The 113909-nt window shown below is 58.9% G+C and carries 98 protein-coding genes, 1 tRNA gene and 3 pseudogenes (1 of these 102 running past the window's edge); 50 read left to right on the forward strand and 52 right to left on the reverse strand.

All coding sequences use genetic code 11. The features are described 5' to 3' along the window. The first annotated feature begins 400 nt into the window (after positions 1-400). The gene (locus MJ122_RS23780; RefSeq protein ID WP_169939658.1) at positions 401-766 is read left to right on the forward strand and encodes a histone-like nucleoid-structuring protein, MvaT/MvaU family; all 366 of its coding nucleotides are present in this window, start codon (positions 401-403) and stop codon (positions 764-766) included. A gap of 53 nt (positions 767-819) precedes the next feature. Here MJ122_RS23780 and MJ122_RS23785 read toward each other — a convergent pair whose 3' ends face one another. Beyond that, a complete protein-coding gene (locus tag MJ122_RS23785; protein ID WP_239746235.1) occupies positions 820-1212 on the reverse strand; it encodes a hypothetical protein in 393 nt (130 codons plus the stop codon). 126 nt (positions 1213-1338) lie between these two features. Between MJ122_RS23785 and MJ122_RS23790 the strand changes: the two genes are divergently transcribed. Next, positions 1339-2127: an NYN domain-containing protein gene (locus tag MJ122_RS23790; protein ID WP_169939656.1), complete on the forward strand. Its 789-nt coding sequence runs from the start codon at positions 1339-1341 to the stop codon at positions 2125-2127. 48 nt (positions 2128-2175) lie between these two features. On the opposite strand, the gene MJ122_RS23795 is transcribed toward MJ122_RS23790, so the two are convergent. Beyond that, positions 2176-4998: a UvrD-helicase domain-containing protein gene (locus tag MJ122_RS23795; RefSeq protein WP_239746236.1), complete on the reverse strand. Its 2823-nt coding sequence runs from the start codon at positions 4996-4998 to the stop codon at positions 2176-2178. A 494-nt stretch (positions 4999-5492) separates the two neighbouring features. Between MJ122_RS23795 and MJ122_RS23800 the strand changes: the two genes are divergently transcribed. Both MJ122_RS23800 and MJ122_RS23805 read left to right on the forward strand, forming a co-directional pair. Continuing rightward, a complete protein-coding gene (locus MJ122_RS23800) occupies positions 5493-6212 on the forward strand; it encodes a hypothetical protein (protein WP_169939654.1) in 720 nt (239 codons plus the stop codon). A gap of 584 nt (positions 6213-6796) precedes the next feature. Next, positions 6797-7039 carry a hypothetical protein gene (locus MJ122_RS23805; RefSeq protein ID WP_239746237.1) on the forward strand — a complete coding sequence of 81 codons (243 nt, stop codon included), beginning with the start codon at positions 6797-6799 and terminating at the stop codon, positions 7037-7039. A 160-nt stretch (positions 7040-7199) separates the two neighbouring features. On the opposite strand, the gene MJ122_RS23810 is transcribed toward MJ122_RS23805, so the two are convergent. Further along, complete coding sequence (locus MJ122_RS23810; RefSeq protein WP_239746238.1) at positions 7200-8192, reverse strand: ATPase; 993 nt, start codon at positions 8190-8192, stop codon at positions 7200-7202. 447 nt (positions 8193-8639) lie between these two features. After that, complete coding sequence (locus tag MJ122_RS23815) at positions 8640-9134, reverse strand: ProQ/FinO family protein (protein ID WP_169939651.1); 495 nt, start codon at positions 9132-9134, stop codon at positions 8640-8642. Between the two features lie 173 nt (positions 9135-9307). On the opposite strand from MJ122_RS23815, the gene MJ122_RS23820 reads away from it, so the two are divergent. Next, the gene (locus tag MJ122_RS23820; protein ID WP_239746239.1) at positions 9308-9691 is read left to right on the forward strand and encodes a hypothetical protein; all 384 of its coding nucleotides are present in this window, start codon (positions 9308-9310) and stop codon (positions 9689-9691) included. Positions 9692-10716: 1025 nt separating this feature from the next. Here MJ122_RS23820 and MJ122_RS23825 read toward each other — a convergent pair. The 11 genes from MJ122_RS23825 to MJ122_RS23875 form a co-directional block, all read right to left on the reverse strand. Continuing rightward, on the reverse strand, positions 10717-10908 hold the full coding sequence (locus MJ122_RS23825) for a competence protein CoiA family protein (protein WP_239746240.1): 192 nt from the start codon (positions 10906-10908) through the stop codon (positions 10717-10719). Between the two features lie 219 nt (positions 10909-11127). Further along, positions 11128-13092 carry a hypothetical protein gene (locus tag MJ122_RS23830; protein ID WP_169939647.1) on the reverse strand — a complete coding sequence of 655 codons (1965 nt, stop codon included), beginning with the start codon at positions 13090-13092 and terminating at the stop codon, positions 11128-11130. A 108-nt stretch (positions 13093-13200) separates the two neighbouring features. Continuing rightward, positions 13201-14295, reverse strand: a complete 1095-nt coding sequence (locus MJ122_RS23835; RefSeq protein WP_239746241.1) for a DUF4236 domain-containing protein — start codon at positions 14293-14295, stop codon at positions 13201-13203. A 104-nt stretch (positions 14296-14399) separates the two neighbouring features. Next, positions 14400-21071 (reverse strand): DUF3320 domain-containing protein, encoded by a 6672-nt coding sequence (locus MJ122_RS23840; RefSeq protein ID WP_239746242.1) that lies wholly within the window; start codon positions 21069-21071, stop codon positions 14400-14402. Positions 21072-21332: 261 nt separating this feature from the next. Next, positions 21333-21878, reverse strand: a complete 546-nt coding sequence (locus MJ122_RS23845) for an ankyrin repeat domain-containing protein (RefSeq protein ID WP_169939644.1) — start codon at positions 21876-21878, stop codon at positions 21333-21335. A 1556-nt stretch (positions 21879-23434) separates the two neighbouring features. After that, positions 23435-24352, reverse strand: a complete 918-nt coding sequence (locus MJ122_RS23850; RefSeq protein ID WP_239746243.1) for a hypothetical protein — start codon at positions 24350-24352, stop codon at positions 23435-23437. Beyond that, positions 24349-25086 carry a phosphodiester glycosidase family protein gene (locus MJ122_RS23855; protein WP_239746244.1) on the reverse strand — a complete coding sequence of 246 codons (738 nt, stop codon included), beginning with the start codon at positions 25084-25086 and terminating at the stop codon, positions 24349-24351. The genes MJ122_RS23850 and MJ122_RS23855 overlap by 4 nt, the downstream gene beginning before the upstream one ends. 211 nt (positions 25087-25297) lie before the next feature. After that, positions 25298-26053 carry a hypothetical protein gene (locus tag MJ122_RS23860; RefSeq protein ID WP_239746245.1) on the reverse strand — a complete coding sequence of 252 codons (756 nt, stop codon included), beginning with the start codon at positions 26051-26053 and terminating at the stop codon, positions 25298-25300. Between the two features lie 93 nt (positions 26054-26146). After that, positions 26147-28171 carry a DNA/RNA non-specific endonuclease gene (locus MJ122_RS23865; protein ID WP_239746246.1) on the reverse strand — a complete coding sequence of 675 codons (2025 nt, stop codon included), beginning with the start codon at positions 28169-28171 and terminating at the stop codon, positions 26147-26149. 826 nt (positions 28172-28997) lie between these two features. Next, positions 28998-29810 (reverse strand): hypothetical protein, encoded by an 813-nt coding sequence (locus tag MJ122_RS23870; protein WP_239746247.1) that lies wholly within the window; start codon positions 29808-29810, stop codon positions 28998-29000. A gap of 349 nt (positions 29811-30159) precedes the next feature. Continuing rightward, a complete protein-coding gene (locus MJ122_RS23875) occupies positions 30160-31032 on the reverse strand; it encodes a WYL domain-containing protein (RefSeq protein ID WP_239746248.1) in 873 nt (290 codons plus the stop codon). A 183-nt stretch (positions 31033-31215) separates the two neighbouring features. On the opposite strand from MJ122_RS23875, the gene MJ122_RS23880 reads away from it, so the two are divergent. The 5 genes from MJ122_RS23880 to MJ122_RS23895 all read left to right on the forward strand — a co-directional run bounded on the left by MJ122_RS23880 (position 31216) and on the right by MJ122_RS23895 (position 34675). Beyond that, entirely contained in the window at positions 31216-31413 is a 198-nt protein-coding gene (locus tag MJ122_RS23880; RefSeq protein ID WP_239746249.1) for a hypothetical protein, read from the forward strand. Positions 31414-31531: 118 nt separating this feature from the next. Beyond that, positions 31532-31666 carry a hypothetical protein gene (locus MJ122_RS30075; protein ID WP_275590808.1) on the forward strand — a complete coding sequence of 45 codons (135 nt, stop codon included), beginning with the start codon at positions 31532-31534 and terminating at the stop codon, positions 31664-31666. A gap of 216 nt (positions 31667-31882) precedes the next feature. Continuing rightward, positions 31883-33361, forward strand: a complete 1479-nt coding sequence (locus MJ122_RS23885) for a GIY-YIG nuclease family protein (RefSeq protein ID WP_239746250.1) — start codon at positions 31883-31885, stop codon at positions 33359-33361. Beyond that, positions 33358-34269, forward strand: a complete 912-nt coding sequence (locus MJ122_RS23890; protein ID WP_239746251.1) for an ATG16 family protein — start codon at positions 33358-33360, stop codon at positions 34267-34269. Before MJ122_RS23885 ends, MJ122_RS23890 begins: the two co-directional genes overlap by 4 nt. 31 nt (positions 34270-34300) lie before the next feature. Next, positions 34301-34675 (forward strand): hypothetical protein, encoded by a 375-nt coding sequence (locus MJ122_RS23895; protein ID WP_239746252.1) that lies wholly within the window; start codon positions 34301-34303, stop codon positions 34673-34675. Between the two features lie 217 nt (positions 34676-34892). Here the strand turns inward: MJ122_RS23895 and MJ122_RS30185 are convergent. From MJ122_RS30185 to MJ122_RS23930, 7 genes and pseudogenes are all read right to left on the reverse strand, one after another. After that, positions 34893-34994, reverse strand: a pseudogene (locus tag MJ122_RS30185) (antitoxin, Phd family protein); the annotation flags it as partial. Between the two features lie 304 nt (positions 34995-35298). After that, complete coding sequence (locus MJ122_RS23905) at positions 35299-37722, reverse strand: TonB-dependent siderophore receptor (RefSeq protein ID WP_239746254.1); 2424 nt, start codon at positions 37720-37722, stop codon at positions 35299-35301. Positions 37723-37818: 96 nt separating this feature from the next. Then, positions 37819-38793 (reverse strand): FecR family protein, encoded by a 975-nt coding sequence (locus MJ122_RS23910; protein ID WP_239746255.1) that lies wholly within the window; start codon positions 38791-38793, stop codon positions 37819-37821. Beyond that, a complete protein-coding gene (locus MJ122_RS23915; protein WP_239746256.1) occupies positions 38790-39335 on the reverse strand; it encodes a sigma-70 family RNA polymerase sigma factor in 546 nt (181 codons plus the stop codon). The genes MJ122_RS23910 and MJ122_RS23915 overlap by 4 nt, the downstream gene beginning before the upstream one ends. A gap of 202 nt (positions 39336-39537) precedes the next feature. Continuing rightward, positions 39538-39978, reverse strand: coding sequence for a cyclophilin-like fold protein (locus MJ122_RS23920; protein ID WP_239746257.1), 441 nt, complete (start codon positions 39976-39978; stop codon positions 39538-39540). Further along, positions 39975-41186 carry an MFS transporter gene (locus tag MJ122_RS23925; protein ID WP_239746258.1) on the reverse strand — a complete coding sequence of 404 codons (1212 nt, stop codon included), beginning with the start codon at positions 41184-41186 and terminating at the stop codon, positions 39975-39977. The genes MJ122_RS23920 and MJ122_RS23925 overlap by 4 nt, the downstream gene beginning before the upstream one ends. Before the next feature lie 13 nt (positions 41187-41199). After that, entirely contained in the window at positions 41200-42228 is a 1029-nt protein-coding gene (locus tag MJ122_RS23930) for an alpha/beta hydrolase (protein WP_239746259.1), read from the reverse strand. A gap of 181 nt (positions 42229-42409) precedes the next feature. On the opposite strand from MJ122_RS23930, the gene MJ122_RS23935 reads away from it, so the two are divergent. Next, positions 42410-43303: a LysR family transcriptional regulator gene (locus MJ122_RS23935; protein ID WP_239746260.1), complete on the forward strand. Its 894-nt coding sequence runs from the start codon at positions 42410-42412 to the stop codon at positions 43301-43303. A gap of 226 nt (positions 43304-43529) precedes the next feature. Here MJ122_RS23935 and MJ122_RS23940 read toward each other — a convergent pair whose 3' ends face one another. The 4 genes from MJ122_RS23940 to MJ122_RS23955 form a co-directional block, all read right to left on the reverse strand. Continuing rightward, complete coding sequence (locus MJ122_RS23940) at positions 43530-44009, reverse strand: DUF4823 domain-containing protein (RefSeq protein ID WP_239746261.1); 480 nt, start codon at positions 44007-44009, stop codon at positions 43530-43532. Positions 44010-44252: 243 nt separating this feature from the next. Further along, entirely contained in the window at positions 44253-44858 is a 606-nt protein-coding gene (locus MJ122_RS23945; protein ID WP_239746262.1) for a hypothetical protein, read from the reverse strand. A gap of 283 nt (positions 44859-45141) precedes the next feature. Further along, positions 45142-45747, reverse strand: coding sequence for a hypothetical protein (locus MJ122_RS23950; protein ID WP_239746263.1), 606 nt, complete (start codon positions 45745-45747; stop codon positions 45142-45144). Between the two features lie 1013 nt (positions 45748-46760). Then, positions 46761-47405: a MarR family winged helix-turn-helix transcriptional regulator gene (locus tag MJ122_RS23955; RefSeq protein WP_345772984.1), complete on the reverse strand. Its 645-nt coding sequence runs from the start codon at positions 47403-47405 to the stop codon at positions 46761-46763. A 93-nt stretch (positions 47406-47498) separates the two neighbouring features. Between MJ122_RS23955 and MJ122_RS23960 the strand changes: the two genes are divergently transcribed. The 5 genes from MJ122_RS23960 (at position 47499) to MJ122_RS23980 (ending at position 53684) form a co-directional block, all read left to right on the forward strand. After that, positions 47499-48452, forward strand: a complete 954-nt coding sequence (locus tag MJ122_RS23960) for a PDR/VanB family oxidoreductase (protein ID WP_239746264.1) — start codon at positions 47499-47501, stop codon at positions 48450-48452. A 36-nt stretch (positions 48453-48488) separates the two neighbouring features. Next, positions 48489-49565 (forward strand): aromatic ring-hydroxylating dioxygenase subunit alpha, encoded by a 1077-nt coding sequence (locus MJ122_RS23965; protein ID WP_239746265.1) that lies wholly within the window; start codon positions 48489-48491, stop codon positions 49563-49565. A gap of 79 nt (positions 49566-49644) precedes the next feature. Further along, on the forward strand, positions 49645-50844 hold the full coding sequence (gene fdhA, locus MJ122_RS23970) for a formaldehyde dehydrogenase, glutathione-independent (RefSeq protein WP_169939640.1): 1200 nt from the start codon (positions 49645-49647) through the stop codon (positions 50842-50844). Positions 50845-51037: 193 nt separating this feature from the next. Beyond that, a complete protein-coding gene (locus MJ122_RS23975; protein ID WP_239746266.1) occupies positions 51038-52372 on the forward strand; it encodes an MFS transporter in 1335 nt (444 codons plus the stop codon). 34 nt (positions 52373-52406) lie between these two features. Next, positions 52407-53684: an OprD family porin gene (locus tag MJ122_RS23980; RefSeq protein ID WP_239746267.1), complete on the forward strand. Its 1278-nt coding sequence runs from the start codon at positions 52407-52409 to the stop codon at positions 53682-53684. Between the two features lie 42 nt (positions 53685-53726). Here MJ122_RS23980 and MJ122_RS23985 read toward each other — a convergent pair whose 3' ends face one another. Together MJ122_RS23985 and MJ122_RS23990 are read right to left on the reverse strand one after the other, a co-directional pair. Further along, the gene (locus MJ122_RS23985) at positions 53727-54884 is read right to left on the reverse strand and encodes a prolyl oligopeptidase family serine peptidase (protein WP_239746268.1); all 1158 of its coding nucleotides are present in this window, start codon (positions 54882-54884) and stop codon (positions 53727-53729) included. Positions 54885-55116: 232 nt separating this feature from the next. Further along, entirely contained in the window at positions 55117-56061 is a 945-nt protein-coding gene (locus MJ122_RS23990) for a LysR family transcriptional regulator (protein ID WP_239746269.1), read from the reverse strand. Between the two features lie 272 nt (positions 56062-56333). Between MJ122_RS23990 and MJ122_RS23995 the strand changes: the two genes are divergently transcribed. From MJ122_RS23995 to MJ122_RS24065, 15 genes are all read left to right on the forward strand, one after another. Next, positions 56334-57275, forward strand: a complete 942-nt coding sequence (locus MJ122_RS23995) for a VOC family protein (RefSeq protein ID WP_169939635.1) — start codon at positions 56334-56336, stop codon at positions 57273-57275. A 3-nt stretch (positions 57276-57278) separates the two neighbouring features. Next, positions 57279-57677 carry a Rieske 2Fe-2S domain-containing protein gene (locus MJ122_RS24000; RefSeq protein ID WP_239746270.1) on the forward strand — a complete coding sequence of 133 codons (399 nt, stop codon included), beginning with the start codon at positions 57279-57281 and terminating at the stop codon, positions 57675-57677. A gap of 98 nt (positions 57678-57775) precedes the next feature. Beyond that, positions 57776-58897 (forward strand): FAD-dependent oxidoreductase, encoded by a 1122-nt coding sequence (locus tag MJ122_RS24005; protein ID WP_239746271.1) that lies wholly within the window; start codon positions 57776-57778, stop codon positions 58895-58897. An 84-nt stretch (positions 58898-58981) separates the two neighbouring features. Further along, the gene (locus tag MJ122_RS24010) at positions 58982-60664 is read left to right on the forward strand and encodes a DUF1302 domain-containing protein (RefSeq protein WP_169939632.1); all 1683 of its coding nucleotides are present in this window, start codon (positions 58982-58984) and stop codon (positions 60662-60664) included. Between the two features lie 14 nt (positions 60665-60678). Continuing rightward, the gene (locus MJ122_RS24015; protein WP_239746272.1) at positions 60679-62046 is read left to right on the forward strand and encodes a DUF1329 domain-containing protein; all 1368 of its coding nucleotides are present in this window, start codon (positions 60679-60681) and stop codon (positions 62044-62046) included. A gap of 62 nt (positions 62047-62108) precedes the next feature. Continuing rightward, a complete protein-coding gene (locus MJ122_RS24020) occupies positions 62109-63167 on the forward strand; it encodes a YCF48-related protein (RefSeq protein ID WP_239746273.1) in 1059 nt (352 codons plus the stop codon). 3 nt (positions 63168-63170) lie between these two features. Then, on the forward strand, positions 63171-65642 hold the full coding sequence (locus MJ122_RS24025) for an MMPL family transporter (RefSeq protein WP_239746274.1): 2472 nt from the start codon (positions 63171-63173) through the stop codon (positions 65640-65642). A gap of 150 nt (positions 65643-65792) precedes the next feature. Further along, positions 65793-66983: an MFS transporter gene (locus tag MJ122_RS24030; protein WP_239746275.1), complete on the forward strand. Its 1191-nt coding sequence runs from the start codon at positions 65793-65795 to the stop codon at positions 66981-66983. After that, the gene (locus tag MJ122_RS24035) at positions 66980-67753 is read left to right on the forward strand and encodes a glucose 1-dehydrogenase (RefSeq protein WP_239746276.1); all 774 of its coding nucleotides are present in this window, start codon (positions 66980-66982) and stop codon (positions 67751-67753) included. The genes MJ122_RS24030 and MJ122_RS24035 overlap by 4 nt, the downstream gene beginning before the upstream one ends. An 11-nt stretch (positions 67754-67764) precedes the next feature. After that, positions 67765-68337 (forward strand): cupin domain-containing protein, encoded by a 573-nt coding sequence (locus tag MJ122_RS24040; RefSeq protein WP_239746277.1) that lies wholly within the window; start codon positions 67765-67767, stop codon positions 68335-68337. Next, complete coding sequence (locus MJ122_RS24045) at positions 68334-69326, forward strand: fumarylacetoacetate hydrolase family protein (protein WP_239746278.1); 993 nt, start codon at positions 68334-68336, stop codon at positions 69324-69326. Before MJ122_RS24040 ends, MJ122_RS24045 begins: the two co-directional genes overlap by 4 nt. Next, on the forward strand, positions 69317-70315 hold the full coding sequence (locus MJ122_RS24050; protein WP_239746279.1) for an NAD-dependent epimerase/dehydratase family protein: 999 nt from the start codon (positions 69317-69319) through the stop codon (positions 70313-70315). The genes MJ122_RS24045 and MJ122_RS24050 overlap by 10 nt, the downstream gene beginning before the upstream one ends. Further along, on the forward strand, positions 70302-71084 hold the full coding sequence (locus tag MJ122_RS24055; RefSeq protein WP_239746280.1) for a cyclase family protein: 783 nt from the start codon (positions 70302-70304) through the stop codon (positions 71082-71084). Before MJ122_RS24050 ends, MJ122_RS24055 begins: the two co-directional genes overlap by 14 nt. A gap of 162 nt (positions 71085-71246) precedes the next feature. After that, complete coding sequence (locus tag MJ122_RS24060) at positions 71247-72914, forward strand: DUF6119 family protein (RefSeq protein WP_239746281.1); 1668 nt, start codon at positions 71247-71249, stop codon at positions 72912-72914. Between the two features lie 127 nt (positions 72915-73041). Next, positions 73042-74058 (forward strand): hypothetical protein, encoded by a 1017-nt coding sequence (locus MJ122_RS24065; protein WP_239746282.1) that lies wholly within the window; start codon positions 73042-73044, stop codon positions 74056-74058. 1413 nt (positions 74059-75471) lie between these two features. On the opposite strand, the gene MJ122_RS24070 is transcribed toward MJ122_RS24065, so the two are convergent. From MJ122_RS24070 to MJ122_RS24080, 3 genes are read right to left on the reverse strand one after another with little or no spacing between them, the layout of a single operon-like run. Then, positions 75472-75819, reverse strand: coding sequence for a helix-turn-helix domain-containing protein (locus MJ122_RS24070; protein ID WP_239746283.1), 348 nt, complete (start codon positions 75817-75819; stop codon positions 75472-75474). 2 nt (positions 75820-75821) lie between these two features. After that, entirely contained in the window at positions 75822-76229 is a 408-nt protein-coding gene (locus MJ122_RS24075; RefSeq protein WP_169939617.1) for a hypothetical protein, read from the reverse strand. Beyond that, entirely contained in the window at positions 76226-76720 is a 495-nt protein-coding gene (locus MJ122_RS24080) for a hypothetical protein (protein ID WP_239746284.1), read from the reverse strand. Before MJ122_RS24080 ends, MJ122_RS24075 begins: the two co-directional genes overlap by 4 nt. 191 nt (positions 76721-76911) lie before the next feature. Here MJ122_RS24080 and MJ122_RS24085 point away from each other — a divergent pair, with 191 nt between their 5' ends. Together MJ122_RS24085 and greB are read left to right on the forward strand one after the other, a co-directional pair. Continuing rightward, positions 76912-77412, forward strand: a complete 501-nt coding sequence (locus MJ122_RS24085; protein ID WP_239746285.1) for a hypothetical protein — start codon at positions 76912-76914, stop codon at positions 77410-77412. Positions 77413-77450: 38 nt separating this feature from the next. Beyond that, entirely contained in the window at positions 77451-77918 is a 468-nt protein-coding gene (greB, locus tag MJ122_RS24090; protein ID WP_239746286.1) for a transcription elongation factor GreB, read from the forward strand. Positions 77919-78014: 96 nt separating this feature from the next. On the opposite strand, the pseudogene MJ122_RS24095 reads toward greB, so the two are convergent. From MJ122_RS24095 to MJ122_RS24105, 3 genes and pseudogenes are all read right to left on the reverse strand, one after another. After that, positions 78015-78182: pseudogene (locus MJ122_RS24095) on the reverse strand (transcription elongation factor GreB); the annotation flags it as partial. Positions 78183-78224: 42 nt separating this feature from the next. Beyond that, positions 78225-80726, reverse strand: coding sequence for an ABC transporter permease (locus MJ122_RS24100; RefSeq protein ID WP_239746287.1), 2502 nt, complete (start codon positions 80724-80726; stop codon positions 78225-78227). Positions 80727-80739: 13 nt separating this feature from the next. Further along, on the reverse strand, positions 80740-81423 hold the full coding sequence (locus MJ122_RS24105) for an ABC transporter ATP-binding protein (RefSeq protein ID WP_088416978.1): 684 nt from the start codon (positions 81421-81423) through the stop codon (positions 80740-80742). A gap of 10 nt (positions 81424-81433) precedes the next feature. Here MJ122_RS24105 and MJ122_RS24110 point away from each other — a divergent pair, with 10 nt between their 5' ends. The 3 genes from MJ122_RS24110 to MJ122_RS24120 all read left to right on the forward strand — a co-directional run bounded on the left by MJ122_RS24110 (position 81434) and on the right by MJ122_RS24120 (position 83459). Next, positions 81434-82039: an arylesterase gene (locus MJ122_RS24110; protein ID WP_239746288.1), complete on the forward strand. Its 606-nt coding sequence runs from the start codon at positions 81434-81436 to the stop codon at positions 82037-82039. A gap of 87 nt (positions 82040-82126) precedes the next feature. Then, positions 82127-82405 carry a hypothetical protein gene (locus MJ122_RS24115; RefSeq protein ID WP_017517005.1) on the forward strand — a complete coding sequence of 93 codons (279 nt, stop codon included), beginning with the start codon at positions 82127-82129 and terminating at the stop codon, positions 82403-82405. A 73-nt stretch (positions 82406-82478) separates the two neighbouring features. Next, positions 82479-83459, forward strand: coding sequence for a L,D-transpeptidase family protein (locus MJ122_RS24120; RefSeq protein WP_088416980.1), 981 nt, complete (start codon positions 82479-82481; stop codon positions 83457-83459). Positions 83460-83604: 145 nt separating this feature from the next. Here MJ122_RS24120 and oprI read toward each other — a convergent pair whose 3' ends face one another. Continuing rightward, positions 83605-83856 (reverse strand): outer membrane lipoprotei OprI, encoded by a 252-nt coding sequence (oprI, locus tag MJ122_RS24125; protein ID WP_017517003.1) that lies wholly within the window; start codon positions 83854-83856, stop codon positions 83605-83607. A gap of 412 nt (positions 83857-84268) precedes the next feature. Next, positions 84269-84358: transfer RNA gene (locus MJ122_RS24130), tRNA-Ser, on the reverse strand. A 161-nt stretch (positions 84359-84519) separates the two neighbouring features. Here MJ122_RS24130 and earP point away from each other — a divergent pair. Then, positions 84520-85647: an elongation factor P maturation arginine rhamnosyltransferase EarP gene (earP, locus tag MJ122_RS24135; protein WP_239746289.1), complete on the forward strand. Its 1128-nt coding sequence runs from the start codon at positions 84520-84522 to the stop codon at positions 85645-85647. A gap of 42 nt (positions 85648-85689) precedes the next feature. Next, a complete protein-coding gene (efp, locus tag MJ122_RS24140; RefSeq protein WP_017517001.1) occupies positions 85690-86256 on the forward strand; it encodes an elongation factor P in 567 nt (188 codons plus the stop codon). A 78-nt stretch (positions 86257-86334) separates the two neighbouring features. On the opposite strand, the gene MJ122_RS24145 is transcribed toward efp, so the two are convergent. From MJ122_RS24145 to MJ122_RS24155, 3 genes are all read right to left on the reverse strand, one after another. After that, complete coding sequence (locus MJ122_RS24145; RefSeq protein ID WP_017517000.1) at positions 86335-86763, reverse strand: organic hydroperoxide resistance protein; 429 nt, start codon at positions 86761-86763, stop codon at positions 86335-86337. Between the two features lie 171 nt (positions 86764-86934). Continuing rightward, a complete protein-coding gene (locus tag MJ122_RS24150) occupies positions 86935-87384 on the reverse strand; it encodes a MarR family transcriptional regulator (protein WP_239746290.1) in 450 nt (149 codons plus the stop codon). A 63-nt stretch (positions 87385-87447) separates the two neighbouring features. Beyond that, positions 87448-88404 carry a LysR family transcriptional regulator gene (locus MJ122_RS24155; RefSeq protein ID WP_239746291.1) on the reverse strand — a complete coding sequence of 319 codons (957 nt, stop codon included), beginning with the start codon at positions 88402-88404 and terminating at the stop codon, positions 87448-87450. A gap of 105 nt (positions 88405-88509) precedes the next feature. Here MJ122_RS24155 and MJ122_RS24160 point away from each other — a divergent pair, with 105 nt between their 5' ends. Further along, positions 88510-89256, forward strand: coding sequence for a sulfite exporter TauE/SafE family protein (locus tag MJ122_RS24160; protein WP_239746292.1), 747 nt, complete (start codon positions 88510-88512; stop codon positions 89254-89256). 6 nt (positions 89257-89262) lie between these two features. On the opposite strand, the gene MJ122_RS24165 is transcribed toward MJ122_RS24160, so the two are convergent. Further along, positions 89263-90114, reverse strand: coding sequence for a LysR family transcriptional regulator (locus MJ122_RS24165; protein WP_088416985.1), 852 nt, complete (start codon positions 90112-90114; stop codon positions 89263-89265). Between the two features lie 97 nt (positions 90115-90211). Between MJ122_RS24165 and MJ122_RS24170 the strand changes: the two genes are divergently transcribed. The 3 genes from MJ122_RS24170 to MJ122_RS24180 all read left to right on the forward strand — a co-directional run bounded on the left by MJ122_RS24170 (position 90212) and on the right by MJ122_RS24180 (position 92284). Beyond that, a complete protein-coding gene (locus MJ122_RS24170; protein ID WP_172419190.1) occupies positions 90212-90457 on the forward strand; it encodes a DUF1127 domain-containing protein in 246 nt (81 codons plus the stop codon). 75 nt (positions 90458-90532) lie between these two features. After that, entirely contained in the window at positions 90533-91003 is a 471-nt protein-coding gene (locus MJ122_RS24175) for a DUF3291 domain-containing protein (RefSeq protein ID WP_239746293.1), read from the forward strand. A gap of 60 nt (positions 91004-91063) precedes the next feature. After that, on the forward strand, positions 91064-92284 hold the full coding sequence (locus tag MJ122_RS24180; protein WP_239746294.1) for a winged helix-turn-helix domain-containing protein: 1221 nt from the start codon (positions 91064-91066) through the stop codon (positions 92282-92284). A 34-nt stretch (positions 92285-92318) separates the two neighbouring features. Here the strand turns inward: MJ122_RS24180 and MJ122_RS24185 are convergent, their stop codons facing one another. Further along, complete coding sequence (locus MJ122_RS24185; protein WP_088416989.1) at positions 92319-93080, reverse strand: M48 family metalloprotease; 762 nt, start codon at positions 93078-93080, stop codon at positions 92319-92321. Between the two features lie 129 nt (positions 93081-93209). After that, positions 93210-94556, reverse strand: a complete 1347-nt coding sequence (locus MJ122_RS24190; protein WP_088416990.1) for a 3-deoxy-7-phosphoheptulonate synthase class II — start codon at positions 94554-94556, stop codon at positions 93210-93212. Positions 94557-94957: 401 nt separating this feature from the next. Here MJ122_RS24190 and MJ122_RS24195 point away from each other — a divergent pair, with 401 nt between their 5' ends. Beyond that, on the forward strand, positions 94958-95719 hold the full coding sequence (locus MJ122_RS24195; protein WP_088416991.1) for a spermidine synthase: 762 nt from the start codon (positions 94958-94960) through the stop codon (positions 95717-95719). Between the two features lie 19 nt (positions 95720-95738). Here MJ122_RS24195 and MJ122_RS24200 read toward each other — a convergent pair whose 3' ends face one another. From MJ122_RS24200 to MJ122_RS24210, 3 genes are all read right to left on the reverse strand, one after another. Continuing rightward, positions 95739-97406: a POTRA domain-containing protein gene (locus MJ122_RS24200; RefSeq protein WP_088416992.1), complete on the reverse strand. Its 1668-nt coding sequence runs from the start codon at positions 97404-97406 to the stop codon at positions 95739-95741. Between the two features lie 84 nt (positions 97407-97490). Continuing rightward, a complete protein-coding gene (locus MJ122_RS24205) occupies positions 97491-99083 on the reverse strand; it encodes a collagen-like triple helix repeat-containing protein (RefSeq protein ID WP_275590809.1) in 1593 nt (530 codons plus the stop codon). 258 nt (positions 99084-99341) lie between these two features. Next, positions 99342-100133, reverse strand: a complete 792-nt coding sequence (locus MJ122_RS24210) for a crotonase/enoyl-CoA hydratase family protein (RefSeq protein WP_088416994.1) — start codon at positions 100131-100133, stop codon at positions 99342-99344. A 303-nt stretch (positions 100134-100436) separates the two neighbouring features. Between MJ122_RS24210 and MJ122_RS24215 the strand changes: the two are divergent. Then, a pseudogene (locus MJ122_RS24215) lies at positions 100437-102160 on the forward strand (DEAD/DEAH box helicase). A 106-nt stretch (positions 102161-102266) separates the two neighbouring features. Here the strand turns inward: MJ122_RS24215 and MJ122_RS24220 are convergent. Beyond that, a complete protein-coding gene (locus MJ122_RS24220; protein ID WP_239746296.1) occupies positions 102267-103037 on the reverse strand; it encodes a class III extradiol ring-cleavage dioxygenase in 771 nt (256 codons plus the stop codon). A gap of 469 nt (positions 103038-103506) precedes the next feature. Here MJ122_RS24220 and MJ122_RS24225 point away from each other — a divergent pair, with 469 nt between their 5' ends. Further along, a complete protein-coding gene (locus tag MJ122_RS24225; protein WP_239746297.1) occupies positions 103507-104163 on the forward strand; it encodes a thiopurine S-methyltransferase in 657 nt (218 codons plus the stop codon). Positions 104164-104218: 55 nt separating this feature from the next. Here MJ122_RS24225 and htpX read toward each other — a convergent pair whose 3' ends face one another. The 3 genes from htpX to MJ122_RS24240 all read right to left on the reverse strand — a co-directional run bounded on the left by htpX (position 104219) and on the right by MJ122_RS24240 (position 106947). Then, positions 104219-105094: a protease HtpX gene (gene htpX / locus MJ122_RS24230; RefSeq protein ID WP_239746298.1), complete on the reverse strand. Its 876-nt coding sequence runs from the start codon at positions 105092-105094 to the stop codon at positions 104219-104221. Between the two features lie 172 nt (positions 105095-105266). Continuing rightward, positions 105267-105707, reverse strand: coding sequence for a hypothetical protein (locus MJ122_RS24235; RefSeq protein WP_088416999.1), 441 nt, complete (start codon positions 105705-105707; stop codon positions 105267-105269). A 28-nt stretch (positions 105708-105735) separates the two neighbouring features. After that, positions 105736-106947, reverse strand: coding sequence for a pyridoxal phosphate-dependent aminotransferase (locus MJ122_RS24240; protein ID WP_024766955.1), 1212 nt, complete (start codon positions 106945-106947; stop codon positions 105736-105738). Positions 106948-107239: 292 nt separating this feature from the next. Here MJ122_RS24240 and msrB point away from each other — a divergent pair, with 292 nt between their 5' ends. From msrB to MJ122_RS24255, 3 genes are all read left to right on the forward strand, one after another. Beyond that, positions 107240-107635, forward strand: a complete 396-nt coding sequence (gene msrB, locus MJ122_RS24245; RefSeq protein WP_017516978.1) for a peptide-methionine (R)-S-oxide reductase MsrB — start codon at positions 107240-107242, stop codon at positions 107633-107635. A 142-nt stretch (positions 107636-107777) separates the two neighbouring features. Beyond that, a complete protein-coding gene (locus MJ122_RS24250) occupies positions 107778-108260 on the forward strand; it encodes a glutathione peroxidase (protein ID WP_239746299.1) in 483 nt (160 codons plus the stop codon). Further along, positions 108260-108730 carry a MarR family transcriptional regulator gene (locus MJ122_RS24255; protein ID WP_239746300.1) on the forward strand — a complete coding sequence of 157 codons (471 nt, stop codon included), beginning with the start codon at positions 108260-108262 and terminating at the stop codon, positions 108728-108730. Before MJ122_RS24250 ends, MJ122_RS24255 begins: the two co-directional genes overlap by 1 nt. Position 108731: 1 nt before the next feature. On the opposite strand, the gene MJ122_RS24260 is transcribed toward MJ122_RS24255, so the two are convergent. Next, complete coding sequence (locus MJ122_RS24260; protein WP_239746301.1) at positions 108732-111068, reverse strand: ATP-binding protein; 2337 nt, start codon at positions 111066-111068, stop codon at positions 108732-108734. 153 nt (positions 111069-111221) lie between these two features. On the opposite strand from MJ122_RS24260, the gene MJ122_RS24265 reads away from it, so the two are divergent. Beyond that, positions 111222-112118 carry an ATP-binding protein gene (locus MJ122_RS24265; protein WP_088417003.1) on the forward strand — a complete coding sequence of 299 codons (897 nt, stop codon included), beginning with the start codon at positions 111222-111224 and terminating at the stop codon, positions 112116-112118. After that, positions 112115-112597: a GAF domain-containing protein gene (locus MJ122_RS24270; RefSeq protein WP_239746302.1), complete on the forward strand. Its 483-nt coding sequence runs from the start codon at positions 112115-112117 to the stop codon at positions 112595-112597. The genes MJ122_RS24265 and MJ122_RS24270 overlap by 4 nt, the downstream gene beginning before the upstream one ends. A 196-nt stretch (positions 112598-112793) precedes the next feature. Here MJ122_RS24270 and MJ122_RS24275 read toward each other — a convergent pair whose 3' ends face one another. Both MJ122_RS24275 and MJ122_RS24280 read right to left on the reverse strand, forming a co-directional pair. After that, positions 112794-113456 carry a glutathione S-transferase family protein gene (locus MJ122_RS24275; protein WP_239746303.1) on the reverse strand — a complete coding sequence of 221 codons (663 nt, stop codon included), beginning with the start codon at positions 113454-113456 and terminating at the stop codon, positions 112794-112796. A 48-nt stretch (positions 113457-113504) separates the two neighbouring features. Continuing rightward, positions 113505-113909 carry the 3' portion of a hypothetical protein gene (locus MJ122_RS24280; RefSeq protein ID WP_239746304.1) on the reverse strand. 366 nt of this gene lie beyond the right edge of the window, so the window shows 405 of its 771 coding nt (coding positions 367-771); the start codon falls outside the window, past its right edge; the stop codon is at positions 113505-113507.

Below are 113909 nucleotides of genomic sequence, written 5' to 3' on the forward strand. Positions count from 1 at the left end.
CCGCGCTCGGTCACTTGCTTGACCGCTTCGATTTTGAATTCTTCGGGGTAACGCTGGTTGCTCATGGCACCTCCTAATGGGCCTCATTATGAGGCTTGGAGGTGTCTACGAAACTAGGGGCGATTCAGGGTGACACGGAAGCCTTGTTACAGCAGCTTCGTAGCACCGGTATCACCATTCATCTCAATAGGGCCGCGCCTGGCAATGCTCGATTTTCTGTTAGAGCGCCTGAGCCTTTCAGACAGGCCGTTAAGTCTCTATCAACGTAGATGGGCATCAATTTTGTGCGTGAAGTGAGCCCGTCGATTGACATGACTTTAAATGAAATACATTTGAGGTAAATTGACAATTTGTGCTTAAATTAAAAAACTCATAACACATTCAATATTGGTGTCCAGAAATGTCGAAAATCGCCGAGTTCCGTGCAGCAGAGAAGGCTCTGGCTGACCAAATTGCCTACCTTGAATCGCTGAAGCACGATGGTGCTCTGAAGAAAGAGCTTGAGTTCGAAGAGAAGCTCACGAAGCTCATGAAAGATTATGATAAGAGCCTCAACGATGTGGTCGCGATCCTTGATCCGTCTGCCGCATCGAATGGTCGTCGTGGCGCCCGCGCAGCTGCCCCCCGTAAAACCCGTGCTCTGAAGGTCTACAAGAACGCTGAGACTGGTGAGGTGGTTGAGACGAAAGGTGGGAACCACAAAATTCTCAAAGCCTGGAAAGAGAAGTACGGCGCAGATAAAGTCGAGTCGTGGCTTCAGAAGTAACCGAAAGGCCGCGAAAGCGGCCTTTTTTATTGCCCTACGAGCTCAACAAACTGCTAATGGTTGAGCTCGATGTAGGTTGGTTCCTCACCTCCCGTTGCTGCCGAAAGCCAGCCCCATGCCATGTAAAGAATGGTTTCTCCTGAGGGGGTAGCTTTCACCTTACCTCTAGACCAGCCGGCAAGCTCTTCGCCATCAATGGTTGTGCAATGGTAAAGAAGCTCCAGGGAGTCTGGGCCTCTGGCCTTGCCATACACGTTACCATTTCCAATTTTCCCGCCGCGGAACGACCCCCAAATCTCGTCGCCCTCAACAGAGAAACTGAACACAGCTTGCTCTTCAGTAGACTGAGGGCTGAGGTGGGCTAGTACGAATCGTCGACCATTCAAGCGTTCGCGAACTTGAGGAAACTGGCACTCCATAGGAATGGCTCCGGAGCGATTGGTCACTGATCCTAACCTAGGGGCTTATGATGATCGAGGGGGCTCTTGATGAGTTGATATGGGCTCATCTGTATGGTTCAGTTCCAGGATGAGGACAGGTGTTCTTCGCGTTATTTAACTCAGGAGACAGGGATGAATTCTGGCCACTCAGAGGCTGACTCGCGCGTTGCGGTGCTAGTGGATTGCGATAACGTTTCTCCGGACATACTCGAACACGCTTTGCGTGTAGCAGCTCAGTATGGGCGTGTGGTGCTCCGCCGTGGATATGGCAATCACGCAACGCTTGGCAATCGCTGGCAAGATGCTCTCGTTCGACAAGCGTTCACGCCGTGTCTGCAGTATCAGTATGCTGCGGGGAAGAACACCGCGGACATCGCGCTTGCTCTTGATGCAATGGAAGCGCTCTTTGATGAGCGTGCTGATACGTTCTGCTTAGTTACGAGTGATTCGGACTTTGCCTATCTGTGCCGCAAGCTGAGAGAGCGTGGGGCTGTCGTCTGCATTGTTGGCGAGTCAAAGACTCCGGCTGCGCTCCGGAACGCGAGTGATCACTTTTCCGAGTGGAGCCGCCCGGAGCTAGCTCAGGATGCGTCAAACGATGCTGTGGCCGTCTCTGCGCCGAAGAAGGCCGAACCGCCAAAATCTCCTGTGAAGCTCAGGCCTCGCTTCGTCGTCGAAGCTGTGTCTCTGATGGCCAGCAATACGAGCGATGGGAAGGTGTCGATGGGCTCTCTGGGCAATTACTTGAAGCGAACTGACTCCGCTTTCTCGCCCAAAACATATGGCCACTCTGGTCTCTTGGACATGATCAAGACCTACGATCTGTTGGTCTCGATCCAGGAACCAGGCGGTCACTACTCGGTGATGCTTGCACCCAAGTCCGAGCCCTTAAGCGAAGAGCCCGAGGCGACAACTAGCTAGCCTTTTGGGGATGTCTGCAGGGAGCCCACGGCAAGCGGTCGAATTGGGCTAGAAGGTTCGCTTCGGATACCGCCTATAGGTCGTCTTCCTCGGCGCGGAGGCGCGCTTAGGTGGCTTGTACTCGCAGGCTGGATAGTTCGAGCAAGCTAAGAAGTCCCCGTATTTGCTGGTCTTTTTTACGATCTCGCCGACCTTGCAAGCGGGACAGGCCTGTCGCTGTGGCTGCCCCTCCTCAGGGTCTATCACCTTCACTGCGCCGTCTTTCACAAGCTCCTTCAAGAAGACAGAGACCTGGTTCTTCACTGTGAACATGGCGACTGATCGCTTCGCTCGGGTAAGGGCGACGTAGAGCAGCCGCCGTTCTTCTCCAAAGGGGTAGGTCTCTCCGCCTGGCATGGCTAAGGACATAATTGGATCGTCCGCAATGGTGCTAGGGAAGCTATAGCTTCGCTTGGTGCTAACCATGGCCGGCAGAATTACATAGTCAGCCTCTGCCCCCTTTGATCGGTGGATGCTGAGGAAGGACAGATCTATGTACCGGCCAAATTCTGTTGCCCAGTTGTCTGGAATATACCTTCTGTCTTGGTTGTATCGACCCAGTACGTAGACCTTGATCTTCTCGTCTGGCTTGGAAGGAACCGACCCATCCTGAAGCCCTTTAACTAGCGACGCGAGATAGGTAGCGATTGCTTCTTTCGTCTCGTCGCGCGTCTTAACCTGATAAGCCTGCAGCGTAGGGCCTACAGCTGGAGTGACTGACTGAACCTGTTTTTTCAGCTGTGCCGGGTTCTTGCTCACGAACTGACTCGAGACATCGCAAATACCTTGAGGGCAGCGGAACGTCTTTTCGAGCCTCAGTATCTGCCCAGAGCCAAATCGCTCCTTGAAGCTCGTCATAACCGAAACATCGGCGCCGGCGAAGCGGTTGATCGATTGCCAATCGTCTCCCACCGCAAAGAAGAAGCGGCCAGGTGCTTTGACTAGGGCCTGACAGAGGCGGGCGCGAGCCCGTGAAGCGTCCTGAAACTCATCTGCCATTACTAGGCGATAGGGCGGGCGATAGCGTCCCTCTTCAATGTATTGGGCTGCCAGATTCAGCATGTCCTCAAAGTCGATACCTTTGTCGTCAGAGAGCTTCTTGTTCCACGCTGCGAGTACCGGGAGGAGGATGTCGAGGAACATCCTATAGCGGTGCTTGAAAGCGTCTCTATCTAGAAGATCAATTCGTTTTGAGAGGTCTGTTGCCGTCAGGCAATTGCTCTTCGTGTGAGTGATGAAGGTGCGGAGCAGTTGAAGAAGGGTTTGATGGGCAATCGGCGCTTGGCCGTTGGCAGGAATCGGGCGGTCGGGGTTTGGATCCAGAACTACTCCGCGTTTCGTTAACTCCGTCGTCAGGTGCTCGATCCAGGTGTTTTGCTGCAGCTGGAAGGACGTTGTCTCGATCATGCTGGTGCCGCGCACTGCATGCTGCTCTCTCTTCCACCTAACGCCTTCAAGGTAGTTTTTGAAATCCGAAGGCGGTTGCCCGTTCCCGTCCAGGGCAAAGTGCTCGTGGTATAGGGCTAATTCGGGGTAGTAGAAATCTGGGTGGTACTGACGGTGCGTTTCGGTCGCAGTATCGTGCTCGTAGCGAGGTTCATAGACGTAGTTGACCCCGTTGTAGAAGAGCCAATTGGCGATCATGCATTCCTCGACGCTACGGACATATTCGCCACGGAGTGTATAGGTGCGATCGCTGGTGTCTGAGCCTGGAGAGGATTGGTCTTTTCGATTCCGGAACGATGGCAGGTCACGGCCGAAGACTAATCGGAACAAGTCCCAGCGGATTCGAAATTCCGGCGAGGAGTCCTTCAACCTATCGACGATGTCGGATAGCACTTCGATTGATTGCTTCTGTTCGATGGCCCAATCGGGAACGCTGGGCTTCTTCTTAGTGACCGCACCGATAATGTCCAGGCCGAGCTTGTGGAAGGTCTGCGCACTCACTGCAGCGCCTGCCATCCCAACTCGCTCGAATGATCGCTTTGCTCGTTCGGCAAGTTCTTCTGCTGCATCCTTGTTGAAGGCCAGCATCACAATCTCTTCAGGGCGCGCGAAGCCTCGTTGAATGGCGTATGCAGCTTTGGCCACCATCACGGATGTTTTTCCTGAGCCGGCGGAGGCGACGACCTGAACGCGGTTGTCGAAGCATATGACTGCGCGAGCCTGCTCTTCGGTTAGCGGTTTCCGCTCAACGTTTCCAAGCAAGAACTGATTGTCAGCCAGCTCCTGGACAGTGTGCTTCTCGTTGATCGTTGCCCAAGTCTTTTGCCAGTTGGCACGCCAATACTGCAGTGCCTGCTGAACCTCTTCTGGCTTGGTGTTCGTGCGCTGCTGCAGGTCAACATCCAGCAGCAGCTTGTCCAGTTGCGGACTCGTCATTGGGACAAGGGGGCGCAGTTGCGTCAGTTGATCCTGCTGCTCGGACGTGATCCAGCGCTTCTCTGCTTTGGCCTGCACAATCTGCTTCGAGACCGAGACAAGCCAACCTCGAATCAACGTGAAGGTATTGGTGAAGATTGCGGCTCTGTCCTGCTGTGCCCGCTCTTTCTGAGCATCAACCACGCCTGAAATGACTTGGTTTAACTGCTTCACTGCTGATTTTGGCAGCCCACTGACTCGGCCGTCTGCGTAGCTTATGGAGGCCCAGAGCCACCCTCGTTTGATCTTGACAGGAGCGGCGCCATCGATCTGAAGGGAGATAGTCCTTCCTGAGATCAGAAGCTCCAAACGCTCGCCGATCAGGCGAATTTCCCACTTGGGAGAGTTTGTAAAAAGCCTGCCAAATCTCGTGGGTGTCCAGCTGCATTCCGTTTCCAAACCGGTCTCCATGGGTCGTCATCGACCTTACGCCTGGTCGATTTGGAGCAGGTAAAAAGTCCGCCCCAGAGCCTTTGTAACCCAATGCACTTTCGAAATCTAACGGTGATGGCATCAGTCGCGTCAGCCTTTTGCGGTATGGCGCGAGTTAGTGCTATGGCCGAACGGGGGGATTTACGAATGGCGACCTGCATGCATGCTCAGCATCTCTGACTCTGAGGTCGCAAGGCCCTGTTCCCCGTCATTGGCGAGTTAGAGCTGCTCACGTTCGAACTCATCGCCGACTCAAAGCGCATAACAGCCAGGAAGTGGAGGGAGGCGAAAGTTGCTTTCCGCTTTAGAAGGAGAAGTATGGGAGCGATCGGTAAGGTGATCGGGTGGAAGCGACAGCGTCTCGCCAGCGCCGCATAATCCTAAGGTTGGATACAGCCTGTGGAGTGCTCTCGCTTGAGGCGTCACGTGCGCGGTCTTGCAACCATTACCAGGGAACGCAAGGAAGACAGTGGATGGGAGAGATCAATACTTCTCGCTTCGAGCGAGAGGCGCTTAAAGCGCTGAATATGACGGAGCTTCGCAAGCAAGTCGACAATCTCGTTCACTCAGGGCAGTCAGGCCAGCTGCATGGTTTGGGGCTAACTGAGTGCGGCCAGTTTGTCGGTACAAATCTTCATGCATTCGAACGAGCTCTGCTTGAGCACAGACAGGCGAAGTCACCCACGAAGCGTGACCGGACTATGGATTCCCTCCTTCGCGCGGGAAGGAACCTCATCCATGCCGTTGAGGAGAGGAGGAGAGTTGTGGAAGAGGAAGAGCACGACTCAATGCTCTTCACTGTGGACGATATGGTCGACAAACCCACTTTCTTCAGCCAAAAGCTGACCGTACGTGTGAGCTACAGCTGGCGTGCCGAAAGGGAAGCGAAGTGGATGATTGGAAGCATCGACTTCATCTACGAGTGCGATAGGGTGCCAAGTGCTGAGGCACTAGCTGCCGGGCAGAAAAAGGGCATGGCCAGGGCAAAGCGCGAGCGCCAAGTGGCTCTGCAGAGTGAATGGAATTTCCTTAGGAGATCGGCCCTTTTCTCTGTTCGCGACTACTTCAAGAACGGAGGGAACGGGGCGGAGATTCCGAAGACCTATGAGGTTAGGAAGCACCCCCATGGCTCTGTTATTAGCCATCGCAGCACGGATTTCTGGCACTGGCCCTCACGGGCGATTGAGTCCTAGTTTCGATGTTTGCTTCTGCTCTCAAAGGCCCTGCGGCGAGAGCAATCGGTGAATAGCATTCACGTGGTTTAGCATTTGATTGCTCCGTTGGCTTGCGGCTCCAAGGAAGGGATATGGAAAAAAGAAAGTTCACTCGCCGCGCGCTATTCATCGCCTGCGCATGTGTTGTCACAGACACTGCACTCGCAAGGGGCGGCAGGGGAGGTCGAGGCTGGCGTTCACGCCGGGGGGGCAGGGGGCGCTCCGGGAGCGGCGGCTTTGTTATTTTGTTCGTTCTTGGCGCCATTGGGCTCTTCTGGCTCGTAGGAAAGCTTCGCCGGAAACCCGTCGCTCCAACGGCATCTTCCAAGGCGCTACCCCCTCGCCTGCCCCAGCAGCAATCTCGTCAAGTTGCGCGTTATGCTGCGGATGTTTGTCCGACTTGCGGCGGGCCGATGAAAGTCCATGACAAGACACTTACTGGCAAGCCTCGACGCCCCTTCATGGCTTGCGAGAAGCATCCGGCGTGTCGAGGATGGCAGCCCATTTCGCAGCGCAAGCTCCGGCGTTCTCTACGTTGATTTGGAACCGATAGGAGTAGCTGCGTGGACTCACTAGATCAGCCTCGCTTCAACCCGTTTTCGCCTGCAGCCTCCGCTTGGGCCGCGATCGTTGCAGACATCATTCTGAGTGGCGACGAGGAGCACGGCATCCTTTGGGGGGTGGGCACAACCTGGGTAAGGCACACAGCAGATGGTGATTGGTTACTCGATGAGCGGATCGATGCCACATTGGAAGAGGTTTGGGATGTGCTCGTGAGAGAAGGAAAAATGCCTGATCGTTGGTGACTAGACTCCGAACAGGTCGTACACCTTATCCGGATAGAAACGGAAGTTAGTCCCTATAAATTTACCCCTGATAGGCCCCGATAGTTTCTCTGATCTGTGAGCTTTAGCGTTGCGGTTAGCCCGGCTACGCCGGAACAGTGCGAGCTTTTGGACTGGCAGCTTATTCCCTTTGATCTGATTGAGTCTGTTTCTCGGGGGCGGAAGCCTTTTGGCCTGGAATCACAACCAACCGCCGGAGGTCGGTGACCTTCAGGTCAATGCTTTTCCCGCTAGTCGACAGAGCAAGCTCCCCAATGGCGAAAACACGGAAGTAGTCAGCTTCCTCATCTCGCAAAATCCCATCCAGGTAGTTTCTGAAGCGGTACTCGTTCATTTGCTCTTTGGATACGTAGAGAAAAACCGGCTTCTTATCCAACCAGTCGATGAACCGTAGTCGGAAGCCAGCTCCGAACCAGCGATCAAAGCGAGCTCCGCCGTGGAGAACTCGATTGTGGGCGCCGAGCTTCGCGAAAGAGACTTTCCTGAAGAACTGCGAAAGCGGCATTTCACCCTCACCGACCACGCACAGTCTCATGGCCTTGAACTCGTCCTCTGAGAGCTCTTGCCGGGCATGTCTGTAGCATTCCACTAGGCGTTCTAGGCTGCTGGTGCGATGGTTCCTAGATTGCTTCGTCGCCTGACCGGCGCTTGTGCGAAGGTTCTTTTCGGTACCGTCTCTGGCTTCTCCACCAGGTTCGGCTGGTGATTTGCGAGAAGCTGTCTGCTCTACAGTCGGATCAAAGGTGTCGATGTAATCATGCAACTTTCGCTTCGCATGACGTCGATCGGCTTCGATTTCTGATTCACCGGGCAACCTGCCATCTGGCCCTTCGTCCTCATCATCGAAGATCCAATCGCATTCAGCCGCGTGCCTGTAGCTAGGGTTCTCCCGAAAGTGAGCCGCCTTGTAGGTGTCGCTTGGCTTTCTGTCGTAATTGACAGCTGTGATCTTCGCCTCGATACCAGGTCGCCTGCAGGCCTCACTCGAGCAAAGGAAGTCGAAGCGCCGCCGAGGTTCTGGAGTTGAGAAAAAGGCCCTTCGAGCTTCGGAGATGGAAAGCACCTCGTCCAGCTGTACACAGTAGGCACGTGTGATAGGCGTTTTAATCGACATCAGCACGGATTTCCTGATCCAAACGAGCTTGGATTATGCCGTGCTCGGTACCTCAGGCAACAAGGTTCTGATGGCTTTTCTCGGGCGTCACATGAGGCAACCGAAGATCCTTTGGCTGCCTGTGCGCGGCAAACTAGCGTCTATCTGTACCCTTCAGAGGGGCGGATTGGGGGGCACAGTAGATTCGCGATCGGGTGTACTGGATGTACACCAACCATCAGGAGTTCTGCATGAAAAAGCACCTTTGCTTCCGGGTTCTGGCTGTTCTGCTCTGCTGCCAGGTGAGCGTTGACGCCCATTTCGAAGTCCAATTTGAAGGGGAATTGCAGTATCACCCATTCCCCCGGGACGCAGTGCCAGTGACTTCGATGCTGACCGCGGTCTAGCGGAGATTAGGGGAACGTTATCGCCTCTGCTGAAGAGGGGCGATAACTAGGTTCCATCGCATCATGCTGTGGTTTCGACGGAGGGAGCGGACGCCTGGGCTTTCGACTGCGCACGTTTTCGACGTTCTTCGCTGCGTTGCCGCAAAGCCTGCTGCTTTGCGTACTGTGCTTGAGCCGCGGTCACTGTGCCGGCGGGTTGACCATTCAAGTCGAGCCGCGGGGCATTTTCCACCATGCTGGCCCAATACCTCGTCCCCCGGCACCAGGCAGCAATGCCCAGCTTGAGTTGGTCGGCAGTGATTCTGAGCTCCTTCAGGTGTTGCTCAGCATCTTTAAGAATGCCTTCTTTAAGTGGAACCTTCGGGTTGGGGTTGGCAGGGAAGGCTAATGGAAACTGCTTCTGCAATCGCCATATTGCCTCAACTGCGGGATCCTTGCCTCGAGACTTTGCCTGTGGGAATGGCCTCCGTTTGAGAGGCATTGTGCTTTCAGTCTTTGCTTGCTCTTTTTCAGCCCGAAGGCGGTCGCGTAGCCCAGCTAGTTGCTCAAAACTCATCGTTCAATTCACAGCTTCGAAGTTGGTTGCGAGGGGGAGAGTATTCCATGCAGCTCCAGAGATCATCTAAACCTGGCTAAAAAACTCGCTGCTTTCATAGATTGCTGAAATTTCCGGATCTCACCGACCGCTGCGTTAGCGACCAATCTTGAAGCCAAAGACGAGGATAGCAAGTGAAAAAATTGCCAGAGGGAGTTCGGAGAGTCTGCCTTGTGCTGGAAGTCCTATTGATCGCCGGCTGGGTGATTTTTGCGGCGGTTTCCTCACACGGATATGCAAACCTTTCAGTGCAAGGCTGGCTCTTCTTTGTCGTGGGTTCTGCGGTTCTATCCTGCCTACCCGCGTTGCTTTACCGGCTGTTTGTCTGGATGCGTGACGGCTTTAAGGTGGAAAAGGATATGAAATATAGAGCATCCCGATGCGGCGTGTCGTCCATTGCCACTGCTCATCTACTCCGAATGCGCGGCAGCCTGGGCTGCCTCGCTGATACTCATCTACGTCGTGAAGCCTTGAAGCACTGCGTTCCAGCGAGCTTTTCGTTTCAGCAGAATGTGTAGGCGTTTTCTAGTCAGGTGCGCAGATGCGCTGGCAATGCCTCATTAGGGCAGAGTGCCAGTGCAGCAGTAGATAAGAAATGCCATACCTCCATCTCGATGAGGCTCGCTTCTCGGCGGTGATCAGCAGGCATTAAGCGACGGTGGCGCAGTACCTGCCTCAACACAGTCACGATGCCTCGCGGATATCGCCCTCGGCCTTTCTCATCGGCAATGGATGAATAGAGGAATCCCTTGAATCTATGGCCGTTGGACTTAGCGTCCATCGTTTGAACCAGCCAAGCCCTAATCTGCTTCTTGCTCATCCGAGACGATACAGTCCACCAGATGTGCTCGATATCCGCTTGATTGAATCCTTCAGGCGGTGGATCCAGATAGTCCTCCTCCAGCTCGAATGGAATTGGGCGCTTGGACGTCGAGTGAGGAGCTATCATGTGTTATCAGTTCATGTAAGTTAATGATAGAGAGGGCGAGGTAACTATTCCGAATCTTTAGGAGTGTTATCCATGCCATATTGTCGGTCAATCATAGTCTCATTTTTAGCGAGTGTGCTATGACGGATGGCTTGCAGGCCCACCGCCATTGCTAAAGTCGGTGACTCCGTTGCTTAGCTCCGCACAAAAGACTGATCTGTCAACGATCTTCACTACCCCGCGCTTGGTTGACGGATTGAACTTCAATACCCGCCAAAAGCCATGCTCATTACCAAAATCAATGAAGACTGGCTTCGTGGTATGCCAACGATTGAAAAGCTTTCCTCGTCCGATCCACTCGAATGATGCGTAACCGTCAATACTGGGTTTGTTGAGTCCCATAAAGAAGAAGGTTCTGTCTGACTCGCTTCTTGCTCCATCCACCACCCAGACAATCCGTTTATAGAACGACTCTCTGGATTGGACTTCCTCTGGATGGATACTCGAATGCTGAAACTCCACCACCACGCCGTGCTTGGTACGTACATCGGCTATGTGTCGTTCGCCGGTGAGGGCGTCTTTTAGGGAGACTTCTTGCCAGCTTTCAGGAAAGCGTTATTTCCATTCGCGATGCCAAGCGGTTTCTGTTTCCCACCAGGGATCGCAATTAGCCTTTGACCGGTGCGACCAATGCCAAGAAACATACTTGCCACACTTTGCAATTACCTCCGAGCCGCAGAGTTGGCAGATACCGCGTAGCTTAGGGTTGGGAGGTGTGCGGACACCATTGACATTGGCGTACTTCATTGAGGCCTCTGAGGCAGAGTGGAGCTCGGCGGATTGCTTAGCGTCCCTTAGCTAAGCAGATGCGCTCGTGACCCTGATAGCTGAAATCGGCAAAAGTGCTCACCCCCGATGCGCTCACTTGGCTCTATACCCTCTGCGGGGGCAGAGGGTACGGGCAGTAGCGATGTGAGGAGCCAAGATCTGCTCGCACAATGCCGATCAAATGGTGCGCGGCTCGAATCACTCGGGTTTTGGGTATTCAATCAGGTCAGCGATTGCTGCATGAACGCTGGAGGTTGGATGCACTGATCCATTAAACCAGTCCGGCAAAATTGCTCTGTTTTTGGGGTTGAATCGCACCTGTGTCATGAATGCGTCGTTGCCCGTTCTCAGTGAGCGAACTCGGGTACTCGAGTGAGCGTTCCATTCTGCAAAGCTACCCAGTGGAGTCATCGACGGGGAGGCGAGGGGGGAGTTACTTGTCCACGCAAACCTGTCGTCAACCGAGCAGTTCCCTAGCGTCTCGCACTCGGGGCTAACAGAGCAGAGTGATCGCCCTGCGAAGGCAGGCTGAGAGTCAATCGTTCCCCATTGCAGTGCATTGATCGCTCGCTGTTGGTCGGCTCTCAACGGGGCTATGAAGCTATTCTCAATGTATCGCGCGTCCTCCGGATCAATCAGGAACATGAAGTACTTGGCGCGAGCATGGAACGCCCTGGAGAAGCCTGACTGCTTCACCACTCGCTCTGTCATGGCAACATTCCCCATGTCCAAGCGTTTTCCGCAGAGCTTTGGCAGCGGTGACTGAAGGGGATTGGGATAGAGCATGACTTTGACTTTTGAGCTTGAGATGCCGAGGTTCTTTTCTAGGGTTTGGCCAATATCAGAGTAGAGATTCGACATGTTTTCCTGAGAGGCTCTGGCTCCGTCCTTTGGGTTAATGACGTTTAGAACTCCTCGCAAGATCGTTAGCCACCCGAGCTTGGCGGCATCGTTGGATTCTCCTGCGACCTTCAAGAGCACGTTGCTCGAATCTGACCAATCACTTCGGTAGATCGACTTAGGTACCAGTCCCCAAGTCACTACCCCGGCGAAACCAACATCATTGCCACCGAAAGCCATCAAAACCTCGTCGACAGGCTGTAGGGCTTTGCTGCAAGCGTCGACCTTTACAGCTCCGTAGTATTTGCGGCTACCGAGCGCTGTGACCTCGTTTCGGTACTTCACTGTCCCACCACGATGAGGTGTCTCGGGACACAAAAGGTGGATGGCAGCGTTCAGCTGTGACTTGTTGAGGGCTTTTTTGTCGAGTTCGGCCTCTTCAGGCGGTTGGCCCGCGACTCTTGGGGTGAGCTCCAGATAGTTACCTCCATCGCGACTGTCCCAGATCCGCACGCGCTTGGAAATGTCATCTGCAGGAGGGTTGATTTGAGCGCGGAAGAAGCCGTCGTAGGCCTCTGCACCCGAACAGCTGAAGGACGCGAATCTGACAACCATGTGCGGCTCAGAAACCGCGATCTTCATCGCATACAGAGACTGCCAGGAGAGAAGTGAGCGGTGACAGGTAGTGTCCCACCAGTCTGCTCCGCTCGAGAAACGCCAACCAGCCATGTTGCGAGAGCTCAGGATCTCGCTGCCTTTCTCAAGTCCTTGAGTTGAAGCATCTGTGCCGACCGCTGCTCTATCGGGGTTACCCTCGCCACTAGCGAAAGAGTCCCCGAACGCAAGGATGGTACGGGTTCTGATGAAAACATCGGCTTTTCCTTCGTCCCCCTCAGAGGGCACAACCGTAAGCTTGATCTTCACTGATTCGGGCAGGTCGATCTTGAATTCGTCTTCACATGGGGCAGATTTTCCGTACTGCTTTCCGTCGACGAACCAGGTGCATTTAGCACCGAGCGGCACCCCGCTTACTACGGGGATGATCGTGTGCTTTCGCCTGAATAGAGCTGCCTTCTCGTATAACCCGGTAGCAGGGTTCCACAGGGTCTCGGAGGTCTTTGGCAGCAATGCCCTAAGGCTTGTTGCGTCCTGTGATGCGAGAAATTGAGCGGCCGACATGCCTGGCGACCACGCGGCTTTGATTTTTTTGAATGCCTCCGTTCCTCTAAAGAGGGGAAAGCCGTTCTCTACCGACCAAGTCAACTCTGTAGCAAGCGAGGGAAGAGACGCAGCTAGTCCAACCACCAGTAGTAGTGCGCGCATCGCGAATCCTTTCGTAAGCGTTGGGGAAGGCAGAGGCGATCGGCATTGGGTTGTAGGTAGCGCCGTCCGAAGCCTCTGTCGGTAGGATTTTTCAGGACTGGGCGCCCGCTAGCGCACTGCCTTTACATTTCCAATGGTTCGGATGGCTTGTGCCAGTCCCAAGGCGCGTCCTACGCAGGAGATCTGGATGCGCTCAAACAGACCCGTATCGCTGGAGAACTGAACCTCCTCGTAGCGGACTACTGGCAGTTTGCGGTTGTTCTTGAAGCGTTTGTCTGGCCCGCCTTTCTTGTTCACAAATTTCCAGGTAGTGCTGACGATCTCGGAGTCCTTTGGAACGGCCCCGTCCTCGATGAAATTGGTAGTTGAGATGTCCACTCGCAGGTTTTCATAGGACACGGCGCCCACGCCATTGGGTTCGAAAACAAGCACCTTGTCGGGGAAGAAGTAGAGCGTCTGGCGACCTACAGGAATGCTTGGCGTGGCGACGTTTGTCTTCACAAACGGTGGGTTCTTAAGTGTCAGAGCTATGGAGCCCCTGGTTACCAAGTGACTGGCGCCGGCGTGATACTTGCTGTCCAGTACCTTCCCTTTGGCCTGCAGATGCCAGGTGGCCCGACAGCTTCGTACCCCGTCAAAAGCCGCGTGTAGTTGCTCGACGAAGTTGGCGTATTCCGACTCAATGTCATAGAGCATCACTGTGGTTTTTCGCAGTAGATCCCAGTAATAGGTCGCTACTGTTAGCAGGCCTCCAACGATTAGAGCGGTGAGGCCAGCCCAGGGAGGGAGCTGCTTATTGGCTAGGAGGATGTACACGCCAACCGTCAGCGCGGCAGCGAGGGGCCAGAGGCGAAAGCGTTTGCGCTTGACATTGAGCTCGTCGACGAGCGCTTTAGACGAGGAGTCCACCATTAGCCCGATTTCGCCACTTTCAATTTCCTGTAGTGGCGCATGTGTGGTTGATCGGGGCTCTATGAGTTCTGGTGCAGGAAGGCGCGTTGGTTTTGCCCGCGTAGCAGCGGGTGCTGCGGGGGAGAGGGTCTGTCGGTAGTAAAGCCCTCCGCGGCCCATATGGATGTAGTTGCCCCTCGGGCCTGTGCCAACTCGAAGTCCCTTGATGCCGGCAGAGACGCCGATTCCGGATTTCGACAGATTGAATTTGAACGGGCCAACTCGTACTGACTTACGAACATACAAACCCATGTTCCCTCCGGGCCTGGCGACTGGTTGCTTGCGGTGAAGCCTCCCTCCACCGCATGGTCTTTATTAGGGAGGCAACGCAGTGCCTCATCCGATCGAGAGGTTGCTTAGGTGAACAGCTTGTCGATCTCGCTTTGGATCCGCGCTCTGGTTGATGCAGATACTTTGCTCACACCTAGCTCGCGGGCCATGGCGTAAACCAAGTCATCACCCACGAGGCTTTGGTCTGCGAACGAGCGCGCCAGTGCGAGGAGCTCGAGGCTACAGATCTCATCGATTGGGCGGATGTTGTCTGCGTCTGCCGGCTGCCGATACGCGATGGCTTCGCGGTTCGGTAAGCGGCGGGGCCAATAGAATTGCCCTGCGTCCTCTTCAACCTTGCTGTATTCGCGATCTGCGACGCTCACGATTCGATCGCGAATGCGAGAGCCCGTCCGAGTCCACCCATGCACGCGGGCTATCCGGCGCGCGAGCGTTGAGTCGAGGATCGGGCCCTCCTCTTCGATCACGTGCCTGATCATCATGCCCAGGACAGCGTCGTAGCTTGTTTCGAGGAAGGCGTCAGGATCGACGCCCTCAACTGCGCTTAGCGGGTCGCTTTCACGATAGGAGGCGAAGGCTGTCGATGAGCGAGTCGAGTCAATATCCGAGCGTGCATAGCGCAAGCTTGGAAGTTCATCTTCTTCTTGAGAAGAATCGGAGTGGGCAGCAGGAGAGGACTCCAACTCCTCAGGTTCAGGCTTCCCACTATGGAGCTCAATGACGTTGTCGTTGCTCGAAATCTCACTTGCTGCGGCGATGGCAGCGAGCTGCTCTTGAACTTCACGTGCTGCACGTTGCTGCCTGCTGTGGACTAAGAGTGCCTCAAGACGCTCGTGGATTTTCTGAGCCGTCCCTAGAGCGTCAATCCACCAGTCTGTCGACCAGATGCGAAGAATCTCCCATCCCAGTCCTCTGAGTACCTGCTCACGCAGCTTGTCCCGATCACGAGCTGTAGCGCTGCGGTGGTAGGTGGCTCCATCGCACTCCACGCCAGCGAGGTATCTACCAGGAGCGTCGGGATCGACGACGGCCAGGTCAATTCGGAACGAGGACACGCCGACCTGAGTGACAACTTGCCACCCTTTGAGGCGCAAGGAGTTTGCAACGGCCTCCTCGAACGGGCTGTCGTAACCACCCAAGCTTCCAGTATCGATCTCTGCGAGTGCCCGGGCGCCGCGGTCGGCAAATTCAAGGAAGTGTTTGAGGTCGCGAACGCCGAGCGCCTGAGTACGGGCGAGATCGATTTTCTCAGCACGGAGAGTACTGAAAACTCGCAGTTCATGACGGGCCCGCGTGACAGCAACGTTGAGCCTGCGTTCGCCGCCAGTTCGATTGAGCGGGCCGAAGTTCATTGCGACGTTTCCTGTGGCGTCAGGGCCATAGGTGATCGAGAAGTACATGATGTCCCGTTCGTCGCCCTGCACGCTTTCCAGATTCTTCACGAAGACGGGCTCTAGCTCGCTCTCAGAGAAGTAGCTTTCGAGTGTGGGATCTTTTCTACGCTCAGTGTCGAGCAGATCTTCGATCAGCTTCTGTTGCTCGCCGTTGAACGTCACAACGCCAATCGTCAGCTTGCTCTCGCGGAATCCAGGGCTGCGCAGTCGGCCCAGCAAGTCGTTAACTAGCGCTTTAGCTTCTGCCGGGTTGGTACGCGCGGAGCCTTTTTCGTACACCCCATTGACGACGTGAAGGCTGACAGCACGATCGTTGGTAACAGGGGAGGGGAACGTCACCAGCTTGGAGTCGTAGTACCTCTGGTTCGAGAACGCGATCAGGCTCTCGTGCCGGCTACGGTAGTGCCAGTTCAAATTTCTAATCGGTAAATTGGCGCTGATGCACTCATCCAAAATGCTCTCGAGGTCAGCCTCGACATCAGCATCATCCTGAGTGGACTCCGCTCGGTCGAAGAAAGAAGTTGGCGGAAGTTGTTTGGGGTCGCCAACCATCACCACCTGCTTGCCGCGGGCGATTGCGCCAATCGCATCCCATACCGGAATCTGCGAAGCCTCATCGAAGATCACTACATCGAAGACGCTCGAGTTTGCAGCCAAGTATTGGGCAATGGAGAGCGGGCTCATCAACAAGCATGGGGTTAGCTTGGTCAGAGCGTCGGGGATTTTCGACATCAATTCACGTAGAGGAAGGTGGCGCGTTTTCTTCGTGATCTCATGTCGCAATACGCCCCATTCCGAGCTCTTGCTTACCGAGTCTTGAGTGGGCAATTCGGCGCAAAGGCGGGCACGCAGCAGGTCTCGAGTGAGTGAGTTGAAACGATCATCGAGCTCACGGAAGTCACGGATCCGCTGCTCGTGCTCGACGCTAACGAACGTGCGTATGACCGGCTCATTATCAACGGCCGTATTCAACCACCAGTGGGCGTAGTTCGTCTCAAAGGTCTTGCGTACCGATCCTTGCAATACGTGACCGGCTCTCAGGGCCTCGACTAGAGGAAGCAAGCCCAGTGCAGTTGCTTCATCGCAGGCTTTTTTCCATGCGCACCAAGCATGCAGGCCGTTGGCGGATTGCACCAGCTGCTCACACTGCAGGTGTTGTTGGTCGAGCTCTTGCTCCGCAAAACTTGCTGCGTCAGCGTCCAGGAACTGGCCAGCGTCGACGAGCTTCTGCACCTGGATGCTGTACTTACTTAACGATTCCAGCAGCTCTGTTCCTGCTCGAGCCAGCTGTCCTTCTGGTTCTAGCAGGGCATTGGCATCGCCAAGCAGGCGGCTGAGTGCTGATTTCACCCCTTCAACATGCTCTGGTGTTTGGACAAGGGCCGAAATAGCTCCAGCCAAGTGGGCGTGGAATTTGAGCACACGAGAAACAGCCTCTTCCTTCGTATGTAATCCCAGCCAAAGGCCGGCGGTCTGCTCGCGCAAATCCACCAGATCGCTCAACTCCCGCTCAACTGCTTCGCGCTGGCGGAGTGTCTTCAGCTCGCCGAGAAGTGACTCTCCGCAAGATCCATTAGCAACGAGCTCATGTTCGTCCTCCAGACTTCCTTCCTGCGGGACGGCTCGTCGTGCGCGCTGGAACGTCAAGGCCGCTGCTAGTGTCTTGGACTGTGTCTCCAGGCCGTCCCAAAGTGTTCCCGTGGCAGTGCTGAGCTGTCCTAAGCCGGAGATGTCGGCTTCAACAGTACGCACTTCTCGCATCTGCTCTAGAGCTTCTTTCAAGGCTACTCCAGCATGGCCTTGGGTGATGAGTTCAAAACCCTGGTCAGACCATGGGCGGCCTTCGACTGAGCCTGCAAGTGCTGCCTGCAGGCGCATGGCCACGGCGAGAAGTGCGGGATCGGTCTTCGAACCCTTCCAAATGGCGCTGGAGTGCTGGCCCGGCTCAAGTGCGTCCAGACGAGCCCGAAGCTCACGTATCTCTATCCAGCGCTGAAGCTCATCGGTAACAGTTGCGGTAGAAGGCGATGTTTGGGTGCTTGCGACTTGTGCTCGAATTCTGCGTTGGGTGAGCCAGGACTTCGGCCAGAATGATTTGCCGGCTAGCTCCCATTCACTCAGCAAAGCTCGCACATCCAGGGCCTCAATTGCTTCGGAGTAGCCGACCGAAAGAGCTTGAGTTACACGATCGAGCTCGCTGAACACCTCTAGACCTTGGTTCAGCTGAATCATTGTCGCTATCGGCCAAGGCTGTGGAAGCCTAGATTTAAGCTCCAGATGCCGTGCGAGCAGGCTGAGCCCCCGTTGGCAATCTTCAATTGTGCTAGCCGTCCAGCACGCAGGTAGTGCCTGATTGAGAGCACGGTGCTGTTCAACAAGTTTGAGACCGGCCTCCAGTCGCTGACCAATTGCCCGTGCATCCGGACGCAGGACGAAGCTCCAGTTTTGCCCTGCGGCGAAGGGAAGGATCTTTGCCAGGCCGGCAAGCCCTTTTAGCGTTCTTGCATTGACCGACAACGTCGGTAGGCCGGACGCTGTTGAATAGCGTTCAGCGGCGTTTTGCGCTACGCGAATGGCAGGCCCCAGTTCGCGGGCTGCGTCTACGACTTGGTGCTGCCAGGTGGGCGACCAGTCGTTGTTTCCAATAAGTTGGAGAGGGTGTTGGCTTAGGGAGTTAAAACCTACCGCCTGGGCGTTCACTTCCAAACGGTCAGCGATCTCCCGCATTTCGAGCAAATCAGCGGTTTGGTGCTGTGTATGCGATGTCCAGGCAAGGTTGATCGGGGCTATATCCTGATTCGTGCTCACCACGCCGATAGCGTTATAGATCGTGTACCCATTGGGGTACCGCTCGTGGAGCCGCTCTACGTAGCGATTCAGAATTTCGCGATGCCCCTGCAGGCGTTGGGCCTCAACCTGCCAGGTCGTTGCATCCGCTGTGCCGCGGGCTTCCCACGCGGAGTGCAATTGCGAAAGGACTTCGGTTTTCTTTGACTTGTTCGAGTGGACTTCAAGGCAAAACTCACCCAGGCCCACTTCCCGCAGGCGCCGATACACAACGTCCAGGGCTGCGATCTTTTCCGAGACGAACAGCACGCGTTTCTGTTGCGCAATGAACTGGGCAATCATGTTCACGATCGTCTGGCTTTTACCGGTACCTGGCGGCCCGATCAGCACGAAGTCTCGACCTTGCGCCGCCGACAGTACTGCAGAGAGCTGCGAAGAGTCGGAAGGGAGCGGGCAGAAAACTTGTTGCGGGCTGTACTGAGAGTCGAGCTTTCGCTCTTCCGGGAACGTGCCGCTACTACCGCCCTCGAATGCGTCGCGGGGGGTATCCAGCAGGTGCTTGACCACTGGGCTCTGGCGGAGGGCCTCAGAGCGCTCCGAGAGATCTTTCCACATCAGGTACTTCGCAAACGAGAACATCGAAAGCACGACGTCCTCGCTGACTTCCCAGCCCTTGATGTCCTTAACTGCTTGGCGAACCGTTTTCCATATGAGTGCGACATCGAGACCGGACTCGTCTTTCGGGAGCTCGCCTTCACCTATGCCAAGATTTAGCTCGAAGTCTTGGCGGAGCATCTCCTGCAGAGTTGGGTTAAAGCGCGGTTCGTCGTCATGAATAACCAGCGTGAAGCCCGCACGAGCGCTCTTTCGCTCAAGCGTTACCGGTACAAGAATCAATGGAGCTCGGTAGCGCTGGCTCTCCTTGTCCTCTCGTGTCCAAGTCAGGAAGCCCAGTGCCAGGAAGAGAGTATTGGAACCGCCTTCCTGCAGATTTGTTCGCGCTCCTCGATAGAGTTCGGTGAGGCGTGCGTCGAGCTCCGTAACAGGTAGTCCTACGAACACTTCGTTACGCTTGAGCGCATCCAGAGCATGCTGGCGCCGGAGGTCTTCGCGTTCACGCTCTTCATGCAAAGCTTGGTCACGCGGATCAGCACCATCCATTAGGTCTGGACGCGTGTGTAGCTTCAACTGCTTCCCGCTGGCGAGGATGTCCTCCAGAGCTGCTGCATCTGGGGCTTCTAGCCGAACTGCTTTCTTCCCTGCTTTGAAGTTGAGAAGGTTGTTACGCAGCGACAGATCGAGGAGCTTTCTCTGCCAGCGTGCGAGGCGATCTTTCGGATCCAGCGAGGCGATATCGACTTCGACCGGAGCCTCATCAGGTAGGTCAGGAGGCAAGTCGATGAGAAGCTCCGGCTCGACCAGGCTCTGCTCCTGTGCTTGGCTGGCGAGTGCAGGAGTTGCCTCCGCGTTAGCCAGGGGCTTGATCCGTTGCAGGCGTGCACGTCGGATGTCTAGGGCAAGCTCGAAGTCTCGTTCCTGGCCTTCAGCCAGATGCTGGGTGCCACGTTCTATTGCGTAAGAAAGCGGCGGGACGCTTGGCTGAGTAATCAGCGTGGTCTCAAACAGTTTCAGCTCATTGAGCTTGATGCGTTTGCGTAGAGCGGTAATGTCATCGACGGTGCTGTTTGAAAACTCCTCGGCCTTGAGCCAGAAGCCTGCAAACGCGTGCCCACGTGTGAAGATCAGAAGAGGGTTAAGGCCTGCTTGCTCCAGCGCTGCGCAGAACAGCAATGACAGATCAAAGCACGTCGCCAACCCACTCTCCAGGATATGGCTAGGGCTGCGTACCTTCTGGCCAAACTGCTCAAAGCTGGAGGGGGGGAGTGCGTAGTCAAGCTTAAGAGCGGCGACAGCAGCCCAGATTGCAGAGGCGATTTCCCACGCGTGTGCTGACCCTCCGGCGTATCCATTGAGGGCAGGGTTCTTGTCCTGCGATCGCAGCAATTCAGCGGCTTTCTTCAACAAGCGCTCGACCGCCATGTCATTGGGCTGCACAAATGCCGCCGTCATGTCGGGGATATGCGAAAGGCCGCCCCATTGATTGCGCGGTAGGAGTTCTAGATCAAGCTCAAGGCGGGCAACCTCTTGGAGGGAATCATCGCCGTTGCCCTTTGCTGTCAGGAGAAAGGTGACGGATGCACTCTCAGCTTCTGTCAGCTTTGCGAGCATTGCGCCGTCGATTTGCAGGTCGAGCCCGGGTATGGGGAGAAATGTACCTGGGGCTAGCGAATCGATATGCCAAGTCTTGGTCTTGAAGACGATCGGGTCGGAGAGAAGCTTGAGTTCAAGGCCGCTGTATTTCTGATCAGTATCGTTGACCAGGCGCAGCTCTCGGATCACCGGTACCGAGTTCTGGAAGTCGGCCAGGTTCAGCTTCCCGACCAGCGTGGCCTGAATGCGAACTGTCTTTATTGGGGCAGACTCAACTGCCTGGACGGTGGCCTGTGAGTCTTGAGGCAGCGCACTATCCGGCTGCTCGATAACGTCGTCATTCATGCCGATCTCCTTGTCCAAACCTAGCCAAACGGCGAGGTGTCGGAAGACTCTCGAACCGGACAGTCCCCGGCGCGCGCTTCCATGCATCGCGTCATCCTATCGGCTGACACTTATGATGGCGAGTGGCCAATGTGTCGAGTTGACGAGCTGTATTGCTAAGGCGATCTAGTTTGGTAAAGCGGAAATAGAGGAATAACTCAGAGAAAGCGAATTGCGCTGAGCGAGCATCTGGGCAAACGTGATGGGTTGAACAGGTGCTGCTCAAATAAGTGGCATGTCATCCATCCCATACGGTGGGTCGTATGTGCCGTGCCAGCCCACCAGTACGCGCTCGAATGCGTCAACGTAATACCTTGATCCTCTGAGGATCTCGAGCGTCCCGCCGGCATATGCAACGTAGAGATTTTCGGCAGCTCGACGCTCAGTCGCATCATTCCACGCATGGCTACTCGGGAGCACGTCCGGATCGCTCGGGGCTGACCATAGTGATTCTTCGTCGACATGTGCTCTGCGGAGTAGGGCCACGATATTCGAATGGCCGTGTTTTGCTGCAACCTCGGCAGGGCTCTCTCTGGTTACAGAAAGTGCTGACACGGCTGCCCCAAGGCGAATCAACTCTAGGCACGCCTTCTCGTGCCCGAAGTAGGCAGCCTGATGTAGGAACGTCCAGCCGGATGTTTCTTTCTGAAAGCGACTGCAGCGCCGAGCAACTGCCGGGGCATCTGCCCAAAGGGCCATGACGTCCTTCCAGCGGCCGCTCTTGGCCTCTTGATAGGCGGCTTCAATACGATTGGCTAATCCGCTCACAGCACTGCTCCTTCAGAGGGGTTGGATGGGCGAGGTTTGTCGGCAGAGGGCGACGTTGTGCCTGATCTCTGGCACTAACGAAGACTCTCTAAGCCGGGGTCTACGTAGTATTCCCCTGGTTGAGCAGAGGGTGAGTTGTTAGTGCTGGAGGCCAATAGTGGGGTTGATTCAAACAGTTGTTTGAATTTTTTCTTTTTGGGGCCCCTTGAAAAATTTTCTTCGCGACGGAGTTCTTATATTTGAGACCAAAAGAAAATACAGAGGCACGACCTAAAATCAAGTCGGTCGACGCCCCACTGTTCGGAGGCTAAGGATTTGCGGCCTGCTACCTACATGTTGAAATTGCTTTGGCGACGGGCCTGAGGCCTCAACTATGAAGTCGCCTTCTTCGCAGCCGTAGGCTGCGGCTAAGCTCTGGCTGCTAAAAAGCTCTCGTGAGGTGGTTGATTGCTTTCATGCAATGCTCCGGAGCTCTATAGGAACGGTACCTCCTTTGGCCCGAATAGCATTTAGCCCACTGCGTGGAAAGTAGCGATGTATTGGTAGCTACGACCAATCCAAGGGGACGACAAACTCGACTCATGGAGCCGTGTCGCTGGAGCGGGCAATGTTGGTGTGGGTCTGCTACGCCAGATTTCAGCAACTGACCTATGTCTAGGAGAGCGTAGAGCGCATCAATCCGCGTATTGCTACCCGAGGGTCTGACAGGTCTTCAAAGACGACAACTATTCATACTCATGGGAAGCCTGCTGCCACTTGGCATCTGCTAAGTGCGCAGGCCCCGTGCTCAGACGTGATCGTTGCTAATCACTTCTTCCGTGGCTTACCTGCATCACTACGCTTTTCGCGTATCCGCCCGTCATTGTTTCTGGAGCGAGGCTGCTCACCACCACCAGGTTTTGGAACAGTGACGTCACGATTAATGGGGCGTCTGTCTGTCATATCTCTTCCTAAGATAAAGGGTCGTTCGTCCTCGCAGCCTCATCGGGCATGCGAGCGTCCGTTGCTACGGCCCCAAAAACTTCACACAGTGGTGGGCTAAAAGGGCCAATTTATTGATAGATCCCCTGCCATGGTACGTCCAGATTTTCTGCGGCTATTTGTTAGGCGGCACCTTCGGCCTGCCCTGGTTTGAGTCAGTCTGGCAGCATTGCCGAACGTAACAAGCTAGCGCTCCGCGGCTATAAGCCGGCGAGATAGAGGAGCCAGAGTCTCTATGCTGTTGGCGCTGTACGCCTTGAGAGAGGATGTTTCAGGCCAGCCCGAATCGGGTCAAGTCCTCATCCGTATTGCTGAACATTGTGTTCACCTGGCGCTCTCGCTTCAGATGACCGAGCGTCGCAAAAAAGCAGGGTTCGCAGAGGTGTAGCTCATAGCGCTCGCCTTGGTGTATTGATGGTGCTTTCCAGGCTGCGCCAAGAGTCGCGAACTCCTGCTGTACGTTGCCACAGACGTCGCAGGAGACTGACGTAGTTGATGCTGCATTGTTCATGTCTGGGTACCTCCGGATGAGCTCGGCCACCAGACTGATGCCCATCTCAGAAAGCCTTGCCTGATCAATCTTGATCCTGTTTGTCGAATGGAGCAGTGGCGTAGAAGGTAGCGGACTGAAGGACTTTCCACTTGTTGTAGTAGGCCGGCCGGCTACAGTCGACGCCTTCGGTTCCCACCTTGTTGTAGACCGCGCTCGAACGTCGAAGGTGGTACGCGCATCCGGTGACTTCAATGTAGTCCCCGTTGGAGGACTGGATCTCGAAGTGGCCTGCCACCCGTAGATCTTCCGTTTTCTCCTTTCCAGGGATGGAGAAGTGCACTCGGAACGTGGCCCCGTCTTTGTAGCCTGAAATCGTGCCGCGCGGCCATCTTGCTTGTGGTATCTCGTAGGTGCCGGTGATGCTGTTGTCCGGTCTTTGCACGATGATCATCTTGCCAGGGTCTCCACCCACCTCAATGATCCACTCGCCGGACAGGTTTACCCGGCTCGTGTCGCTCCGATCAAAGTGGGGATGAAGCACTTTCTTGGGCTGGATGATCTCGATGAAGAGTGCATTCGACTCAACCCTTAGATCGCCCGATACGTAGGTGGCGGTGATCTTGACCGGGCTGGGAGCGATTTTGATCGCCTTGACCTCCGGTAGGTTATCGATCGGTTGCGAGCCTGACATACCCTCCAGCTTCACGCTCTTGCTGGGCTTGATACTGATGTATTGGGGATCGCTTTCTAGGGAAATGGCGCCCGGGGAAAGGTCGCTGAGACCTAGCGAGTCTACCCGTGCAGCGATGTCGACTCTCTTGTGCAGCTCAACCTTCTGAGTGCTGGTGGATATCTCGACGCGGGCCTCTTGATTCTTCATTGAGGCCATGATCGGGTCTTTGAAATAGGCGAGGGCCCACCCTGCGAACGGCATAAGGACGCCGGTTACAGCCTTCTTCTTATGGCGTTTGATGAAGTCGCCGATTTTCTTCGAGATCATTGCTTGGTGTTCTTCCCGAGCTTGCTGTCAAAGCGAACTGCATTGGGGAAGTACGAAAGCCCTGTGTCGCCGAAGCTCATGTCCACTTGGGGCACGAATATTTGCGCCCCGGCGCCACCATCCATTGCCAGCGCTCGAAGGATCTTTAGCCCCCGGCGCTCCGACACCTGTTTGTACAACTTTGAGAAGCTCACCAGCGTCGCGGCTTGGCCAAATCCGTGGAACAGACCAACGATGAGAATATCGCCGTTCGGAGTCGTACCTACCGCCACTCGGTTGTAATCGGCATCCCGAGGATTTTTTGCGACATCAACGCTTCCGTTGAGGATGATGATCGGCTTCGACTGCAGGGCGTAGGCCCATCGTCCGCCTTGCTTTGCGCTTTCTGCAGGGAAAATCCGGATGGTGCCTTTCCCATCAGATGCCAGCACCCCGCCATGGCTCCATGGCATGAGGGAGACTTTTCTTACGTTGTCTTCTCGAGTGAGCCCGATAGGAGACTCTTTCCCCTGGTCGTCGTAACCGAAGAAGCCGCCGCCAACGACTGCAATGGTGTTTGGGGTGCTCAGCTCTCGATAGGCTTCTACCGCCACTCCTTTCACGCGAAGGTCATGGACAGTGACGTTCGAGCTATCGGCAGGGATGAAGACCTCAACCAACTGGTACTCCCCAAGACCATGGACGACCAATTCGGCGTTTCCGGGCAGCGGGCGAGTTTCCATGTCGTGATGCATGGAGAGTTCGGAGAGGAGGGGCTCAGCGGCAGCAGGCTGGAGTACGGCGGACGACAGTACGAAGCACGCCAGGAGAAGCGGCTTCAGCGATATCCCTTTCAAGCGTAATCCTAGATTCTTGTTATCAAATTGCCATGATACCACGCTGGACTATCGTCCAAACTCTGTCAGGTGATAGCGCGGTGAGGTGTAGGGCTGCGGTGGTGGTTGCTCAGCACTTCCAGTCTATCCACCGATAAACAGCCTCTCGAACAGTGTTGGATGCCTCTTCATAAGTCATTTTTTTGGACGGTGCCGAGCCTTTCTGCACGGCATGGCGGGCCCCTTTGCCGGCAGCGGCTGGGCTATTGGCGTAATGGCTGATTTTCTCTAGCTTGGTTTTCATCTGCCATTCGGCCAATGGCGCTCTGTCATCCTGAATGAGCTCAATGACTTTAAACAACCCTGCCCAATCGCCCTTTCGTAAATTGGCGAGGATTTCTAAGGCATGACTGACCACAGGCTGAGCGAGCACATGCCGCGGCCATCGTGCTGGCGGAATCTTGTTGCCTTCAGCGTCGTAGGCCTCTGCGTAGAAAAAGCTCGAGATACCCAGTCCGTCGATCGCATCGGCAAACACATATTGGGCTGATGGCGTTCCAGCTGCCAGGTCTTCGATGGCTTTGATTCTGAGGCTTAGCCCTGGGCTCAAAAAAGCAGCTACGAGCATCGATTTCTGGATGATTTGAATGGCAAGCAAGTTGACAGCGCCGGCGTTCGAGCACTCTTGAAATTCAACCGGGTTTACCACCAATTCGCTGCCGTCTTGAAGGAGGCCGGTGTCGGCTCGATCCATGAAGTGATCAAGGGCGGCCTGAGGGCCACTCCAATCTACAGTCACTCGCCAGCGCTTACTCATTTCATCGATCTCGTCGATATGGCAGTAGGAGAAGGGACTAGAAGCAAGATGAGGATGTTGTGCCACCATGCTCCGCAAATCCTGCGGTCTGAGGCCGGATGGCCACAGCTAGGCCAAACCTGGCTGTGGCCGAAACAGCTCCGCGAACGACTCGGCTCTGCGCTATGGAGAGAGGTTCTTTCCCTGATCTGCGTTGTGATAGACAGCAGGGAACTCCAGCAGACGGATGATCTTCTGCAGCGCCTCAAGGCTAGTCATGTGGATTTTCCATTCTGGCGGCACGGAGAACTCGAACAGCTTGGGTGCCAATTCTTGCTCCAAGAGGAACGGGTAGACCTTTAACTCTCCCTCGCTGATTGCGCAAATGACTTTCCAGTAGCGAGAGGGAATTTTGATCTTTTCGGTGCCTTCAAAAACCTCGTCCTCATCAGCAAGGATCGGGCCCGCAAAAATACACAGTCGTCCCGCTCCGGATTGCCCGCCAATCAGATTTTCGAGCTGCCCCCAAATGCCGGCATCTGTAGATCGATTGAAGCTCTTAACTTGAGGTGAGCAATTGGTGACGTGATACGTGTCACCGTTGGCACGCCGAATTTCCGAGTACTCGCTACCCCAACATACGTCGTCCCGACGCACTAAATGCCCCTTGTCGAACGCTTGGTTATCGTTCGTGTAGAAGCTATCAGGGATCTGATGCTCTGCAGCGATTCGGGTATCCAGCACCCATTTCTCCTGATCATTTTTTCCCAACCCACCCAGCGGCTTCCTGGCATAGGCTTGGCTCGGATCAGGTGTTCTTGCTGATTTGCTCCAATCCACGTTGGAGGCGGTGAAGATCGGTAGTTTTCTTTCTGCGTGCAGGACGACGGTGAAGTGTTCATAAGGAATCAGATACTCAGAGGAGTGCACCATCGTCGCTGCTTTCTTCTTGTCAACGAGATCTGGAAGGGGAGTGGGCACATCTAGGAAACTGGTATTAAATCCAGTGCGATTGGTGTAATCACGATCAACTATCGGCTCTTTAAGCCCTTCGAATGCCCCGCCTAGCAGTGAGGATGAGAGGACAGTCCTCACTCCATCAGTGTCATTTAGCTCGAGAACCAATGTTCCAATCTCTAGTCGTCCAGCATTAATTTGCGCGCTTGCCGGCCCTGCCGGAGCCATTACCTTTTCGCCAGCGTTGCTCCGGCTGTAGGCGGTGGAGAGCACATCACCACCTTCCATTGCAGCTTGTAGCTCGGGGAAGAATTCGTCTTTTTTCGCGTCTGCTAGAAGCGAGGCGCAAATACTGCTAATCCGAACTCCCTCGTTAGCGATCCAGATAATTAGGTCTTCATCTACTCCAGCCAGCGAGTCAGTCTTGTTGCCATCTTTGAGGACGTAACGACCATCTGCGTCCTGCTGCGCTTTGCCCGAATGATGAAGTGCCACCACTTGGAAGCTGTCGTTAAGGACTGCCGCGCCGCTGGAGCCGGGAGCTGTGTCACTCATGTACCAAAGGAAGTTTGGATCGGACGCGTCGATGCACTGATTCTCTCGGATTGCCCATTGACGGAATGCGCCACCAGGGTGCTGGACGATGCTCAACCATTCCTTTTCGACAACTTTTCCAGCGCGTGCGAGTAGACGGTGGAATCCGAAAGAGGAAAGCTTGGCTGCTCCATCCAGTGACTCCGTTTCGACGGCAACGATGGCGTAGTCCAGGTCTGGGTTCGCGTGGAAATACAAGTCGGGGCGAAGCTTGAATTTATGCGACTGCTCGGGTTGTCCGGCAATTCCCAATCGATAGTTAAACTCCGCGAGGCTGGGAGCGGCATCGCCAGCTTCGGCGAAAACGTGATGGTTCGTTAGCATCAAGCGCGGAGATACCATGAATCCGGTCGCCCAGCCTTTCGTAGCACCAAAATCATCTCTTAGCTGTATGCGGCAGACAGGCCTTCCTGCAAGCAGCGCGCGCTCAAAGAAAAACTCGTCGACTAGGTCGTTGGTGCCGAGTATTCGCTCAAACTCTGTGTCAGATGGCTTGGCTCCACCAGCAAAAAGAAAGCTTTTCCTCGTATCTGATATGTGTCTACGGAGTAGCTGAGTTGTCGGAAATCCCAGCTCCTGTTTGACCTCGATGTTTTTCAATACCTGGGGAGTACGGCTCTTGCTTTTCTCCAACTGCTCCTCTGTGGTCATGCGCATTTTTCCCCTCCTTGCCTTAGGCAATCCATTTGCGGCGGTTCAACGCAGCCAGCAGAGCGTAGTCGAGCGAAGGACGAGACTTAGGCCCGCTTCGAATAAGCTCTAGAACTGGCGCGAGGGGCGGTGATGACCTTGCTACCGCACACCCCAAATTCGCATTTCGGTTGGAGGGCGTCTTCATTCATGTGAAGGATGGTGCACCAGAAAATGACACAGTGAGGCTTGGCGAAACTGTTGTGTCCGAGCTGATCTTGCGGTTGATATCTCGCCCCTGACCCTGCTCACATTCTGCTCTTGGGCCGGCTTAAAAATGGCCAGAGGGCACCTCTGAGATAGCTGTTCCGACGGAGCGTCTATGGTTCCGAGAAAGAGTTACGCAGCCGCTATCAAACGATCGTTTGAAATTTTTTTAGAAAGCGACCCTTGAAAAATTTTCTTCGCGACGGAGTTCTTATATTTGAGGCCAAAAGAAAATCCAGAGCCCTGACCAAGAATCATGTTGGTCGGCGACGTCTGCTCTAGTTCAGCGGTTAAGGATTTTCGGCCTGTTACGTGGATTGTGGAAATGGTTTGGTGATGGGCTGAGACCGTACCTATGAAGTCGCTCTATTCGCAGCCGTAGGCTGCGGCTAAGCATTTTTAAGAAGCCACCATGACGCCCTTCTGTGGAGACGTCTCCGGAGACTGATGAGTGCGGCTCCTGAATCGCTTCCAAGAGCAATTAGCCCACTACGTGGAAGGTGGCGATTTTTTGATGGCTACGGCCCTACGTGAAAGATGAAGGCGTCGCTTGTAGGGCAAGAAGGCTGCACGAAATTCAACGAGTTCAGGCCTTAGGCACTTGATTTTTTCCTCGTTCACGCTGACGGAATGACTTGATGTAATCCGCGTCCAGCAGCCTCTCTGCATCCAGTTCCAGAGCGCAGTTGATTAATGACGCCAGGGTGCTGTCGGAGACTGGAGTTCGCTTGGGGATATCGGTGTTCTTTTTCAGTTTTTCCATGAAGGCCCTTACGAAGTCCGACAGCCCTGGACGCGGGCTTTGAGTGGCGGCCTCTGTTCCCGAGTCAGAGGCCGATACCTCTGCGTTTCTTGCATCGGCGCCAATGGCATCTATGACGGCAGCCAATGCTGGCCAGTACTTCAAGTCAAATTGCCCCTGGAGAGACTCTATGTGCTCCTGCACATGCCACTGGAATTCGTAGTGTTTTGTCTGTTTGGCTGCGAGGTGGATAGCATCGAGGATGTGATAGAGGGTTTCGCTTCGGAAGTCAGAGGTGTCCTGTAGCTCCTGGCGCTTCGCGAGCAGCTCAGCAAGGGCTTTGGACAGCTCGGCGATGCGAGTGTTGATGTTTAGAAGATCCTTACGATCCTGTCTTGCCTTGCTGATTTTCGCCTCGCTGTACAAGACCGGTGTGTAGCTCAGCTCCTCTAGGAAAGCCTTGAGCGCGCCGGGCTTCTCGCCAAACAGTGAGTACAGCTCCTCATAGGCATCTGTGAGCTCATGGCGTCGTGCGAGCATCCCTTCGATGATGCGGTTCGCGCTGGGCCAAATGTTGTTGTGCTCGCGGTTGTACTCGAGGTCTTTTCGAAGGATGTCTTCACAGATTTGAACGGGCAGGGATGGTGCCTTTGCCATTTGACTCACCTGAGGTAGGGACGGGAGCATTGAGCTTACGGAGCCCAGGTGAGTCTGTCGGTATCTATGAAAGGACTCGCCGCGATAGGAAAGATACCTCGCCGGGGCCACACGAAAATGCCCTAGATGAAGGGCTACGCAGTCACTATCAGCCCCGTTGTCTGAGGTGAGTTTGACCAAGGCAATAGTCTGCTATGCAGTGCTTCGATTCACAGCGTGAACGTGAGCCTGCAGGAATGGGGATCTTCCACAAGCCTCTTCTGGCTCCATGCTGAACATCTGAATCAGGGAGGGGGCCGCCCCAAAGCCTCACCCGGCGCTTTGGTGAGAGGGGCTAGCTCAAGCCCGTTTACTGATAGATCCACTGCCGTAGTTCGTCCAGATTCGCCGCCACAATCTGTTGAGCGGCAGCTTTGGCTTGCACCTTGTTTGGGTCAATCTGGTAGCGCTGTAGAACGTACTGAACAAGCGCTCCGCGGCTCGGGATCACCAAGCTCCCATCCTGCATGCCGTAATCCACCTCAATAATTTTTCGCTGGTCAGGCTTGAGGCGCGGATCGGGCTCTATGATCACGTCGACTTCAGCCAGCCAGTCCGCATCCTGGTCTCGGAGATAGTTGGAGGTGTCGAGGACGTCAGGCTGATCCCGGAATCGACTAAGAACAAAGTCCCGGTAGTCCAGGTTCTTTTCGCAGAAGGCCCGGGCGTGCCACCGCATACCCGTGTAGACAAGCGTGTGTGGGGCGATTAAGCGCGTTTCAGGTTTGGGGTTGGCTAGTGATACGTACTCGCACTCCAACCTAAGGCCCTCCCTGCAAGCTTTTAGCAAAGGGCGCAGTACTTCAGGTCGTACAGATCGATCCGGCACCTTGAGCACTTCTGTATGAGCGTATGCGAGCGCTAGCCCCTCAATGTGCGGCTCCTTTTGCTTGTTCTGGTCAAGAAGGTGGAGATAGGCACTGGCGCTACCGTCGATGAAGAGTGGTCGAAAACTGAGGGAGGGTACGTACCCCTTCAAATGCCGGTCATACGTCAAGTTTTGAGGGGCATGCTCGTTGATATAGGTATTGATGTCTTTCGAGGCTTGCTGGCGGCTGATCCCAAAGCTCTGCATCAGATGGCCTGTGGTCAAGCGGCCTTCCCACCAGGCGATGGTCTCGATCAAGCGATACCGAAGTGCTAGATCCCAGCGTACTCCTTCAATCGATTGTGTGCGCTTCATCGCCGCTCCATGTGCTCATTTTGTTTACCTGTACATGTAGACAATCTAGATATGCAATCAAAGTCTACATATCGTTTCTGCATCGACCAAGCGAACTAGAGAGGCAGGGACGTGGATTTTCTGATGTTGGTCTGGTGCTTGGTAGGCCTTGCGCTCGCAGTCGTACTCGCTGGATTAGGTCTCGTGATCATGTTCTGGCTGCGTTACGACACTCTCAAAGACCGCGCTGGCTTTCTCTGGCAACAGCTGGAGGCTGAGCGCCGCCACTGCGCACGTCAGGCTTCTGATCTGTTGGAGCTGCAGGCTGCGCTCAGAGCCGAGCGGTTTCATGTAGAGCAGTTGGAGCGTCAAATCACATTGCTCAAAGGCGTAGAAAGCTAGAGAAAATGGTGTCTCGGCTTGGTATGAAATATTAAACGATATGACGCAATAGTTTACATATGGTGGCCGCCAATTTGCGTGTGCGCCGCCATTCACTCAAAGGAAGAAGGTGGATGTCATGAAGAACGTTTTGGCTGCTGTTGGCTTGGTTGTGGTGCTGAAGCGGGGATATGAGCTCTATCGGGAATACAAGGAACTCAAGCGGGCTCAAGAAGAACGAGCGCCCGGCTCTAGCGCAGGTGTTTCACCGTAGGTACCCAAGTAGATATTTGTAGTGGCTAAAAGCTATCTGTATCGATAGCATCAGACGCCTTTGGATTAGACAGCCTCGCATTATGGGCCCCTTGATGATCAGGAGGGGCATTCAGAGCAGGCTCAGCAGATCCGTTCATGCCGTTGATTGAACACAGCTCAATTCCTCGGTGAGGATCGGTCGTCAGCGTTGAAGTGCGTTTGCAAGGAGATTTGGATGGACGCAATGGAAGTGTACGAACTTTCCCCCCTGGCCAACGCCATCGTCGATCAAGCAATCGATAACGTGAATCGAAAGCTGGTGGCTGGTTACCGCAACAAGAAAAACTCGCGTCCAAATGCGAAAACTGTGGATGTGGGCTCGACCGTCTCCGACACCCTGGATGCAGTTTCAGCGGAAAGCGTTATGGCCGTGGCCAACCGCGGCATAGCCTGGCGGGAGGTGATCACGAAGAGCTTAACTCGAGGCATCTCTTCGCTGAGCACGATGCAGTTTGATGGCGAATTCCGGGTCAAAGACGGCGTAGCGGAAGGTCTGAAAGACATGCCCAACACCCCGGGTGTCTATGTTGTCTACGATGCGTCGAATAAGCCGGTTTACGTAGGCGACAGCGCTAACCTCCAAAAGCGTTGGCACGCAGGCCATATGAACGAGTATCGCCAGGGAGAGCGCAACGGAGAGCCGTACAAGCTAGCAGATGAGTTCAAAGACGGCTGCACCGTCCGCTTTATAGTCATGGACTCGGCGGAGACGGCTGCAGCTGTTGAAGCCCACCTCATTCGCTCTGAGGGCGTGCAGCCGAACGGGCCGCTCATCAATAGCAGAGAGGAGCTGAAAACCGAGCAAGGTACGCGCTCCAACATCGAGGCAAAAAAGATCAAGGATTCGTCGGGCAGCACTGCCAAGCTTGCAATGGGGGCAGCGACAGAGGCTCTTTCGAACTCTGGCTGGCTCGTTCTGGAGCAGCTCTCGGCGGCAATGCTAAAGGCCCTCAAGTTCGAGCTGGTCGACGTTCTGAAGGGGGGCGTCACTAAGCTAATGGATCGAGTGACGCGCTTCTTTCAGAGCATTTGGTCTGTATTGAAGAACATCATCAGCCAACCGCTGAAAATCCTTGAGGGGGTGTTCGAGTTCATCGTGAACGCGCTCTCCAAGGCGATCAGCCAAGTCTACATGCTGGCTCGGAATATCCTGGATCTCGCTAACAGCGCATGGAATCTCTACAAGGGCGCGGAGACCATGAGCACTGAGGAGCTCATCCAAAAGATCACGGAGACCGTAGTGGTTAGTGGATCGGCGGTGATCTGGAATGCGTTGGATCCGGTGATCGAGTCGCAGCTCCTTCCTTTCGTTGGCCCGGTTGCCCCATACCTAGCGGCTGCAATCACTGCGATAGGCTTCGGTATTTCCAGCCACTATTTGCAGGGCGTGGTACCGAAGGTTGTCGAGCTGCTCATCAGTTGCAAGAGCATGCACAAGGAGGCTCTGCAGGCTCGGCTCCAGGCGTGTGAGCAGCTGTTGATCGTTTCTGAGCGCAACCATCGGTTGGTGCTGGAGTTTGAAGGATATGTGGAGGGAACCGGTGAGTTGGTCTACGAAATGCGTGAACAGACCGCCGTGCTTTCTACGCACGAGCCTGTAGCCGCATTTGATATCAAATCATTGCTTAGAACGATCCCAGGAAAAGGAGCGTGATCGTGGGAGAGGTTGTAGTGGGGCAGATCGTCGCTCGTGAGGTTCTGCCTGCTGAGTCTGATAGTGACTTTTTGAGCTTCTATCGAGAATTCGATAAGCGTCTGGATGACCTCAAGGATGCTCTCGCTAGGTCAAAAAATACGCAGACGCTAGCTGAAGCGTTGAGGGGGAGGGGAGGCTTTCAAAACTTTATCGGCGGCGTAACGGGCCGCAATGATAAAGAGCTTGCTGAAATGGTTGGTGATCTTGGCTCCAGCATGGAGATCACTCAAGGCATCCTGCAGATGGTTATGCGGGTGCAGAACACCAAGAACCGGCATCTCCGAGACTTCCACCGAAGCCTCGTTGACAAGATCGCAGACCTACAAAGCGACTCCGCAACGTTGGACTCAAATCAGCGCGAAGCGGCTATCGCAATCGTTTCGGAGCTCAGTGATCAGGTGCGCGCTCAGCTCGAGCAGCAGGAAATCGTTGAGAGCCATCAGAAGAAGCTGGAGCACCTCGATCGCTTTGAAGCTGACACGGTGTCTTTGAATGAACGGCGCGACGAAAGGGTCAGCGAGCTCGAGTCGGCGTCGATTCAAGTGAGCCGCATGGTGGAGCAACAGCAGAAGACGATTGATGCACTTCGGAGCGCTCTTGCCGAGCGAGACGAGCTCCTTCGATTCAGTGCCAAGCGCCACGATGCGCAGGCCGCCGAGACAGAGGCATTGACGCTACAACTGGGTCGGCTGGATAAGACCATTCGATTGCTTGGGCAAGAGCAAGGAGTGCTGGCTGATCGCGTTGGATCGATGGAAAAGGTGTTGGATGACTCGAGATCAATCAAGTCGCTTGTGCTGCGAAACCTCCTGCCGCTTTTGGCGGTTCTCGCCTCGGCCGCTAGCTTGGTATTTGCCCTGCGGTAGTCAATTTTGTTGTGAAGGAGAGGTGAGTTAAATGGGAATCCGCGGTTGGCTTTCAAAGGCGGCAGATGCCATAAACGACGCAGCTGATGAGGCTAGGTTGCAGCAGAAGCTTCGAGCTTGGGAGGAGACGAAAGCCCGGGGGTACGGCCGGAATTATGATCGCCTCCAGAACGAAGAGTTTGAGAAGACTGGTGGAGGTTTAGCGGTCAGAGATCTTACAGTCTTGTTTCTCTGGTCAGCGTCTGAAGGGCGATCGGAGGACAGGCAGTTCTTCGAGTACATCCTGAGAACGGATCCCCAGATCAAGTCGCGCTTGCTGAGTGACAGAAAATTTGTCTCTAAGGCAAATACAGCAGCGGCGCTGGAGTTCTGTGAAGCAGTCGATGGGCTCGTGGGGCAAAGCTAGCGAGACGTCTGAAGGCATTGGGAGGTTCGGTTTTCGAGCACTCCCTGTCTCTCCGGCGTTTGCTATCGCTCTATCTCGTCAATCCGTTGGAGGTCGGTTGTCGCTGAGGGCAGGCATCCCCTGAAATTGCCATCCTCGTGGCTGTACGCTGCGGCTACGCTTTGGGTACCGACATGCCCACGGCAGTGCCAGCTAGCGATTCGTTACTGTCTGGATCGTCCATCTCGTCCAGAAAGGCCATTGCATCGGTGAACTTTCCGTCCTGTATTTCCTTGTCGCTCAGTTCCAGGAGCTGTAGGAGTGCCTGGGCTTCCTGTTGATCTATTTCCACGACGTCTCCTCAATGGCCGTATAGGCCCACGATCGTTTGGCTGACGATGCTATACCCGAATAGCTGTTTCAGCAGCTCGTCTCGCGTTAGGCCAACCGGCGTGTCCGTTGCGATGACGGTGAATCTGGGTTCGTTACCAATCGTAGGTGAGATTCGCTGTCACGGTTCGACCTTGGCCATAGGTGTACTCCCAGGCGCCGCTGCATCGACTGACATAGAGTTTGTTGTCCGGGTTTTCGATGTTCGCCTGATCTCGCCGCAACCCCCAAAGCTACGGCGAGGCTAGACCCACTCAGTTCTCGTATCGCAGTGTGACGGCGAAATTACGCGGCTCGCCGTAGTAATTGCCCAGGTTCGAGTTGTAGATCGAGGCGTAGTATTTCTTGTCGAACACGTTGTTGAGATTCAGTTGCGCACTCAGGTTGCCGTTGATCTGGTAGTTGGCGTTCAGACCGACTAGGTTGTAAGCGCCTTGCTCCACGTTGCCCAGGTAGACCTTGCTCTGATGGTAGAGGTCGCCGCCCACGCGCCAGTCGCTCAACTCTCCAGGCAGACGATAACTGCTCGCCAGTTTGAACAACCGCTGGGGGGCGGTTTCAGTTGCGTAATCAGTACCCTTGCGGGATCCGGCCACATACTCGGGGTGGCTGTAGGTGTAGCCCACTACCGCATTCCAACCCTTGAGAATCTCGCCAGACACCTCAGCCTCGAAACCGCGATTGCGTACTTTGCCACCTTCCTCATAGCAGGTTGAGGTACGCCCCGGCCCGCAAATACGTGCCGCACCGGTAACCGCCTGGGGCATATGGCTCTGGTCGACCTGGAAAATCGCCAGCGAGGTATTGAGCAGCCCGTTGTAGAACTCGTTCTTGAGGCCTACTTCGTAGTTACTGCCAGTGATCGGGTCGAGCAGCTTGTTGTCAATGTCGTAGTTGTTTTGAACCTGATAGATCTCGGTGTAGCTAGCGTAGACCGAGGCGCTGTCAGTCAGGTCATAGACGACACCGGCGTAGGGAATGACTTTTCCGTCTTCCTTGAAGCGGTCGTCATAGTCGGCAGAGGCGTAGTCGACCCAGCTGAAGCGGCTACCAAGGATCACATGCAGGTCGTCGGTGGGGTTCAACCGGGTGGCGGCATACACTCCCTTGTCCTTGCGCACGTTACGGTACTGGATGCGCTCATAGCCATAGGTGGGCGAGGCCACTTGCGAAGGGGCGAAATCAAGAATCTCGACCACGCTTGGGTTGTTGTTGTAGCGCGATTCGTTGATGAAGCGATCCTTGCGTGCGTTAGCGCCGAACACCAGTTCGTGGCGTTGGCCAAGCAGGTAGAACGCGCCGTTCAGCGCCGCATCGAGGCTGATTTGCTCGTCGTCGTATTTGGTGTCGTTGGTGAACAGGCGGAACTGGTCATTACCAATGTTGTTGCCGTAGAGCCCAAGGAAATCTGCATTTGACCAGGTCAGGTTGGTATTGACCGTCAGCTTCCAGTCATCGTTGAAGGCATGCTTGATGTCTGCGAATACGGTGCGATTTATTTTGTTCAGGTGGGCCCAGCTCGGCGCAAAGGAGCTGGAGCGCGACAGTGGATAGAAGCTGCCATTGAGTTGCGTGGGAAGACCGCCCCAGTCATAGCCACCGTGATAATCCTTTTGCAGCACGGTACCCAGACTTACGGTAGTGGCTTCGCTCAAGTCGGCTTCACCAATGGCGTAAAAGAGCTGGTTCTCTTTGTCAGCGCGATCTACAAAACTGTTGCCGGCGTTGTACAGCAGCACTGCTCTGGCGCGCAGTGTTCCCTGTTCGTTCAACGGCCCGCCCACGTCGATCTGGCTGTGGTAGTTGTCCCAGGAGCCAGCGCCGATTTCGGCTTTGAACTTGTAGGTGTCCGTTGGGCGCTTACGCACCAGGTTGATGGCTGCCGAGGGGTTGCCAGCCCCCTGCATCAGACCGTTTGCGCCGCGAACGAACTCTACACGGTCGTAGATTGCCATGTTGTTCACCGAGGTCACATCCATCGAGTAACTCTCGGAAATACTCGTTGGCACGCCGTCGTATTGCAGGTCGTTTACCTGGAATCCACGAGAAAAGTAACGCGAGCGCTCGGTGCCAAAGTCCTTGGCTGTGCTGATGCCGGTGGCAGCCCTGGCAACGTCCTCCAGAGACTGCATATTCTGATCGTCCATTTGCTGGCGCGTGACGACGCTGACCGACTGTGGCGTTTCCCGCAGCGAGAGGTTCAGCTTCGTTGCGGTGCTGGAGCTGCCGGTGGTGTAGGAGCCGGTGCCTTCGGTCACCGACCCCGGGGACAACCCCGAGATAGTCAGAGGATCCATTTCCAGGGCACCTTCGGCGGCGGGAATGGGCTGGATCAGCCAATTGCCGCCGGCGCTCCTTCGAGCTGCCAGCCCACTGCCGCTCAGCAGCTGATCCAGGCCACTCTGTACGTCGAATTCTCCACGCAGCGCTGGCGCCTGCTTGCCCTGGGTCAGTGATGGATCGAAAGGCAGCGTGATCCCGGCAGCCTGGGCAAACCCGTTCAGAGAATCCTCCAGCGCGCCGGCGTGTAGGTCGTAGCGATGAGTCCCGTTTTGATCAGCGTGCACGCCGATGCTGGCCAGTGACACGACGGCGGTGCTGCTGAGGAGAATGCCGCGAAGGGTGAGGGCGAGGGTGGTGCAACGCAATGCGCGCGACGGCGAGGAATGGGATGGCATGGACAACAAGCTCCTTGGCAATGGCAGTGTGTTTTCCTGTCTGCCGAAGGGCTCGGAAAAAACCGTAATCGTTATCGAGAATTTTTTGCATTGAGCTCAGCGAGCGACGATGCGAATCCACAGCGGCGTGAAGCGCTGGACGCGCAGCGGCATCGAATCGGCGAGGGCGTCGAGGACGTCATCGATGCTGTCGAGCTGGAATACGCCGGAGACCTCCAGCGCAGCAATCGACGGGTCGCAGCTGAGCCATCCCTGGCGATAGCGCCCTAGCTCCTTGATCAGGTCGGCCATGCGCATGCGCTTCGCCACAAGCTGGCCGCGTGTCCAGGCGCTGGCATTCATGGTGCTTTGTTCGACCTGTCGAGTGCCTGAACCTAGGATCAGGTATTCCTCGCCCGCCAACACCCGGATCGGCTGTGCGTCTGCGCGATGGATAGCGACGATCCCGTCCTCGACCCGCAAACGCGTTCCTTCGGCTTCATCGCGCACTGCAAAGGCGGTGCCGATGGCCTGCAGTCGAGCATGGCGGCTCTCCACCCATAGGCTGCGATAACCCGCCGGTGCCTCGCTGTCCTTGCCCGAGTCGATGAAGATCTCGCCGCGCAGCAATGCGATCGTCCGGCGCTGTGCGGTGAAGCGCACGTCCACCGCGCTGGAGGTATTGAGCTGCAGACGAGTGCCGTCGCTCAGGAGGAACTGCTGACGCTCACCAACACCGGTGACGTAGTCCGCCCCCCAGGTTGCTAGCGGGCGCTCACGCAGTCCCCAGCCACTGAGGCTGCCGATTGCCACGCCAAAGCCCAGCACCTTGAGTGCCTGGCGGCGGCCGTGACGCTTGCCCTGCAGGCGTTGCAGGATGTCCAGTGCGACACCGCCGGGTAGTTCAGCCATGCGTCCGAAGGACGAGTCGCTGGACTGCAAGGCTCGCCAGGCGGTTTCGTGAATCGGATCTGCCTGCCGCCAGAGCAGGCAGGCCGTCTGCGTTTGCTCGTCCGCATAGCCCGATTTCAGACGCACCAGCCAGCCGATGGCCTGGTCGAGTACTGCATCCGGCAATTCCGTGGTGCTCATTGCTGTGCCAGAAAGCAGTGGCGAATGGCGGTGGCCATGTACTTCTCCACCGAGCTCAGACTCACGTTCAGGCGCTCGGCTATCTCTTTGTAGCCCAGGCCCTCAAGCCGTGACAGCAGAAACGCGTTACGTACCTTCGGCGCCAGGCCATCCAGTACCGCATCGATTCGCGCGAGGGTCTCCAGCAGGATCAACTGCGACTCCGGGGAGGGCATCTCCGCTTCGGGGAGATGGGCAATGGCTTCCAGATAGGCCTGCTCGACGCGCTGACGACGCACCCGGTCGATCAGCAAGCCGCGGGCGACGACGCTCAGCCAAGCACGTGGCTGCCTGACTTCCTGCAGTTGCGTTGGCTTGCCGAGCAGGTGGACAAAAGTGTCATGGGCCAGGTCGGCTGCATTGTCCGCGTGGCGCAGGCGCTTGCGCAGCCAGCCGAGTAACCAGGCGTGGTGATCGAGATACAGCGAGTGGATGTCGGCGTGATGGACGCTGGGAGCGGGCGGGGAGGTCAACGCGAATCCTTGCGTGATAACGGCTTGCATATGAGAATCTATCTCATATTAAGCGGGCGCTATCCAGACGGCAAGAAGAGCGATTGCTGGAGCTAGGGAGATGGGACGCTTTTGGGCTTTCCGATAGTGGTCGATCGCCGTCGCCAATGATGGCCGATATCGACCCTTAGCTGCCACTGATGAGCAGCAGTAACCGGTAGGTAGCAAACATTCGTCAGGCCGACCGATGTACCTAGTCCGCAGAAAAGTGAACCGACACATTCCCCTTCCCGAGAGTCTCGACAAGCTGATCGGGGCTATCGACTTGTCCCAGGCGGGTGTAAGCGTAGGCTGACTCAAACGTTTGGTAGAAGACCACCAGCGTATCGTTGCCGTACAGCATCAGATCTCCATTGCGGATGGTGCCAGGCCTCGCAGCACGGGCTGGCAGCCGCTGCGGCAAGCTCGCGTACTTCTCATTGGCATTGAGCTCGGTCATGTCCAGGGTCAGGGGCAATAAGTTAACGAGTGCCCGAGCGCTCTCACTATCGTCCAGGGTAATAGCGAAGCGCTGGTCACCAACGGTCATCCACATACGTTCCTCCTTCGGCTTTGGCGCCGCAATTACCCAGCCACTGAGCATAATCAGCAGGCAGAGCCGGACGCCCGCACGGCAAAAATGCAGGCTGATCATGAAGACTTCTGACTCCGGCCTGGTTGTGCACGCATGGCCATAAGCGTCATGGCCGCGCCAACCAGCAGAATGGCCGCACTGGCATTAAAGGTGCTCTGGTAGCCGCTGTGGTCGAACAGCCAGCCACCCAGCATCGAGCCCGAGGCAATGGCAAGCTGCACCACTGCCACCATCAGCCCACCGCCGGCCTCGGCATCGTTGGGCATCGCTTGGGCAACCCAGCTCCACCAGCCGACAGGCGCTGCCGTAGCCATCAGTCCCCACAGGCCCAGCAGGATCGCCACCGGAACGACCGCGCTGCCGACTGGGATCAGCGCGAGGGCAATCACCGCCATCAGCAGCGGAATAGCCATCAGCGTGCGATACAGCCCTTTCTTCAGCAGGGCGCCGATCAACAGCGTCCCACCCAGGCCGGCAACGCCGATCACCAGCAAGAGCAGCGATAGCATGGTGGCATCGACCTTCGTCACCGTTTCCAGGAACGGTCTGAGGTAGGTGAACAGCGCGAACTGCCCCATGAAGAAGGCGCCGCAAGCCGCGATGCCGAGGGCCACCGAACGAGTCCCAAGCAGCCTGAAAACGTTGCCCGCAGCTCGCTTCCGCTCCTGGGCCTGCATGCTGGGCAGGCTGATCCATTGCCAGACCAGTGCGACGACCGCTACCGGCACCAGGCAGAGAAACGCGCCACGCCAGCCGACCATCGTGCCCAGATAGCTGCCCAGTGGCGCCGCGATCACCGTGGCCAGCGCGTTACCACCATTGAAAACGGCCAGCGCCTTGGGCACCTGATCGTCGGGCACCAGACGCATGGCCGTGGCCGCTGACATCGACCAGAAGCCACCAATGACGACACCTATCAACGCTCGTCCGACCATGTAGAGGGTGAAACTCGGTGCGAGCGCTACAACGGCACCGGAGATTGCCATCAGGCTCGTCAGGATAAGCAGGAGCGTCTTGCGATCCATGCTACCGGCCAGCCAGGTGATCGACAGGCTGGTCAGCACGGCAAAGGCACCGGAGATGGCAATGCCTTGCCCTGCCGCGCCTTCGCTGACATGCAGATCGACTGCCAGCGGCGTCAGCAGACTGACGGGCATGAACTCCGAGGCGATCAGGGCAAAGACGCAGAGCGTCATCGCCAACACCCCGCCCCAGTGACTGGGGCGGGACAGTGGCTGGTCAGCGTGGGCGGTAAGTGGGGTCTTCATGGTGCCCACCGGATCACTTCAGGCCGTTCTGGAAGAACTGGGTGAGCTTGTCGAAAGGAATCAGGTTCACGCGGTCATACAGGTCGACGTGTCCGGCGTTGGGGACGATGTAGAGCTCCTTGGGTTCACCTGCCAGACGGAATGCCTCCTCACTGAATTCGCGCGAGTGGGCGTTCTGGCCAGCAATGAACAGCAGCGGGCGTGGGGAGATGGTCTCGATATCCGCGAACGGATAGAAATTCATGAACTTGATGTTACTGGTCAGCGTCGGGTGGGTGGTCAGCTCGGGACTGGAGCCTGCCGGAGTGAACTCGCCACGAGGCGTGCGATAGAAGTCGAAGAACTCGCGCTGGATCGGGTGGGTATCGTTCGTCAGTTCGTGCACAGTGCCGCTGGTGTATTGGGTCTTGCCGCCGGCGAACTCCACATAGCGCTGCTCGGCCGCTGCTGCGATTGCCTGCTTGCGCTGCTCCAGCGTTTGCGAATGCTTGAGCCCATTGCGATTGGCGGCGCCCATGTCATACATGCTGACCGTTGCAATAGCTCTCATGCGCGGATCGATCTTGGCCGCACTGATCACGAAGCTGCCGCTGCCACAGATGCCCAGCACGCCGATGCGCTGCCGATCCACGAACGCCTGGGTGCCGAGATAATCGACAGCCGCACTGAAATCTTCCGCATAGAGGTCGGGGAGAACGGCGTTGCGTGGGCTGCCTTCGCTCTCACCCCAGAACGACAAGTCCAGCGCTAGGGTCACGAAGCCTCGCTCCGCCAGTTTCTGGGCGTACAGGTTGGAACTCTGCTCCTTAACCGCGCCCATGGGATGGCCAACGATGATTGCCGGGCTACGGGCGGTGGTACCTACGCTTTTGGGGATGAAGAGGTTGCCCGCGACCTTCATCTGGTACTGGTTCATGAAGCTGACCTTCTCCATGGTCACCTTGTCGCTCTTGAAAAAATTGTCTGCACCGTTGGACATATCGGCTCCCAGGGCTGTGACCGAGCTGAGCAGAAGGCCCAGGGCTACGAGAAGTCTCTTCATTGGGTCATCTCTCACGGGTTGAAGATCGATCGTCGAGGGGGTTCTGACGATTGCGTGGCCCGCTCGCGTGCAAAAAAGTACAAGAGGGCCGAGAGCATTGTCGTGAAAGAGTGAGGCTTTGATTAGCTAATGAATGCTGAAAGCCGCTATAACCTCTGCTACTGAATAAGAGGATGGACGCATGCCTCGGCATAATTTCAACGACCTGCAAGCCTTCGTGACGGTGGCGCGCGAGGGCAGTTTTACCCGTGCAGCAGCACACCTGGGCGTAACCCAATCTGCGGTAAGTCAGGTTGTGTCGGCGTTGGAGGCACGGCTGCAGATTCGCCTGCTCACACGCACCACCCGCAGTGTTTCGCTGACGGCGGCGGGTGAACGGCTCATGGACGCCATCGGCCACCGTTTCGATGAGATCGAAGCCGAGCTGGATGCCCTGACCGAGCTGCGCGACAAGCCGGCGGGCAAGGTTCGTATCACCTGTGGCGACAACATCATCAAGACGACCTTGCTGCCCAAGCTGATCCCCCTTCTGGCGGCCTATCCAGACATCAAGCTCGAATTCGATATCAACTACGGTTTCCGAGATATCGTGGCTGACCGTTTCGATGCCGGCGTGCGCTTCAGCGGTACGGTGGCGCAAGACATGATTGCCATGCCCATCGGCGGCGATCTGCGCATGGCCGTGGTGGCCGCCCCCAGCTATTTCGCCGAGCACCCCATACCCAGGCATCCTAACGACCTGGCTGCGCATAGGTGCATCGATATCCGCTTTCCCACCTACGGCGGAGTGGATGCCTGGGAGTTCGAGCGCAAAGGCAAGAAACTGAGGGTGAGGGTCGACGGGCAGCTGGTGTTCAACACCACCACCCACATCGCCGACGCCGCCGTCGCAGGCTTGGGCATCGCCTACCTGCCCGAAGACGAGTTTGACCCTCACCTTGAAGAGGGCCGGTTGATTCGAGTGCTGGAAGACTGGTGCGAGCCGTTTTCCGGCTATCACCTCTACTACCCCAGCCGCAGGCAACCTTCGCCGGCTTTCGCTCTTGTACTCGAGGCGTTGCGATTGACGAAGTAGGTGGAAAACAACGGGATCGGTTCCATTTTGCCCGTTATGTCCGCTTCTGGCCGTTTGCGGCCCCTAGGCAAAGGCAGCTCTCGGCCAGAAGTCGATGAACAAGCAATTTCCAGGGCGGCTAAGCGCGCTGAAGAGACCACAGATCTGGCCACATGTGCACGGCGCACCCCCGAAAAGCATGCGAGCTGCCTAAAGGTAGATGTCTGCAGATCTTGCGGGTAGCGATCTACCGAGCGGTGCCATAAAGTGCTGAGCGGATATACTCGTTGATCGGATCTGGGAGAAGGTCTTGAGGATGGTCGCCACCTAGGGTAGCAATCCCACTTTTACCGTCAATCACAGTGGAGCTCTCCGCTTCGCCGGAGAAGACATCCACGATGTCGATTTTTACTTCGACCTTATCGCGCATGAAATTCCACTCCGTAGCGCGGTCTTCCCAATGCAGGATGGTCGGAAAAACCAGGTAGCTGTAGCCACCGATACGGGCGCTGTTGAGGGCTTGGTCGAAGTCCTCAACGCGACTCGAACTCGTCACCTTCTGCGAGTTTTTCTGAAGTGCGGACTTAATGATGCTGGAGGTCATCTTGCCCGAGCCAGGGTAGGACTTCGCGCCGTACAGCCCATCTTCAGGAAGAGCCACGTAGTAGCTTGAGTGGGCGGGAAGGCCGGTCGACTTGTCGTCTTTGACGAAATGAGTCGAGTCCATGCAGCCCACTGACGAGACTGCGAGTGCTGCGACTGCTAGAAGTCTTGAGACTGAAACCGAGATCATCTTCTTTCCTTAGAGTGATGTGCAGCCACCCTCTGGGGAGGGTGAGATTACCGGGCTCAAAGATTACCGGCGTGCGCCATTATTTCGCCATGGAATTACAGCGCTTGGATGACCGTTTGCTGCCGGCCCCCCGGAAGACTTCACGTTAGGGGCAATTTAAGAGCCGCCCCCAACGCCTTAGGACAGTTTTCCGCCTTTCTTGGGCTCTGGCACAGTAGCCGGCTTGAACGGAAGTCGGCCAGCATTGCAGTAAGGGGGCAGGCTGCCATTTTCCAACATGATGTTGGCGTCGATCTTCAAAACCTTGATTGACGTTACGATCGAGGACAGAGCTTCAGCCGCGGCTTTACCCATGGGAGTGGAGTCGGTGCCAACGGATGCGAGAGTACCGGCGGGAGTCAAGCCAACCGTAAATTTCGAATTTTCCAGTAGGCCTGGGTCATAAGAGATAAGGCTGGCGGAGTTGGAGGGCGCGAGTTTCGTCTCTGTTATTTCGACGGCCGCGCAGCGCTCTTGGCCTATGCCCCCTGCATGACGCGTGATCTTACCGTCCTTGTCGAGAATGCGGTCGTACCAATAGGTCTCCTTGACCTCAGCGAGAGGGTAGTAGATCACCCCAGAGCAGACTTTCTCGTCGCTCTCTGCAAGCGTCTTCTGTTCGTCAGAGGAGAGTCTTTCGACTTGGCGGCATGCCAACGGCAGATCAGGCCTATTGACAATATGACCGGTACATCCTGTCACGATGAGAGCGCAAACAACCAGTGCTGAGGCTCTATGGGTCATCGCTCTGCTCCTTGAGTCGTTGGTATCAATGCCTTGATCAATGGTGGCACATTGGGAGTGTTTTTCTAGCAAATGGGCTAAAGGGCCGCAAGTTGGTGTCCAGGTGGGCTAGTCCCCCGTAAATTAGCTGATCGCTTTCTCGCGTCGAATAATCTAATCCGCTGAAGAGCTCGCTCGGGAATGGCCGTGTGGCGATGGAGGAGGCGTTCAAATGCGGACGTTAGGTTCCGGCAGCACGCGCTGCCGGGGTTGCTAGTGAGTGAAATTTGACTTTTAGCTTTAGTTAATCGGTTCTTCTGCTTTCATAGTCTCTAATGAGACGCATGGTTTCTGCAGAGATTGATCCCACTACCTCTGGGCAAAGACTTCTCGCGGTGAGATAGCTTTCATAACAAGAGTCAGAGGAATTCTGGCCTGAGGAGTTGATGATTCCATCCACCACGCTCAAAGTCGGCCCAAAGGCCTCGGCTTTTTTTAATGCAGACACTGCCTTGGTGAGGTCTTTGCCATCCTGCAGTGCGCAGGCCTTCACCCCGGCATACAGTGCAGTGCTAACACTTTTGTAACTATTTGCGCATTCAGCTGGGCTAGCACTGGCCTCGGTAAATTTCATGAGTAGTTCCGAGTGTGCAGCCGTATCCTCTGATCGAAGAGCATTGTTCTCATCAAAGACGGCGATAAAGGAGATCAATGTGAACACAGCGGCACCCATCTCGAGTATGGGGATGTCGGTAAACATCGGAGTGCCGAGGAAACCCCGCAGCGCGAACAAAATGCTCGCAATTGCCAGGGCTACGGCGCTCAGCCAATTCCCATTTACGAGCGCCGAAATGGCTAGGGTTAGTGCACAGGCGCCACCAAGAAGGGGCGCGAGGGATAGGTATTTCAAGAGTTCACCTCGTTGAGTTGTCGACTAACTGTGAGACTCCGTTCTCTAAATTACTTATCGGCAAAATTGAGTAGAACCTTTAACGATTTACGAGTTTTTTTATTTCCGGTGGAAGGTGACCCGGAGTGACATCGGTGACCCTGCAGTACGGTCGACTAGAGCTATCAAGCCGAACTCTTCGCCTCGCAAAGAGTAAACTATGGCTCTCCAGAATAGAGGAACTGGGAGTTGAGCCGAGAGTGAATGCTCAAGAAAATGTCCAGGCTCCTACTGCTGACTGTGCAAGCCGGTAGGGGGAGTAACTTCTCCTTGGTACGCTTATTGATGGTGCAGTGCCGACGCTCAACTATCTACTGTGAATAGCGCCTGTCGTTGTCACTGAGATAGTGGTAGTGGGATGGCAAACGTGAGGTTGATTGATCGGCCTTTTGGTTACAAAATAGAGCCCTCAATTTTTAAAAAAAGCGCCTGTGTTAGGAGTAGTCCGTCCCGAGTGGCGGCTGTGCTATGCGTGAGGTAATCGCTTCGCAGCAGCTATCAATCAGGCTTAGCCGTGAGCAGGACAAGCGGCTTCTCCTCACTCGTTAGGCTGAGAGGGCGAGAGCGTTGATGCTGTGCTTTCTATTGGGAGCTCCACCTTTGGTGGCTATCCGGACAAGACCTATACGGGCAGACTCTGATTCAGAGTGATGGTCAATCTGTACAGTGGAAAGGTTGGTTCGCCGCCAATGACATGATGACGCCGAGCCATTTCGGCCTCGCTTTTAGTCGCAGCTCTATCGCAATTTCTGCAGCCGCAGCTGACGCCCCCCAGAGTGGCAGGCGATCGCTCAGCTCGCCCAGGCACCACGTGAAATGACCTAACAAAAAATCTTGATTGTCGCCAACTTACCTGTGGGGCACCGGTCAGCAGCTGTAGGCGGTGTCCCTGGGGGCAGCCTTAAAGTGCTCCCCCTAATTGGGCAGGTTGCTTGAGATCGGCTACGGAGAGCTCGGCCAACTGACCGCAGCCTTTACTCTTCTGGCTCCACCGCATTCATCGCGTCGAGCTGCCCGCTCATACGATGCAGGAAGTCGATCAGCGTATCGACCTCATTATCGTCCAGTGCGGCCAGAAGAAGCCTCTCGCGTTCCAGCGCAGTCACCAGCACACGGTCATGTAGCTTTCGTCCCGACGTCGTAAGGGCGACGGTATAACGACGCGCGTCTTTTGCATCGACCTCGGTCACTACATGCCCATCACGTTCGAGAACCTGCAGCGCTCGGCTGACAGCACTCTTGTCTAGGCCAATAACCTGCACCATTCGATTGGCGCTGATGTGGTTTTCAACGGCAAGCAAAGCCAACAGGCGCCATTCCACAATCCCGATGCTGAAGTGCTTGCGGTAGCACGCTGATGCGCCGCTGGACATCTTGTTGGTCAGGAACGTGAGTAGCGCTGGTACGTACCGATCCAGGTTCAAAGGGGTGTCTCGCATGACGAACGGTTCCTGCTCGGCGGTCGAATTGGTTGACATCGCAACTAAAATGCTTAGGATGAGAATCACACAAAGATTCCGCGACCGCATCATAAGCGCTCGCGACACGACAATAAAAATAGAGGTGCCGTGCCATGTCTTGCCTAGTCCTATCTCCCCCTTTCTGATCTCAACGCTCACTCCATTCTCCCGGTAATCCGGCACCCTGCTGGCGAACCCGGCTGAACGTCCATTTGCTTTCAAACACTGCAAATCTGCGGTGGGGTTACGCTCATGCTCAAAGTTTGTGTCTCTCGGAAAACCGCTGAAGCGGAAGGCGTCTGCAGCTTCGAATTGACAGCAGCCAACGGTTCGGAGCTGCCCGCTTTCTCAGCAGGTTCGCATGTCGATGTTCATGTCGCTCCAGGTGTCATTCGGCAGTACTCGCTGTGCAATTCGCCGCAAGAGCGGGGTCGGTACGTGATAGCGGTGCTCAACGAACCGGCGTCCCGAGGTGGTTCCAAAGGCATGCACGCTGATGTCGTGGAAGGCTCCAGTCTGACCATCGGTCTTCCCCGCAACCTGTTTGATTTGGATCTGAGTGGCGAGCGCTATGTGTTGTTTGCCGGCGGCATCGGCATCACGCCTATCCTGGCTATGGCTCACACACTTCTCGTGGCACGGAAGAGCTTCGAACTCCATTACTGTGGTCGTTCGATTGAGCGACTCGCGTTCCTCGATCTTCTTAGTGACGTTCCCTTCGCGCCGCATCTTTTTCTTCACGTCGACAACGGCCCAGTTGAACAGCGTCTGGACGCTGCACAGATCCTTGCAACGCCGCGGCAGGGTGATCAGCTCTACGTTTGCGGGCCGTCGGGCTTCATGTCGCACATTCAATCCACGGCGCAAGCAGCCGGATGGACTGATGAGCAAATCCATCGCGAGGATTTCGCTGCGCCCCCGCAGGTGCTTGAAGGTGATCAGCCCTTCGAGATCGAGCTCTCGCGCTCTGGCCGCGTGATTGAGGTTCCTGCGCAAAAGACCGTTCTGGAAGTGTTGCTGGAGCACGACATCGAGATCGAGAGCTCCTGCGAACAGGGCATCTGCGGAGCTTGTATTACTCGAGTTCTGGCAGGCGAACCAGAGCATCGCGATCAGTACATGAACGCCGCAGAGCATGCGCGAAACGACAGTTTTACACCGTGCTGTTCCCGCTCCCGCAGTCCTCGCTTAGTCCTGGATCTGTGATTCCTAACAAGAACTTCCTGATAGCTGGAGATCGCTATGAGTACATCGCAAGCTCAGTCGCTCGCATATGAGGTTGGAGCTCCTGCCGAGCTGCCAAAATTCCCGCTGAACCAGTGGTATGTCGCAGGATTTGCCTGGGAGCTGAAAGACAAGCCGGTAGGCAGAACCTTGCTCGGCAAGCCGGTCGTGCTGTTCCGTACTGCTGATGGTCAACCCGCAGCTCTCGAAGATCGTTGCTGCCACCGAGCTCTGCCGCTGTCGCACGGCACGCTTGAGGAGCAGGGCGTTCGCTGTGGTTACCACGGCCTGCTGTTTAACGGCGCCGGGCAATGCCTGGAAGTGCCAGGACAGGCCAAGGTTCCGACGAAAGCCAAAGTTCCTGCCTACCACGTTCGCGAGCGCGATCAGATCCTATGGATCTGGTTCGGCAGTGCCGATCATAAAGAGCCGACCTGCGAACCGCCGGCCTACGATGTCCACACTAGCGGCGAGTATCTTTACGAGGGGGACGTCTATCACTACGACGCTCCCTACCAGCTCATCCACGACAACCTTCTTGATCTGAGCCATCTGGGATACGTGCATCTGCGCACCATTGGCGGGAACGCCAGCATCCACATGAACGCACAGATGCGCGTCGAGAGCGATGACAAGACGGTGCGGGTCGTCCGTCACATGCCGGACTCGGTGCCACCACCCACCTATACGGCGGCCTATCCCTTTAAGGGCAATGTCGATCGTTGGCAAGAAATTGAGTTCCACGTCACCCACCTCCGTATTTGGACTGGTGCGGTCGATGCCGGCACTGACTCGCTTGATGATCCTGCTCGTGGCGGCTTCCACATGCGGGGCTTCCATGGCGTAACTCCTGAGACTGAAAACACCAGTCACTACTTCTGGACTATCGCAACCAACCCGAAGAGCAATCACGAAGAGATCAAGGCGAAGGTCGTCGAACAGACCGCGATGACCTTCGATGAAGACAAGGTCGTCATCGAAGCTCAGTACCAAAACATGGTCGAGTTCGGGGTTGGGCCGATGATCGATATCCATGTCGACGTCGGCGCCAACCGGGCTCGCAAAATCATTGAGCAACTGCGCCAAGAATCTTGATGGTCAACCAGGAGGCGACCACAACAGCCTCCTCGCAACACATCTCACAGGGCGCCAACGGCGCATAGATGGAGGACATATGTCTGGAAATCGTGGTGTGGTTTATCTCGGCCCTGGCAAGGTCGAGGTGCAGAATATCCCTTATCCGAAAATGCAGGATCCGCAGGGCAAGCAGATCGATCACGGGGTGATCCTGCGCGTGGTCTCCACCAACATCTGCGGCTCTGACCAGCACATGGTGCGTGGCCGTACCACCGCTCCGGAAGGTTTGGTGTTGGGCCATGAGATCACCGGCGAGGTGGTGGAGATCGGCCGCGGGGTGGAAACCATGAAGATCGGCGACCTGGTCTCGGTGCCGTTCAACGTCGCCTGTGGCCACTGCCGCACCTGCAAGGAGCAGCACACCGGCGTCTGCCTGACGGTCAACCCGGCTCGCGCCGGCGGCGCCTACGGCTACGTTGACATGGGCGGCTGGGTCGGCGGCCAGGCCGAGTACGTTATGGTTCCCTACGCCGACTTCAACCTGCTGCGCCTGCCCAACCGTGACGCAGCTATGGAGAAGATCCGCGACCTTACCTGCCTCTCGGACATCCTCCCAACTGGCTACCACGGTGCGGTAACTGCCGGTGTCGGCCCGGGCAGCACCGTGTACATCGCTGGTGCGGGGCCCGTCGGCCTAGCAGCCGCCGCCTCGGCGCGCTTGCTGGGCGCTGCCGTGGTGATAGTCGGAGACGTTAACCCGACCCGTCTGGCTCACGCCAAGGCCCAGGGTTTCGAGATCGCCGACCTGTCCAAGGACACCCCGCTGCACGAGCAGATCGCCGACCTGCTGGGCGAACCGGAAGTGGATTGCGCGGTCGACGCTGTGGGCTTCGAGGCTCGCGGCCACGGACACTCGGGCTCGCAGCACGAGGCACCGGCCACGGTGCTGAACTCGCTGATGGGCGTGGTGCGGGTTGCCGGCAAGATCGGCATTCCAGGCCTGTACGTTACCGAGGATCCGGGCGCGGTGGACGCGGCTGCCAAGCAGGGCTCGCTGAGCATCCGCTTCGGACTGGGCTGGGCCAAGTCGCACAGCTTCCACACCGGCCAGACCCCGGTGATGAAGTACAACCGCCAGCTGATGCAGGCGATCATGTGGGATCGCATCAAGATCGCCGACATCGTCGGTGTGGAAGTCATCACCCTGGACGACGCGCCTAAAGGCTACGGCGAATTCGATGCCGGCGTACCGAAGAAATTCGTCATCGACCCGCACAACCTGTTCCGCGCCGCTTGACCTAGCACACCGGCTGCCGCCTCTTTGCCACGGGGTGGCAGCTTGTCAGCGCTTGGCCCATTTGGCCAAGCCCTTGCGTTGCACGCATAACAAAAACAAAAAGGTTTCCGATGAAAATCTCACGCTCCCTCCTTAGCAGGGCGGCTACGGTCGTCTCCGAAAAACCTCAAGCAGCGACTTGGGGGGCCATCAAATGAGCCAGTCGATCAGCGTTCAGCTTGATCAGAAGGACATGGGCAAATTTCAGTGGGTAGTCATCTCCCTCTGTTTCCTCATTAACATGCTTGATGGCTTCGATGTGCTGGTGATGGCTTTCACCGCGGCATCTGTATCGAGTGAATGGGGGCTTAGCGGCATAGAGCTCGGCTATTTACTCAGCGCTGGTCTGATCGGCATGGCGCTCGGATCACTTTTCATCGCGCCCTGGGCAGACAGATTTGGACGCCGTCCGCTGATTTTGCTCTGCATTTCGATCGCAGGTATCGGGATGCTTCTGTCATCGCAATCGACCTCTGTGACTATGCTCGGTGCATTGAGGTTGCTGACAGGATTGGGAATTGGCGGTGTGCTGGCCAGCAGCTACGTTATCGCCGGTGAATACGCCAACAAGAAATGGCGAAGCCTTGCGATCAGCCTGCAGTCGACTGCATATGCGCTGGGAGCAACCGTCGGTGGCGTGATTGCTGCTCAGATAATTCCGCATATGGGATGGCGCTCTGTCTTCCTCTACGGAGGTGTAGCGACGCTGCTCACGCTGCCAGTGATGTTCTTCCTGCTCCCTGAATCCATCGCCTACCTCGTTGTGCGTCAGCCTAAAAATGCCTTGGCTCGCATTAACCAACTTTTGAGCCGAGTTGGCATCGAGCAGATCTCAGACATGCCTAGGGTGGAGCAGGGCACCCAGTCCTCGCTACGCCAGACGTTTGCCGGATTGTTTTCGAAAGAGCTTCTGCGACCAACACTATTGGTATGGGCTGGCTTCTTCCTGGTGATGTTCGGCTTTTACTTCGTCATGAGCTGGACGCCGAAGCTTCTGGTCACTGCAGGCTTGTCGAACCAGCAAGGGATCACCGGAGGAGTACTTCTCAATGTGGGGGGTATTGTTGGGACTTCACTGATAGGCCTGCTCGCGGCCCGGTATCGCCTGTCGCGAGTGCTGATGAGCTATCTGATTCTTAATGCTCTCTTCCTCGCCGCGTTCGTTCACTTCACTTCAAACCTCAGCGTAGCCTTTGGTCTTGTGCTCATGATTGGCGTGCTGGTGAATGGATGTGTAGCGGGGTTGTACGCGCTGACCCCAAGCATTTACGGCCCTGAGCAACGCGTCACAGCGTTGGGCTGGGGTATCGGCATGGGCCGCGCGGGGGCAATTCTCTCTCCGTTAGTTGCGGGCCGGTTAATCGACGCCAACTGGAGTCCTGCGGATCTCTACCTGCTGTTCGCCACCGCTTTTGTCGTCGCGGCAGTCATCGTCTGGCTCATGAAAACTCAAGCAACGCCGCACGTCGCCCTCAAACCTGCAGCTTGATTCGTTCACCCATAAAAACAATAAGGTGACACCTATGAGCAATCAGTTTTTTAGCCTCGGGCTTGCTGGCCTGGGGGCGCTCTTCGCTTTACTTCCGCAAGGAGCTAGCGCGGGATTCGTAGAGGACAGTAGCCTAACTCTCACCGCCCGAAACTTTTACTTGGATCGGGACTACAAGGGCGAAACGCCATATTCAGCTGCCAGGGAGTGGGCCCAGGGATTCATCGTCAGAGCAAATTCGGGCTTCACTGAAGGTACGATCGGTATTGGTCTTGATGCCATCGGAATGCTGGGCCTCAAGCTCGACTCATCTCCTGACAGGACGGGCACCCAATTGCTTTCGTACAACCCCGTGACGCGAGAAGCGCGGGATGAGTACTCCGAACTGGGCTTGGCACTGAAGGGAAAGATTTCGAAGACCAAGCTTTCTGTGGGAACACAGTTTCCCGCTTTGCCCATCATTAATGCGAGCCCCGCGCGGCTACTCCCGCAGTCCTTCCGTGGGGCCTACATGATCTCCGATGACATTGACGGCCTCACGGCCCACGTCGGCCGCATGGATAGGGTCAATCTGCGCGATTCGACAGACTATCAGCCGATCGGATTGGCATCTCCCAACGGTCGCTTCCGGCCCGGAGCGACATCTGAGCGGTTTGATTTCTACGGAGGTGATTATCGCTGGTCTGACAATCTGACCTTGCGACTTTTCCATGCAGAGCTCCGTGACATCTACACCCAGGATTTCCTTGGGGTGCTTCACACGCTGCCGCTTGGGGACGGAAAGCTGAAGTCAGACATTCGCGTATTCAACAGCCGCGATGATGGTCAGGCCAGAGGCGGGAAGGTCGATAATCTCAATGTCGGCGGAATGTTCAGTTATCTCTGGGGTGGCCACAGCCTGGGCGTCGGTTACATGCGGCAATTTGGGGATACAGCATTTCCCTACATTGCAGGCGGTGAACCGGTGGTACTAAGTGACGGAACCATGAGTGCGGATTTCGTGAACCCGAAAGAGCGTACGTGGGCTGTTCGGTATGACTATGACTTTGCTGCGGCGGGGGTTCCCGGTCTTACAGGTATGATGCGTTACCTGCACGGCGACAGCATTGACCTACCAGCGTTGGGCGGCAGTGATCTCACTGAGTCGACCAAAGATTTCGAACTTGCATACGTCATCCAATCCGGGCCCGCCAAGGGCTTAGCATTTCGGGTGCGAGAGGCTTTCTACAGAAACCAACAAGGAGCGGCCTCGACCTTCCGAAGCGACAACGAGACGCGGATAAACGTGGATTACACGATCAAGGTCTGGTGAGCGGTAGGCTCTGCCCGCACATGGCGCAGGCAGAGCCTGAACTCATGCGGTATGACCGCCGAGAGTTTCGGCAACCCAGTCGGCAATGAATTGGCCGGCATTGATGCTGTTGTCGAAGCTGGAGTGCTGAACGCCACCTTCGCGATCTGTGAAGATTTTCAGTTCGCGCTTCGGGCTGCTCACCAATTGCTCGAAGGTACGGTGCGCCCACTTGAGCGGAATCTGCGAGTCCTTCTCGCCATGGGTGACCAGGAACGGAACCTTGATGCGGTCGAGGACGCCATCCAGATGCACGTTCTCCGAAATCCGCATGAAGTCATCGATGTCCTTCGCGCCCCACACCCAGCAAACGTGCGCCCAGTAGTGCGGTACAGGGAAGCTGCCTTCTTTCTCGAGGCGACGCTTCTGGACATCACGCCAATCGTGGTTAGCGCCCCACACTACACCGCAGGCAAATCGAGGCTCAAAAGCGACCGCGCGGGGGCAGTAGTAACCACCCAGCGAAACACCTTCCATGCCGATACGTTTTGCGTCCACTTCGGAACGGGTTTCCAGCCAATCGACCACACGACTTGCCCAGTGCTCGCTGTCGTAACGAGCGGTCAGCCCGTGCAGTCGTAGGGCTTCACCGGTGCCTGGCTGATCGATGATGAGAGAGGATACGCCGCGCTTGGCCAACCAGGCCGGCAGGCCGACGCGGTATTTCATTTCTTTAGTAGAGTCCAGGCCATTTACCTGAACCAGTAGCGGGGCCGCTCCCTCAATGCCTTCGGCGCGGACGTAGAGACCAGAGATCACTTTGCCTTCGTACGGGATTTCGACGCGCTCGCAATTCTCTTTCGACAGCTTTATGCCTCGAGCGAAGGTATCCAGGAAGCGTTGGTACAGGGCCTCACGACCGGGAGCGCCGTGAGCTTGGAGGCGCTCACAGGTTAGATAATACGTGGCGGCGCGACTGTACTTCTCTCCCGCGGAAAGCAGGCGGCCTGCAGACTCATCCTCTTCAGCGAGTCCACAGAGCTTATCGGCCATGTTGGCCCAGGTTTCACGGAAAGCAGCAGTACCGGCGGCATCGGGTTGTTTGGCTGCTTCTTGCAGGGGGGCGCACATCTCTTCGATTTCGCCCATGCGAGCACCCATCTCGATGGCGAGATCCACCGACAGGTTCCAAACGTAGTTGGTAGGGAAGTAACGGAACATGTTCTTGTTGTCCTTATGCGGTCGGAAAGTGAACCCGGAAACTTCAGGCACGCCGGGCACGATCAGGTCAGGACGTTATTCAGAGCAGTCAGTTTTGGCCAATCGCGTCTAGGGATGCGAGGTATCGTGAAACGCGATACTCCGTGTGAGAGCCAGCGCTAGAGATGTTGAATAGGTGGGTGCGCCATCTATTGAAGATGGCGCGTTTCCTAGAAGTAGATCGTTGGGTGACTCAGGAGGCTTTCGCTTCCTTCGATTGCTCACTGGCTTGGTCGAGCGAGCGGATAAACTCGCTAACTTTCTCCCTTAACCATCGATGCATAGGGTCACCGTCCATGCTGCGATGCCATTGCATGCTCTCACGCATAACGGGAATTTTTACTGGTGCAGGAAGGATTCGGAGGGGCAGGTATTTGGCGTACAGCTCCGCCAGACGGCTGTGCATGGTTGCGATGCGATGCGTGCCGACCAATAGCTGCGGTAGCGTGTTGAAGTCGTTGGTGATGACCTCAAGACGGCGCTTGAATCCGTACTGGCTCATGAACCAATCCTCAATGCTCAACTGCCTAGAGCGGCCGAACGCGACTGAGATGTGGCCCATATCCATGTACTGCTCCAGCGTCAGAGTGTCCCCGACAGCCGTATTTCCCTTCCATACAACACAGACGTGCTCCTCCTCGAAAAGCAGTTGAGAAGGGTGTCCCTCTATGAGATAGCGCTCAGGAACGAACATGAGGTCGACCTCACCCCGCAATGTCATTTCCACCGCCTGTTCACCAGGTGGATGCATTTCGAAGGTGATACCTGGCGCTTCTTTGTGAATGCGCTGGATCACCTGAGAAAAAAGAACGCTGATCAGATAGTCAGAGGCTATCAGGCGGAAATGGCGCTTGCTCGACGCAGGATCGAACACGGGCTTTGCAGTGATGGAGGAGCGTATGGTCAACAGCACCTCTCGCACGGGGCCAGCGAGCTCCAGTGCGTAAGGGGTAGGTTGCATTGACCTGCCAACTTGAACGAGCAGGTCATCCTCAAAATACTTTCGGAGCCGGCCCAGCACTCCGCTAGTGGCGGACTGGGTCATGTGAAGACGTTCGGCAGCACGGGTGATGTTCTGTTCTTCCAATAGCACGTCGAGGGCTACCAGAAGGTTCAGATCCAGATGATGAAAACGCATGGCGATGCATCTCGGTTCTTGTAGTTATTTTTGCGATACCTTCATGCGACATTCTCGATACGTCAAGGGATGAACCGCCCTAATCGTCGGAAACCCCCGTCTCGGCTTGTTTCAAGCCATGTATCGCGTTTCTGGATAGCTGCCATCCTGACTCGCGATTAGTCACCCCTACCTCTCCAAAGCAATCTCCGCTCCAGTCGAGCGGCATGCCTACCGCAACGACACCACCACCGGCTACGCCGCCGGATCATAATTTCAATGGAGTGGTAGCCATGAACATTCTTGGCCTTGATGCCTTGGTATTTGGCGTCGATGACCTGCAAGCCTGCGCTGATTGCCTTCGTGATTACGGGCTGTCGACTGTCCAGCTGGACGAAAACGGCGGCCATTTTGAAGCCTTAGATGGTTCGGCCATCATCATTCGTCGCCCTGATGATGCGGAACTCCCGCCAGCAATCGGCCCGGCGCCGTCTCTGCGTGAGACCATTTACGGCGTCGCCAGCGCTGCCGACCTCGCCGCCATCGAAGATGAGCTGAGCAGAGATCGCGAAGTGCGTCGTGACTCGAATGGTGCACTTCACACCGTCGACGATCTTGGGTTTGCGATTGCTTTCCAAGTTTCGTGGCGTCGCCACTTCGATGCTCCCGCTGATCTAACCAATGCTCCTGGTACAGCACCGCAGCGCCCCGTAAACCAGCCGGGCATTACTCCGACTATGAAAGCCCTGCCACGCACGCTTTCCCACGTCGTGTATTTCGTTCCCGATGTCGCGAAGGGGGAGGCTTTCTACCGTGATCGCCTGGGCTTCGTAACTACCGACAGCTTTGTCGGCGTCGGCCCGTTCATGCGTGCAAAAGGCATGGACGATCATCACTGTCTGTTCATGATTCAGACCCCGCCGCACATGAAGGGTTGCGAACACTTCACCTTCCATATGGGGAGCGGTACCGAAGTGCTACTTGCCGGCACTCGCTTCCAGGAGAAGGGCTGGACTAGCTTCTGGGGCCCTGGCCGCCACCTCTTCGGTTCCAACTGGTTCTGGTATTTCAACAGCCCCTTGGGCTGCCATATCGAGTATGACGCCGACATGGACAAGCACGACGATGCCTGGGCTGCTCGTCAGGCTCCGATGTCCGCAGACAACTCCCAGTTGTTCCTCTTCACCTCTCGCGAGAAATGGGCCCCGGGTGGCCCGCCGCCCAAGCAGGGCTAAGTCGTGAATCGCGGTGTATCGCTTTGTCCTCTTGATCGTTTGAAGGAGGGCGAGGCGCTCGGCTTCGATCCATTCGGAAGAGGCCGAGACACCCTGTTTGCACTTATGCATCGAGGTGAGGTGCGGGTCTACCGCAATAGCTGTCCCCACCTCGATGTGCGCCTCGAGTATCGAAAGGATCGATTCCTATCGGCCGATGGGCAGCGAGTCATCTGTTACGCACATGGCGCTCAGTTCCTGCCGGACAGCGGTAAGTGTGTTTTCGGGCCCTGCCTTGGGGAGTCGCTGACGGCGCTGGAGTTCAAGTGTGAGGGCGGGGTGCTCGTTCTTTGTCTCGATGAAACCGGCAATGCCATTGAGGTATCGCGCAGCGCGATAGGTCGCATCCGAGGACTCGATTAGTCAAATCCCACTGTGCTCTAGAAACTCAACCTAGGCACGAATAACGGCCGCGTCTAACCAGGATGCGGAGAACAAGAACAACACGTGTGAGTAACGCCATGAATACTGAAAAAGTACTTGTCGTCGGCGGTGGCATCGGTGGTCTGTGTGCCGCCATCGCCTTGCGCCGTAAAGGTATTGAGGTCGACCTGGTCGAGCTCAAGACTGAGTGGACTGTCTACGGCGTAGGCATCATCCAGCAGAGCAACGTCGTTCGCGAAATGGCCAAGCTGGGCCTGCTAGATGCATACCTTGACGCTGCCTACGCGTTCGAGGACGTCGGCATCTACACCACCGACGGCGTGCCGCTCGTACGTATCCCCGGACAGCGCCTTGCCGGCCCCGATTATCCTGCCAACGTCGGTATCTCGCGCCGTGCCCTACATAAGGTGCTCAGCGAGACGGCTATTGAGCTGGGTACCCAAGTACGACTTGGTACCTCCATTGAGAGCTTTGAGCAGGACGCTGACGGCGTTGACGTAGTGTTCAGTGATGGCAGTCAGGCTCGTTACTCGCTCGTGGTTGGGGCTGATGGTCTGTTCTCGAAAGTACGTAGCCTGCTTTTCGGCGACAAGTACCAGCCGCGTTTCACTGGTCAATCGGTTTGGCGCTACAACTTCCCTCGTCCTGCAGAGATCGATCACCTGGCCAACTATCAGGGCCCGTCCGGCAATGCCGGTCTCGTTCCTCTGGCAGATGACCTGATGTACCTCTTCACCACCTCTCACGAGCCAGGCAACCCCTGGATGGATGAAAGCTCGCTTGCTGCCGAGCTTCGCAAGCGTCTTGCTGGCTTTGGTGGCCTGATCGGTCAGTTGCGCGAGCAAATTACGGACAACTCCCAAGTTGTCTACAAACCGCTTGAAGCAGTTTTCGTCGATGAGCCTTGGCATCAGGGGCGCGTGCTCCTGATTGGCGATGCGGCTCATGCCACTACTCCGCACTTGGGGCAGGGCGCTGGTATGGCAATTGAGGATGCGGTTGTCCTGAGTGAAGAGCTGACTGCTGGCGGCACCGTGGCTGAGCAACTGCAGCGTTTCATGGATCGACGCTTCGAGCGCTGCAAGTTCATCAGCCAGAAGTCTCTGTTTGCCGGCGAAAAAGAAATGGAGCAAGACCGCCATTTCGACCGCATTGCTCTGGTCAAGCAAATGCTGGAGCTCACCGCTCGCCCCATCTGAGTAACCCATCAGGCGCGCCGTGCGTGGGCGCGCCTGATTGCAAGCCAACACTGACTTACAAAAACAATAATTGAGGTGACTTAAATGCTGTCTAGCAAGCGTGCACCCGCGCGGCCGTTGCCGCCGCTCAAGCCTCTGGCTTTCGCTATCTCGATCCTGGCTATAACCGCCGGGGTGCCTGACGCCCATGCTTTCGAATTCGACACTGGGAATCCTGATCTTCGCGCCCGCTGGGATAACACCCTGAAGTACAGCGCTGCTTGGCGCACAAAAGATCAGAGCGACAAACTGACTGAGGGGCAAACTGCTCTCAACCAGGACGACGGTGACCGCAACTTCGATAAGGGCCTGATTTCCAATCGTCTGGATCTGCTTTCCGAGCTGGACATCACCTACAACAACGTAGGCGCCCGTCTGAGCGGTGCAGCATGGTACGACGACGTTTATAACAAGGGCACTGACAACAACGACCCTTCACGCGCCAACAGCTACTCCGTGGACTACGACGAGTTCACCGATGACACCCGTACCTTGCATGGTCGAAAAGGTGAGCTGCTGGATGCCTTCATTTTTGGCAAGACCGACATTGGCGACATGCAAGCTTCGGGTCGCGTTGGGCAGTACGCAATGCAATGGGGGGAAAGTCTCTTCTATGGCATGAACGGCATCGCCGGCGGTATGGCCCCGATCGACGTGGTCAAAGGCCTGTCTGTACCGAACACCCAGTTCAAAGAACTCATTCGTCCGGTACAGCAGATCTCTGGGCAGCTGCAGATCACCCCTGACGTTTCGGTCGCCGCCTACTACCAGTTCGAGTGGGAAGCTAACCGCCTGCCGGCCGCCGGTAGCTACTTCTCCACCTCGGACACCTTTGGCGATGGCAACGAACGCATGTTCATCGGTGCACCGCTGTTCCCAGGTGCTCAACCGTTGGCGTTCTATCACGGCAACGACAAAGAGGCGAAGGACTCCGGTCAAGGTGGTCTGCAGGTTCGTTGGCGGACTGAGACCGTGGATTGGGGCGTCTACGCCATCCGCTTCCACGACAAGAACCCGCAGCTGAATGTTCGCCCGGACTTCGCGCACCTTAATCCTATGACTGGTAAGGCGGGTGAGTACTACTGGGTTTACCCGGAGGGGATCGAGGCTCTCGGGGCGAGCTTCTCTACCACTCTGGGTAATTTCAACGTTGCAGGTGAGCTTTCCACTCGTTGGAACCAGCCGTTGGCATCTACCAGCCAGCACGCTTTGGCTCCGGGTGAAGCGATCAACAACGACGATGACCCTGTTTACGCGACTGGTCGCACTCTGCACGCGAACCTGTCGTGGCTGTCGAGCCTAGAGCCGAGCTTCATCGCACCGGAAGCCAACTTCCTGGGTGAGATCGCTTGGAACCGAGTCATGAGCGTTAGCAAGAACCATGATGCTCTCGACCCGAATGCTGATCGCGACGCTACCAGCCTGCGCTTGGTTTACGAGCCCATGTACCGCCAGTTCCTGCCGGGCCTGGATCTGTCCGTACCGATCGGTGCCAGCTACACCAATGGCGCCTCCGAGGCACTGGGTACAGGTTTTGGCGCCGATCACGGCGGCGATATCAACATCGGCCTGAAGGGTAACTACCTGAATACCTGGAACCTGGGCCTCACCTACACGCACTACTACGGCCCGGAGAACACCTTCCTGGACGCAGACAACCACTACACCTTCGAACAGTCGCTCAAAGACCGCGACTTCATCGCTTTCACCGTCAGCCGTACGTTCTGACCGAGGAACCTTCGATGAAACACAACAAGAAGTTTGTTTCCCTGCTCACTGCCTTGAGCGCCTCGCTGTTCTTTGCACACGGAGCGATGGGTGCCGTTTCGGCTGATGAAGCCGCCAAGCTCAAATCGACGCTTACCCCGTTTGGCGCCGAACGTGCCGGAAACGCGGACGGCAGCATTCCCGAATGGAAGGGTGGCCTCACCCAGGCCGACCCCTCCTACAAGGATGGTGGGAAGCGTACTGATCCGTACGCAGCTGATCAGGCAGTTCTGACCATCACAGCTCAGAACATGGCTCAGTACGCTGACAAGCTGTCTGCTGGCACGCAAGCCATGCTGAAAAAGTACCCGGACAGCTACAAGGTCGTTGTGTATCCGACGCATCGTAGTGCCGCTGCGCCCCAGGCAGTGTACGACGCGACCTTCGCCAACGCGACCAGCGGCAAGTTGGTAGAGGGCCCTGGTGGCCCGATGCCGGAAGGTGCTGCTGGCGGCATTCCGTTCCCGATTCCGCAAAACGGCGCAGAGGCGATCTGGAACCACCTTCTGCGGTGGCGCGGCGCGTCCTGGCACGCGAGCTTCACCCAGTACCTCACCACTGCGGATGGCAAGCATGTGCTTACCAACGACTCCCGCGCAGATCTGCAAATGCCCTGGTACCTCCCGAACTTCAATAGCGACAAGGGCGTGTTCTGGTCGATCCGTATGACCAACGATGGCCCGCCGCTGCGTGCCGGCGAAGGCATTACCGGTCTTGAAAACCTCAATGCTGAGAAGACTGCTGCCTGGACTTATCTGCCGGGGCAGCGTCGGGTGCGTCGTCTGCCTAACGCATGCTGCGATACGCCGACACCTGCGACCGCTGGCGTAATGAGCTTCGACGAACTCTACGTCTTCAACGGCCGTATTGATCGTTTCGACTGGAAGCTGGTGGGTAAGAAGGAGATGTACATCCCTTACAACTCCAACCGCGTGTTCACCGCTGCTAGTCCGGAAGCTCTGCTCGATTCGCACCACATGAAGGCTGACGCTGTTCGCTGGGAACTACACCGTGTGTGGGTGGTTGAAGCCACGCTGAAAAGTGGTGCGCGACACGTAATGCCGAAGAGCACCTACTACCTCGACGAGGACACCTGGACTGCAGTCCTGGGTGACCGTTACGACGCCCGCGGTCAGCTCGCAAAAGTCCTTTGGACTTCGCCCGTTGTTCTGCCCGACCTGCCGGGTACTGCGTCGCTCACCACTGGCTTCTACGACCTGCTCTCTGGGGCTTGGTTCGTAGGCGACGTCTTTGCTGGCAAGAGCGAGCAATACCGCATCGTTCCGCCGTACAAGGATTCGGTGTTTACCGCCGATGCAATGGCGGGCGAAGGCGTTCGTTGATCGATCTCGGTGGGGCGTGAGCCCCACCTGCTTTACATAAGAACAAAGAAAGGTTGCGTGCGATGAAGAAGATAGTCTCCGGCTTGCTGCTGGCAGCAAGTTGCACCCTGTCGCCTGCCTGGGCGGTGGATACGATGGATGTCCTCTCCCAGCCTGCCGTGCTTGGGGCTCAGTCCCTGCAGGCAGTGCTTTTGGATATCAGTCAAGCCGGTTCGCGGCTGGTGGCTGTCGGCGAACGCGGGGTGGTGCTGCTATCTGATGATGGTGGCCAGCATTGGCGCCAGGCTGCGAACCCAGTTAGCGCCACTCTGACCAGCGTGCAATTCGTCGATGCAAAGGATGGCTGGGCTGTCGGTCATTCCGGTGTGGTTCTTCACAGTAGCGACGGCGGCGAAAGCTGGCATTTACAGCTCGACGGGAAGCAGGCGGCCGCTCTGGAGTTGAAGGCTGCACAGGCATCTGGGGACGCTGGTCGAATAGCCGCTGCCCAACGACTTACTGCAGACGGCGCCGACAAACCTCTGTTGGTCGTGAACTTCGTCGATGCGCAACGTGGTGTCGTTCTCGGGGCATATGGCTTGGCGATGATTACCGAGGACGGAGGAAAAACCTGGCGGTCGTGGATGGGTGAAGTACCCAATCCCAGAGGTCTTCATCTCTATGCGATGGCTCGCAGTGGCGACGAGATCATCATTGCGGGGGAGCAGGGGCTACTGCTGCATTCGGCTGACGGCGGCCTGACATTCGACTCAATTGAGGGGCCATATGAGGGCAGCTACTTTGCTGCTGCCATCTTGCCGGATCGCCGTGTGTTGGTGGGCGGGCTGCGAGGCAAGCTTTTCTCGTCTGTCGATAGTGGCGCCACATTCCAGCCTGTCGAAAACCCGATCCCGGCTTCTCTCAACGCAATTCGTGTTGTTGGCGATCACCTGTTCCTGGTCAATCAGGCCGGCATGCTCCTGCGAAGCGGGCTTACCGATATTCGCCTCCAGCCAGTCCCCGTATCCGATGGGCTCCCCTTGGCGGCTGCCACCCAAGCTGCCGACGGCGCATTAGTTGCCGTTGGTATGGCCGGCGCCCGTCGGCTGGCACCTTCCTCCAATACCAAGACCGCGGACTGAGCCATGCAAGTACAGACCTCCCCGACGCCGTCCACCGGTAGTCTCGACAATTTCGACAGCACTTCAGGCTCCGTGCTTGAGCGTGCTCTGTTCAACCATCGCGCCCTGGTTCTTCTGCTGTGTCTTGCGGCGACCTTGCTCCTTGGCTGGCAAGCGACGCGCCTTACGCTCAATGCCAGTTTCGAGAAGATGATTCCCCGTGAGCATCCATTTATCGTCAATTACCTGGAGCATCGCCAGGAGCTGGCGGGCTTGGGAAATGCGGTGCGAATTGCCGTGGCAAACCCGAGCGGCAGCATTTACGACAAGAATTACCTGCACACCCTGCAGCAGATCAACGATGAGGTTTATCTGCTGCCGGGTGTCGACCGTGCCGCAATGAAGTCCCTGTGGACTCCTTCCACTCGCTGGACAGGAGTAACGGAAGAAGGGTTGGAAGGCGGCCCGGTGATTCCCGATGGCTATGATGGCGGTGCTGCTAGTCTCGAGGCCCTGAAACGAAACGTGGAACGTTCCAACGAGATTGGTCAGTTGGTGGCGTTCGATCAGCGCTCCACAATCGTTTATGTACCGTTGCTGGAGCGAACTCCCGACGGTCAGCCGCTTGATTACACCGTCTTCGCACATGAGCTCGAGAAGGTACGAGCCACCTATCAAGCGCAAGGTGTTGAGATCCACATCACCGGTTTTGCGAAGGTTGTTGGCGATCTGATTGATGGCCTGAAGCAAATCCTGATCTTCTTCGCGGCTGCCATCGCCATCACTGCTGCGGTGCTGTACTGGTACACCCGCTGTGTTCGCAGCACCTTCCTAGTAGTGACTTGCTCACTTGTCGCGGTGATCTGGCAACTCGGCCTGCTGCCGTTGCTTGGATACGAGCTTGATCCGTACTCCGTCCTGGTTCCGTTCCTGGTGTTCGCAATCGGCATGAGCCATGGCGCCCAGAAGATGAACGGCATCATGCAGGACGTCGGACGTGGCATGCATCGCCTGGTTGCCGCACGTTTCACTTTCCGTCGACTGTTCCTTGCAGGCCTGACCGCTCTGCTGTGCGATGCCGTTGGCTTTGCGGTGCTGATGATCATCAAGATCCAGGTTATTCAGGATCTGGCAGTGATCGCCAGTCTGGGCGTTGCAGTTCTCATCTTCACCAACCTCATCTTGCTCCCGGTACTGCTTTCCTATGTCGGTGTGAGCCAGCGAGCTGCTCGCCGCAGCCTTCGCGCTGAAGAGGCTGAAGCTAGCGGCGAAGAGAAGCATGCAGTTTGGCGTTTCCTTGATCTGTTCACCCGCAAGCGCTGGGCCACTGTATGCGTGATCGTGGCAGCTCTCATGGCTGCTGGTGGGTACGCCGTCAGTCTCAAACTGAAGGTTGGCGATCTGGATGCCGGCGCACCTGAGCTTCGTCCGGACTCTCGCTACAACCGTGACAACGGCTTCATCACTCAGCACTACGGAGCAAGCAGTGACGTGTTTGCCGTAATGGTGAAAACGCCGGCAGGTGAATGCTCTGCCTACAGCACGCTGAAGCGTGTAGACGATCTTGACTGGCAGCTCCGTGGTTTGGAGGGTGTTGATTCGACCAACTCTTTGGCGTTGCTGAATCGTCGAGTTCTGGTCGGCCTTTCTGAAGGCAACCCCAAGTGGTACGAGCTGGTAAACAACCAGGCGACTCTGAACATGGTTACAGCCGGAGCGCCGCGTGGTCTCTATAACGATGACTGCAGTCTGTTGACCCTCTACGCCTATCTCAAAGATCACAAGGCCGACACCCTTACTCGGGTCGTCGAAAGTGTTGAGGGATTCGCGAAAGCTAATGACACCGAGCACGCTAAATTCCTGCTAGCTGCAGGTAGCGCGGGTATCGAGGCAGCCACCAACATTGTCGTGAAGCAGGCCAACCGCGACATGCTGTGGTGGGTCTATGGGGCGGTAATTCTGCTGTGCCTAGTAACCTTCCGCTCCTGGCGTGCAGTGCTCTGCGCTGTGCTTCCGCTCGTGCTCACTTCGATTCTTTGCGAAGCCTTGATGGTCGCGCTAGGAATGGGAGTAAAGGTTGCGACGCTCCCGGTCATCGCTCTTGGCGTGGGTATTGGCGTCGACTATGCCCTCTATGTGATGAGCATCGTTCTGGCCCAGTTGCGCCAAGGGGCGAGCCTATCCGAGGCTTATTACCGAGCACTGCTCTTCACCGGAAAGGTCGTGATGCTCACCGGCGTGACCCTCGCAATTGGCGTTGGTACCTGGATCTTCTCTCCCATTAAGTTCCAGGCGGACATGGGCGTTCTGCTGGCCTTCATGTTCGTCTGGAACATGGTTGGCGCCCTGGTTCTGCTGCCGGCATTGGCTTACTTCCTCCTTCCAAGACGTGCTGCCGAAGCAACGGCAGCTACGGCCTCTGTGCCGCATAACCTCGAAGAGGTTCACCACGACCGCAATTGCTGTAAGTCCCACGCAGCTGCTCCCCTGGCGTAATCCAGGGGGCAGAACGTCCGCAACATAACGACAAAAACGAGGACATCTAAATGGCCCGCTTCACCTGCCTGCTGCCCGCTTTTTTTAACGAACTAGCTAATGGTCTTGCCTGTTTTGGTGCTTGTGTCTGCTTGCCGGAGGAGGTGCGCCATGAGCACTGAGCGCAAGGCGGGGACAGCTCAATCTCTTTTGCTGCTTTTTGGCAGCTGCCTGCCGGTACTCGGTGCAGTATTAATCGCTCCGGTACTGCCTCGCCTGCAGGCCCATTTCTTCGACTCGCCTGGTGCAACAGTTCTTGTTCCCGTTGCACTGACCATTCCGGCTTTGATGATCGCCTTCGTGGCTCCTATTGCCGGTGCATTAGTTGACCGGTTCGGACGCAGGGCTCTGCTTCTGATCAGCATGCTGATCTATACGATCTGCGGAACGTTGCCTTTGGTGCTCGACTCCTTGCCACTGATAGTGGCCAGTCGTGCGGGTCTTGGGCTCGCCGAGGCAGGGATCATGACTTGCTGCACCACCCTGATAGGCGATTATTTTGAGGGTGAGCGACGCGAGCGTTTGTTCGCGCTTCAAATGGTTGCCAGCTCCCTTTCTGCGGCCTTGTTCATGGCAGTTGGAGGGTCGTTAGGGGAGGCAGGTTGGCGTGCTCCGTTTATGGTTTACGCCGTGGGGCTTGTTTGCCTTCCCCTTATGGCAAAACTGTTGTGGGAGCCTGCGGAAGCTAAAGCAGCGCACTCCATTCCGGAAACATCGAATTTCCCTTGGGCATCGTTGCTCCCGCTCTACCTACTGAGTTTGCTCGCAGGTGCCAGTCTTTTCATTGTGCCGGTGCAAGCGGGTTACCTGCTCAACCTGATCCATGTGGATGCCCCGCAGCAAATTGGTATCACGATGGGGGCGAACCAGCTTGGCGTGTTGGCCGGTGCTTTGGTCTTCCACATCCTTTCTGGGCTTTCCACTCCACGTCTTCTGGCAATCGGATTTGCGATTGCAGGTGTAGGCGGGGCGCTGATGAGTCAGGCAGGAGACCAGGCTTTGATGGTGGTGGCCGTCTTGGTCAACGGGATTGGTGTTGGTCTGCTGTTGCCGACGCTGATTACCCAAGTGATGCAAGAGGTCGACTTCACCCAACGGGGTCGTGCGACAGGGGGCTTTACCGCCGCAATTTTTGCAGGTGAGTTTCTAAGCCCTCTGATTGTCTTAGCCCTCACAGGCGGAGATCACGCAGGTCTGCCAATGGCACTTCTGCAGTTCGCAATTGCACAGCTCGTACTGGCTCCCATTTGTTTTGTCCTTTTGCGCCGAAGCCAAAAGTCTTTCGCACCAGGTGCCGCATGAGCGATCTGTTTTCTCTCTCTGGGAAAACTGCCCTGGTTACTGGCGCAACTCGTGGCATCGGCCTCGCGGTTGCTCGGGAACTGGGCCGCGCCGGAGCAGAACTCATCATCAGCAGCGAGGACGCCGACGCGTGTAGAGAGGTAGCTGCGAGTTTGGCGAGTGGAGGCATCAAGGCTCACTCGCTGGCAGCAGATCTGCGTTGTGAGCAGTCAGTTGCAGACCTCGCAAACGAATCGCTGGAGCTGTTTGGGCATATCGACATTTTGGTCTGTAACGCCGGCGTAGCGCCCCACATGGGCCCACTAACCACCGCTACTGATGAAGAGTGGGAACTCACTTTTACTGTGAATTTGCGAAGCACAGTGTGGCTGACGAATCGGCTGTTGCCTGCAATGGCAGAGCAGGGCGGTGGCAGCGTTGTTCTGATGTCGAGTATTGCCGGGGTGCGCGGGAACAAAGCGCTAGGGCTGTATGGAATCTCAAAAGCCGGCCTCGCCCAGCTCGCCCGCAATCTGGCTGTCGAGTGGGGGCCTAGCAACATCCGCGTGAACGCAATTAGTCCCGGCGTCATTGAAACCGAGTTCGCACGCCCCCTCACAGACAACCCTGAAATCGTAAAGCGTCGAATAGCGCTTACACCGCTGCGTCGTTTCGGCTGCCCGGAGGAGGTGGCTGCTCTGGCCGTCCTGCTCGCGGCCCCAGGAGGCGCATTCATTAGCGGACAGAACATCATTGTTGATGGCGGTACCACCATCGGCGATGGCAATTGATAGGAGACAACATGCAACAGCTTCCCACCTTCAAACGCGTAGTTACTGGCCATGACTCGAAAGGCCAGGCAGTGACCGCGAGCAGCGGTGCTACCCCAAATAACTTCCCACTCAAAGCCATCCCGGGAACCGTCTTCTATGAGGTTTGGAATAGCCCCACCTCGCCAGCTCCGTTGGATAACGCAGATGATCCGACTTCCCAGCCGCTGCAGCTGAGCCCTGGGCATTTGGGAAGTGTGATTCGGGTGGTCGACATTCCGCCAGACAGCGTTCAGAACCAAGTCAGCGCTGAGGATGCTGCAGCAGCATTTGCAGAAATTGGTGAGTCGCACGCCGGTACGGGCAAGACGGACTCGAAGCACAAACTCATGCACCGCACCGAAACGCTCGATTACGGCATCGTGACCGAGGGCGAGGTATGGCTCGTACTCGACGAGGAGGAGGTGCATCTAAAACGGGGTGACATTGTTGTCCAGCGCGGAACTAACCATGCCTGGAGTAACCGTACCGAGGAAATGGCTCGGATGGTGTTCATCCTGCTTGACGGACGTTACGCACCTGACCTGAAGGAGCTGCTGCCATGAAGCTCGCTACGCTGAATGACGGAAGTCGCGATGGTTGTCTGCTCGTAGTTTCCCGCAATCTCCAATACGCGGTCGATGCCAGCGGTATTGCTGCCACTCTACAGGCCGCGCTTGATAGCTGGGATCTTGTAGAAGCCGATCTCGAGAATCTTTACCGGCGTCTGAACGCTGGGGAAGTCGCTGGTGCCTTTGCTCTATCGATTGATCGACTTGCGGCTCCACTACCGCGTGCCTGGCAATGGTTGGACGGCTCATGCTTCCTCAGCCACGGGGAGCTAATGCAGAAAGCATTCAACCTGGAACCCATTGAGGGAATCGAAAGCACTCCACTGATCTACCAGGGAGCTGGCGACGACTTCATCGGCCCTCGGGCAGACATCCCGCTACCCACCGAAGCCCATGGCATCGATTTCGAAGGGGAATTTGCTGTCCTTTTGGACGAAGTCCCCATGGGCTGCCCGGCAGAAGAAGCTCTGGGGCATGTACGTCTTGTGCTGCAACTCAATGACGTGAGTCTGCGAGCGCTCGCGCCACGTGAGATGAGGACTGGCTTTGGCTTCCTTCAGGCCAAGCCTTCCAGCAGCTTTGCTCCAGTAGCAGTCACCCCTGATGAATTGGGGGAAGCCTGGCGAGGGGGAAGGGTACATCTCCCGTTGAATGTCGAGTGGAATGGGGAGTGGTTTGGTCACCCGCATGGTGGTGCTATGCACTTCGGCTTCCATCAGCTGATCGCTCATGCTGCCCTGACTCGCAAACTTAGCGCTGGAACAATGATTGGCTCGGGAACTGTGTCAAACGCCGATCGTTCCGTAGGGTCTGCATGCATCGCTGAACGGCGTGCAATCGAGACCATTGCTGATGGCGCCCCCACCACTGGCTTCATGCGTTTTGGCGACAGAGTGCGCATGGAGGCCCGCGGCCCGCAGGGGGAAGTGCTTTTTGGAGCCATTGATCAGCGCGTGGTGCAGGGAGGATGGCCATGCGAGTGATGGTCACCGGGGCCAACGGTTTCGTCGGTCGTGAACTGGTGGCCCGCTTGCTCGCTCAAGGAGTGATCCGCGGACGCAAGATCGACGCGCTACTGCTGCTAGACCAGAAGCTTGAAGGACTACCGGACGACTCTCGTCTGCGACGTCATTATGGAAGCGTAACCGACCCTGCTTTGCTACGCAGGGCGTTGGCCGACGGCATTGATGTGGTCTTCCATTTGGTGAGTATTCCTGGCGGTGCTGCAGAGGCGGACTACGACTTGGGCTACCAGGTCAATCTGCTGGCCAGTCTGGAGCTACTGCATCAACTGCGTAACAGCGCTCGCCCTCCGGTTCTGGTGTACGCAAGCAGCGTTGCCGTGTATGGCGGTGAGCTACCTGTGCGAATGGATGAGTCGCAACCACCTCATCCTCAGCTTTCGTATGCATCCCACAAACGCATGATTGAGATCGCGATTGAAGACCTGGCCCGTCGCGGAGAGGTCGATGGGAGAGCGCTGCGGCTCCCCGGCATCGTTGCGCGTCCAAGAGAGCCAAATGGGCTGAAGTCTGCGTTCATGAGCGATCTCATGCATGCCTATTCCGCGGGGGCCTCTTACGAATGTCCCGTCTCGCCCGAGGCCACGGCATGGTGGATGTCTGCACGCTGCTGCGTAGACAACCTTTTGCATGCAGCGGAGCTCAAGCATCTGTCGGAAGAGCGGGTTTGGCAGTTGCCTGTTCTGCAGCTTTCGATCGCTCAACTTCTAGATGCGTTGGCTGTGCGCTTTGGCGAGGCCAATGGGGAGCGGATTGAATTCAAGCCTGACGCTCAGTTGGAAAGCTTGTTCGGTCGCCAGCCGCAACTTAGAACGCCCCGAGCACGAGCTATCGGTTTCTGTCATGACGGTTCCGCGGCGGCCCTGTTGCGGAACTCTCTGCCAGCCGCCCCCCGTCGCAGTCGCTCGACCACCTCCAAGACAGGAGTTGCTACCAATGAATCTCAGTAAGTGCCGCATGCTCGATCTGTCGGTTTCTCTCGACAACAATCCGTACACGGATCCGCCGCCACTGTTGCCCAAGATCGATTACATGGATCACCAGGAAGGCTGGCCAGAGATGGCTGCGATGTTCCCAGGCCTTCGTAAGGAAGATCTGCCGGGTGATGAGTCTTGGGCGGCTGAGCGCCTGACCATCACTACGCACAGTGGAACCCACATGGATGCGCCTTGGCACTACGCTTCCACCACTGACGGCGGTAAGCCTGCATTTGGCATTGATGAGCTGCCGCTGGAGTGGTGCCTTCAACCTGGTGTGAAGCTGGATTTCCGGGGTTTCCCCGACGGTCATGTAGTGACTGCCGCCGAGGTGGAAGCCGAGTTGCAGCGTATCGGTCACGAGCTCAAACCACTGGAAATCGTGATGATCAACACGCGAGCCGGCAGCCTCTTTGGGCAACCCGGCTACCTTGATGCCGGCGTAGGAATGGGGCGCGAAGCGACTCTCTATCTGCTGGAGCGTGGAGTACGAGTCGTCGGTACCGACGCCTGGAGCTGGGACGCACCCTTCAAATACACGCGTGAGCGATTCGCTGAATCAGGTGATGCTTCGATCATCTGGGAAGGGCACAAAGCCGGTCGCGATATCGGTTACGGGCAAATGGAAAAACTGGCAAATCTCGACCAGCTTCCTGCCAGTGGGTTCTGGGTATCGTGCTTCCCTTACAAGATCCGTCACGCCTCCGCGGGGTTCGTGCGCGCCGTGGCCTTGTTTGAGTGAGTCGGTCGGCTCGGTAAATAAAACCGAGCCTTCCTCCCACGTATAGCAACCCAGCTGTGCGAGTTGCTGTTGGCGGGCTATCAGGCAAAGTCTGCCGGTTTGGAGGATGGCTATACTCGGTTAGCGTGTTGGTAGGACGTGTTTTGCTCATGGAGAGACGCGATGCCCAACCAGGAGACGACAAGGACGCTTTCCGTACGCCTTTTGAAGGAGGGGCGGGCGCCAGATTCTGTTCTCAAGATCGCCTACGCACCTGATGGTGGGAAAGGCTCGATTCGACAGTACAGCTGGACGAGCATTGAAGGCGCGGTGCTGTTTGTAGGCCAGCTCTACACAAAGCCCCCGTCGTGGCTTCCCTTTATTGAAGAGCACATGGTGGAACACCCCGATGAAATCATCTCCAGCGGGGCAGGGGCTGTTTTAGTTCTCCCAGTACGTGGCCGTACAATGGCGATCTGCTTTGGGCACATTCATATTGCGCTCGATGAGGAAGCCTTCGAGCGCCACTTTGGGCTCAAAGTGACTCTAAATTCGGTTCCGCGGGACGGCATCCGAACGCTCGATTTGGCTACCCCAGATGCGGTCACTTTTCAAAAGCGTGTGCAGGCAAGCAAGGACAGCGACATCCAAGACTTTGGTGTCGACATGCTTCGCGACCTGGCCCGCGTTGCTGGAGGAACTCCCTCCAATAATGACTTCGCGAAGTTCCTGGCCGGTCGTGACAGCCTCTCTATCACTTGCAGGGTCAGCTCAGTTGGCTTGCAGGACAAGTGCGAAGAGATCCTCGATGCCTACGTCTCCGAAGCCTACAAGGAAGACTTCGCTTGGGTCGACAACATGCAGTCGGTCAGGGACAACGACACGATTCAGGTTCTGAACGATCGTCTTTTTGAAGCCCTGCAGACTCTTCGCGCCGGCGGTGAAAGCGACTTGCATATGGCGCCTCCCGAAGTGGTGGATTACGAAGAGGGCTGCCTCCTTCACTACAACGGCTTTGGCGGCAGTGGCGCTACGTTCCACAGCCTTTCCATCGAAGACTACGTGGCGGAGCTGAATCGCTGCGACTTCAGGGGTGGGATTGATGAGGTTCGCGAAAAGCACTACATCAAAGCCAAGACGGGAACCTCTGAGACCTTCAACGTAGGTTGGAGGGTTTACAACTGCTTCACATTCGAAACGACCCTGGAGGATAGCGGTCAGGAGAGCAGCTACGTCCTCTTCTCCGGCAATTGGTACCGCATCGAGCAGGGGTTCAAGGAGCAGATTGAGGCGCGGTACGAGCAGATTCCGAAGGTCGTGATCATCGGGCCAACTACCTGTAACAACGAGCGGGAGCTGATCGCCCACTTGGAGGAGACTCGCCCCGATCTGCTCTGCCTGGATCAGGTGAAGATCAACCCAGGCGGTGTGAGGAATGCGAACATTGAACCTTGCGATTTCCTGTCGGATGCCAAGGAGTTCATCCATCTAAAAGATGGCCACTCTTCTGGGCCGATTAGTCACCTTTGGGCGCAAGGCATCGTCAGTGCTGAATCATTGGTGAGCGATCCGGAGTTCAGGAAAAAGCTGCGGCGTGTGGTGAATCAACGTCGCCCTGGCTCGCTAGCCCTTTTGCCTGCTATACATGGGCGAGTTGCGCGCGCGGACTACACCGTCGTTTATGGAATCATGCGAAAGCCCTACAAGGATGGAAGCATAGGCCTTCCTTTCTTCAGCAAGGTCAGTCTGCAGGCAGCCGCGGATCGCTTAGAGCAGCTCGATCTCCCTATGGCGCTGGAGATTATTCAGAAGCCTGCTGGTGAGATCGCTGCGCAAGAAGGCGATGAGTAAGCAGACGAGACGAATGTTTCGACCGAGCTGCTGGGTTCACCTAGCCGGGTGAGGATTGCTCGACTGGCGGCTTTCGCATTCAGGCCGGGCTTTTAGCTCGAGTCGTTGTCGATATGTGAGGTTAAGGATGTCCTTGCTTGAAGTGTTAAAGCTAACGGGTCAATTGATTCCAGGATTGCTAGCCGTAGTAGGGCTCTATCTCACACTGAGAAACAGTCAGGGCAAGGTTAGTAAAAAAGGCATTGCTGCTTTGGCATTGGGGATTTTTGGAACCATCATCGCGGTGGTGACCCAGATTGTGGAGTCCCATCAACAACAATTGGAGAAAAATGCTGCTGCCGATAGGGCCATTCAAGAAGAAAATCGACTTGAAGGAATACGGCATGACCTGAGTAAGGGTATGCAGCCTTTGCAAGAGTTCTCAGTCGCTCTATTTCGCGCGAGAGCACTGTCCCGAGATCCTGATGTAGAGCTCTACAGAGAGAATCTATACGACAGTGTGTCGGCGTTTCTGAAGAAGCCGAGAGAGGAGCGGGATGCGGATAAGGACTTCTTGGTAGCTGACTCCTCGCTCATGAGCAGTCGTGCAGTTCCTGAGACCGTAACCATAAAGCCTGAGGGAGGCTTCTATCCGACTCCTGGAACCATTGAGGAAGTTGGTTCAAAACTGATGCCGATGTGTTTTGATTTTGTGTTCTATAAAGATCCTCTCCCGGAAGAAAAGCTCAATCAGTTTGCAGTGTTTGGTATGGGAGTGGGCGATGTCCATGTGCGGTCTGCATTCCCAACTCACTTAGACCTGAAGTTGGATGTAAAGAGAAACGACCTGTACATGGATGGCTTTTTGGCGCTGGGGGATTGGGAGGATAGAAGCGGTCGCATTCTCGCGATCCCAGATTTGGCAGGTGCACAATTGCTCATTGCAACCTGCCCTAGGGCTGTGCCAAATCCACCAGATCCCCGAGGAGTCCGTCTCGTTAGTGATCCATTCTGGATTGACGGTCTCCGGCTGAAGTTTGGAAATAGATCTATTGTGGTTAGATCGGCGGATTTGGTTCGCCATGCCGACGGAGAATATGCGTTATGGGAGTATCGATTCCCGAAAAATGAAAATGCGCTTAACGAGGTGCTCCGAGGGATATAGGATAGGCACTCCGTCCCAGTAGAGGATCCTATGATGACTTTGCCCAGGAGCTGGACAGCGGTATGTCAAGATCCTGGGGGCGGTAGCGGCAATCTTGTCGTGGAGGTTCCTAGCGAAATACTGGAGCATCTGGGATGGAGCATCGGGGACGCGCTTGAGATCGAGGTAGTGGAGAAGAGCTTCTTCCGCAAACTCAAGAAGCGTCCTCTCGAGGATCGGCCGTCATGATGTCAGCCTTATAGTCCAGCTGTCTCGGCATCAAGTTCATTCTTGCCTCGGACGGCTGCGCTTTGCGCTCATATGAGTAAGCTTGCTTCAGCTTGCATAGAATGGAAAACGTTTATCTTTGCGCTCTGGCTGAATATGCCAGATGACCGCTGTGAGCGAGCTGCTAGATGCATCTTTGGGGACTTGTAATCCCATTCCGCATATAAAAGATCTTGGGTATTGAACCTTTGGGTACGATCTCAAATATTCGTGCAGGGCTGGGCCAAAAGCTCGTCTTGGTGACTGTATATTGACCGAAGATCTTCCTCGGCCATTTAGCCCGAGGATGGGCGAGGGGTTCCCTCTGCTCGTATTTGGATTGTACGGTTGGGAGTCTAGTAGCTTTTCAACTTTATCTTTCTGCCCGGCTAAGATGAATACACCATCACAACCGTAATGATGTGCCGCAAGCTCCAGTCGAACACAGTCCCAAACTATGTCAGTGACTGAGATTCCGGTTGCTCCTGCCCATTTGCTTTCAACAACTAACGAAATTTTATCATCTTTCTTTACGATGAAATCTAGCTGCGGGGGCCTTCCTCTTCGTCCTTGAGTTGATAGTACGGGATGATTGTGCTCTCCCTCCACGTGGCCGTTAAAGTGGTTTGATAATATCTGAGATATCGGAAGGGCTAAGTAGCGCTCGCTAAATAGGCCTTCACGACCACAATGGCGTTCGAACGTGAGCCAAGAGGAAAGTCCTTCAGATAGACTGCGGCGGAGTTTAAGGCGAGTATCCATTCGTGTTGATTCCTTGCTGTTCTGCAAGGACGCTTATACCCTAGGAATGATGCTCGTGGCAGTTTTTTCTTAGACCCAGAGTGAGGCTGATCTTCCATGAGCAGCTTGTCGATAGTGAAGCTTGGGCGGGAGTTTGGTCAGGGCATGGGGCATTTTGGTATATATCAGGCGGTTTACACACAGTGCCTGATCAGTGCCGTCTGAAGCCCTTTGAGGCGAGATGATGCCGGGCTTGTTTGGTGTGCTCCAGCGCAGAGATTGCAGGCTCTTCGGGATAGCTAATTTTCTACCTGGAGGAAGGCTGGAGCAGTAGCGCGTTGGATCGGCTTGGGCATTACATAGCTCGCCACTTCACGCTCGAAGAGCGGGCTATGCATTTATTTCTTGGCTCGTCCGCTGGCTGCCTCATTCGGCTCTCTTGATTGCTTTACGGCGCTCGATGAGCTGCCCATCAGCTGCTGACCAACGCCAGGCTCGTCGATCTTGCTTGATGATGCTCAGCTGAAGCCCGAAGAGACTCAGGATGCTTCCGAGCAGAATCAAATCGGGGGAGATCTGATTACGTTCGAGCTTCCTGAGCGTCGTGACATCAAGTCTGCAAGCGATCGCGAACTCCTCTTGGTTCATTCCTGTCACTTTTTTACGTAGCAACCTGACAGTGGCACCAAAATCAACCGGAGCTCCGATCGCGAGACGTGCTAGCAGGTCGTCATAGAATGCGCCTCGATCTTTCACTGTACGAAGCTTCTTCATCGCTAAATGAGGCTTCTGAGAGCTTCAGGCGTTGTGGTCTGACGCGTCCCTTCGCCTAGGAGCACGTAAACGCTGTTAAACGTCATGAACGCTCCGCCCTCGTCGTATCGATGCAGGAGCGAGGTCTTAACCCAGGAGCCGGTATCCCAACGGCGCCTGCTGTCGTAAACAACGTTGTTCGCGTACACAACCACGGGCTGCAAGGCCCGCTTCTTCAGTCCGTCCCGGGCTTCATCAGAAACGTCGATATCCAGCCAACACCACTCGCGCACTAGGCAGTACTCCATGTTCGAGTAGCGTTCTCGAACCCACTGCATAGCCTCCTCATCGCTCAGCTGACACCCAGTCATTGGTGTGCCATCGCCATAGATGATCGAGCTGATTTTGGACAGACCGTCAGGGATGGTCATTTGTCAGCACCTTTGTTTTTCGGAGAGGGGAGAGACGCTACTGACGCCAGCTTCTTCGCTTCGGCAAGGGAGTACAGCATCGTGCGCTGGGCAATCGCATGGTCGAATCGCTTGCTCTGAGGAGGATCGACGTACACCTGACCATCCTCCGTTGTGTAGATGAAGATCTCGTCGTCATCGACACCTAGGGCAAGCTCCACTTTCGCGAGCGGCTCCATCAGCCACTTCCCCCTTTTGTTCACTTTCGCAGGGGTCACGATCTGCAACTCGTCCACGAACAGCGACTCGGTGTCACCATCCACCAACTGAAGCAGCAAATGAACCGTGTCCGGCATGTAGATCCTGCTTACAAAGTGGCCATCCCTTCGAAATCGCAGCGTTACATAGAACCAGGGCGTCTTCGAATCGCGCTCGACCATGGCCCAATAGCTGTGTTCATGGCTGAAAGTGGTCATGATCGGGACGGACATGCTTTCGTGAGTTTTAAACATCTGAGCCTCTCCGAAACATAGGCTATAAATTGTCAAACCCGCGTGGTACGGGGCTTAGAGCAGAACAATACAGGCAAATTTTCTAAGGCACCATGTTCTTGAGTAATTGGTGCTAAAGCGCGCGGTGTTTTAGATTCTGGTGCGATGGATTTGATTCTGTCTTCATCCTCGTTTTTGAGGAGGGTGATCAGATGAACGAGAAAGAGGCATTCGGCCTGGGCCTGCGTCGGCTTCGATTGATCCAGGGGATTTCTCAGCAGGTCTTTCTGCCTGTCGTCAGCTTGTCTTATGCGTCTGTCGTTGAGCGCGGTAAGAAGCTAGCCGCACTCGACACAATCGGTGGCATGGCCGCTGTGCTAGGTCTGCATCCGCTGACTCTGGTTGCAGCTATGTACACCGAGATGGAGGACGTTGGATTTGACGACCTCATTGAGGGCCTCCAGAACGACGTGACGAGGCTTGCATCTTTGCCTCTAAGTGAAGGGGTAGGTAAGGACGCGCGTAATCGCGCAGAGGATGTTGCTGACGCCGTGCAGTGGCTAAAGAAGAGAGGCAAGCTGAAGAAGACTTCAGCCACCAAGGCATCAGCCAAGAAGCCAGGCGCGCGTTCTTCTTCTAAGAAGCAGGGCGCTTCTGACGTCGAGGATGCAACTCCTGCTGAGCCCAGCAAGGGTACCCTGGGGACTGTCTAGCAACTGGCCGTATAGGAATCACACGTGGGTATCTCTTCGTGAGCACCAACATCATTACGAAGGAAGGGCACGAAGCTCTCAAAAAGGAGCTCGACTACCTCTGGCGCGAGAAGCGCCCTGACACGACCAAGAAGGTCACCTGGGCTGCATCGCTCGGTGACCGCTCGGAGAACGCCGACTACCAGTACAACAAGAAGCTGCTTCGCGAGATTGATCGCCGGGTGCGATACCTACGCAAGCGCCTTGAGGACGTGAGGGTGATTGAGTACTCCCCCGAGCAGGAGGGAAAGGTCTTCTTTGGAGCCTGGGTCGAGGTCGAAAACGAGGCGGGCGAGATCAAGAAATTCAGGATCGTGGGCTACGACGAGATCTACGGTCGGAACGACTACATCTCGATCGACTCGCCGATGGCACGCGCGCTTCTGAAGAAAGAGGTAGGAGACGAGGCTATTGTGCCGACCCCATCAGGTGAGACTTTGTGGTGGGTGAATGCGATCACGTACTGAAATAGTACATTTTCTATAGTACATATACTATTTCGAAACCCGCATGGTTACTGGGCTGCAGGGCAAATAGTATACTTTGTGGGGTTCTAAATTATTTTCGGCGTTCTCCGAACGGTCGCCTTGCGCGGCGGCCTCGCTGACCGACTGGGTCACCTGGGGCCTGCGCACGTTCCACAGTTCATGCAGTTCGGCGCGCAGGCGCGCTTCGCCTTCGGGAGTGATCAGCGGGGTACCGGCGGGGCGGGGCGGACGATAGCGGCTCATGGCATCCAGTGCGACGAAAAGTGATCGGGGCAGTCTACCCGATCAGCTCTCGCGCAGCAGGCGCAATGGGCTCACGTTGAGCGCGCGGCGGGTGCCCAGCAAGCCGGCGCCGCCGACCAGCAACGCACCCAGGACGGGTAGCACCAGCAGCCAGGGATGCGGACTCCACGGCAGGTCGAACACCAGCCGATAGAGCAGGTAGCTGATCAGCTCGCAGCCCAGCGCCGCCAGCAGGCCGCTGACCGCGCCGAGCAGGGCGAACTCGCTGCGCCGCGTGCGCATCAGCAGGCCGCGTTCGGCGCCCAGTGCACGCAGCAGCGCACCCTGGCGCAGGCGTTCGTCGAGGGTCGCCTGCAGGCCCGCGAACAACACCACAAAGCCGGCGGCAAGAACGAACACCAGCACGTACTCCACTGCCAGCGTCACCTGGTCGAGGATGCTGCGCAGCTGCGCGAGCAGTGCGTCCACCGGCAGCAGGGTGACGGTGGGGTAGGCGCGGGCCAGTTCGATCAACTGGCGCTCCTGGCTGGCCGGCAGATAAAAGCTGGTCAGGTAGGTCACCGGCAGCTCGGTCAGCGTGCCGGGCTCGAAGACCATGAAGAAGTTGGGCTGGAAATTGTCCCACTTCACCGAGCGCAGGCTGCGGATCTGCGCTTCACGGGTCTGCCCGGCGACGGTGAAGCTCAGGTGGTCGCCGACCTTGAGGCCGAGATTGCCGGCGAGCTTCTCTTCTACCGAGACGCCGGGCAGCTCGCTCTTCTCGCCGGCCTGCCACCAGTCGCCAGCGACTATCTGGTTGCCCGAGGGCAGGCGCGCCGACCAGGTCAGGCCGAGGTCGCGGTGCAGGGCGCGTTCGCTGCGCACATCTTCCTTCAGTGTCTGGACGGGCTTGCCGTTCACCGCCACCAGCCGGCCGGGCACCATCGGATAGAGGTCTTCGGCGTTGGGCGAGAGCGCCTTCACGCGCTGCTCGAAACCCGCTTTCTCGGCCGGCAGGATGTTCAGGGCAAAGTGGTTCGGTGCGTTGGGCGGCAACTGGGAATGCCAGGTGTCCAGCAGCTCGCCGCGCAGCAGCGCGATCAATGCCATGGCCAGCAGGATCAGGCCGAAGGCGAGGCTCTGCCCGGCAGCGGCCAGCGGATAGCGCAGCAGCTGGCCCAGGCCCAGCCGCCACGGCAGGCTGGCGCCCTGGAGCGCGCGGCGCAGGCCACGCAAGGCCAGCAGCAGGATGAAGCCGAGGACCGCCGCGGCAATGGCGCCGCCGCCGAGCAGGGCGAGGGTGAGTTTCAGGTCCAGGCTCAGGCGCCACATGATCAGGCCGAGGGCGAGCAGGGCGCAGCCGTAGGCGGCCCAGGTGCGCATCGGTACCGGCAGCAGGTCGCTGCGCAGCACTCGCAGCGGCGGTACGCGGCCGAGGGCGGCGAGCGGCGGCAGGCCGAAACCCGCCAGCGCGACCAGGCCGGTCGCCATGCCGGCCAGTGCGGGGACAATGCCGGCATCGGGGATTTCCGGCGGCAGCAGGTTGCTCAGCAGGCGCATCAGGCCGAGCTGCGCAAGCCAGCCGAGGAAGGCGCCGCAGACACTGGCAGCCAGTCCCAGGGTGAGCAGTTGACTGCCATACAGCAGGAGCGCTTCGCGGCGCGACAGGCCCAGGCAGCGCAGCAGCGCGCTGGCGTCGAAGCGGCGGGTGGCGAAGCGGTTGGCCGATAGCGCCACGGCCACGCCGGCGAGCAGCACGGCGGCAAGGCTGGCGAGGTTCAGGTAGCGCTCGGCACGCCCCAGGGCATCGCCGATCTGCCGGTTGCCGTGATGGGCGTCCTGCAGTTCCTGGTTGGCGGCAAGGTTGCCCTGGGTCGCCTGCCGGTAGCTTTGCAGGGCGTCGTGCGCACCGCCCCAGAGGTCGCGATAGCGCACCCGGCTGCCGGGCTGTACCACACCGGTGGCGTCCAGGTCGTGCAGGCTCATCATCACGCGCGGGGTGAGGCTGTAGAAGTCGCCGGCGCGGTCCGGTTCATAGGTCAGTACGCGGGCGATGCGCAAGGACTTGCGGCCGATGTCGACGCTGTCGCCGATCTTCAGGTCGAGGCTGGCCAGCAGGCGCGATTCGACCCAGATATCGCCCGGTGCCGGTCGGCCGCCCTCGACTTCCGGCTGCAAGGGCGCCGGCGCGCTCTTCAGTTCGCCGCGCAGCGGATAGCTGTCGCCGACCGCTTTCACGCTGCTCAGCTGGATGCCGTTGTCGGTGGCCACCACGCTGGAAAATTCCACGCTCTGGGCGTGCTGCAAGCCGAGCTGGAGGCCGCGATCGATCTGTTCCCGCTGCGCCGGCTGGGTGCCGCTGAGTACCAGGTCCGCGCCGAGGAATTCGGCGGCGCGGACCAGCATGGCGCCGTTCAGGCGGGCGCTGAAATAGCCGATCGCGGAGCTGGCGGCCACTGCCACCAGCAGGGCGAAGAACAGCACGCGCAGTTCGCCGCTGCGGCCCTCGCGCCACAGCTGGCGCAGGGACAGGCGAAACAGGTTGGGCAGCGACAGTGGCTTCATCGGCTCTCGTCCGTCAGGGTTCGACGTGGTCGATCAGGTGGCCGCTTTCCAGGCGGATGTGGCGCTGGCAGCGGTGGGCGAGGCGCTCGTCATGGGTCACCAGGATCAGGGTGGTGCCGCGCTCGCGGTTCAGCTCGAAGAGCAGGTCGCTGATGCGCTCGCCGGTGTGGGTGTCGAGGTTGCCGGTGGGTTCGTCGGCGAACAGGACGTCCGGTTCGGCGGCGAAGGCGCGGGCAATGGCGACACGCTGCTGCTCGCCCCCGGAGAGCTGGCGCGGGTAGTGGGTCAGGCGCTGGCCGAGGCCGACCCGGTCCAGCAGCTCTCGGGCGCGCGGCTCGGCGTCCTTGCGGCCATCCAGCTCCAGCGGCAGCATGACGTTTTCCAGCGCATTGAGGCTGTCGAGCAACTGGAAGGACTGGAAGACGAAGCCGACGTGGGCGGCGCGTACCCGCGCGCGCTGGTCCTCGTCGAGGCTGCCGAGGGTGTGCCCGAGCAGGACGATCTCGCCGCCGCTGGGCAGGTCGAGCCCGGCGAGCAGGCCCAGGAGGGTGGACTTTCCCGAGCCGGAGCTGCCGACGATGGCGAGGCTGTCGCCGCGGGCGAGGTCGAGGGAGAGATCGTGGAGGATGGTCAGCTTGCCTTCCGCGCTGGAAACAACCTTGCTAAGGTTCCGCGCGGTGAGAATGCGTTCGCTCATGGAGAATCCGATGCGTGCATGGCTAATGGGCGGCTGCCTGGCGTTGCTTCTGATCACGCAGCAGGCCGCGGCGCAGACGCTGTTGGTCGTCGGCGATAGTATCAGCGCCGGTTTGGGGCTGGATACCAGCCTGGGGTGGGTCAACCTGCTGGACAAGCGCCTGAAGGAGCAGGGTTTCGACTACGAGGTGGTGAATGCGTCGATCTCCGGCGACACCACGGCGGGAGGCCTCGCGCGGCTGCCGGCGCTGCTTTCGGAGCAGAAACCGAAGCTGGTGGTGATCGAACTGGGTGGCAATGACGGCCTGCGTGGAATGGCCCCGGCGCAATTGCAACAGAATCTTAGCGGCATGGTTCAGCAATCGCAGAAGGCGGGCGCCCGGGTGATCCTGCTCGGCATGCGCCTGCCGCCCAATTACGGGCAGCGCTACACCGAGGCTTTTGCCAGGGTCTTCGAGAGCGTGGCGAGCGAGCAGAAGGTTGCGTTGGTGCCGTTCTTCCTCGAGGGGGTAGGGGGCGTGCAGGACATGATGCAGGCCGACGGCATCCATCCGGCTGTGGTCGCGCAGCCTAAACTGCTCGACAACGTGTGGCCGACACTCAAGCCGCTACTCTGATCAGTCGATGCTCTGATAAACCACGGAATCGAGGCTTCCCCGCGCCCGGCCTTTCGGCTATGTTTGCGCACCCTTCTGGAACCCCCTATGTCGCGCCCCGCCTGGACCCTCTTCGCCTACCAGTTGATCGAACCCGATGAACAGCTGGATCTGTTCGCCTGCCGCGAGGTCCGGGTGCATCTGGTCGCGCGCCAGCTGGAGCTGGGTACGCCGGCCGACCGCACGCTGTGCGGCAGCCTGCTGCCGGCGCAGCCGATGTGGCGTGGAGCCGAGAAGCCGCTGCTGCGCGATCGGCGTATCTGCGCGGCATGCCTGAAACAACTCGAAGAGGAAAAGCGCGGCGCGCGCAGTTCCTGGCTCGTCTGATATCTCCCGTTGACGGGGCTTGCAGTGGTAAACTGGTCATCCTTTGCCCATTGCCCACGTCAAGGATCCTCGGATGTTGTCGCGCGTCATTGCCGCCTGCTCGCTGTCCCTCGCCGCGCTGCTCTCGGCCGGCCCCGTTTCCGCCATTGAATTGCCGCTGCCGGCGCCGGGCGACGATATCGTCGGCCAGGTCCAGGTGATCAAGGCCAAGTACGAAGACACCTTTGCCGACCTCGGCGAGAAATACGGTCTCGGCTACTCCGAGATGATCGCCGCCAACCCGGGCGTCGATGCCTGGCTGCCGGGCGTGGGTACCGAGATCATCATCCCGACCCGTTTCGTCCTGCCGGCCGGTCCGCGCGAAGGCGTGGTGATCAACCTCGCCGAGTACCGCCTGTACTACTTCCCCAAGGACAAGAACGTCGTCTACACCTACGCCCTGGGTATCGGTCGTGAAGGCTGGGGTTCGCCGGTGGGCAGCACCAGCGTGATCGCCAAGACCAAGGACCCGGCCTGGTACCCGCCGGCCTCGATCCGCGCCGAGCATGCCGCCGACGGCGACCCGCTGCCGAGCGTGGTGCCGCCGGGTCCGGACAACCCGCTGGGTCCGTACAAGATGAGCCTGGGCTTCCACGGCTACCTGATCCATGGCTCGAACAAGAAGTTCGGCATCGGTACCCGCACCAGCCACGGTTGCTTCCGCATGTACAACTGGGACGTGACCCAGCTGTTCTCGATGATTCCGGTGGGCACCAAGGTGCGCATCATCAACGAGCCGTACAAGTTCGGCCGCAGCGAAGGCAAGATCTATCTCGAAGCCCATGCGCCGATCGACGATAACGGTGATCCGTCCGTGGTCGACAAGCACACCGCGGTGATCAATGCCCTGCTCAAGCGCGAGGACATCGCCAGCCAGATGCAGATGGACTGGAACGTAGTGCGCGAAGTGGTCGCCGCGGAAGATGGCCTGCCGGTTGCCATTGCCCAGCCGCAGCCAGTGCAGGGCGGTTCGGTTGCCGCCACTGTCGATCAGGACGCCATGCCGCTGCAGTAACATGTAGCGCGCACTGGAAAGCCCGCCGACCGTCACCGGTCGAGCGGGCTTTTTAGTGTCCGCTGCATTGTCGTGGAGACAAGGCTGCGGGCATAAAAAAACCGACCCCGAAGGGTCGGTTTTTTCGAACAGATCCGAAGATCTATTACTTGCGGCTGGCTTTGTCCAGCATACGCAGGGCGCGCTCGTTAGCCTCGTCAGCGGTCTGCTGGGCTTTCTGAGCGGCGGCCAGAGCTTCGTCAGCCTTGCGATAAGCTTCATCGGCACGGGCTTGAGCGCGAGCAGCGGCGTCTTCAGTAGCGGTCAGACGTGCTTCGGTTTCTTTCGAGTGGCTGCTGCAACCGGTGGCCAGAACAGCAGCCAGAGCCAGAGCAGAGAATTTCAGAACGTTGTTCATCGTGTTCCCCTTAAGGTGGACATTTCCATTAAAAGCAATCTCCCATGACTGGGAAATTAGCCGGACTACATAGTACCCATTACTTGTAGTAAGTAAACTGACCAAGCGCAAGTACGGCACTTTTTTTTCATGTTAGGTCGCTCTTCGCAGTTGTGCGAGGCCGATTTGGGCAAAAACTGTCCAATCTGGCAAAGGAGTGTTACCAAAGGGCGTCAGCAGGGCGCTGGGGCGGGTTCACGGTGTTCGGAACCAAGCTTTGGGAGTAGTGTCGACACTGATCGATCAACTGTTTAATCCACCTTGCGCAGTTGTCCAACTGACAACTTGCAAATAGGTCGCAACAGGTGAAGAAAGTGTGAAGGGGAAAACGAAAAAGCCCGGCTAATTGCTTAGCCGGGCTTTTTCATGAATCTGGCGGTGAGGGAGGGATTCGAACCCTCGATACGATTTCTCGTATACACACTTTCCAGGCGTGCTCCTTCAACCGCTCGGACACCTCACCAGATTTCTCGACAGCGCTGTGTCTGTCGAGGCGCGCACTTTACTCAAAGGTTTCCTCCTTGGCAATGCTTTTTTGAAAATTTTTTCCAAGGGATTCATCGGCTTAAGGAGCTTGGTCCGGATCGCGGGTACACTGGCGGCTTCTGAAACCTGGAAAAGCGCATGGCCAGCTGGGACATCTTCTGCAGCGTAGTCGACAACTATGGCGACATCGGCGTCACCTGGCGGTTGGCCCGTCAACTGGCCGGCGAACATCGTCAGCAGGTCCGCCTGTGGGTCGACGACCTGGCGGCGTTCGCACGCATCTGTCCGGCGGCCGATGGCCGGGCTGCGTCGCAGCGGCAGTCGGAGGTGGAAGTCCGGCTGTGGCCCAGGCCCTGGCAGCAAACGCCAGCGGCGGATGTTGTGATCGAGGCCTTCGCCTGCGAAATGCCGGCTGCCTATATAGAAGCGATGAGTCAACGCCCGACGCCTTCCTTGTGGCTGAACCTGGAATACCTCAGTGCCGAGTCGTGGGTAGAGTCGTGCCACGGTCTGCCGTCGATGCAGGCCAGCGGTCTGCAGAAGTATTTCTATTTTCCGGGCTTCACCTCCGCGACGGGCGGGTTATTGCGCGAGGACAACCTGATTGCCCGGCGCGATGCCTTCCAGGGCGATTCGTCAGCCAGCCTGCGCTTCCTGGAAAGCCTCGGCGTGCACCCCCATCCCTGCGAGCGGCGTATTTCCCTGTTCGCTTATGAGAATGTCGCGCTGGGTGGCTGGCTGGATGCGCTGGCCGGAAGCTGCACTGCCACGTTGCTGCTGGTGCCAGAAGGCAGAGTGCTTGTCGACGTGGAGCGTTGGGCGGGGCAGGCGCTGGGCGTGGGGGAGCAGTACCGGAAGGGCGCACTGCGCGTGCAGGTACTGCCCTTCGTGCGCCAGGAGGACTACGACACGCTGCTGTGGAGTTGCGATGTCAACGCGGTGCGCGGCGAGGATTCCTTCGTGCGCGCACAATGGGCCGGGCGGCCGTTCGTCTGGCACATCTACCAGCAGGACGAGGACGTTCATCTGGAGAAACTGCAGGCTTTCCTGGCCTTGTTCTGCGAGGGGATGGACAAGGCGCTGCGGGAGGAACTGCAGTCGTTCTGGATGGCGTGGAATGGCCAGGGTGACGTCGGCGATGCCTGGCGAACGTTGGAGAAACGGCTGCCGGAGTGGGGCGCGTGGATTGGCAATTGGCAGCGGCGCCTGAGCGAACAAACCGATCTTGCCGCGGGGCTGGTGCGTTTTTATACAAATTGGCTATGATATGGCCCCTGATTTTTGTCTCCAATCCAATCGGATAATCGTATGAAAACCGCACAAGAGTTCCGCGCTGGCCAGGTTGCCAACATCAATGGCGCCCCCTGGGTCATCCAGAAGGCCGAGTTCAACAAGTCCGGCCGTAACTCCGCGGTCGTCAAGATGAAGCTGAAGAACCTGCTGACCGGTGCCGGCACCGAGACCGTGTTCAAGGCCGACGACAAGCTGGAGCCGATCATCCTCGATCGCAAGGAAGTGACCTACTCCTACTTCGCGGACCCGCTGTATGTCTTCATGGACACCGAGTTCAACCAGTACGAGATCGAGAAAGACGATCTGGAAGGCGTGCTGACCTTCATCGAAGACGGCATGACCGACGTCTGCGAAGCCGTCTTCTACAACGAGAAAGTGATCTCCGTTGAACTGCCGACCACCATCGTTCGCGAAATCGTCTACACCGAGCCGGCTGTCCGTGGCGACACCTCCGGTAAAGTGATGAAGACTGCCCGCCTGAAGAACGGTGCTGAAGTCCAGGTTTCCGCCTTCTGCGAAATCGGTGACTCCATCGAGATCGATACCCGCACTGGTGAGTACAAGTCCCGCGTCAAGGCCTGAGCCTGATTCGAGATGCGAAAAAGCCCGGCTGATGCCGGGCTTTTTCGTTTCTGGCGTTCTAGTTTGTCGATGCTGGAATCAGACGCTGACGTTCAGGCGCACGTCGATGTTGCCGCGGGTGGCGTTGGAGTAGGGGCAGACCTGGTGGGCCTTGGCGACCAGATCTTCGGCCTCGGCCTGGTCCAGGCCCGGCAGGTTGATGTTCAGTTCCACTTCCAGGCCGAAACCGCCGGGGATCTGGCCGATGCCGACCTTGCCGGTGATGGAGGCGTCCGCCGGGATCTGTTTCTTGCTCTGGCTGGCGACGAACTTGATGGCGCCGATGAAGCAGGCCGAGTAACCGGCGGCGAACAGCTGCTCCGGGTTGGTGGCTTCGCCGCCCGCACCGCCCAGTTCACGCGGGGTGGAGAGTTTCACGTCGAGGATGCCGTCCGAGGAGATGGCGCGGCCGTCACGGCCTCCGGTGGCGGTAGCAGTGGCGGTGTAGAGGGCTTTGATGGTTTGCATGGTGGTCTCCGATTCGCTGTCTGGGATATCTGGAAGAGGTGTCTGGCTGCTTAATATCTTGTGCGCTAAGCAGTTCGTGAGGTGGAAGTTAGTTCTATTTAATTTAGTGCGCAAGATAATTATTGGAAGATTTCTGTCTAAGGAACCTGCATCTTTGGCATAAGCCCCGGATTACGGGGCTTGCAGATGACCGCGCAGGTCCACGAGCTCCTCCTGGAGCTGCTTCAGACTGTCCAACGTTAGACCGCTGCTGGCCAGGATGCAGGCCGGAATGCTCTCCGCCTGTCGGCGCAGCTCACGGCCCTTGTCGGTCAGGCGCAGTTGCACCACGCGCTCGTCGGCTTGGCTGCGGGTGCGGGTGATCAGGCCTTCGGCCTCCAGGCGCTTGAGCAGGGGTGTGAGGGAGCCGGGGTCGGTGAGCATGCGTGAGCTGATTTCTCCCACGGTGATGCCGTCTTCCTCCCAGAGCACCAGCATGGCGATGTACTGCGGGTAGGTGAGCCCCAACTCCTGCAGCAGCGGCTTGTAGACCTTGGTCATTTGCAGGGAGGTGGAATAGAGGGCGAAGCACAGCTGGTTATCCAGCTTGAGGGCTTCGCAGGTCGGGTCTTTCCGGGTCATGGCGTGCTCCTGGCCGGGGCGCTCGAAGCGAAGAGGTGATTGCGCATTAATTTAGCGCGATGGTTAATTCTTGAACAGCACTTCCGCCAGCGCGGCGTCCCACGGCGGCGGGAAGCCGAAACGCTGCAGCAGGAAGGCCTGCAGGCGCTCGCTGCGCGGGTGGGTGCCGCGCTCCAGGCGCAATGCATGGATGACCCCGGGCTCCGGTTCAGGAAGGCCGTTCTCGCAGAACAACGGCAGCAGCTGGCCGCTGATCAGGTATTCGCTGCACAGCCAGGTGGGCAGGTGGGCCAGGCCAATACCTTGCAGCGCGCCTTCCACCAGCGTTTCGGCGTTGTTGGCGGTCATGCGCAGCCGGCGCGGCCGCAGATGTTGCAGCTTGCCGTCGATCAGGAAGCGCCAGGCCAGCGGCGGCGCGAGACCTTCCCAGTCGAGGCCGATGTGCTCCGGCAGCTCCAGCGGTGAGGCCGGGCTGCCGTGCTGCTGCAGGTAGGCGGGGCTCGCGCAGACGATCCGCCGCATGGGTGCCAGGCGCGTGGCGACCAGCCGGCTGTCGGGCAGGGTGCCGATGCGCAGGACCAGGTCGACCTGGCCGAGGTTCTCCCCGCGGGTGTCGGTGAAGCTGTCGATCAGCCGTAGTTGCACGTCCAGGCCGGGATTGGCGGTGAGAAAGTCTGCCAGCGCCGGGGCCAGGTGGCGTCGACCGAAGGGCACGGGGGCGTCGATGCGGATCAGGCCTTCCGGGGCGGTGCTCAGGGAGACCGCTTCCGCTCGGGCCTGGCGCAGCTCGATGACGATCCGCCGCGCCCGCTCGGCAAACGCCAGGCCCGCCGGGGTGGCGCGTACGCTGTGGGTGCTGCGGATCAGCAAGGTCGAGCCCAGTCCTTCCTCCAGGGAGTCCATGCGCCGCGCCACGGCGGAAGGGGTGAGCTGGCGCAGGCGGGCGGCGGCGGAGAAGCTCCCGTTGTCGAGTACGTCCAGGTAGAGGTCGAGCTGGTCTTCCAGGCCGGTAGGGTTCATGGGCTTTTACCGCTGTGCGCAAAATGCAAAGCCATTGTGCTGCGCTTTGCGTTTCCCATCCAGCCGGGTTTTTCTAGCATGAGCGCATTGTTGTGGAGGTGCGTGATGTGGGATCTGGTCCTGGAATTTGTGCTCGGCGTCGTGCTGGGCAGCCTGGGTGGGCTGTTCGGTATCGGCGGCGGGTTGCTGGCGATTCCGGCGCTGGGCGTGCTCTTCGGGCTGGATCAGCAACTGGCGCAGGGCACCGCGCTGGTGATGGTGGTGCCGAACGTGCTGCTGGCGATCTGGCGTTACCACCAGCGCAACCGCATCGATTTGATCCAGGCCGGCGTGCTGGCGCTGACCGGTCTGGTCTGCGCGTTCTTTGCCTCCAGCATCGCGGTGAACCTGGATGCCCGCAGCATGCGCACCGCTTTCGTGGTCTTCCTGGTGCTGCTCGCGGTATATCTGCTGGTGCGCCTGTTCCAAGCTGTTCCCCAGGGCAGCAGCACGCCGCGCTACGGATTGCCGTGGATGGGCGTGCTGGGGCTGGGAGCGGGTTCGCTGGGCGGGCTGTTCGGCGTGGGCGGTGGTGTGCTGGCGACGCCGGTATTGACGTCCGTCTTCGGCCTGACTCAGGTGGTCGCCCAGGGCCTCGCGCTGGCACTGGCGGCGCCCAGCACAGGCGTAGCGCTGGCGACCTACGCGGTGCACGGCCATGTGGACTGGCGCATGGGCTGCGCGCTGGCGCTGGGCGGGCTGGTGAGCATCTCCTGGGGCGTGCGCCTGGCCCATGTGCTGCCCGAGCGTCAACTGCGCATGGCTTTCAGCGCTTTCCTGGTCGTCTGTGCGGCGCTGCTGGCGGTGCGCTGAGCCGCCTTACGAGCGGAAGCCTTCGACTATGTACTCGGCCAGCTTGTCGGTCACCGGCGTCATCTTCTGTCCGCGCAGCAGGACGATGCTGGCGTTGGGCAGCACCGGCAGGCCCTCGTCCTCGCCGATGATGCGCAGGTTGCCCGTGAGCAGACTGCGCAGTTGCGCGGTCACCGCGAGGCCCGCGCTGGCCACGGCGAACAGCGCCGACAGACTCGGGCTGCTGTAGGCGATGCGGTAGTCCACCTCCATCGCCTCCAAGGCATTGCAGGCCCAGGCGCGGCAGAAGCAGGCGGTGTTGAACATTGCCAATGGCAGGGGGCGCTGATCCTGCGGGCAGAAGCTCTCGGCGGCCATCCAGACGAAATCTTCCTGCCGCAGCAGCTGGCCGATCTCGGTGCCCGGCTCGCGGGTGACGATGGACAGGTCCAGGTCGTTGCGCAGCAGCAATTGTGCGGACGACTCGCAATGCACCTCGACCTGCACCAGCGGGTAGGCCTCGGCGAAGCGCGAGAGGATGCTGGGCAGGAAGCGCATCACGTAGTCGTCCGGCGTGCCGATCTTCACCGAGCCGACCATGTGCGGCTGGCGGAAGGTGTTGAACACCTCGCCCTGCAATCGCAGGATGCGCCGCGCGTAGCCCAGCAGGATCTGCCCTTCCGGCGTCAGGCGCACCTGGCGGCCGTCGCGCTCGAACAGGCTGCGCTCCAGCACGTCTTCCTCCAGGCGTTTCATCTGCATGCTCACCGCCGACTGTGTGCGGTTGACCATCTCGGCGGCGCGGGTAAAGCCACCGTGGTCGGCGATGGCGACGAAGGTGCGCAGCAGTTCGCTGTCGATGCTGGGGAAGCTGCTCATTCATCAATCTCCGAGATGGGTCGCATAAGAATGATTCGTTGGATTGATCTTAGCGCGAGCGGGAAACTGCATCCAACCCCACAGGGAGGGAAGCATGATGAAAGGTCAACTGGGTTTCGTAGCAGCGTCCTACCATGTTCACAAATCTTCTGATCACAAAGCCGCGGCCGTACCGCTGTGGAAGCGCGCCATCCAGCGTGTCCTGCACTGGCATGAGCTGGCCCGCCAGCGTCGTGAGCTGGCGACCATGAGCGATGAGGCGCTCAAGGACATCGGCCTGAGCCGCGCCGATATCCAGCAGGAAGTCGAGCGCCCCTTCTGGGCGGACTATGTCCGCCGTTGAGCCCGTCGGGCGGCACGGACTCCCGCCGTGCCGCCCGCCTTTGCAAATCTGATCAACGTCATGACAAGGATGCCCATGTCCCCCCGTTACCACCTCGCCCAGCTCAACATCGCCAAGGCCCGTGCCCCGCTGGATCACCCCCTGATGAAGGGGTTCGTCGACCAGCTCGATCACATCAACGCCCTTGCCGAGCGCAGCCCCGGCTTTGTCTGGCGTTTGCAGACGGAGGAGGGCGATGCCACCGCCATCCGCGTCTTCGATGATCCGCTGATCATCGTCAACCTGTCCGTCTGGGAATCCGTCGAGTCGCTCAAGGACTACGTCTATGGCGGGGAGCACCTGCAGGTGCTGCGCAGCAAGCGCGACTGGATGGAGCGCCTGCCCGCGCCAAGCCTCGCGCTCTGGTGGATGCCCGAAGGCGAGCTGCCGGACGTGACGCTGGCCCGCGATCGCCTGGAGCGTCTCCGGCTGGAAGGCCCCTCGGCAGAAGTCTTCACCTTCGCGCGGCCCTTCTCCATGCCCCAGCGGCTCGGCGAACCCGCCTGATGCAGCGAGGCAGCGCAATTGGCGTTAGGCTCTAGGGCTTGCCCCGCCGTGGAGTCCGCGATGCCGACCGTTGAATCCTTGTCCCTCAAGCAGGCTCGCCGCCTCGCCCTGGCTGCCCAGGGCTTCACGCTGCGCAAGCCCAGCGGCGAGGTGCAGCGTCGCCATGTGCGCAGTGTGCTGGAACGACTGGGCGTACTGCAGATCGACTCGGTGAACGCGCTGGTGCGCTCGCACTACCTGCCGCTGTTCTCGCGCCTGGGCAACTACTCGCCGACGCTGCTGGAGGAGGCCGCCTGGAGTGGCGGGCGTCATCGTCGGCTATTCGAATACTGGGGGCATGAAGCTTCGCTGCTGCCGCTGGACCTCTATCCGCTGATGCGCTGGCGCATGCGCCGCGCAGCCGAGGGGCGCGGGATCTACCAACAACTGGCGCGTTTCGGGCGTGAGCAGCAAGCGGTGATCCGGCGGGTGCTGGATGCCGTGCGCGAGCAGGGGGCGCTGGGTGCCGGCAGCCTGACCACCCGCCAGGAACGCGCCGGCCCCTGGTGGGACTGGAGCGACGAGAAGCACGCGCTGGAGTGGCTGTTCGCCGCGGGCGAAGTGACGGTCGCCGGGCGGCGCGGCTTCGAGCGGCTTTACGATTTGCCCGAACGCGTCTTGCCTTCCGATCTGCTGCAACAGCCCGAACTGGAGGAAGACGAGGCGCAGCGCCAGTTGCTGCTGCATTCGGCGCAGGCGCTGGGTGTGGCCACCGAGAAGGACCTGCGCGATTACTTCCGTCTCGACCCTGCCGACAGCAAGGCGCGGCTGGTCGAGCTGGTGGAGGCGGGCGAGCTGTTGCCGGTGCAGGTCCAGGGCTGGCAGGCGCCGGCCTACTGCCTGGCGGACCCGGTGATCCCGCGCAAGGTACGCGCCAGTGCCTTGCTCTCGCCTTTCGATTCGCTGGTCTGGGAGCGCGCCCGCACCGAGCGGCTGTTCGACTTCCGCTACCGTCTGGAAATCTATACGCCGCAGCACAAGCGCGTGTACGGCTACTACGTGCTGCCGTTCCTGTTTGACGAGCATCTCGCCGCGCGGGTCGATCTGCGTTCTGACCGCGCCGCCGCAAAGCTGGTGGTGCATGCCGTCCACGAGGAGGAAAGGGGGCTGGGCGAGGAGGGGCATGCCGCGCTGGCGCAGCAACTGGGGGAGATGGCGAACTGGCTCGGGCTGGAGCGGGTGGTGGTGAACTGCCGGCGGCCATCCGGCGACCGCCTGCAAGGACTGCTGGCGCAGGCCTGAAAACGAACGGGCCTCCGAAGAGGCCCGCCTGGGATCACTTGCCGCTGGCGATGCGCTGACGGATGTGGTCCGCGCGCTGCTGCGAGCCGGGGTGCGAGTCGAACATGCTGCTCTCCTGGCCGCCGCTCAGCTTGGCCAGCTTGTCGAAGGCGGTGGCCAGGCCTTCCAGCGGGATGCCGCGCTTTTTCAGCAAGTCGAAGGAGTAGTCGTCGGCGGCTGATTCCTGGGACTGGGAGAACTGCGCGTTGACCAGCGCTTCGCCGATCTCGCCCAGCTGCGACTGCGACAGCGCTGCCACGGTGGCATTGCCCGAGGCGGCGGCGGCGTTGCGTGCGGCGGCGGCTGCGTAGGCGGTCTGGGTGGCCTTCTTGATGTGGCCCAGGGCGACGTGGCCGATCTCGTGGCCGAGCACGCCTTCCACTTCGTTGTCGTTCATCAGGTCCATCAGGCCGGAGTAAACGCGCACGCAGCCGTTGGCCATGGCGAAGGCGTTGATGTCGTCGGTGAGGTAGACCTTGTAGTTGACCGCGGTGCCGGTGAGCGGGTTGCCCAGGGCGGCGGCGATCTTGTCCAGGCGCTGGGTGTAGGGGCTGTTGGCCGGGGCGATCTGTGCTTCGGCGTCCTGCTTGGCACAGGCTTCGTCGGCGACTTGCTTGATCTCGGCGTCGCTCAGGGTGGCGGCCTTCATGGCCATCATGCCCGATTGCATGAGGCTGTCGGTGTTCATGTTCTGGCAGCCGGAGAGGGCTGCGGCGGCGCTGACGACGAGGGCGAGCAGGGAACGGTGCAGTAGCATCGGAATCTTCCTTGGTTGACGATTTCCATGGCGCGGCGGCTGCCGCGCGGGGCGCCACTCTAGGCAGGCGCCCCGTTACCGTCAATTGCAGGAAGTGGTTTTAGGATGGCTGTGAGACTCGTGTCGGATTCAGCGGCGCACCTGCTTCAGGGTTTCCGCGATCAGGAAGGCCAGCTCCAGCGACTGGTCCGCGTTCAGGCGCGGGTCGCAATGGGTGTGGTAGCGGTCGCTCAGGCCATCTTCGGTGATCGGGCGCGCACCGCCGATGCACTCGGTGACGTTCTGCCCGGTCATCTCGATGTGGATGCCACCGGCGTAGCTGCCCTCGGCCTGGTGCACCTCGAAGAACTGCCGGACCTCGGCGAGGATGCGCGCGAAGTCGCGGGTCTTGTAGCCGCTGGAGGCCTTGATGGTGTTGCCGTGCATGGGGTCGGAACTCCACAGCACCTGCCTGCCCTCGCGCTGGACGGTCTGGATCAGGCGCGGCAGGCCGTCGCCGACCTTGTCCGCGCCCATGCGCACGATGAGGTTGAGGCGGCCGGGGTCGTTGTCCGGGTTGAGGATGTCGATCAGGCGGATCAGCTCCTCGCTGTCCATGCTCGGGCCGACCTTCACGCCGATGGGGTTGCCCACGCCGCGCAGCATTTCCACATGGGCGCCATCGAGCTGGCGGGTGCGGTCGCCGATCCACAGCATGTGCGCCGAGCAGTCGTACCAGTCGCCGGTCAGGCTGTCGCGGCGGATGAAGGCTTCCTCGTAGTTCAGCAGCAGCGCTTCGTGGGCGGTGAAGAAGCTGGTTTCGCGCAGCTGCGGCGCGGTGTCCAGGCCACAGGCGCGCATGAAGGCGAGGGTCTCGTCGATGCGGTCAGCCAGTTGCTGGTAGCGTTCGGATAGCGCCGAGTTGGCGATGAAGTCGAGGTTCCACTGGTGTACCTGGTGCAGGTCGGCGAAACCGCCGCCGGCGAAGGCGCGCAGCAGGTTCAGCGACGCGGTGGACTGGTGGTAGGCCTGCAGCAGGCGTTCCGGGTCCGGTACGCGGCTCTTCTCGTCGAAGCCGATGCCGTTGACGATGTCGCCGCGGTAGGCGGGCAGGGTCACGCCGCCGATGGTTTCATCGCCGGAGGAGCGCGGCTTGGCGAACTGCCCGGCCATGCGCCCGACCTTGACCACCGGGCAGCCCGCGGCGAAGGTCATCACCACCGCCATCTGCAGCAGCACCTTGAAGGTGTCGCGGATCTTTGCCGCGGAGAACTCGGCGAAGCTTTCGGCGCAGTCGCCGCCCTGCAGCAGGAAGGCACGGCCGGCCGTGACCTCGGCAAACTGCCGGCGCAGTTCGCGTGCCTCGCCGGCGAAGACCAGCGGCGGGAAGCTGGCCAGGGTGCGCTCGACTTCGCTCACGCGGTGGGCGTCGGGGTAGGCGGGCTGTTGCTGGATCGGCTTGCTTCTCCAGCTATCGGGGCTCCAGGGCAGGCTCATCGGCGGGGTCTTCGCGGCTGTGGACGGTATCCGCCCATGGTATCAGCTCGGCTTTTGCCCCGCGCGTGGCGGCGCGCGAGAAAAAGGGGGGACATCCTTGTCCAGGGGAACGCTGAAAGGCGATCAGCCGCCCGCGCAGCACGCGGGTGCGTGCTGAAGCTGAAATCTGCACGGGGGAAGGTGTCGTTCGACTAAGGCAGGACGGGCGTTGCGCTGGCGCATGCTGGGTTGTGCCTCTTGGGCTGTTATTCTTGCGGCCTTGCCGAGGTGGCGGTCGTGGCTGGCCGTCTTGATTCGAAGGATTATTGCGTGCGCGAGCCCCTGTATTTCAATGGCAAACCGTGCCGTTCGCCGCTCCCGGCGGACCGCATTGTCACGGCCGATTTTGCCCGGAGCCGGACATGAGCGAGGAGCTGCTGAGCGAAGAATTGCTCATCGTCGAGGAGCGCGATGAATTCGGCGTGATCCGTGTCGTGGAGAGCGGCGCCTTCCGCTACCTGGAGTTCGGCGACGAGGTCGAGCAGAGCTGCGTGCTGATGGGCGATCCGAGCTGGCTGGAGTACGACTACTCGCGCGCCATGCTGGTCGGCGCGCTGTGCCATCCGCGCCCGCGCCGTGCGTTGTTCCTCGGCTTCGGCGCGGGCAGCCTGACCCAGGCCTGCCTGAAGTACCTGCCACTGGATGAGGTGGAAGCGATCGAGCTGCGCCCGTCCATCCCGCGCCTGGCCCGCGAGTACCTGGGGTTGGTGGAGGACGAGCGCCTGGACCTGCGCATCGGCGACGCGGTACAGGAGCTGGCCGAGTGCGAGCCGGCGGACCTGATTTTCCTCGATCTCTACACCGACACGGGGCCCGCGCCGGCGCATATCGCCTGGGATTTCCTCGGTACCTGCCGCGAGCGCCTGCGTCCCGGCGGCTGGCTGGTGATCAATCAGTGGAGCACCGACGATGGCCGCCCGCTGGGCGCCGCGTTGCTGCGCGGACGCTTCCATCGGCATTACTGGGAATGCCCGGTGCCCGAGGGCAATGTGATCGTCTTCGTGCCCGCGGAGCTGGACCAGGAGCTGAACCTGCGCGGCCTGAAGAAACGCGTCGGCCAGCTCGAGCCCACGCTGGGCTACTCGTTGCGCACCTACATCGAGTCACTGCGCCCGGCGCAGTGACTCGATGTAGGGCAACCCCTCAGGGGATCTGATAGCTGAAGGCGAAGTTCAGCCGCGGGCTGCGTTCGTTGTTGTCCAGTGCGCGGTCGCCGAAAGGCTTGGCGACTTCCATCGACACCAGGTAGTGCTTGCGGTTGGAAAAACGCACGCCCAGTGCCGCCGAGCCGAGCTTGCCTTCGCTCAGGCCGTCCTGGTTGTAGCGGGTGCGGGCGGTGTCGACGACGAAGTACGGCTGGATCTGGTTGAGCACCACGCTCTGCCGCAGGAAGGAGTAGTTCACCTCGTAGGAGGCTCCCCAGCCCTTGTCGCCGCTGGCCTGGTCGTCCGGATAGCCGCGGCCGAAGTTGCCACCGCCATAGGTGACCTGCTCGGAGTCGGGCAGCACGTCATCGCTCCACTGGAAGGCAGCGGTCACCACGCCCTGCCAGTTGGAGCCGAACTGGTCCTGTTGCGCGCCATAGCCGAGCAGGCGGGTGAAGTTCTTCTTGATCGGCTCCGGCGCTTCCGCGCCCATGCCGTTGAGCCCCTGGTAAACCGCCACGCTGCCGGCGCGCACGCGTTTCTTGGCGAACTGCTGGACGACGGTTTCGATCCCCACCACGCGCAGCTTGCTCTTCTGTTCGATGCGGAAGGGGATGGCCGGGTAGACCAGGTCGTAGGTGCTGGTGTCGTTGACCGTGTAGCCACGCAGGTTGAGGTCCCAGGTCAGGTCGCGACGAAGCACCAGCGGGATGCCCAGGCCGGCGCTGACCCGCTCGTTCTGCCGCTTGCGCTCGAACTCCAGGCCGCTGGCCAGGCGCAGGTTCTCGCCGGGGCGCGAGTTGTACTTGCTGTAGCCGGCCAGCAGCTGCAGGCCGTTGTCGCCCAGCAGTTGGCTGTAGTTCCAGGCGCGGTAGTACTCGTGGTCATCGCCTGGCGGGTAGAGGTAACTGAACTGCAGTTGCTCGCCCCAGCCGAACATCGACATCACTTCGGCGTTGAACAGGCCGCGCTGCTCGCCACGACGCGAGTCAAGGTTCATCCCGGTGTCGAAGCGCTTCTGCTTGCCGGCCAGTTCCAGTACGGCGCCGCCGTCGCTGGTGGTGGGCGGGTTGAGCACCATGCCCATCTGCATGCCGGGAACCCGGCTCATCAGCACGCTGAAGCGCTCGAAGCTCTCGCGGGTCAGGGGTTTTTCCGCTTTCAGCTTCTCGATCCAGCGATCCACGCGCATCTGGTGCACACCCAGGTCGCCGCCGGCGCGGACCTGGCTGATGTGCCCCTCGACCAGCACGATCCGCGCGACGCCGCTGCGGAAGTCCTGGTTGGGCACGTAGGCGAAGGAGATGAAGTAGCCATCGTCCTGGTAGCGCTGGGTGATGGCCTTGGCGGCTGCGACCAGTTCGCTGACCTGGATGGTGCGCCGGGTCAGGGGCTCCAGCAGGGGTTTCCAGGTCTCGACGGGGTAGTGCTTGCCGCCGGCGAGCTCGATGCGCTTGATGCGGATGCGCTGCTGGAGGATCTGCACGGGCTGGGCAGCGGAGGGATCGGGGGTGGTAACCTTGGGGGCGCTGGGACGGATGTCGCCGCCAGGCAGGTTGGGGCGGGGCAGGGTCTGTTCGATATCGGAGCCGGGAAGCTGGATCGGGCGCTCGGCCCAGGCGAAAGGTGCAGCCAACAACAGGGGCAGGACAGCAAGTTTGCGCATCTGGCTCCTCCATGAGACCGACTTCGATAAAGGACCAGGAGCCGTGGGCGGCCCCTGGTAACCACAGTATGGGTGTAATTCGGATTATTGCTTGGGCGTACCGATCGCCAATCCACCACCCAGTCCGCCGGTCACACCACCCAGCGCGCCACCCACGGCGCCCAGCGTATTGCCCAGCAGGCCTCCCTGACCGCTGGTCCCGCCAGTCGTACCGGCGCCGGCACCGACTGCCACGCCCGAACCCTGGGTGCTGCTGCCCACGCCCACGCCTGCCCCGGCAACCAGGCCACCGCCACCAGTGAGGCTGCTGGTCACGCCGCCAAGGGTGCCGGCCACGCCGTTGACCAGTCCACCCACCGGATTGCTGCCGCCAGTGGCGCCGCCCAGGGAACCCGTTATGCCGCCCACCGCGCCAGTCACGCCGCCGACCAGGCCGCCCACCGGGTTGCTGCCGCCGGTGGCACCGCCCAGGGAACCGGTGATGCCGCCCACAGCGCCGGTCACGCCGCTGACCACTCCGCCCACGGGATTACTGCCGCCGGTAGCGCCGCCCAGGGCGCCTGTGACGTTGCCGAGCAGCCCACCGCCCGGATTGCTGCCATTGACCAAGCCGCCGGTGGCGCTGACTGCCTGACCCGTATTGCTGACGATTCCGCCGACCGGTGCCAGCGCCGGATTCTGGCTGGCCACCTGGTTGCCTGTCTGGGTCACAACGCCGCCGACGGTGGTCAACAGGTTGTTCACCGGAGTCCCCAGGCCGGTGACGGAGCCGATGCTCCGGGTGGTGCCTTCGACCTTGCCGACCAGGCCCGCGGTGGTGCCGCTGAGCTGGGTGGTCAGTTGGCTCAGCGGGCCGGTCGTGACCGCGCCGGTGAGAGAATCGCCGAGCATGGTGATCTTGCTGCCGGCGCCATCGACCAGGCCGCCGACCTGGCCGGTCAGGCTGTTGAGCGGAGTGTTGGCCAGTACCGGCGCATCGCCGATGGAGGCCACGGTGTCGCCCAGGCTGCTCACTGCGCCGCCGGTGTGGCTGACCAGGCCGGTGGCGCCGGCGACGGTAGTGCCAAGGGCGTTGGGGTTGTTGCCCAGTTGACCGAGTCCATCGGTGACGCCAGTGCCGACGCTGTCCACGCCAGCGCCAACTTCCTGGATCAGGGTGCCGGCGTTCTGCGTAACGCCGTCGCCCAGCACCGGCAGATCGATTGTTTTCACCACTGCGCCCACGGTGCCCACCGTATCGCCGACATTGGAGACTGCTTCGCCAGTATTGGTCAGTATGTTGCCGGTCGTGCTGGCGGGCGGCGGAGTAGTGGTGCCGCCGCCGTCTCCACCGCCATTGTCGCCACCGCCTGTGCCACCTGTGCCACCTGTGCCGCCTGTGCCACCGGTTCCGCCAGTCCCACCGGTGCCGCCGGTGCCGCCGGTGCCGTCCGTGCCGCCGGTTCCCCCTGTGCCGCCAATGCCTCCGGTGCCGTCGGTGCCGCCTGTGCCACCGCCGGAACCATCGCCACCAGTACCGCCGCTTCCACCGCTGCCGTCGCCACCGGAGCCGGAGCCGTCGTCGGTGGTGCTGTCGGAAGCGCGGTGGTGACTGCTGCCGCCGTGACTGCTGCAGCCTTGCAGCGACAGTGCGACGACGAGAAGGGAAAGAGCGAAAACGCGGATCGGGCCAGACATAAGAAATTCCTCCATGAGAACGTCAGTCAGCGGGCTGCCCGGTCGGTATTCCGGCGAGTCGCTGAGCTGCTCTGGAGTCAGTTCTAGAGGTTTGTTTCCTGGCGCGTAATTGGAACTTGTATATAGTCGTTTTGTTAAATTCAACTATATGATTTATAAGGAAAAACTAAAGAATTAAGGTCGTTTTGCCAGCATTTTTAATACCTTGGATATAGCGCTTTTCGCACGATGGTTCCGTTTGCCGTTCTGCGCAGTGTTTCATTTGCCCTGGAATCGTCCTTCGCGGCGCTCGAGCATGGCGAGCAAACCCTCTTGCGCATCCTCGGTGGACAGCAGTTCGCTGGCCATCGCCGGCAGCAGCCTGGCCGCCGCTTCCTCGCCTTCATCGAGGCTGCGGCGCGCCGAGGCGAGGGTGGCACGGATACCCAGCGGCGCCTGGGCGGCGACCCGCTGTGCCAGCCAGAGCGCGCGAGGCATCAGCTCTTCCGGCGCAGTGACTTCCTGCACCAGGCCGATACGGTAGGCCTCGTGGGCATCGAATGGGTCCCCGGTGAGGAGCCAGCGCATCGCGTTGCCCCAGCCCGCCACCTGGTGCATGCGCAGGGTGGCGCCGCCAAAGGGGAAGATGCCGCGCTGCACTTCGAGCTGGGCAAAGCGCGCGTTGCTGGCACACAGGTTGATATCGGCGGCGAGCATCAGTTCGATGCCCAGGGTGAAGCAGTAGCCTTGCGCGGCCACCAGCAGCGGCTTGGTCAGGCGTCGGCCGCCGAAGGTGCCCCAGGGATCGGCAGAGCCATCGGGCATGCTCCAGCCGTTGCGGAAGGTCTCGCCGATATTGGCCAGGTCCAGGCCGGCGGTGAAGTGTTCGCCATGGGCGAATACCAGGGCGCAGCGCAGGTCGTCGTCGCGCTCGTATTCGCCGAAGGCCAGCACCAGTTGGGTGAGCATCTCCAGATCGAAGGCGTTGCGCTTGTCCACCCGGTTCAGGCCGAGCAGCAGGACGTGATCAAGGCGTTCGACAGTGATGCGCGGTTCGCGGCTGGCGGTCATCGGAGGGCTCCGGTCAGGTGGCTTGCAGGGTATAGCCGGCGAGACCGGCATTGTCCACGCCATGACCGTTCGCCGGTCTTGTTCCGAAAAGAAACACATCGGTCAGGAATTTCCGGTATGATACGCGCCGGCCAAACGCTGGCCTCGTTTCGGATCCCGCATTTTTCCGTAGCCTCCCGGCTCGGTCTATGTGTCCGCAGTGCGGACTTCCTTGACGCATTCTTCCAATCTTCATTTCGCAAATCCCCGCTTCCAGCTGCCTGGGTGACTTCATCGTCGTACAGGGCATGCGCAGCTCGGCTCTTGGGTCTTTGCGGATACATTTAGAGGCAAAACCCATGACCCAGGAAACCGCCGGCTTCGCCGCGCTCGGTCTTCACCCCAGTATTCTCGCTGCCATTGCCGCTGTCGGTTATGAAGAGCCGTCGCCGATCCAGGCCCAGTCGATCCCGGTGATCCTCGAAGGCCACGACATGATCGGCCAGGCCCAGACCGGCACTGGCAAGACCGCCGCCTTCGCGCTGCCGCTGCTGTCGAAGATCGATCCGGCGCGCCGCGTTCCACAGGTGCTGGTTCTGGTACCCACCCGCGAGCTGGCCCTGCAGGTAGCTACCGCTTGCGAAACCTATTCCAAGCAGATGCCGGGCGTTGGTGTCGTTGCCGTCTACGGTGGCGCGCCCATGGGCCCGCAGCTGAAGGCTCTGCGCCAGGGCGCCCAGGTGCTGGTCGCGACCCCGGGCCGTTTGTGCGACCACCTGCGTCGCGATGCCAACCTGCTCTCCACCGTCGAGCGCCTGGTCCTCGACGAAGCGGACGAGATGCTCAAGCTCGGCTTCATGGATGACCTCGAAGTGATCTTCGAAGCCATGCCGTCCAGCCGCCAGAGCGTACTGTTCTCCGCGACCCTGCCGGCTTCGATCCGCAGCATCGCCGAGCGCCATCTGAAAGAGCCCAAGCACGTCCGTATCGCTGCCAAGACCCAGACGGTCGCCCGCATCGAGCAGGTGCACCTGATGGTCCACGCCGACCAGAAGCCGGCCTCGATCCTGCGCCTGCTGGAAGTCGAGCAGTTCGACGCGCTGATTGGCTTCGTCCGCACCAAGCAGGCCACCCTGGACATCGCCGAGTTGCTCGAGCGTCAGGGCTACCGCGCCGCCGCGCTGAACGGCGACATGCCGCAGGCCCAGCGTGAGCGCGTGATCGAGTCCCTGAAGGACGGCTCGCTGGACATCGTCATTGCCACCGACGTCGCCGCTCGCGGCCTGGACGTGGCGCGCATCACCCACGTCCTGAACGTGGACATGCCCTACGACCCGGAATCCTACGTACACCGTATCGGCCGTACCGGTCGTGCCGGCCGTGAAGGCCGCGCCCTGCTGCTGGTGACTCCGCGCGAGCGCCGCATGCTGCAGGTGATCGAGCGTGTGACCGGTCAGAAGGTCGGCGAAGTTCGCCTGCCGGACGCCGAGACCGTGCTCGAAGCGCGTCTGAACCGTCTGGCTACCGGCCTGCAACCGCTGCTGGCCAACGCCGTTGCCAGCCGTGGCGCCGTGCGTGACGAGCTGTGCCGTCGCCTGGGTACCGATATGGACACCCTGGCCGCCGTGCTGCTGGCCAAGCTCACCGAAGGCAAGGCGCTGGACCTGGAATCGGTTCGCCGCGAACAGCCGCTGACCCCGGCCGCGCCGCGTGAGCGCAGCGACCGTTACGAACGTGGCGATCGTCCCGAGCGCGGTGATCGTCCGGAGCGCAGCGGCGAGCGTCGTCCGATGGCCGCTCCGTCGGAAGGCAAGGCCCGTTGCCGCACCGCCCTGGGTGCCCGTGACGGCGTACAGGCGAAAAACCTGCTGGGCGCCATCCTGAACGAAGGTGGCCTGTCCCGCGAGGCTATCGGCCGCATCCAGATCCGCGAGACCTTCAGCCTGATCGAGCTGCCGGAAGAGAACCTCGAGCGTCTGCTGACCAAGCTCAAGGACACCCGCGTCGCCGGCAAGGCTCTGCGCCTGCGTCGTTACCGCGAAGACTGATTCGTCAGTCCCCGCGCATGAAAAAGCCCCGCCATTGGCGGGGCTTTTTCGTTTCCGGAGTGGCAAGTGGTGTCTGCCCTGGGCTCTCCTGCGAAGAGCCGTTCGCTCAGCCGAAGCGGTAGATGTCCATCCCCAGCGCGCCGAGGGTAAAGCCGGCGTGCTCCACCGTCATCGCCGAGCCGCCCGCCCCTCGGGCGAAGTACAGCGGTAGCAGGTGTTCGTCGCGCGGGTGGTTGCGCACTGCATCTGGCGCCTGCCGGCGATAGTCGAACAGGGCGGTTTCGTCGTTGGCTTCCAGGCGCTCCACCATCCAGTCGCGAAACGCCTTGGCCCAGGGCGTGATGACCTCGGGGCCGGCGTGCCAGTCCAGTTCGCCGAGATTGTGAGTGATGCTGCCAGAGCCGATCAGCAGCACGCCTTCCCCGCGCAGTGCACGCAGGGCTGCGCCGATGCGGTGCTGCATGGGCGCGCCGAGGCGGCTGGGTAGGGACAGTTGGACGACCGGGATATCGGCGTCCGGGTACATCAGGCTCAGCGGCACCCAGGCGCCGTGGTCCAGCGGTCGCTCGACATCGAGGGTGGCGGGCAGGCCATCTTCTGCCAGCAGCTCGACGACGCGCCGGGCCAGCTCCGGCGAGCCGGCGGCCGGGTACCGCACGGCGTAGAGTTCGGACGGGAAGCCGTAGAAGTCGTGCCAGGTGTCCGGCTTGGAGGATGCGGTTACGCGCAGGTCGGGGGTTTCCCAGTGGGCAGAGACCACCAGGATGGCCTTCGGGCGTGGCAGTTCGCGCGCCAGGCGCTTCAAGGGGGCGTCGCTGGCGCCGGGGTCCAGGGCCAGCATGGGAGAGCCGTGGGAGATGAACAGGGCAGGGAGCATGGCGAACCTCGCTACTGGAATGCCTCTATGTTCACGCGGCTAAAGATCGAAATCCAGTATAGGTTTTTGACAGTAATGATCTATTTTCTGGATTGCTCTGCTCATGCGATGTCCCTTGAGATGCCTCGCTGCGGAATTGCCAACTCGGTTGCAGACTCATGGAGCGGGTCGCCATAAAGCGCTTTGGCGGGATGTCCGTCGGACGATACGTTAGAGTTTGCGGAAATTTCCGAAGTAGATGGCGAATTCGGCTATGCAGCAAGTTGAACAGGTCCTGGAGCTCGAGATCGGCGACTGCCTCTGCCTGGAGGACGGTACCCAGATCTGTGTGCAACGTGTCCGTGACGGTCAGGTGCGCTTGAAGATACTCGAAGTCGGAGAAGGGCGTAGAAGGTCGGCTCGCGCGCTATGGTGTGTGGTGGCGCTGTCCGCTGTTGCGCTCGTTGCACAATGCTTGATTGGGTGATCTATGCAGCATGAATTCTGGCAGTCGCGCTGGGCGCGCAATGAAATCGGTTTCCATCAGCAATCGGTGAATCCCGGCCTGCAACGGCACTGGCCTAACCTGGGCCTGCCCGAGGAATCGCAGGTGCTGGTGCCACTGTGCGGCAAGAGCCTGGACATGCTCTGGCTGGCGCAATGGGGGTATCGCGTGCTGGGCGTCGAGTTGGCCGAACGCGCCGCCGTCGACTTCTTCGCTGAGCTGGGTGTCGTACCGCAGATTACCGAGGAGGGCGCGCTGCGCCGATACAGCTACGAGCGCCTGGAGATTCTCCAGGGTGATTTCTTCGACGTCACGGCTAAGCAGGTGGCCGGTTGCGGTGGGTTGTATGACCGTGCGGCGCTGATCGCCTTGCCGCCGGACCTGCGAGCCGACTACGCCGCGCACCTGCAGCGCATCCTGCCGAACCCCGTGCGCGGCCTCGTGGTGACGCTGGAGTATCCGCAGGCGCAGATGGATGGCCCGCCTTTCGCCGTGCTGGCCGCCGAGGTTCGCGAGCTCTTCGTCGAAGGTTGGGAAGTGGGAGAGGTCGAGCGTCTGGATGTGCTGGCGGAGAATCCGAAGTTCCTCAAGCGCGGCGTCAGCCATCTGGATGAAGTGGTATTTACGCTGCGTCGCGGCTGAATCGCAGGCAAGAGAAAGGGCGACCCGAGGGTCGCCCTTTTTTTCGCCTTGAAGTTTAGCGGCCGGCGGCGCGCAGGGCTTCGATGCGGTCTTCCAGCGGCGGGTGGCTCATGAACAGGCCGGCGAGGCCATGCTTGAGGTTGCCGTTGATGCCGAAGGCCTGCAGGGAGTCGGGCATCTGCACCGGCACACCCTGTTCGGCGCGCAGGCGTTGCAGGGCAGCGATCATCGCGCCGTTGCTGGCCAGGCGGGCGCCGGCTTCGTCCGCACGGTATTCGCGCTTGCGCGAGAACCACATGACGATGATGCTGGCGAGGATGCCCAGGACCAGTTCGGCGAAGATGGTTGCGACAAAGTAGCCGATACCCGGGCCGTCTTCGTTCTTCAGGATCACCTTGTCGACGAAGTTGCCGAAGATGCGCGCGAAGAACATCACGAAGGTGTTCACCACGCCCTGGATCAGTGCGAGGGTGACCATGTCGCCGTTGGCCACGTGGCCGATCTCGTGGGCCAGCACGGCTTTCACTTCTTCAGGGGAGAAGCGCTCCAGCAGGCCCTGGCTGACCGCAACCAATGCGTCGTTCTTGTTCCAGCCGGTGGCGAAGGCGTTGGCTTCGTAGGCGGGGAAGATACCCACTTCCGGCATCTTGATGCCGGCCTCGCGGGACAGCTCTTCCACGGTCTGCAGCAGCCACTGTTCGTGGCGGGTGCGCGGCTGGCTGATGATCTCGGTGCCGGTGCTCATCTTCGCCATCCACTTGGAGATGAACAGCGAGACCAGGGAGCCGGCGAAGCCGAAGACGGCACAGAAAATCAGAAGGCTACCGTAATTCTGGCCGGTGAAACGGTCCACGCCGAGCAGTTTCAGGGTGATGCTGGCGATCACCAGAACTGCCAGGTTGGTGGCCAGGAACAACAGGATGCGCATCATGGCGTAAAGCTTCTCCTCACGGTGACATGGGCGAAAACCGCATGGGAACGCGGCTTTCCGGATCGCCGGGCACAGTCGTGCACGGGATCGCTGAATAGTATGCGGGGTATATACGGTTGGCCCCGAGGCGATTCAACTCGGGGACTATTTCAACTTGTGTCGCTTGCCCCTGTTACAGGCGCCCCGAATCGCTCTCGAAGAGTAGACGGGTCAGTCGCGCGATGCGTTCCCCGTGCCGGCTCGCCAGTGCCTCGCGCAGCTGGTTGGCCAGCGTGGCCTGGTCGCGGCGCACGCTGGGCGGCAGTTCCTCGCCGTCGCGCACGGCGTGGGGAACGATGCGGGTCAGGCGCATGAAGGCCTTTTCGCTGAGCACTGCCTGGTCCAGCGCTTCGTAACGAATGGTTGCCTCGAAGCGCAGGTAGCCTTCATCGGCCAGCCACAGCAGCGCACCCAGGCAACTCTGATGGCGGGTGCTGGGCAGGCCGAACTCGTCGGGCTCTTCCCGGCCGATCAGGTCCTCGACGTAGAGGGCGATCTTGCGCGGGAAGGCCTGGTAGAGCATCAGCAGGCCGCAGGCGCAGTCCTTGTAGAAGTCGTCGATCTGCAGGTCCATTTATGCGCTGGGATTCATTGGCGATGATTTATTGGCGATAACTTTTCAGGAAGTTGCCGATGCGACCGATGGCCTGTTCCAGGTCATCGAGACGGGGCAGGGTAACCACCCTGAAGTGATCCGGCCAGGGCCAGTTGAAAGCGGTGCCTTGAACGATGAGCAACTTCTCGGAAAGTAGCAGGTCGAGGACGAACTTCTCGTCGTTGTGGATCGGGCAGACTTTCGGATCGATGCGCGGGAAGGCGTAGAGCGCGCCCATGGGCTTGACGCAGCTGACGCCGGGAATGTCGTTGAGCAGTTCCCAGGCGCGGTTGCGCTGCTCCAGCAGGCGGCCGCCCGGCAGGACCAGGTCATTGATGCTCTGGTAGCCGCCCAGCGCAGTCTGGATCGCGTGCTGGCTCGGCACGTTGGCGCACAGGCGCATGTTGGCCAGGATGTCCAGGCCCTCGATGTAGCTCTGCGCCTTGTGCTTGGGACCGGAAATGGCGATCCAGCCGGAGCGGAAGCCTGCCACGCGGTAGGACTTGGACAGGCCGTTGAAGGTCAGGCAGAGCACGTCCGGCGCCAGGGAGGCGGTGGAGATGTGCTGGGCCTCGTCGTAGAGGATCTTGTCGTAGATCTCGTCGGAGAAGATCACCAGGTTGTGCTGGCGCGCCAGTTCGACGATGTCCAGCAGCACTTCCTTCGAGTAGACCGCGCCGGTGGGGTTGTTCGGATTGATCAGCACCAGGGCCTTGGTATTGCTGGTGATCTTCGCCTTCATGTCGGCGACGTCGGGGAACCAGCCGGCCTGTTCGTCGCACAGGTAGTGCACCGGCTTGCCGCCGGAGAGGGCGACCGAAGCGGTCCACAGTGGGTAGTCGGGCGCCGGGATCAGCACTTCGTCACCGTTGTTGAGCAGTGCCTGCAGGGCCATGACGATCAGCTCGGACACGCCGTTGCCCAGGTAGATGTCCTCGATGCCGACACCTTCCACCTGCTTCTGCTGGTAGTACTGCATCACCGCCTTGCGCGCGCTGAACAGGCCCTTGGAGTCGCTGTAGCCCTGGGCAGTGGGCAGGTTGCGGATGACGTCCTGGAGGATTTCGTCCGGCGCTTCGAAACCGAACGGCGCCGGGTTGCCGATGTTCAGCTTGAGGATGCGGTGGCCTTCCTCTTCCAGGCGTTTGGCGTGCTTGAGCACGGGCCCGCGAATGTCGTAGCAGACGTTGGCGAGCTTGTTCGATTTGGTGACCTGCATGATCTGGGATTCCGAAATAGTCCGCGGCCGGCGACTTGGCAGGCTGTAACGCGGGTGACAGACTGGCGTCAAATGAGTGGTTCGGAAGTGCTTTTCCCTGGTGTCGACCCTGAAAATCGACAGGAAAACAGTGGAATTCTCGAAAAATTAGAGCTTTTAAGGCTTTTCTATCGCGAGAATGTCTCTGTGCGGCAGATTCTGAACGTGACGTTAACCACGCGCATCATACGTGCGGCCCGATTCCCGGAAAAGGAGGCATCGGGCACTTTTTTCCATTAATGGAGGCAGATCGATGGAAAAGCTGGAAAAGCCCCTGGATTCCTGGCGTGACGAACTCACCGACGAGCAGTTCCACATCTGCCGGCTGGGCGGCACCGAGCGTGCGTTCACCGGCGAATACCACGACACCAAGACGCCCGGTATCTACCACTGCGTGTGCTGCGGCACCGCGCTGTTCGACTCCGACGCCAAGTACGACTCCGGCAGCGGCTGGCCGAGCTACTTCCAGCCGGTGAACGGCGAGGTGGTCAAGGAGCTGGAAGACTTCAGCCACGGCATGCACCGCATTGAAGTGCGCTGCGGCAAGTGCGATGCGCACCTGGGCCATGTCTTCCCTGACGGTCCGCGGCCGACCGGGCTGCGCTACTGCATCAATTCGGCGTCCTTGAAGCTGGTGCCCAAGGAGTGACCCGAGGCCCGCAATGAGCGGGCCTGCTCTTGCAGGGTTGGATGTTGTGTCATTTGGCCGGGTAATTCGTGATCAATTGAATTGCACGCAATTTAATTGATCACTACTCTTGGGTTTCCCACTTTCCCTGGAGCCATCTGCGATGAGCGATGCACTGCTGAACATTCCCGTGACCACCATCAAGGGCGAACAGAAGACCCTCGCCGACTTCGGCGGCAAGGCCCTGCTGGTGGTGAACACCGCCAGCCAGTGCGGCTTCACTCCGCAGTACAAGGGGCTGGAGAAGCTCTGGCGGCAGTACAAGGACAAGGGCCTGGTGGTGCTCGGTTTCCCCTGCAACCAGTTCGGCAAGCAGGAGCCGGGCAACGAGGGGGAGATCACCCAGTTCTGCGAGCTGAACTTCGGCGTGAGCTTCCCGCTGTTCAAGAAGATCGACGTCAACGGCGCCGAGGCCCACCCGCTCTATGTGCAATTGAAGAAGCGCGCCCCCGGCCTGCTGGGCAGCCAGGGCATCAAGTGGAACTTCACCAAGTTCCTCATCGGCCAGGATGGCTTGGTGGTCAAGCGCTTCGCCCCGACTACCAAACCCGAGCAACTGTCCGCCGAGATCGAAGCGCTGCTGTGATGAAAGACGCTGTATCCCTGCCGGCCGAACTGCAGCTGGACAACCAGCTGTGCTTCCGCCTGTATGCCGTGTCCCGCGCGGTGATCCGTGGCTATCGGCCGATGCTCGAGGCGCTTGGCCTGACCTACCCGCAGTACCTGGCGATGCTGGTGCTCTGGGAGTGGCAGGCCGAACCGCCGCCGCAGCCTTCGGTGAAGACGCTCGGTGAGCGCCTGATGCTCGACTCGGGCACCCTCACGCCGTTGCTCAAGCGTCTGCAGCAGCTGGGCCTGGTGCAGCGACGTCGGGCGCAGCATGACGAGCGCGAAGTACACCTGGGGCTGACGGCGGAAGGGATGGCATTGCGCGAGAAGGTGCTGCCGCTGCGTGAGGAACTACTGTGCCGCAGCGGCATCGACCTGAGCGTCACCGATGGCCTGCGCGAGCAACTGGACAGCCTGCTGGTGCAGTTGTCGAAACTGGACGTCTGAATCAGCCGCGGGCCTGGGGGACGGCCCAGCGTTCGAGGATGGCTGCCAGCTCGTCGCGGTGGAAGGGTTTGGCCAGGTAGTCGTCCATGCCGGCGGCGCGGCAGCGCTCGCGTTCCTCCGGCAGGGCGTTGGCGGTCAGGGCAACCACCGGCAAGTCCGGCCAGCGGCCGCTCTCGCGGATTTCGCGGGTAGCCTGGTAACCGTCCATCACTGGCATGTTGCAGTCCATCAGCACCAGGTCGAATTCGCTGCTGTCGAGTTGCTTCAGCGCCTCTTCGCCGTTGATGGCGATGCCTACCTGACAACCCAGCTTCTGTAAAAGGCCGCGTGCGACCAGTTGGTTGACGGGGTTGTCTTCCACCAGCAGCACGCGCGCGGAGAACTGCTCCTGCGAGGTGGTGCCAGGGGGCTTCGCTGAGGGCAGCGGCTGATGCTCGAAGGCCTGCTTCAGCGCCTGGTAGAGCACCGCGCGGGACAGCGGCCGCGCCAGTTGCCGCAGGGGGGCGAGGCGCTGGGCCAGTTCGGGCTCAAGGAAGTTGCCGTAGGCCGTGACCAGCAGCACCGGCTTGGTGACGTTCTGGCGCAGCACCACCAGGCAGTCGGGGCAATCCGACAGCAGTGCGTCCAGTTCCACGCCGGCGAGGCTCTCGTCGATTTCCAGACGCTGGTAGTCCACGCCCCATTCCGGCAGCCAGTTCTGCAGCAGCGCGGCCAGGCCGCTGCTGGCAGAACATTGCACGATGAGCTTGCCGTGCAGTTTCGCCAGCGGTTGTGACGGCTCCAGTGCCCGCAAGGGCAGGGTGACGATGAACTCGCTGCCCAGGCCTGGCTCGGAGGTGACGCTCAGCTCGCCCTTCATCGCCTCGCAGAGCTTGCGCGTGAGCGCCAGTCCCAGCCCGGTGCCGCCGTACTGGCGGGCGATACCGGCATCGGCCTGGGTGAAGGGTTGGAAAATCTTCTGCAGGGCCTCGGGCGCCACGCCGATACCGGTGTCGCGCACGCTGATGCGCACACCTTGCTCCCGGGTTTCGGTGCCCAGCGGTTCGACGCGCACGTCCACGCGGCCGAAGCGGGTGAACTTGAGGGCGTTGGAGAGCAGGTTGCTGACCACCTGGCGCACCCGCGTCGGGTCGCCGGAAAGCTGTGCCGGCAGTTGCGGGCTGATCAGGCAGGTGAGTTCCACCGCGGGACCTGCGTTCTGCGAGAGCAGGCTGGCGGTATCCTCCACCAGGGTGCCGAGGTCGAAGGGAATCTGCTCCAGTTCCAGTTGGCCGGCCTCGAACTTGGACAGGTCGAGCACATCGTTGAGCAGCTCCACCAGCACCTTGCCCGAGTCGTGGGCTATCGACAGCTGCTGGCGCTGCTCGGCGGTCAGCGGGCCGTCCAGCGCCAGGCCCAGCATGCCCAGCAGGCCGTTGAGCGGAGTGCGGATTTCGTGGCTCATGTTGGCCAGGAAGTTGCCGCGCGCCTGGGCCATGGCCAGGGCGGTCTGTCGCGCCTGTTCCAGTTCCTGGTTGGACAGGGTCAGGCGCGCGTTGGCTGCCTTCAGTTCGGCCGTTCTTGCCGCGACTATGCTTTCCAGCTCTTCCAGGTACTGGGTCAGGCGGTCTTCGGCTTCGCGGCGCTGTTCCATCTCCACCGAAATGCGGTTGAGCTGGCGATTGGTGACCTCCACCAGCACGCCGATCTCGTCGCGCTCATGGCCACGCGGGCAGGGCAGGCGCAGGCGCGAGGGCGAGCGCGGGTCATGGCGGGAAAGGGCTTCGATCAGGCTCACCAGCGGCTTGGTCAGCAACGCATAGAAGAGCACCAGCAGGATCAGCGAGAGCATCAGGCTGCGCACGAAGCCGGAGAGGAAGGTCATCCCGGCGCGGCGCAGGAAGTCGTTGCCGAAGACAAAGGTGTCGATCTCCAGGCGCAGAACGCCAAGGGATTCGGCGGGGGCGTGGTCGACGAACAGCGGCTCCTCGTAGGTGCGCTGCTCGCCGAAAAGGAAATCGCTCAGGCCGCGCAGGTGGCTTTCTGCCGGAGGCCGGTCGGCGCTGGCCAGGGGCACATTGGCGTTATCGATGATCTCGGCGCGGATCACCGCGGGCGAGCGCAGCAGTCCTACCACCAGTTCCTGGGCCAGTTCGGCGTCGATGTTGTAGGCGATGCGTGCGGCAGGGTTGTGGCTGACGTCCAGCAGGGCGCGCACTTCGCGATTGATGGAGGCGTCCTGGCTGGCATAATCGACGCCTACCTGGATGAGGCTCAGCAAGGTGCCCAGGATGAACGCCACCAGCACCGTCAGGCTGGCCTGCTTGAACGAGAGGCGATGTGTGAGCGCAATATCCATGGTTGCGGAGTGTCGCCTCGCAGAAGCTTTCCTGCGGCGTAGCATAGCCCATCGGAACCGTCTGTCGGGATAGCCCGAAGGCGAAGAAATTCCCAGGCCTGACGCTCGAGTGTTGCGCCTGGAGACTTTCCCCTGAAAAGCCTGGAGACTCGCGTGGATTCCCGTCTGAACGATTTTCTTGTGCGCGCCGAAGCGCTGATGGCACGCCTGGAGCCTTTGCTGCCTGCCCTCCGCGAAACAGTGGACTGGCAGCACAGCCTGGCGGCGCGCTGGCACCGTGACGGCCGCAGCGGCTACCTGCAGCCGCTGAAGGTCAGCCTCGACCTGCGCCTGGACGACCTGCTGGGCGTCGATCGACAGCGCGAGCAACTGGAGCGCAACACCCGCCAGTTCGTGGTCGGCCAGCCGGCCAATCACGCTTTGCTATGGGGCGCCCGCGGCACCGGCAAGTCCTCTCTGGTGCGCGCGCTGTTGGCGGAGCTGGCCGGGGAGGGGCTGCGTCTGATCGAGATCGAGCGCGACCACCTGGCCGACCTGCCGCGTGTGGTCGAGCAGATCCAGGGCCTGCCGCAACGCTTCGTGCTGTTCTGCGATGACTTGTCGTTCGACGCGGGCGAGGGCGATTTCCGCGTCCTCAAGAGCGTACTCGACGGCTCGCTGGAACAGGCGCCGGACAACGTGCTGCTGTATGCCACGTCCAATCGCCGCCATCTGGTGTCGGAAAAGCAGAGCGACAACGAGAACTGGAAGATGGTCGACGGCGAGTTGCACCCCAACGAGGCCGTCGAAGACAAGATCGCCCTGTCCGACCGCTTCGGCCTGTGGCTGTCCTTCTATCCCTTCACTCAGGAGCATTTCCTCAGCGTGGTGCGCCACTGGGTCGAGGCGCTCGCGCAGAAGTCCGGGCTCAGCGCCTGGGCCTGGAACGAGGAACTGGAGAAGGAAGCCATCCGCTGGGCGCTTGGGCGCGGCAACCGTAATGGCCGTTGTGCCTATCAATTCGCCCGCTACTGGGTGGGCCGACAATTGCTGGAAGGAGAAACCCCATGATCGATCTGCAACAGGCCGACGCCGGCCTTGACGGCTATGCGCTGCTCGCCGCCCAGGCGGAGTCGCTGTTCGCCGACGAGCGCGACTTCATCGCCAATGCCTCGCAGTTTTCCGCGTTCCTGTTCAACGAGCTGGCGGACCTGAATTGGGCCGGTTTCTACCTGAACCGCAATGAAGAACTGGTGCTCGGCCCCTTCCAGGGCAAGGTCGCCTGCGTGCGCATTCCCTTCAGCAAGGGCGTGTGCGGTGCGGCGGCGCGTACCCGTGAAACCCAGCGTGTGGAAGATGTGCATGCCTTCCCCGGCCACATTGCCTGCGACAGCGCCTCCAACAGCGAACTGGTGGTGCCGCTGGTGAAGGACGGCCGCCTGATCGGCGTGCTGGACCTGGACAGCCCGAAGGTTGGCCGTTTCAGCGCGCAGGACCAGGCCGGCATCGAGCGGCTGGCGGAGATATTCCTGCGCCTGTCCGACTGCTGAGGGTGTGCGGGTAAGCAAAAGACCCGCCTCGGCGGGGCTTTTTCATGGGGTCGCGCGGGTGGCCGGAGCAATGCGAACCCATCGCGGACGGAGTCCGCTCCTACTCCCTCTGCAACACCGCGCAGTCCCAGCAGGAGCGGATACCGCCGTCGGCGTTATCCGCCCCGGGATATAGCTGCGCGGACGTGGGATTGGCTCAGCGCTTGGCCATGATCTTGGCGATGATCTGCAATTCGCCCTGGACGATCTCGGCCAGGGCAGGGCGGGCCAGGGTGCGCTCGAAATGCGCAGCCAGCCTCGGCCAGCGCTGGGCATCCAGCGCTTCCTCGCCGTGGCGCAGGTTCACCAGCTGGCAGGCAATGGCGATGTCGGCGAGGCTGAAGCGGTCGTCGACGAACCACTGCTGTTCGCCCAGGCACTTCTCCAGGTAATCGAAGTGCTCCGGAAGCTTTTCCTGCATGGCGCCTTTTACGGCCACTTCATCGCAGACCTTGCCCATCAGCGGTTTGAGCAGACGATTGCGGAATACGGTGAAGGTGGTCAGCGGGGCCAGCTCATAGTCGGCGTATTTTTCCAGCCAGTTGATCCGCGCGCGGGATTCGGCGCCCGAGCCGCACAGCGGGGCGCGTTGCGGGTCGCGGTCTTCCAGGTAGTGGCAGATGACGCTGGAGTCGGCGAGGGTGAAATCGCCGTCGCGGATCGCCGGCACGCGGCGCAGCGGGTTCAGTTCGCGGTACCAGTCGGGCTGGTTGAACGGGTTGACGTTCTCCAGCTGGTAGTCGAAGCCTTTCTCGGCCGCGAACAGGCGGACTTTGCGAACGAAGGGGGACAGCGGGGCGCCGAAGACGACGAGGCTCATGCAAGGCTCCTGGGGCAAAGGTGGCCGGGGTTTTGGTTCGACGATGGATCAGTCGTAAAGGTTCTTCTTCTTCCAGATATCGTCTTCGTCCAGTGCCTTGAGGCCGTCGCCCAGTTCGCTGGGTTCGTCCGGTACGGGCTGGGAGGTTTCCAGCACCAGGGCGTTGGCATGGGCCAGTTGGGCTTCCATGTGCTTGAGCTGCGCCTGGTAGCGGCCGATTTCCGGCTGCTTCTGCAGGTACTGCGCGCCGCGCTCGAAAGCCAGGCGGGCCTGCCGGGGCTGGCCCTGCTGCAGCGCCTGCTGGCCCAGGTTGCCGAAGAACTCTATATGGAGGAGGGTGAGCAGATGGCGGATTTCCTTCACCCACTTCTTCGCTTCGGCCTGCGGCAGCATGTTGTCCTGGGCGCAGCGGGTGAGCTGGGCGTGCAACGCTTCGAAAAGGAAGCGCACGTC

Origin of the sequence: Pseudomonas sp. DP-17 (assembly GCF_022380625.1) — a bacterium.
GTDB classification, from domain to species: domain Bacteria; phylum Pseudomonadota; class Gammaproteobacteria; order Pseudomonadales; family Pseudomonadaceae; genus Pseudomonas; species Pseudomonas nitroreducens_A.

What these genes read in the sequence shown, in the direction of transcription:
- MJ122_RS30075 (WP_275590808.1), top strand. Translation starts at nt 31,532, where the DNA reads ATGAAGAACGTTTTGGCTGCTGTTGGCTTGGTTGTGGTGCTGAAGCGG.
- MJ122_RS23915 (WP_239746256.1), bottom strand. Translation starts at nt 39,335, where the DNA reads ATGCAAGCCGTTATCACGCAAGGATTCGCGTTGACCTCCCCGCCCGCT.
- MJ122_RS24150 (WP_239746290.1), bottom strand. Translation starts at nt 87,384, where the DNA reads ATGACCCGGAAAGACCCGACCTGCGAAGCCCTCAAGCTGGATAACCAG.
- MJ122_RS24025 (WP_239746274.1), top strand. Translation starts at nt 63,171, where the DNA reads ATGCAAGTACAGACCTCCCCGACGCCGTCCACCGGTAGTCTCGACAAT.
- MJ122_RS23835 (WP_239746241.1), bottom strand. Translation starts at nt 14,295, where the DNA reads ATGGGTTTGTATGTTCGTAAGTCAGTACGAGTTGGCCCGTTCAAATTC.
- MJ122_RS23995 (WP_169939635.1), top strand. Translation starts at nt 56,334, where the DNA reads ATGAACATTCTTGGCCTTGATGCCTTGGTATTTGGCGTCGATGACCTG.
- MJ122_RS24180 (WP_239746294.1), top strand. Translation starts at nt 91,064, where the DNA reads ATGCCGACCGTTGAATCCTTGTCCCTCAAGCAGGCTCGCCGCCTCGCC.
- MJ122_RS23960 (WP_239746264.1), top strand. Translation starts at nt 47,499, where the DNA reads ATGCTCAAAGTTTGTGTCTCTCGGAAAACCGCTGAAGCGGAAGGCGTC.
- MJ122_RS24185 (WP_088416989.1), bottom strand. Translation starts at nt 93,080, where the DNA reads ATGCTACTGCACCGTTCCCTGCTCGCCCTCGTCGTCAGCGCCGCCGCA.
- MJ122_RS23920 (WP_239746257.1), bottom strand. Translation starts at nt 39,978, where the DNA reads ATGATCAGCCTGCATTTTTGCCGTGCGGGCGTCCGGCTCTGCCTGCTG.
- MJ122_RS23905 (WP_239746254.1), bottom strand. Translation starts at nt 37,722, where the DNA reads ATGCCATCCCATTCCTCGCCGTCGCGCGCATTGCGTTGCACCACCCTC.
- MJ122_RS24225 (WP_239746297.1), top strand. Translation starts at nt 103,507, where the DNA reads ATGCAGCATGAATTCTGGCAGTCGCGCTGGGCGCGCAATGAAATCGGT.
- MJ122_RS23855 (WP_239746244.1), bottom strand. Translation starts at nt 25,086, where the DNA reads ATGCATCACGACATGGAAACTCGCCCGCTGCCCGGAAACGCCGAATTG.
- MJ122_RS24160 (WP_239746292.1), top strand. Translation starts at nt 88,510, where the DNA reads ATGTGGGATCTGGTCCTGGAATTTGTGCTCGGCGTCGTGCTGGGCAGC.
- MJ122_RS23990 (WP_239746269.1), bottom strand. Translation starts at nt 56,061, where the DNA reads ATGCGTTTTCATCATCTGGATCTGAACCTTCTGGTAGCCCTCGACGTG.
- MJ122_RS24205 (WP_275590809.1), bottom strand. Translation starts at nt 99,083, where the DNA reads ATGTCTGGCCCGATCCGCGTTTTCGCTCTTTCCCTTCTCGTCGTCGCA.
- earP (WP_239746289.1), top strand. Translation starts at nt 84,520, where the DNA reads ATGGCCAGCTGGGACATCTTCTGCAGCGTAGTCGACAACTATGGCGAC.
- MJ122_RS23825 (WP_239746240.1), bottom strand. Translation starts at nt 10,908, where the DNA reads ATGAAGTACGCCAATGTCAATGGTGTCCGCACACCTCCCAACCCTAAG.
- MJ122_RS24005 (WP_239746271.1), top strand. Translation starts at nt 57,776, where the DNA reads ATGAATACTGAAAAAGTACTTGTCGTCGGCGGTGGCATCGGTGGTCTG.
- MJ122_RS24190 (WP_088416990.1), bottom strand. Translation starts at nt 94,556, where the DNA reads ATGAGCCTGCCCTGGAGCCCCGATAGCTGGAGAAGCAAGCCGATCCAG.
- MJ122_RS23985 (WP_239746268.1), bottom strand. Translation starts at nt 54,884, where the DNA reads ATGTTCCGTTACTTCCCTACCAACTACGTTTGGAACCTGTCGGTGGAT.
- MJ122_RS24250 (WP_239746299.1), top strand. Translation starts at nt 107,778, where the DNA reads ATGAGCGATGCACTGCTGAACATTCCCGTGACCACCATCAAGGGCGAA.
- MJ122_RS23815 (WP_169939651.1), bottom strand. Translation starts at nt 9,134, where the DNA reads ATGAGTTTTGAGCAACTAGCTGGGCTACGCGACCGCCTTCGGGCTGAA.
- MJ122_RS24075 (WP_169939617.1), bottom strand. Translation starts at nt 76,229, where the DNA reads ATGACCATCCCTGACGGTCTGTCCAAAATCAGCTCGATCATCTATGGC.
- MJ122_RS24210 (WP_088416994.1), bottom strand. Translation starts at nt 100,133, where the DNA reads ATGACCGCCAGCCGCGAACCGCGCATCACTGTCGAACGCCTTGATCAC.
- MJ122_RS24045 (WP_239746278.1), top strand. Translation starts at nt 68,334, where the DNA reads ATGAAGCTCGCTACGCTGAATGACGGAAGTCGCGATGGTTGTCTGCTC.
- MJ122_RS24165 (WP_088416985.1), bottom strand. Translation starts at nt 90,114, where the DNA reads ATGAGCAGCTTCCCCAGCATCGACAGCGAACTGCTGCGCACCTTCGTC.
- MJ122_RS24270 (WP_239746302.1), top strand. Translation starts at nt 112,115, where the DNA reads ATGATCGATCTGCAACAGGCCGACGCCGGCCTTGACGGCTATGCGCTG.
- MJ122_RS23870 (WP_239746247.1), bottom strand. Translation starts at nt 29,810, where the DNA reads ATGGCAAAGGCACCATCCCTGCCCGTTCAAATCTGTGAAGACATCCTT.
- MJ122_RS23940 (WP_239746261.1), bottom strand. Translation starts at nt 44,009, where the DNA reads ATGGACTCGACTCATTTCGTCAAAGACGACAAGTCGACCGGCCTTCCC.
- MJ122_RS23885 (WP_239746250.1), top strand. Translation starts at nt 31,883, where the DNA reads ATGGACGCAATGGAAGTGTACGAACTTTCCCCCCTGGCCAACGCCATC.
- MJ122_RS24145 (WP_017517000.1), bottom strand. Translation starts at nt 86,763, where the DNA reads ATGCAAACCATCAAAGCCCTCTACACCGCCACTGCTACCGCCACCGGA.
- MJ122_RS23830 (WP_169939647.1), bottom strand. Translation starts at nt 13,092, where the DNA reads ATGCGCGCACTACTACTGGTGGTTGGACTAGCTGCGTCTCTTCCCTCG.
- MJ122_RS24100 (WP_239746287.1), bottom strand. Translation starts at nt 80,726, where the DNA reads ATGAAGCCACTGTCGCTGCCCAACCTGTTTCGCCTGTCCCTGCGCCAG.
- MJ122_RS24195 (WP_088416991.1), top strand. Translation starts at nt 94,958, where the DNA reads ATGAGCGAGGAGCTGCTGAGCGAAGAATTGCTCATCGTCGAGGAGCGC.
- MJ122_RS23875 (WP_239746248.1), bottom strand. Translation starts at nt 31,032, where the DNA reads ATGAAGCGCACACAATCGATTGAAGGAGTACGCTGGGATCTAGCACTT.
- MJ122_RS24170 (WP_172419190.1), top strand. Translation starts at nt 90,212, where the DNA reads ATGAAAGGTCAACTGGGTTTCGTAGCAGCGTCCTACCATGTTCACAAA.
- MJ122_RS24155 (WP_239746291.1), bottom strand. Translation starts at nt 88,404, where the DNA reads ATGAACCCTACCGGCCTGGAAGACCAGCTCGACCTCTACCTGGACGTA.
- htpX (WP_239746298.1), bottom strand. Translation starts at nt 105,094, where the DNA reads ATGATGCGCATCCTGTTGTTCCTGGCCACCAACCTGGCAGTTCTGGTG.
- MJ122_RS23790 (WP_169939656.1), top strand. Translation starts at nt 1,339, where the DNA reads ATGAATTCTGGCCACTCAGAGGCTGACTCGCGCGTTGCGGTGCTAGTG.
- MJ122_RS23810 (WP_239746238.1), bottom strand. Translation starts at nt 8,192, where the DNA reads ATGTCGATTAAAACGCCTATCACACGTGCCTACTGTGTACAGCTGGAC.
- MJ122_RS24200 (WP_088416992.1), bottom strand. Translation starts at nt 97,406, where the DNA reads ATGCGCAAACTTGCTGTCCTGCCCCTGTTGTTGGCTGCACCTTTCGCC.
- MJ122_RS24080 (WP_239746284.1), bottom strand. Translation starts at nt 76,720, where the DNA reads ATGTTTAAAACTCACGAAAGCATGTCCGTCCCGATCATGACCACTTTC.
- MJ122_RS24235 (WP_088416999.1), bottom strand. Translation starts at nt 105,707, where the DNA reads ATGGACCTGCAGATCGACGACTTCTACAAGGACTGCGCCTGCGGCCTG.
- MJ122_RS23895 (WP_239746252.1), top strand. Translation starts at nt 34,301, where the DNA reads ATGGGAATCCGCGGTTGGCTTTCAAAGGCGGCAGATGCCATAAACGAC.
- MJ122_RS23795 (WP_239746236.1), bottom strand. Translation starts at nt 4,998, where the DNA reads ATGGAGACCGGTTTGGAAACGGAATGCAGCTGGACACCCACGAGATTT.
- MJ122_RS24120 (WP_088416980.1), top strand. Translation starts at nt 82,479, where the DNA reads ATGTTGTCGCGCGTCATTGCCGCCTGCTCGCTGTCCCTCGCCGCGCTG.
- MJ122_RS24275 (WP_239746303.1), bottom strand. Translation starts at nt 113,456, where the DNA reads ATGAGCCTCGTCGTCTTCGGCGCCCCGCTGTCCCCCTTCGTTCGCAAA.
- fdhA (WP_169939640.1), top strand. Translation starts at nt 49,645, where the DNA reads ATGTCTGGAAATCGTGGTGTGGTTTATCTCGGCCCTGGCAAGGTCGAG.
- MJ122_RS24110 (WP_239746288.1), top strand. Translation starts at nt 81,434, where the DNA reads ATGCGTGCATGGCTAATGGGCGGCTGCCTGGCGTTGCTTCTGATCACG.
- MJ122_RS24260 (WP_239746301.1), bottom strand. Translation starts at nt 111,068, where the DNA reads ATGGATATTGCGCTCACACATCGCCTCTCGTTCAAGCAGGCCAGCCTG.
- MJ122_RS23975 (WP_239746266.1), top strand. Translation starts at nt 51,038, where the DNA reads ATGAGCCAGTCGATCAGCGTTCAGCTTGATCAGAAGGACATGGGCAAA.
- MJ122_RS24115 (WP_017517005.1), top strand. Translation starts at nt 82,127, where the DNA reads ATGTCGCGCCCCGCCTGGACCCTCTTCGCCTACCAGTTGATCGAACCC.
- MJ122_RS23965 (WP_239746265.1), top strand. Translation starts at nt 48,489, where the DNA reads ATGAGTACATCGCAAGCTCAGTCGCTCGCATATGAGGTTGGAGCTCCT.
- MJ122_RS24070 (WP_239746283.1), bottom strand. Translation starts at nt 75,819, where the DNA reads ATGAAGAAGCTTCGTACAGTGAAAGATCGAGGCGCATTCTATGACGAC.
- MJ122_RS24085 (WP_239746285.1), top strand. Translation starts at nt 76,912, where the DNA reads ATGAACGAGAAAGAGGCATTCGGCCTGGGCCTGCGTCGGCTTCGATTG.
- MJ122_RS24035 (WP_239746276.1), top strand. Translation starts at nt 66,980, where the DNA reads ATGAGCGATCTGTTTTCTCTCTCTGGGAAAACTGCCCTGGTTACTGGC.
- MJ122_RS23925 (WP_239746258.1), bottom strand. Translation starts at nt 41,186, where the DNA reads ATGAAGACCCCACTTACCGCCCACGCTGACCAGCCACTGTCCCGCCCC.
- MJ122_RS24065 (WP_239746282.1), top strand. Translation starts at nt 73,042, where the DNA reads ATGTCCTTGCTTGAAGTGTTAAAGCTAACGGGTCAATTGATTCCAGGA.
- oprI (WP_017517003.1), bottom strand. Translation starts at nt 83,856, where the DNA reads ATGAACAACGTTCTGAAATTCTCTGCTCTGGCTCTGGCTGCTGTTCTG.
- MJ122_RS24240 (WP_024766955.1), bottom strand. Translation starts at nt 106,947, where the DNA reads ATGCAGGTCACCAAATCGAACAAGCTCGCCAACGTCTGCTACGACATT.
- MJ122_RS24220 (WP_239746296.1), bottom strand. Translation starts at nt 103,037, where the DNA reads ATGCTCCCTGCCCTGTTCATCTCCCACGGCTCTCCCATGCTGGCCCTG.
- efp (WP_017517001.1), top strand. Translation starts at nt 85,690, where the DNA reads ATGAAAACCGCACAAGAGTTCCGCGCTGGCCAGGTTGCCAACATCAAT.
- MJ122_RS24105 (WP_088416978.1), bottom strand. Translation starts at nt 81,423, where the DNA reads ATGAGCGAACGCATTCTCACCGCGCGGAACCTTAGCAAGGTTGTTTCC.
- MJ122_RS23945 (WP_239746262.1), bottom strand. Translation starts at nt 44,858, where the DNA reads ATGACCCATAGAGCCTCAGCACTGGTTGTTTGCGCTCTCATCGTGACA.
- MJ122_RS23850 (WP_239746243.1), bottom strand. Translation starts at nt 24,352, where the DNA reads ATGATCTCGAAGAAAATCGGCGACTTCATCAAACGCCATAAGAAGAAG.
- MJ122_RS24050 (WP_239746279.1), top strand. Translation starts at nt 69,317, where the DNA reads ATGCGAGTGATGGTCACCGGGGCCAACGGTTTCGTCGGTCGTGAACTG.
- msrB (WP_017516978.1), top strand. Translation starts at nt 107,240, where the DNA reads ATGGAAAAGCTGGAAAAGCCCCTGGATTCCTGGCGTGACGAACTCACC.
- MJ122_RS23840 (WP_239746242.1), bottom strand. Translation starts at nt 21,071, where the DNA reads ATGAATGACGACGTTATCGAGCAGCCGGATAGTGCGCTGCCTCAAGAC.
- MJ122_RS24175 (WP_239746293.1), top strand. Translation starts at nt 90,533, where the DNA reads ATGTCCCCCCGTTACCACCTCGCCCAGCTCAACATCGCCAAGGCCCGT.
- MJ122_RS23935 (WP_239746260.1), top strand. Translation starts at nt 42,410, where the DNA reads ATGCCTCGGCATAATTTCAACGACCTGCAAGCCTTCGTGACGGTGGCG.
- MJ122_RS24040 (WP_239746277.1), top strand. Translation starts at nt 67,765, where the DNA reads ATGCAACAGCTTCCCACCTTCAAACGCGTAGTTACTGGCCATGACTCG.
- MJ122_RS23780 (WP_169939658.1), top strand. Translation starts at nt 401, where the DNA reads ATGTCGAAAATCGCCGAGTTCCGTGCAGCAGAGAAGGCTCTGGCTGAC.
- MJ122_RS24020 (WP_239746273.1), top strand. Translation starts at nt 62,109, where the DNA reads ATGAAGAAGATAGTCTCCGGCTTGCTGCTGGCAGCAAGTTGCACCCTG.
- MJ122_RS24030 (WP_239746275.1), top strand. Translation starts at nt 65,793, where the DNA reads ATGAGCACTGAGCGCAAGGCGGGGACAGCTCAATCTCTTTTGCTGCTT.
- MJ122_RS23980 (WP_239746267.1), top strand. Translation starts at nt 52,407, where the DNA reads ATGAGCAATCAGTTTTTTAGCCTCGGGCTTGCTGGCCTGGGGGCGCTC.
- MJ122_RS23930 (WP_239746259.1), bottom strand. Translation starts at nt 42,228, where the DNA reads ATGAAGAGACTTCTCGTAGCCCTGGGCCTTCTGCTCAGCTCGGTCACA.
- MJ122_RS23800 (WP_169939654.1), top strand. Translation starts at nt 5,493, where the DNA reads ATGGGAGAGATCAATACTTCTCGCTTCGAGCGAGAGGCGCTTAAAGCG.
- MJ122_RS24010 (WP_169939632.1), top strand. Translation starts at nt 58,982, where the DNA reads ATGCTGTCTAGCAAGCGTGCACCCGCGCGGCCGTTGCCGCCGCTCAAG.
- MJ122_RS24055 (WP_239746280.1), top strand. Translation starts at nt 70,302, where the DNA reads ATGAATCTCAGTAAGTGCCGCATGCTCGATCTGTCGGTTTCTCTCGAC.
- MJ122_RS24015 (WP_239746272.1), top strand. Translation starts at nt 60,679, where the DNA reads ATGAAACACAACAAGAAGTTTGTTTCCCTGCTCACTGCCTTGAGCGCC.
- MJ122_RS23860 (WP_239746245.1), bottom strand. Translation starts at nt 26,053, where the DNA reads ATGGTGGCACAACATCCTCATCTTGCTTCTAGTCCCTTCTCCTACTGC.
- MJ122_RS24060 (WP_239746281.1), top strand. Translation starts at nt 71,247, where the DNA reads ATGCCCAACCAGGAGACGACAAGGACGCTTTCCGTACGCCTTTTGAAG.
- MJ122_RS23910 (WP_239746255.1), bottom strand. Translation starts at nt 38,793, where the DNA reads ATGAGCACCACGGAATTGCCGGATGCAGTACTCGACCAGGCCATCGGC.
- MJ122_RS24255 (WP_239746300.1), top strand. Translation starts at nt 108,260, where the DNA reads ATGAAAGACGCTGTATCCCTGCCGGCCGAACTGCAGCTGGACAACCAG.
- MJ122_RS23865 (WP_239746246.1), bottom strand. Translation starts at nt 28,171, where the DNA reads ATGCGCATGACCACAGAGGAGCAGTTGGAGAAAAGCAAGAGCCGTACT.